Source organism: Pseudomonas sp. C1C7 (genome assembly GCF_013359595.1).
GTDB lineage: Bacteria > Pseudomonadota > Gammaproteobacteria > Pseudomonadales > Pseudomonadaceae > Aquipseudomonas.
The window spans coordinates 1-92,908 of record NZ_JABFMP010000029.1; the positions used below are offsets into that span (position 1 = coordinate 1).

A 92,908-nucleotide genomic window follows, 5' to 3' on the forward strand; every position below is an offset into this window, starting at 1 on the left:
ATCGCGGGCAAGCCCGCTCCCACAGGGGAATGCATCCAACCTGTGGGAGCGGGCTTGCCCGCGATGAGGCCATCAGCCGCGACATCAATCCTCTAGGGCACGCACCCGCTCGTGACGCTGCTGCTCTTCAGGCTGAGCCGACGATTGCAGAGTGAAGTCGAACTCGATCTCGGCAAAGCGACCGCTGACACCGTAAGCCGCTGCACGGGCCTGGTCTTCGCTGAAGGTGATCTTGGCGATCAGCTCGTCGCGGGTGGCGTAGGCGAAGTCGTCGTGCAGGTATTTCTCGCCATCCAGGTTGATCTGGGTGGTCAGGTGACGGTGATCCGGCGCGGAAATGAAGAAGTGGATGTGCGCAGGACGCTGGCCGTGACGGCCCAGTTGATCGAGCAGTTGCTGGGTCGGACCGTCCGGTGGGCAGCCGTAGCCCGACGGCACGATGCTGCGGAAACGGTAGCGGCCTTCGGCATCGGTGACGATACGGCGACGCAGGTTGAATTCCGACTGGGTGGTATCGAAGTACGAGTAGGTGCCGCCGGTGTTGGCGTGCCACACGTCCACCACGGCGCCTGCCAGAGGCTCGCCCGCGGTGTTGAACACCTGGCCTTGCATGAACAGGGTCACACCCGGATCGACGCCGTCGTCCAGGCGCGCTTCGCCTTCGGACAACGGAGCGCCGGCCACATACAGTGGGCCTTCGATGGTGCGTGGGGTGCCGCCGGTTTTGCCGGCCTGCTCGTCTTCAGCGTCCATCAGCAGGTCCAGGTAGTGTTCCAGACCCAGGCCGGCCACCACCAGGCCAGCTTCCTGACGCGCACCCAGCACGTTCAGGTAGTTGACCGCTTTCCAGAACTCTTCCGGGGTCACGGCCAGGTCTTCGATGATGTTCACCGAGTCACGCAGGATGCGGTAGATCAGGGCCTTGGTGCGCGCGTCACCGGCATCGTTGTGCAGGCCGCTGGCTTCTTCGAGAAATTTCTGTACTTCGGCAGTGTGGGAAATTTTCACGTTCATTTTATTGTTTCCTCATCTTGTAATTATTGGCAAAACTCGCTGAACAGGCTGGTTTCAGCGGTCATCCTCGCGAATCGAAGACGGGTGACGGCACATGGCGTTGATTTCGATCGCCATGTACGGGAACAGCGGCAATTGCATCAGCAGATCATGCAGTTCCTGGACGCTGTCGACATCGAACACGCTGAAGTTGGCGTACTGGCCGGCGATGCGCCACAGGTGACGCCACTTGCCCTGGTCTTGCAGGCGTTGCGCCAGGGCTTTTTCGTCAGCCTTCAGTTGCGCGGCGCGTTCGGGGTTCATGTCGACCGGCAGATTCACGGTCATCTTTACGTGGAACAGCATAATGCTCTCCTCAGGCTTGATGAATGGCAGTGGAAGTCTTGTCGCGGCGGAAGAACGCCAGGCGTTCCTCGTCCAGGCTCAGGCCCAGACCCGGGGTGTTCGGCACGTGCAGTTCGAAATCGCGGTAAACCAGCGGCTCGCTGAGAATGTCTTCGGTCAGCAGCAGCGGGCCGAACAGCTCGGTGTCCCACGCCAGTTTGTTCAGGGTGACAAAGGCATGGGCCGACGCCATGGTGCCCAGGCCGCCTTCGAGCATGGTGCCGCCGTAGAGGGCGATACCGGCCGCTTCAGCGATCGAGGCGGTGCGCAACACCGCGCGCGGACCACCGTTCTTGGCAATCTTCAGGGCGAACACCGAAGCGGCGCCTTCACGGGCCAGGTTAAACGCGTCTTCCACGCACTCGATGGACTCGTCGGCCATGATCGGCGCCGGGCTCATGGCGTTCAGACGCGCCATGCCGGCACGGTTGTTACGGGAAATCGGCTGTTCGATCAGGTCGATGCCGTTGGTACCCAGCACGCGGCAGGCGCGCAGTGCGACCGCTTCGTCCCAGGCCTGGTTGACGTCGACCCGCACGCTGGCGCGGTCGCCGAGGGCTTTCTTGATCGCAATCACGTGGGCCAGGTCGCGGTTGACTTCACCGGCACCGATTTTCAGTTTGAAGATGCGGTGACGACGCAGGTCGAGCATTTTCTCGGCTTCGGCGATGTCCTTTGCGGTATCGCCGCTGGCCAGGGTCCAGGCCACCGGCAGCGCGTCACGCACACGGCCGCCGAGCAATTCGCTGACCGGCACGCCCAGGCGCTTGCCCTGGGCGTCGAGCAAGGCGGTCTCGATACCGGACTTGGCGAAGGTGTTGCCACGGATGCTGCGCTCCAGGCGCAACATGGCGGCGTTGACGTTGCCGCTGTCCTGGCCGATCAACAAAGGCGCGAAGTGCGTGTCGATGTTGGTCTTGATGCTGTCCGGGCTTTCGTTGCCGTAGGCCAGGCCACCGATGGTGGTGGATTCGCCGATACCTTCGATGCCATCGGCGCAACGCACGCGAATGATCACCAGGGTCTGGTTCTGCATGGTGTGCATCGCCAGCTTGTGCGGGCGGATGGTTGGCAGATCGACGATGATCGTCTCGATCGACTCAATGGCAGTTGCAAGCATTTCGATACCCATCAGGTTCTTGGAGTTCTGGAGCCGATTCTGGTACGGCTTTTTTCGCGATGCCAATATAGAATTGGTCTGACTTGATACCTTAAAGGTATGCAACCGAAGAATGCCCGGAGGCTCCATGGAACTGCGTCACCTGCGATATTTCCAGGTACTGGCCCAAACCCTCAATTTCACCCGCGCCGCCGAACTGCTGCACATCGCGCAACCGCCCCTGAGCCGGCAGATCCAGCAACTGGAAGACGAGTTGGGGGTGACCCTGCTGGAACGCGGCCGCCCGCTGAAGCTGACCGAGGCCGGGCGGTTCTTTTATGAGCATTCCACCGCACTGCTGGAACAGCTGAACAAGGTGCGCGACAACACCCGGCGCATTGGCCTGGGAGAAAAGACCTGGCTGGGGATCGGTTTTGCGCCGTCGACGCTGTACGGGGTATTGCCGGAACTGATCCGTCGTCTGCGCAGTGGCGAACCGCTGGAGCTGGAACTGGGGCTGTCGGAGATGACCACCCTGCAACAGGTGCAGGCGCTCAAGGCCGGACGCATCGACATCGGTTTCGGTCGTATCCGCATCGACGACCCGGCGATTGTCCAGACCGTCCTCACCGAAGACCGCCTGGTCGCCGCCCTCCCCGCCGGCCACCCGTTGCTGGCCGGCCCCATCAGCCTGCGCGATCTGGCCCGTGAACCTTTCGTGCTCTACCCCGGCAACCCGCGCCCCAGCTACGCCGACCATGTGATCGCGCTGTTCGAGTCCTATGGTGTGAGCATCCATGTGGCGCAATGGACCAACGAGCTGCAAACGGCAATCGGTCTGGTGGGCGCCGGGATCGGTATCACCCTGGTGCCGGCGTCGGTGCAACTGCTGCACCGCGACGACATCGGCTTCACCCCGCTGCTGGAAGACAACGCCACCTCGCCGATCATCCTCAGCCGGCGGGTGGGCGATGTTTCACCGGGGTTGAATCATTGTCTGAAGATGATTGATGAGCTGCTCCCTCGGGACTGACGAGGCAGCTCCTACAGGGGATAGTGTGTGGTCTTCAGCCCGCGAACGCCCTGCGCCCCGCGCTCATCTCGGTCCGCAACTCCCCCACCAGATCGGAAACGGCCCGCACGCTGGTCAGCTGTTCGGTGGCGACGCCGCTGATCAGCAGCTCGACCCGCCCGGTGACGGGCTCGTAGACCTCGATGCGCAGCAGGCCGCCATACTCCGTGCACTCACAGGACAGTGGTGCGAAGCCGGACTCCACAATGTTGCAAAGCACTGAAATGGGAAGCATGGCCGGTCCCTCGGTCGAACGCTGATCGGATCCAATCAGGATAGATCCGTTTTGCCATCTTTGCGTCAGGAAATGTTACACATCTCCCATTTTCCATAAGTCCTTCAATCGGCGTTCCGGTTCCAGATCCAGTTCCAGAACCCCGGCAATTTCACCGGCTGCGAACTGTCGCGCACGGTGCGGGCCATTGCCGCCTTCTGCAACTCGGCGGTGTCACCGTAAAACGCCTGCGGCGCGACCTTCACCCCGGTCTCCCGGGCACTTTCGAGGAGGATTTGCAGGTACTCGCGGGTATGCCGGGCGGTGTAACGGTTCAGGTCATGGAAGGTCACCACCACCGGTATCACCCCGTCGACCACAGGCAATTCACCCTGGGCGATGCGCTCACGCACTTCGGACATCGAACGCAGGAAATGCGCCCGACGCCGGGGGCTGGCATTGAAACCCCAGATCTTGCCGTCGTTGGCGCTCAAGTCAGTCAGCAGCACATGCAGGCCGTGCTGCTGATAGGCGGCGAAGGTGCGCTTGTCGTAGTTCCAGAACGGCGGGCGCAGCAGCGTCGGCGGCGCCCCGGTGATGGCGGCGATGTCCGCGCAGCCCCTGGTCAGCGCCTCCTCGAGTTCCAGAGGATCGAGGGAGCGATGATTGGTGTGCGAAGGCGTGGCGGTGTGGAACGCCAGAATGTGCCCGGCGTCGCGCTCGCGGTGCATCACCGCGCGGCCGATGTCACTGTTGCCGGCGCGGGTGGCCTGGGTCTGAACGAAGAACACCGCTTTGATGTCGGTCTGCAACGGATTGCGCGCCAGACTGTCGAGCACGGTCTCGGTGGGGTTCCAGAAACTCGACGCACTGGGACCGTCATCGAAGGTCAGGAGAAAGCGGATCGGCGGTTGAGCCTGCAACCGTTGCTCGGTCTGCGGCGTCATTTCGATGGGAGCGGCGATACAGCCCAGCAGACTGGCTGCCATCGCGATTGCCGTTAGAACCTTGACCAACTGTCTCATGTTTTGCCTTGGGCCATACCTCTACAAGGCGCACATCTTACCTGTAGGAGCGAGCACGCTCGCGATGCAAGTGCAAACACCGCGGGGTGTCAGGCTGCCAGCGTTATCGTTGGCGACCATCGCGAGCATGCTCGCTCCTGCAGGAATGGGGGTGTTTACTGTGCCAAGGCTTGCTGGAACGAATGGTCGATGATCCCGCCGAGCCCGCTGTTGGCCCATGAACAGCCCCTGTACAAACTGTCTCCCTGCGAACACCCCTACACCACTTATACCGCCTATACCTGTAGGAGCTAGCTTGCTCGCGATGGACGCCAACGATGACGCTAGCAGCCTGACGCCCCGCGGTGTTCTGGCGTGCATCGCGTTCAAGCTCGCTCCTACACGGTGGAGATGGAGGGTTTATTCGATGTGCGGACGCCTGTCGCAATACCGGGGCATTCACGATTTCGTGGCGGTGCTGAGCATCCCCGACGCGCTGATCAACCACGTCGGCGACCAGCCTTTGGCCCGCTACAACGCCGCGCCCACCACGCAACTGGCCCTGCTGCATCTGGAGGACGATGGCCTGCATGCCGACTCACAGCGCTGGGGCTGGCGACCCCATTGGGCGAAAGACCGCGCGGCGCCGATCAACGCACGGGTGGAGAAAGTCGCCCACGGCCCGTTCTTCCGGGCAATCTGGCCGCACCGCGCGATCTGCCCCGTCGACAACTGGTTCGAGTGGGTCGACGCCAAGGATGGCACGCGCGAGCCCTGGCTGATCCGACGGCGCGACCAGGGACCGATTTTCTGTGCAGCGATCGGGCAGTTTCCGCTTGGTGGTTCGGCACCGAAGGACGATGACGGCTTCGTCATCATCACCGCCGACAGCGCAGGCGGCATGCTGGACATTCATGACCGGCGACCGGTCGTGTTGTCGGCCGAACTGGCTCGGGAATGGCTGAACCCGGCCACGCCCAGGGAGCGCGCCGAACACATGGTGCTTCTGCAGGGCGAGGAAAGTGATGTTTTCGAGTGGTACAGGGTCGCAAAAGCGGTGGGCAACAGCAGAAATCAGGGGGAGAAGTTGATTGAAGCGATAACTTGACCTGTCAATATCGACATAATGAAAATCAGATATAACGATCAGCCCGGAAAAAATATTAAGATTATTGTTTCAACTAATTAACACATTATACAAATGTACAATTTGACGCATTACCGCTTGTCCGACAATCGGCTTGCGTTGATTACATTTTCAATCACTCCCGTTAGCATTCGCGCCGCATTTCCATTGGTACTCCCGTACTGACCAAAGAGTCAGGGATGATGGAAATCCCTTAAAACAAGCCCTTGCAGAGAACTAAATTGCGCGACGATTTTGCAATGAATCCAGTCGTGAGTCTGGCGTGCGTTTATCTATCGCCGACAGAACACTACCAACTTGACTCTTTTATCGGGCAATACATAAGAACCCGAAACCTGCAATCACTTCCCGATATCGACAATATCCTGAGTTCGACGCTTAAGGACTATCCAGGCAAACCGCCGGTGATGGTCAATGAGCTGAACGCATGGATAGACAAGACGTTGGGTTATCGCGCTCTGCATCCGGAGATTCTGTCGCCGGATGATCTTTAGCTGAACACCTCCCCCTGTTGGACCCTGGGAACCTGTAGGAGCTGTCGAGTGAAACGAGGCTGCGATCCTTTGATTGTCAAAAGCAAAAGATCGCAGCCTTCGGCAGCTCCTGCACGGGGATGTGTTTGCTCAGGGTTTCAACGGAATTTCGATATCGCGATCCGACAGCTCTCTGCTGCGGTCATGCTTCCACGTCTGTTCTTCGTGTTCCTGGTCCTCAATCTCTTCTTCCGACGGCTCATCCATATCGTCATCCGGGTCCGGACGCTTGGGTTCGTTGGCCATGTGCACCTCGCTTCCTGAAAGGATCACCCATCCATTCAAGCGTAGAACAGTTTCCCCTGCCCGGCTTACAGCCACGCCCGCAGCAGAAAGAAGAAGCCCATGCTCAACAGCATGCTGAGCAAGGTGTTGCGCGTGTAGAGCACCAGGCCCACGGCCACCAGCGAGCTGATCAGGTACGGATTGTCCCAATTCAGGTTCAGTTGTTTCTCGGGCATGAACACGATCGGCCCGCAGATCGCGGTCAGCATCCCCGGCACGGCGAAACCGAGAAACTGCCGCGCATTGCTGCTCAGGCGCACCGGCAGACGCGGTTCGAGAAACACATAGCGATTGAGAAACACCAGCACGCCCATGCCGAAAATCACTGCCCAGACCATCATGTGCGCGCTCCCTGAAACTTGTTGCAGACAAACCCGGCGGTCATCCCCGCCAACCCCGACAGCACCAGCGCCGAGCCCCATTGCCAGTAGCTGAACAGCACCGAGCAGAACAGCGACACCGCCACGCAGACCACCGTCGGCACATTGCGCACCACCGGCGTGATCAGGGCGATGAAGGTGGCGGCGATGGAGAAATCCAGCCCCAGGTGTTCAAGCCCCGGAATGCTGCTGCCCAGCACGATGCCGGCCAGGGTGAACAGGTTCCAGGCGATGTAGAACGTCAGACCCACGCCCAGGGCGTACCAGCGGTCGAACTGCTGTTTGTCGTGCTGGGAGGTCAAGGCGAACAACTCATCGGTGAGCAGAAAGCCCAGGCCCGCGCGCCAGCGTCCCGGCAACGGCGAGATCACCGAACGCATGCTCATTCCGTAGAGCAGATGCTGGGAGGTCAGCAGCAAGGTGGTCAGCAGGATCGAGAAGATCCCCGCTCCGCCCTTGAGCATGCCGATGGCCACCAGTTGCGCGGCGCCGGCGAACACGATGCTCGACAGGCCCTGGCCTTGCAGGGGAGTGAGATTGGCCTCGATGGCCATGGAACCGGCCAGCAACCCCCAGGGCGCGGTGGCCAGAGACAGCGGTGTGATCGCCACGGCGCCGCGAAGAAACGCGGCACGAGGCACATGTGAATTGGACATAACGCTCTGCAACCAGGAGAAAGACCGCAGACTGTGCCAGCACTGACGCTCCCTGGCTTGAACAATCTTGCGCACTGTTACCAATCATTTCCGTTCATCGGCTGGCGGCTTGCTTCAAGCAGGGTAGTAGCAACATGATGGCGCTTTTTCCCCTCAAGGCGCCTGCCCTTCATGCACCCAGACGAGACCGACAGCGTTTACAAGACCCTGCTTGAATCGACCAAGGCCATTCCCTGGCGAATCGACTGGAAAACCATGACCTTCAGCTACATCGGGCCGCAGATCGAAAGCCTGCTGGGCTGGAAGCAGGACAGCTGGGTCGGCGTCAACGACTGGGTCGAGCGCATGCACCCGGACGATCGCGACTACGTGGTGGAGTTCTGCGTCTCGCAATCGCGGGCCGGGGTCGACCACGAGGCTGATTACCGGGCGCTGACCCACACCGGCGAATACGTATGGATTCGCGATGTGGTGCACGTGGTGCGCAAGGACGGTGAGGTCGAGGCGCTGGTGGGGTTCATGTTCGACATCAGCGAACGCAAAAAAACCGAAGAGCACCTGGTGCGCCTGCAAAAGCAGCTCGAGGAATATTCCTTCCAGGACGGCCTGACCGGCATCGCCAACCGGCGCATGTTCGACACGGTGCTGGAGCGTGAATGGAGCAACGCCCAGCGCACGGGTACGCCGCTGTCGGCGATCGTTCTGGATATCGACTACTTCAAGCAGTACAACGACCATTACGGCCACATCAAGGGCGATGAATGCCTGCGTCAGGTGGCCAGTACCCTGTCGCGGGCGGCCAATCGGCCACGGGATTTCATTGCCCGGATCGGCGGCGAAGAGTTCGTCTGGCTGCTGCCGGAAACCGATGCGGAATCGGCCAGGCTGGTGGCGCACAAGTGTCTGCACCTGGTTCGCCAGCAGCGCATCACCCACGAATTTTCCGCGGTCGCGCCGCTGTTGAGCCTGAGCCTGGGCGTCGGCACCACCCACGCCACGCAGGATGCCACGGCGCTGGAATTCATCGAACAGGTCGACCAACTACTCTACAAGGCCAAGCGCAATGGACGAATGCGCGCCGAGCAGATGGATTTTCGCGACTGAGGCCTGACGCCTGCGGGGGTCGACATGCTGTACCGAATCGCCGCCGACGGGCTGGTGCTGCTTCATCTGGCGTTCATCCTGTTCGTGCTGTTCGGCGGGCTGCTGGTGCTCAAGTGGCGCCGCCTGATGTGGTGGCATTTGCCGGCTGCCGCCTGGGGTGTGGCGGTCGAAGCGCTGCACCTGCCCTGCCCGCTGACTCGCTGGGAGAACCTCATGCGCCAGGCTGCCGGGGAGCAAGGTTATAGTGCGGGTTTCATCGAGCACTACGTGTGGCCGGTGATCTACCCGGCAGGGCTGACGCCGACGATTCAGTTGTGGCTGGCCGGCGTGGTGCTGGTGGTCAATGCCGTGGTCTATCTTCGAGTGATCACAACCCGCCATTGAAACGCCTCCCTGCAGGAGCGAGGCTTGCCCGCGAAGACGTCATATCAGCCGATACAGATGTTGAATCAGATGACGCATTCGCGGGCAAGCCTCGCGCCTACAGTTCTTGCAACCATTCGGACTCACTCCATGCTCTCGACCGAAGACCTCGCCCTGCTCGAAGCCATCCGCGAAACCGGCAGCCTGTCCCGCGCCGCGGTCCGGCTGGGCAAGGCGCCGTCGACGGTGTCCTACGCCGCACGGCAGCTGGAGGAACGCTTCGACGCCCTGCTCTTCGACCGCCGCCGCTATCGCCTGCAACTGACCGCGGCCGGCGAGCTGCTGGTCAACGAAGCCTCGCGACTGATGGAAGACGTCTCGCGACTGACCCAGCGCGTGCAGCAAGTGGCCAATGGCTGGGAGAGCCGTCTGTGGATCGTCACCGACGAACTGGTGGAATTCGAAAACCTGGTGCCGCTGATCCAGGAATTCGATGCCCTGGGCTCCGGCGTGCCGTTACGCATGACCCACGAAGTGCTCAAAGGGGTCTGGGAAGCCCTGCGCGAAGGCCGCGCCGATCTGGTCATCGGCGCCACCAACGAACCGCCGGCGATCCCGTCCCTGCGCTGGATGCAACTGGGGGAAATGCAGTGGGTGTTCGCCGTCTCGCCCAAACACCCGCTGGCCAAGGCCAGGGAGCCGATTTCCCGGGCAACGGTGAGTCAGCATCGGGCGATTGTGGTGGCCGATTCGGCCCGCACCAGCGAAGGCCGGACCTACGGCGTTTCCGGCGGGCAACCGGTCATGGCGGTGCCGACCATGCGCGCGAAGATCCTCGCGCAATGCGCCGGCCTGGGTGTGGGCTGGCTGCCCCGGCATCGGGTCGATTCACTGCTGAAAAACGGCACGCTGATCGAAAAACAGATGGCCGACCCGCGCGAACCGAACGTGTTGTACGCCGGCTGGCGCGGCGATCAGGACGGCCGCGCCTTGAACTGGTGGCTGGAAAAACTCAAGCAGCCCTCACTCGCCGGCCGTCTGGTGCAGGGCATCGACCTGTTCGTCTGAACCTCAGTTGGCAATCACGCTCATGTTGCGCCCGCTGGCCTTGGCCACGTACAGCGCCTTGTCGGCGGCACCGATCAGTTCCTCGGTGGTGGTCTCGGACGCCGGATCGTAACCACACACGCCGACGCTGACGGTCATCATGCCTTCCGGACTTTCATTGTGCTGCAAGCCGGCCGCCAGCACCGCGCGGCGGATTTTCTCCGCCACCAGAAACGCGCCCACGTAGTCGGTGCCGGGCAGCACCACGGAAAATTCCTCGCCGCCAAAACGCGCCGCCAGATCTCCGGGGCGCTTGATGTGATCGGTGATGATTGCCGCGATCTGGCGCAGACAGGCGTCACCCGCCAGATGGCCATAGTGATCGTTGAATGCCTTGAAATGATCGACATCGATCATCAACAGCGCCAGCCCCGTCTGGTTGCGCCGGGCGCGTCCGGTTTCCGCCTGAATGAACAGATCGAACTGGCGACGGTTGGCCAGCCCGGTCAGCGCGTCCTCCAGCGCCAGCAACTCCAGGTTGCGATTGAGTTCGAGGAGTTTCTCCTGGGAGCCGAGCAACTCGACCTGAATGCGGTTCTGCTGCTGCATCGACTTGATCAGGCGATACCCGAGCACGCCGAGGAATGCCAGCAGCACCGAGACGATCAACGCACTGAGGATCGACTCCTTGCGCCAGCTGGCGAGGATTTCGTCCTTGTTCAGCGCCGCGAAGACAATCAGCGGATAGCCGTCGACCCTGCGATAACCCACCACGCGCTCCACGCCGTCGATGATCGACTTGATGGTGCCCGTGCCTGCGCTGGCCTGGGGCAGCAACTGGGTAAACAGCTGGCTCTTGGCCAGGCTGCTGCCAACGTCGGCCTCATTGAAAGGCCGGCGCACGATAATGCGGGCATCGTCGGCGATCAGGTTGATCACGCCGTTATTGCCCATGTCGATGCTGTCGTAGAGCTGCAGAAAATGCGTGAGATAGAGGGTCGCCAGGGCCACGCCGGCGAAACTGCCGTCGGGATGATTGACCCGCCGCGACACAGTCATGATCCATTCGCCGCTGGAACGGCTTTTGATCGACGGGCCGATGTGCGGTCCGCGATCCGGATGGTCGCGGTGGTAAATGAAATATTCGCGGTCGGAATTGTTCGCCACGCCGACTTCGGCACCGTTGGAATTGGCGATCCACTTGCCGGTTTCGTCATACACGAACAGCCCGTGGAGCTGGCTCAGCTCACTGCGCTGGGCGCTCATCAGGCGTTGCAGGCGATTGAGCCGGTCGCCTTCGATGCCGTCGTTTTCCAGGCGATTGACCAGGGTAAAGAGCAAGGTATCGGCCTGTTTGATCGATGCCTGCGCCTGTGAAGCCAGGGTCTGCGCAAGGTTGGACATCGCCACCTGCTTGTCATGCAGGTGGTACTGACGCGAGGTCCAGGACTGCCAGATGACGATCACCGCCATCGACAGGCACACGGCAACCAGCAACGTCAGCACGGATTGCGCCTTCAGCCGGGCGATGCCGGGTCGATTTTTCTCGATTTGATCGTAGATAGCCGGATGCCCCATGACCCTCACTCCGTGATTTTTTTGTAACACGACAGGCTTCCTTGCTCAGTGCCCGTGATTTTGATCTGTACCGCGCTCTTTTGTAGCCGCTGGCGAAGCCTGCGTCCGGCTGCGAAGCTGTCGTGAAATCAGCCAACGCGGTGTTTCAGGCAGACCTCGCTTTCAGGTTTTACGACTGCTGCGCAGCCGGACGCAGGCTTCGCCAGCTGCTACAGGAGGTTAGACCGATGTCCGCTTCACCGCCTCCAACCAGGCCGGATCGAGTCGAGTCTGTTGCGTGTCCAGGCCCAGCGCCTGCATCCGCGCTTCATGTTGTTCCATTTCCCGACGCAATTGCCCGTGGTCGCTGGAGTTGCCGTCCAGTTCGTGCATCTGGCTCAACCCCAGATGATAGAAGCGCATCAGCTTCATCGCGCCCGGATCCTGCTTTTCAACGGCTGCCTTGAGGTGATGCATGACATTGGTCACGCTCATCAGGCTGCGCTTGAGCTGCCAGTTGTAGACCGCCGGCGCCATCCATTGCTGGTTCCAGAACACCTTGCGCATCAGCGCCGCCATCAGCAGCACCGCGGCGAACACCCCGCCGATGTTGAAGCGCAGATTATCCCCGCCAGGCTCGCCGAACACCGCTACCGCCGCGGTCGACAGCAGCATCGCCAGCGCCAGGAAAATCAGGGCGATGATCAGCGTGCTGCGCCGGGTCTGACGGCGATAGATCTCGGCGTTCATCGGCTGGATTTCGAACATGACCTGGGGTTTCCTTCTACGGCAGGCAAAAAGTTTGCGGGCATTATCGCCTTTGCAAAGGATTTGGCTATGCTGGGGCTCCTTTTCAACTTTTCATCGTCAAATGGGGACATGGCGAGACCACGTAATCAGTGCCATCTTCTTTTATGGATACACACTATTCGGATGCCATTCGTTGTTTTCTTCGGGAATGACATCGTTTTAAGGATCTTTGAATGACCCAACGACAAGTAATCAACGCTTCGGTCAGCCCGAAAGGCAGCCTGGAAACACTCTCGCAACGGGAAGTCCAGCAACTGAGCGAAGCCGGATCCGGCAGCACCTACGACATCTTCCGCCAATGCGCCCTGGCCATCCTCAACACCGGCGCCCACGTCGATAACGCCAAGACCATCCTCGAAGCCTACAAGGACTTCGAAATCCGCATTCACCAACAAGACCGCGGCGTACGCCTGGAACTGCTCAACGCCCCCGCCGACGCCTTCGTCGACGGCGAAATGATCGCCAGCACCCGTGAAATGCTGTTCAGCGCCCTGCGCGACATCGTCTACACCGAAAACGAACTCGACAGCCAACGCATCGACCTGAGCACCTCCCAGGGCATCAGCGACTACGTCTTCCACCTGCTGCGCAACGCCCGCACCCTGCGCCCGGGCGTGGAACCGAAGATCGTGGTGTGCTGGGGCGGCCACTCGATCAACACCGAAGAATACAAATACACCAAGAAAGTCGGCCACGAACTGGGCCTGCGCAGCCTGGACGTGTGCACCGGTTGCGGTCCCGGCGTGATGAAAGGCCCGATGAAAGGCGCCACCATTGCCCACGCCAAGCAGCGTATCCACGGCGGTCGCTACCTCGGTCTGACCGAGCCCGGGATCATTGCCGCCGAGGCACCGAACCCGATCGTCAACGAACTGGTGATCCTGCCGGACATCGAGAAGCGCCTGGAAGCCTTCGTTCGTGTCGGTCACGGCATCATCATCTTCCCGGGCGGCGCCGGCACCGCGGAAGAATTCCTCTACCTGCTCGGCATCCTGATGCACCCGGACAACGAAGGGCTGCCCTTCCCGGTCGTGCTCACCGGGCCGAAACACGCCGCGCCGTATCTTGAGCAACTGGACGCCTTCGTCGGCGCGACCCTGGGCGAAGCCGCCAAGCAGCATTACCAGATCATCATCGACGATCCGGCGGAAGTCGCCCGGCAGATGACCCAGGGCCTCAAGGCGGTCAAGCAGTTCCGTCGCGAGCGCAACGACGCGTTCCATTTCAACTGGCTGCTGAAGATCGACGAGGGCTTCCAGCGCCCGTTCGACCCGACCCACGAAAACATGGCCAACCTCAAGCTCAGCCGCGACCTGCCGCCCCACGAACTGGCCGCCAACCTGCGCCGCGCGTTCTCCGGCATCGTCGCCGGCAACGTCAAGGACAAGGGCATCCGCCTGATCGAGGAGCACGGGCCGTACCAGATCCGAGGTGACGCGGCGATCATGCAACCGCTGGATCAACTGCTCAAAGCCTTTGTCGCCCAGCACCGGATGAAACTGCCGGGTGGCGCGGCGTATGTGCCGTGTTATCGAGTGGTCGCCTGACCGCTGCCACCCCTGTGGGAGCGAGCCTGCTCGCGATGGACTGGAGAGCGCCGCTGGGTTTCAGACAGCCAGCGTTATCTTTGACGCCCATCGCGAGCAGGCTCGCTCCCACAATAGTGTCATCTGCGAATAACAAAAGGATCCACCGATGGACCACGTGAATCACATCCTGATCGTCGACGATGACCGCGAGATCCGCGAGCTGGTCGGCAATTACCTGAAGAAGAACGGCCTGCGCACCACCGTGGTCGCCGACGGCCGGCAGATGCGCAGTTTTCTGGAAGCCAATCAGGTGGACCTGATCGTGCTGGACATCATGATGCCCGGCGACGATGGCCTGGTGCTGTGCCGCGAGTTGCGTTCGGGCAAGCACAAAGCCACGCCGATCCTGATGCTCACCGCCCGCGACGACGAGACCGACCGCATCCTCGGTCTGGAAATGGGCGCCGACGACTACCTGACCAAACCCTTCGCTGCCCGCGAATTGCTGGCGCGGATCAATGCCGTGCTGCGCCGCACGCGGATGTTGCCGCCCAACCTGCTGGTCACCGAAAGCGGCCGCATGCTCGCCTTCGGTCGCTGGCGCCTGGACACCACCGCCCGTCATCTGGTGGACGAAGACCAGACCATGGTGGCCCTCAGCGGCGCCGAATACCGCCTGCTGCGGGTGTTCCTCGATCACCCGCAACGGGTGCTGAGCCGCGACCAGTTGCTCAACCTGACCCAGGGCCGTGACGCCGACCTGTACGACCGTTCCATCGACCTGCTGGTGAGCCGCCTGCGCCAACGCCTGAAGGACGACTCCCGGGAGGCGAGCTACATCAAGACCGTTCGCAGCGAAGGCTACGTGTTCTCCTACCCGGTGGAGATGCTCGACGAACAGGCGTGAAGATATTTGTATCTCTGTGTATTAAAAGCCGCGACAGATACGCAACCGCCGATTTCACGCCGTTCAGCCACACATCCGCGATACACCCGGGCGTTTAACTGTGACCACCAGCTAGCACGAGCTACTGACCACTCACACTTAAGCGCACGGAGAATCAACCATGTTCAACTTCTCGAAAGTTTCGTCCCTGGCCCTCGGTCTGGCATTGGTGGGCGGTCTCGGCCTGTCGACCCTGGCGTCGGCCAACACCCCCGCTGTGGCGATCCATAGCTCGATTCAGGCCCTGCTGGCCGAAGGCGGCTCGGACCGCCTGCAACAGAATCGCGTTGCAGAAGGTGGCGCCGATCGTCTGCAGGAACTGCGTGAGCGTGTGGCTGAGGGTGGTTCGGATCGTCTGATCGAGAACCGTGTGGCCGAAGGCGGGGCCGAGCGCCTGCAGGAATTGCGTGAACGCGGCGGTGTAGTCGTCGCGGAAAACCGCGCCGAGTTCGGCTCGAAATACCAACGCTACTGATTGACGCAGCCCCCTGTAGGAGCTGCCGAAGGCTGCGATCTTTTGATCTGGATTTTCAGGATCAAAAGATCGCAGCCTCGTTTCATTCGACAGCTCCTACAAAAGGTGATGTCGCATTCGAGGTTGGATCCATGAACGATCATTGTTCTCGATAACGACTATGCCCAAGGGTGTTTTCTCATCTCGGCGCTCCAGCCCTAAAGTGAACCCATCTTCTCACCACGCTCTGGAGCAACATCATGAAAAGCATCATCGGTATCGGCTTCGCCCTTTCGGTCCTTGCCGCCACCTCGGCCATCGCCGCCCCACACGCCACCCAACCAGTCGTAGCAGCGACCACCGTCACCCAACCGGCCACGGTCAACGTGAACACTGTCGGCATCGACCATCAGGACAGCCAGAAAGCAAAACTCTACGTCGCGGAAAACCGCCCCGAGTTCGGCTCCAAGTATCAGCGCTATTGATCAACAGCCTTGGGCTGCTTGAAACAGAAAACCCCGGGCAGATCCGATCTACCCGGGGTTTTCTGCATTTGGGGATTCCCATCCCCCCGCAGGAGCTGTCGAGTGCAACGAGGCTGCGATCTTTTGATTTTGATACCAGAAGATCAAAAGATCACAGCCTCGCGTTGCTCGACAGCTCCTACGGGGTTTGTGTAGTAGCCAAACGGGCCGCCAGGGCCTTGGCCTGGCTGGCGACGTCGGTGACGGCGGTGCTTTCCCACCACATCCCGCGCAACGGCGGTCCCATGGCGAACAGCCTTGCGGCGGGCCGTCCATCGGCGTCCAGCACCGCGCCATCGGCCTGTGCGGCGATCCCCAACGCCAACGGTCCCGGTTTGATCAGCCCGCGTGCCAGCAACTGCTGGGGCAAGGGGCGCGCCACCCGGCGCCAGTCGTATTCGATCCCACTGGAATTGATCAGCGCCGCACCACCGACAACGCGGGTGTGCGCTTCACCCCGGCGGCGAATGCGGATGCTCACCTCACCTTTCAACGAGGGCTCAAGCCCCTTGAACGACGCGGCCTGAATCCGCAACCGCCCTTCCCCGTGCAAGCGCGCCACCAGTTCGGCGCTCAGGGGCGGCGAGCGGTGGTGATGGCTCTCCCACCAAGGCCGCACATGCCGTACGAACTGCCGGCGTTGCACATCGGTCGCCTGATTCCACAAACGCCCGATATTGGCGCGCACCGTGTCCAGCGGCGCCTGCCAGTCAATGCCCTGGGCGATGGCCTCACGACAATGCCGGCGCAGTTCGCGCACCAGCTGCCTTGGTGTGCGGATGCCGGGGTCCTCGGCGAGAAAGTCCGGCCAGGCCGGTGGTTGCCGCCGCACATGGGGCAGCAGGCCATGGCGGGAGAACACCTCGATCGGCCCGCGATGGCCGGCCTGCTCCAGCGACACCACCGCATCGACCATGGTCAGTCCCGAGCCGATGATCAACACCGTCGACTGCGGATCGAGCTGGCGCATGGCGGCCACATCCCAAGGGTCGAGCGCCGCCGCATTCAGGCCGCTGGATTCGGTTTGCGGCGTACGCGCGGCGGGGAACATTCCGGTCGCCAGCACCGCGAAAGCGCCCTGTAATCGCTGGCCGTCGCTCAAGGTCAGCAGCACCGCATCGGCTTCGCTTTGCAGGTCCACCACTTCGGCCCGCACATGCTCCACCGTCGAGCCGTGCAGCGCGCCGACTGCCTGCGCTTCTGCCAGGCGTTGTTGAACGTACAGGCCGAAAATTCCCCTGGGCGGGAACAGCTCGCTGATTGGCACATGCTGTTCATCCGACTCCGGCCAGCCACCGCCGGCGATGTACTCGGTCAGCCATTGGGTCAGGTCATCGGCGTTATCCGGATCGACGCTCATGCGCGCCGCATTGCCGTTGAGCGTATGGCCCAGTTCCACGGCACTGTAGGCTTCACCCCGGCCCAGCTCGGCTCGGGGTTCGATCACCAGCACCTGCCGACGTCCCGGCAGGCGCAACAGCTGCGCCGCCAGCATCGCGCCGCTGAGGCCGCCGCCGACGATCAGGATGTCTGCGTGACGGATCGCCTGTCCGTTTTCGATTTCACTCATGCCGTTCTCACTGATCCCAAATAAAAGTCATGCAACGTGTCCCGAGCCATCGGGACGATAATAGGCGCCAAATCCATGAAAAATCGCCTGGCAATACCAAAGTCGGACGCGGCATGGCAGGGGGTATTGATGTTGGCTGCACTGGCCTCTTCGCGGGCAAGCCCGCTCCCACAGGGTTCGGCGGTGTCCACAAATGCCGCGACCGACACAAATCCCTGTGGGAGCGGGCTTGCCCGCGAAGGCGTCTAAACAGACCCCACTTTCTTCTCCTGCCGCCGCAACGCCCCAAGATCACGATAACCACTGCCCGGATGTACCTGCGGCAACCGCGCCCCGTCCCCGAACAACTTCTCGCGCAACGTCCCCGGCGCATACTCGGTCTTGTACACCCCACGCTTCTGCAACTCCGGCACCAGCAGTTCCACGGCATCGATGAAGGTTTCATGGGTCAGCGCATAGGCCAGGTTGAAGCCGTCTACATCCGTCTCCTCTACCCACTCCTGCAACAGGTCGGCGACGGTTTGCGGGCTGCCGACGAACAGCGGACCAAAGCCGCCGATCCCCACCCAGTCTGCCAGCTCATTCGGCGTCCAGACCTTGTTCGGATCGGCCGTGGAGAACGCTTCCACCGCCGACTGAATAGCGTTGGTGTGCACGTGCTTGAGCGGTTCATGCGGCTTGAACCGGCTGAAATCGATGCCGGTCCAACCGGAAATCAGGGCCATGGCGCCTTCATAGCTAACCCAGCTTTTGTATTCCTCGAATTTGGCCTTGGCCCGGGCGTCAGTCTCGCCGAGGATCACTGTCTGCAGATTGAAAATCAGCACCTTCCTCGGATCGCGCCCGACTTGCGCGGCTCGACGACGGATATCGGCCACCGTCTTCTTCAACAGCACCTTCGAAGGCGCAGCGACGAACACGCATTCGGCATGTTCGGCGGCGAACTGCTTTCCGCGACTCGATGCACCGGCCTGATAGAGCACCGGCGTTCTTTGCGGCGACGGCTCGCACAGATGAATGCCGGGCACCTGGAAGTGTTTGCCGACATGGCGGATCTCGTGGATCCTGCTCGGATCGCTGAACACCCGCCGCTCACGATCGCGCAGGATGGCGCCCTCTTCCCAACTGCCTTCCCACAGCTTGTAGCAAACCTCGAGGTACTCCTCGGCAAAGTCGTAACGGGCATCGTGCTCGGTCTGGGTTTTCTGCCCGAGGTTCTTCGCCCCGCTCTCCAGGTACGAGGTGACGATGTTCCAGCCGGCGCGGCCCTTGGTCAGGTGGTCGAGGGTCGACAGGCGTCGGGCGAAGGGATAGGGATGCTCGAAGGACAGCGACGCGGTCAGGCCGAACCCCAGGTGTTCGGTGACCAGCGCCATCGGCGGGATCAATTGCAGCGGATCGTTGACCGGCACCTGGGCCGCCTGGCGAATCGCCGCGTCACCGTTGCCGTTGTAGACGTCATAGATGCCCAGCACATCGGCGATGAACAGACCGTCGAACTTGCCGCGCTCGAGGATCTTCGCCAGATCGGTCCAGTACTCAAGGTCCTTGTATTGCCACGAGCGATCCCGCGGATGCGCCCACAGCCCCGGCGACTGGTGGCCGACGCAGTTCATGTCGAAGGCGTTGAGACGAATTTCACGGGCCATCAGGCGGTACTCCAAAAGCTTGCAGAAAAATTCCCAAGGCTTTTGCAGAAGTCATGCCCGAAACAGAATTCGTTAAATATCAGTCAGTTAACGAATATTCAGAGAAATGCTCACAGACTCAGACCAACAAAGTGTTGATCCACTGTTGAACACGCAACAGTTCAGATCACCACATTGCGCACGAAGCGCACCGCCACTTCTCCCTCGTTGCGATAGGAATGCGGCTGGTTGCTGGCGAACATGAAGAACTCACCGGCGTTGATGCGGTGCGGTACCTCGCCGACCATCACGGTCAGGCAACCCTCGAACACGTAGAACTGCTCGCTCCAGCCATCGGCATCCGGCTCCGACGGGTAGTGCTCCCCCGGCTCCAGGCGCCATTCCCACAGTTCGACTTCCCGGCAGGCGTTGGCCTTGGCCAGCAACACCGCCTTGCTCCCGGGAATCGTCCCGGCCCAGGCCAGTTCGTTGATGCGGCTGTGGTCGCGTACATCGGGCGCCTGGATCAGATCGCTGAACGCCACGTCCAGCGCTTCGGCCACGCGATCGAGGGTGGTCAGGCTGACATTCTTTTCGCCGGCCTCGATGGCCACCAGCATGCGCCGGCTGACACCGGATTTTTCCGCGAGAGCCGTCTGGCTCATGTCCGCGGCATGGCGCAGGCGGCGAACGTTGTGGCTGACATGCTGCAGGACCGACGCCCGTTGAGAAGATTCTTTGTGCACTATATTGCTCACTTGGTGGTGCTGCGCAGTATACTGCCCAACTTCGGGCGCATTGTGCGTCCGCCTCAATTAGTGTGCAAGGTCATGACGTCGGTGAACTCCCCTCAAGCCTCCTCCCGTTTCCTGCGGCTCAGCAAGGCTGAGTGCGTGCTGGTGTTGATCACCATGGTCTGGGGCGGGACCTTTTTGCTGGTCCAGCATGCCATGACCGTCAGCGGCCCGATGTTCTTCGTCGGCCTGCGTTTTGCCGCTGCCGCCAGCCTCGTCGCCCTGTTCTCCTGGCGCAGCCTGCGGGAACTGACCCTGTTCGAACTCAAGGCCGGTGCGTTCATCGGCGTGGCGATCATGCTCGGCTACGGCTTGCAGACCGTTGGCCTGCAGAGCATCCCCAGCAGCCAGTCGGCGTTCATCACCGCGTTGTACGTGCCCTTCGTGCCGCTGTTGCAATGGCTGGTGCTGGGCCGCCGTCCGGGGCTGATGCCGAGCATCGGGATCATGCTCGCGTTTACCGGTTTGATGCTGCTGTCGGGGCCGGCCGGCGCGTCCTTCCATTTCAGCCCTGGTGAAATGGCCACGCTGATCAGCGCCATCGCCATTGCCGCGGAGATCATCCTGATCAGCACCTTTGCCGGTCAGGTGGATGTGAAGCGCGTGACCGTGGTGCAGCTGGCCGTGACTTCACTGCTGTCGTTCCTGATGGTGGTACCCACTCAAGAACGCATCCCTGATTTCTCCTGGCTGCTGCTGTGCAGCGCCCTGGGCCTGGGCGCGGCGAGTGCGGCGATTCAGGTGGCGATGAACTGGGCGCAGAAGAGCGTTTCGCCGACTCGCGCGACCCTGATCTATGCCGGCGAGCCGGTGTGGGCCGGAATCGTCGGGCGGATCGCCGGGGAGCGGTTGCCGGCGATTGCTCTGGTGGGTGCGGGGATGATCGTGGCGGCGGTGATCGTCAGTGAGTTGAAGACCAGGAGCAAGGCGGTTGTCGAGGTTGAAGAATCGCTGGAGAGCGAAAGCAACAATTAAATAGCAGACTCAAAAGATCGCAGCCTGCGGCAGCTCCTACACTGCCTACGCAGGCTGCGATTTTTTTTGGCCGGTTGTTTGAAACGCTGTGCAACAGGACTTTTCCGTCTACCTTGTAGGATTCTGCGACACCTCGGCGTTTGGTGATCGGGAAGCTGGCACGTATGATGCTTCACAAACTTCCGCAGATTAGAAGCCTATGTCCCTGATAGTTCTACTTCTTCTGCCTTTCTTGGGCAGCTGTCTGGCAGCCGTTCTGCCACACAATGCACGCAATGCCGAATCCCTCCTGGCTGGCCTGGTTGCCCTGATCGGTACTGTTCAGGTCGCTCTCCTGTATCCGCAGATCGCCCATGGCGGCGTGATCCGCGAGGAATTCTTCTGGCTGCCGAGCCTGGGCCTGAACTTCGTCTTGCGCATGGATGGCTTCGCCTGGTTGTTCTCGCTCCTGGTGATGGGCATCGGCACGCTGGTGTCGCTGTACGCCCGCTATTACATGTCGCCGGACGATCCGGTGCCGCGTTTCTTTGCGTTTTTCCTGGCGTTCATGGGCGCGATGCTCGGGCTGGTGATTTCCGGCAACCTGATCCAGATCGTGTTTTTCTGGGAGCTGACCAGCCTTTTCTCGTTCCTGTTGATCGGCTACTGGCACCACCGCGCCGATGCGCGACGCGGCGCCTACATGGCGCTGATGGTTACCGGGGCCGGCGGCTTGTGCCTGCTGGCGGGGGTCATGCTGCTCGGCCATGTGGTCGGCAGCTATGACCTGGACAAGGTCCTGGCCGCCGGCGATCTGATTCGCGCACATGCCCTCTACCCCATCCTGCTTCCCCTCATCCTCATCGGCGCGCTGAGCAAAAGCGCGCAATTCCCCTTCCATTTCTGGCTGCCCCACGCCATGGCCGCGCCGACGCCGGTCTCGGCCTATCTGCATTCGGCGACCATGGTAAAAGCCGGGGTGTTCCTGCTGGCGCGGCTGTGGCCGTCGCTGTCCGGCAGCGAAGAATGGTTCTACATCGTCAGCGGCGCCGGGGCGTGCACCCTGTTGCTGGGCGCCTATTTCGCGATGTTCCAGAACGACCTCAAGGGTCTGCTGGCCTACTCGACCATCAGCCACCTGGGCCTGATCACCCTGCTGCTGGGCCTCAACAGCCCGTTGGCGGCAGTGGCGGCAGTGTTCCACATCCTCAACCACGCCACTTTCAAGGCCTCGCTGTTCATGGCCGCGGGGATCATCGACCACGAAAGCGGCACCCGTGACATCCGCAAACTCAGCGGCCTGATCAAACTGATTCCTTTCACCGCGACCCTGGCCATGGTCGCCAGTGCCTCGATGGCCGGCGTACCGCTGCTCAACGGTTTCCTGTCCAAGGAAATGTTCTTCGCCGAAACCGTGTTCATCAACGCCTCGGCCTGGATCGAAACCACCCTGCCGATCGTGGCGACCATCGCCGGCACCTTCAGCGTCGCCTATTCCCTGCGGTTCACCGTCGACGTGTTCTTCGGCCCGACCGCCACCGACTTGCCCCATACGCCCCACGAACCGCCGCGCTGGATGCGCGCGCCGGTGGAGCTTTTGGTGTTCACCTGCCTGGTGGTGGGGATATTCCCGGCGCAGGTGGTCGGTTCGCTGCTCGCCGCCGCGGCCTTGCCGGTGGTCGGCGGGACGCTGCCCGAGTACAGCCTGGCCATCTGGCACGGCCTGAACGCGCCGATGATCATGAGCCTGATCGCCATGTCCGGCGGCATCGTGCTGTACCTGCTGCTGCGCAATCAGCTCAAGCACGGGCGCTTCCGTCACCCGCCGCTGATTGGCCGGTTGAGCGGCAAGCGCTTTTTCGAACGGGCGCTGGTGATCAAGATGCGCCTGGCCCGACGCCTGGAGCGACGGGTCAGCACGCGCCGCCTGCAAACCCAGCTGTTCCTGATGGTGCTCGCCGCCGTCCTCGCCGGCCTGATTCCGATGCTGCACAGCCACCTGAGCTGGGGCGACCGGCCGAAGATCCCGGGTTCGATCGTGTTCGTGATCCTCTGGCTGCTGGCGATCGCCTGCGCCCTGGGCGCCGCGTATCAAGCCAAGTACCACCGTCTCGCGGCCCTGACCATGGTCAGCGTCTGCGGCCTGATGACCTGCGTCACCTTCGTCTGGTTCTCGGCGCCGGACCTGGCCCTGACGCAACTGGTGGTCGAAGTGGTGACCACAGTGCTGATCCTGTTGGGCCTGCGCTGGCTGCCGCGACGGATCGAAGAAGTCTCGCCACTGCCCAGCAGCCTGCGCAAGGCGCGTATCCGCCGGATCCGCGATTTGCTCCTGTCTACCGTGGTCGGCGCAGGCATGGCGCTGCTGTCCTACGCGATGCTGACCCGGCAGACCCCCAACGACATTTCCTCCTTCTACCTGAGCCGCGCCCTGCCCGAGGGCGGCGGCAGCAACGTGGTCAACGTGATGCTGGTGGACTTCCGTGGCTTCGACACCCTCGGCGAAGTCACCGTGCTGGTGGCGGTAGCCCTGACCGTATACGCCCTGCTGCGACGCTTCCGCCCGCCGAAAGAAAGCCTGCAATTGCCGGCCCAGCAGCGCCTGCTCGCACCGGATGTGGTTACCGATCTGGTCAACCCGCGTCACGCCAGCGATACCGCGCTGGGCTTCATGATGGTGCCGGCGGTGCTGGTGCGCCTGCTGCTGCCGATTGCCTTCGTGGTCTCGTTCTACCTGTTCATGCGCGGGCATAACCAACCGGGCGGCGGCTTCGTCGCGGGGCTGGTGATGTCGGTGGCGTTCATCCTGCAATACATGGTCGCCGGCACCCAGTGGGTCGAGGCGCAGATGAGTTTGCGGCCGCTGCGCTGGATGAGCACCGGCCTGCTGTTCGCCACGGTCACCGGCCTTGGCGCCATCGCCGTCGGTTATCCGTTCCTGACCACCCACACCTGGCACTTCTCGCTGCCGCTGCTGGGCGACATTCACCTGGCCAGCGCGCTGTTCTTCGACATCGGCGTCTATGCGGTCGTGGTCGGCTCGACCCTGCTGATCCTCACCGCCCTCGCCCACCAATCGGTTCGCGGTCACAAGACTGCGGCCCAGCCCAAACCCGTCGCCATCAAGGAGGCCGTCTGATGGAAGAAGTCATCGCAATCGCCATCGGCGTGCTGGCCGCCTCCGGCGTCTGGCTGATCCTGCGTCCACGGACGTTCCAGGTGGTCATGGGCCTGTGCCTGCTGTCCTATGGCGTCAACCTGTTCATCTTCAGCATGGGCAGCCTGTTCATCGGCAAGGAGCCGATCATCAAGGACGGGGTGCCGCAGGACCTGCTGCACTACACCGACCCGCTGCCCCAGGCCCTGGTGTTGACCGCCATCGTCATCAGCTTCGCCATGACCGCGCTGTTCCTGGTGGTCCTGCTGGCCTCCCGGGGCCTGACCGGCACCGACCATGTGGACGGCCGGGAGCCCAAGGAATGAATGCGATGACGCACCTGATCGCGGCACCGATCCTGCTGCCGCTGCTGACCGCCGCCATCATGCTGATGCTCGGTGAGAAGCACCGCCCCCTCAAAGCCCGGATCAATCTGTTTTCCAGCCTGCTGGGGCTGGGCATCTCGCTGTCGCTGCTGCAATGGACGCAGACCACCGGCGTGCCGGGCTCCATCGGCGTGTATCTGCCGGGCAACTGGCAGGTGCCGTTCGGCCTGGTGCTGGTGGTCGATCGCCTGTCGGCGTTGATGCTGGTATTGACCGGGATCATCGGTGTCAGCGCCCTGCTGTTCGCCATGGCGCGCTGGGACAAGGCCGGCTCGAGTTTCCACGCGCTGTTCCAGATTCAGCTGATGGGTCTGTATGGCGCGTTCCTGACGGCGGACCTGTTCAACCTGTTCGTGTTCTTCGAAGTGCTGCTGGCCGCGTCCTATGGCCTGATGCTGCATGGCTCGGGCCGGGCGCGGGTGTCGTCGGGGCTGCATTACATCTCGATCAACCTGCTGGCCTCGACCCTGTTCCTGATCGGTGCCGCGCTGATCTACGGCGTCACCGGCACCCTGAACATGGCCGACCTGGCGCTGAAAATTCCGCTGGTGGCGGAAGCCGATCGCGGCCTGCTGCATGCCGGTGCGGGGATTCTCGCGGTAGCGTTTTTGGCAAAGGCCGGGATGTGGCCGCTGAACTTCTGGCTGGTACCGGCTTATTCGTCGGCAAGCGCGCCGGTCGCGGCGATGTTCGCGATCATGACCAAGGTCGGCGTCTATACCTTCCTGCGACTGTGGACCCTGCTGTTCTCCGGTCAGGCCGGGGCCTCGGCGTACTTCGGCGGCGACTGGCTGATCTACGGCGGCATGGCGACCATCGTCTGCGCGGCCGTGGCGATCCTCGCCGCGCAACGCCTGGAGCGCATGGCCAGCCTGAGCATTCTGGTGTCGGCGGGGATTCTGCTGTCGGCCATCGGTTTCGCCCAACCCAACCTGATCGGCGCGGCGCTGTTCTATCTGGTCAGCTCGACCCTGGCCCTGAGCGCCCTGTTCCTGCTGGCCGAACTGATCGAGCGTTCGCGTTCGGCCACGGAAATCCCCCTGGAAGATGAAAACGAGTTGCTGCCGCGCCCGCAGGAATCGCTGGCGCCGGTCAAGGGCATCAACCTTGATGACGAGCAGAAAGCGGTGGTCGGCCAGGTGATTCCGTGGACCATGGCCTTCCTCGGCCTGAGCTTCATTGCCTGCACCCTGCTGATCGTTGGCATGCCGCCGCTCTCCGGTTTCATCGGCAAGCTCGGCCTGCTCAGCGCCCTGCTCAATCCGTTGGGCCTCGGTGGTGACGCGCCGATCTCGAACGCCGCCTGGGCCTTGCTGGCATTGCTGATCCTCTCCGGCCTGACCTCACTAGTCGCCTTTTCCCGCCTGGGTATCCAGCGCTTCTGGACGCCACTTGAGCGCCCGTCACCGGTGCTGCGCCGCCTTGAATGCGTGCCAATCTTCGCCCTGCTGGGCCTGAGCATCGCCCTGACCTTCAAGGCCGAACCGCTGCTGCGCTACACCCAGGCCGCCGCTGATGCCTTGAACAATCCGGAGCAATACGTGATGGCCGTGCTGGGTACTCGAGCCGTGCCTGGCCCCGAAGCCAAGGCGGCGCTGCTGGAGGTGCAACCATGAAGCGCCTGTTTCCCGCCCCTTGGCTGTCGCTCGCATTGTGGGTGTTGTGGCTGGTGCTGAACCTGTCGATCAGCCCTGGCAACCTGCTGCTGGGCGCCGTGTTGGGCTTCGTCGCACCGCTGATGATGCGCAAATTGCGCCCGCTGCCGATCCGTATCCGTCGCCCGGGGGTGATCCTTCGGCTGTTTCTGGTGGTCGGTCGTGACGTGCTGGCGTCCAACCTCGCCGTGGCCTTGAGCGTGCTCAACGCCGGCCGCCGCCCGCCGCGCTCGCGCTTCGTCAAGGTGCCGCTGGACCTGCGCGATGCCAACGGCCTGGCAACCCTGTCGATGATCTGCACCGTGGTCCCCGGCACGGTCTGGTCGGAACTGGCGCTGGATCGCAGCATTCTGCTGCTGCACGTCTTCGACCTGGAGGACGACGAAGCGCCGTTCATCGAGCATTTCAAGGCGACGTACGAGCGCCCGTTGATGGAGATTTTCGAATGAGCGCCCTGCTGTCCAATGCGATTGTGCTGAGCCTGTTCCTGTTTTCCGTGGCGATGATCCTGACCCTGATCCGCCTGTTCAAGGGCCCCTCGGCCCAGGACCGGGTCCTGGCGCTGGACTACCTGTACATCGTCGCCATGCTGATGATGCTGACCCTGGGTATTCGCTACGCCAGTGATACCTACTTCGAAGCGGCGCTGCTGATCGCGCTGTTCGGTTTCGTCGGCTCCTTTGCCCTGGCGAAATTCCTCCTGCGTGGCGAGGTGATCGAATGACCGTTGAACTCCCGTTGTGGGTGGAAATCGCAGTGGCGGTCCTGCTGCTGCTCGGCAGCCTGTTCGCGCTGATCGGGGCGATTGGCCTGGTGCGGATGAAGGATTATTTCCAGCGCATGCACCCGCCTGCCCTGGCCTCGACGTTGGGAGCGTGGTGTGTGGCGCTGGCGTCGATCATCTACTTCTCGGCGCTCAAGTCCGCGCCGGTGCTGCATGCGTGGCTGATTCCGATTCTGCTGGCGATCACCGTACCGGTGACGACGCTGCTACTGGCGCGGGCGGCGTTGTTCCGCAAGCGCATGGCCGGGGATGATGTGCCGGCTGAGGTCAGTAGCCGGCGCACAGAGAGCGGTGTCTAAAAACGAAAATCAAAAGATCGCAGCCTTCGGCAGCTCCTGCATTGGAATGCGTCCCCTGTAGGAGCTGCCGCAGGCTGCGATCTTTTCAGGCCCAGGCCACTGCCAGCAACCCCGCCCCCAGCACCACGCACAACGGCGAATAGACCCAGGTATCCCACCAGGCAAACCGGGAGTCTTTCACCAGTTTGAAAAAACCCACCAGTTCCGAATCGCCGATGGCCCGGGCGAACAGCAGGATCGCGATCGCGCTGATCAGCCATTGCAGCGACCAATGCCCGATCACCGGCACCCACCAGCCGACGCGCAAACACACCAGCAGCGCGATCATGAAAAGGGCGGCGGCGACTACCAGGGTGATCCAGCCTCGGGGCTTGAAGGCCGGTTGCAGCCTGACGCTGCCTTCGACCGGGACCTGGGGGACGGCGGCCACCGTCGCCCACTCGCCACCCAGTCCCCAATACACGTGTACCAAACTGATCACTGCAAACATCGTCACCAGCCATTGAGCCAACGCAAAGGTCATGGTCGAAGATCCTTGAAAGAGATTTGGACAGAATCATCCTAGTCGGCATTTTTTGTCGTGCACGACCGGTCAGCGGAGGAGTAAAGTGCCGCCCCATGAAATTCTCCCGCTCCGATCGATCACTGCTGGCCTGGATGCTCTACTGCTGCGTTCTGTTCAATGTGTTCGCCTGCAGCATCGGTCACGGGCAGATGGTCGGAATGCAGCTCAACGGCATCGGCGGGCAGTTCTGTACCGTCGACCCGGCGACCCAGGCCCCGGTTTCGAGCCCCTCTTCCGACGATCAATTGCCGACGCTGTCCAAGGCGTTCGGCTGTCCGTTGTGTTCCAGCGGTGGCATGGGCCCGGCGTTCAACTCCAGCCTGACCCTGGCGATTCTCCCCGAGCAACACAGCCCGCCGTTGGCGCCGATCGCCAACGCCGACCTCCCTGCCCGCTTCACCTGGCCCTCGGCCCATCCGCGCGCGCCGCCGCTCGCCTGAATCTCTTGCCTTAATCGATCAGCTCACTTCGCCAACGCGAGGCGTTCGCGCGTGCGCTGCTTTGCAATCAAGCATTCAGGATTCATCGATGAAACATGTTCCTTTGCTGGCGAGCCTGTTCGGCTGCCTGTCCGTCAGCGCCTGGGCGCAATCCACCGTCGACCTCGCACCGATCACTATCGATGGCGAACAAGACGCCGAGCCGGGCCTCGACCTTGATCAGTCCAGCGGCATGGCTTCACGCCTGGGCCTGAGCGTGCGGGACACCCCGGCCTCGGTGGCCATCGCCAACCGCAGCGACATCGAGCGCCACGGCTCGCAGAACTTCCAGGACGCCGCCAACACCCTGCCCGGGATCAACGCCAGCGCACCGCCGGGCTTCGGCGGTTTCGTCTCCTACCGGGGTTTCACCAGCAGCCAGATCACCCAGATGTTCAACGGCGTCAATGTCTCCGGCGGGCTCGCGCGGCCGGTGGATGCGTGGATCTATGACCGGGTGGAGCTGGTCGGCGGTCCGTCATCGCTGATCAATGGCGCCGGCTCCGTGGGCGGCTCGCTGAACTACGTGACCAAGCTGGCGACCCATGATGAGCAGGCGCTGGAAGGCCGGGTCAGCTATGGCACTTACGACACCACCGAGACCGCGTTCGGCGTCAATCACGCCTTGAGCGAGGCCGGCGCCGACACGCAGCACTACGCCCGCCTCGACGTCAGCCACAACACCGGCAACGGCTACATCGATCGCCAGGAGCGTGATGCCTGGAGCGTCGCGTTCTCTCTGCTCAGCGATCTCACGCCGGACCTGTCCCACACCCTGGCCCTGGAATATCAGGACGAACACGAGGACAGTCCCTACTGGGGCACGCCGGTGTTGAACCCCAAGGCAGGCGAGCTGAAGATCGACAAGCACAACCGCTTCAACAACTACAACGTCGAGGATGGACGCTACGAGCAGCGGACGATCTGGGTGCGCTCGATCATCGACTACCGGATCAACGACAGCACCACCCTGCGCAACATGCTCTACCACCTCGACAGCCAGCGCGATTACCGCAACCTGGAGACGTACCAGTACAACGCCGACAACTCGGCGGTGAATCGCTCCACGGCGTATCAGGTGCGGCACCAGGGCGAGCAGAACGGCAACCAGTTCGAGCTGCGTCACGACACTGAAATGCTGGGGCTGGCGACCACCTGGTCCGGCGGTTTCGAGTACAAGGTCAACCAGACCACCAACTCGCCGTTGAACGTCAAAGGCGCCAGCACGGTCGATCCGAACAATTATCAGCCGGGACACTTCTACGACATTCCGGGGACGCAGCAGGGTTATGTCAGCGACAAGACCAACGAAGTCACCACCAAAGCGTTGTTCGTTGAAAACCGCCTCGCGCTGACCGACAAACTCGCGCTGCTCACCGGCCTGCGCTATGACGACATCGACCTGGACGTGACCAACCATCGCGTCGTGACCGCGAGCAATCCGCGACGCCTCAAGCGCAGCTGGGAACCGGTGACCGGACGGGCCGGCCTGACCTATCAAGTGCTGCCGTCGGCCAATGTCTACTTGCAGTACAGCACCGCCGCCGAGCAGCCCAACGGCACCCAGGACTTCGACGTGTCCACGGGCAAGCAGTGGGAGATCGGCAGCAAGTTCGATTATCTGGACGGTCGGGGTTCGGCGACGGTGGCGGCGTACACCATCGAGCGCAAGGATTTCGCGGTGACCGATCCGCTGGATCCGACCCTGAGCGTACCGGTGGGGCAGCAGACGTCCAAGGGCATCGAGGTGGCCAGCTCGTTACGGGTCACTGATCGGCTGTTAATGGAGGGCAATTTTGCGTGGGTCGATGCCCAGTATGACGAGTTCACCGAGAAGAACGCGGCCGGTCAGGTGGTCTCGCGCAAGGGCAATACGCCCACCAACGTGCCGGACCGGGTTGGCAATCTGTGGCTGACCTATGACTTCACGTCGCAATGGCAAGGTGGAGTGGACGCGCGTTACGTGGCGTCGGTGTATGCCGACAGCGCCAACACCATGACCGTGCCGTCGTACACGCTGTTCGGTTCGTTCCTCAGCTACAAGGTGGATCGGCACACCACCGTTACCGGGCGGGTGCGCAACCTGACGAATGAGGTGTATGCCGAGTTTGCGCATGTTTCACCGGCGTATTACCTGGGGACGCCGCGGACGTTCGAGCTGGCCGTTCAGACGCGGTTTTAAAAGCTTCGCGGGCAAACCTCGCTCCTACAGGTCTGATGAAACCCTGTAGGAGCGAGGCTTGCCCGCGAAGACGTATCCGGAATCACCACATCATTTCAGCTCGGCAGACACCTTCTCCGCCACATCCGTCGGCAACCACTTCTTCCACACATCCGGATGCTTCTTCATGAAATCCTCCGCCGCCTGGCGCGGTGGGGTGTGTTTTTCGCTCATGTCGGCCAGGGCCTTGTTCAGCGGATCGATGGGGAAATCGACCTTGGTGAAGAACTCGGCGATCTGCGGATATTGCTTCTGGAACGGCGTGGACACGCCAATGGACAGCTTCGAAGGCAGCGAGCGGGTGGGTTTTGGATTGGGGTTGTCGGCGTCGGTCAGGGTCTTCCAGGCTTCGGCGTCGAATGGCGGTTCCTCAAGCTGGACCAGTTTGAAGCGACCGAGCAACGGCGTTGGCGACCAGTAGTAGAACAGCACCGGCTTGCCGCGCCGGATCGACGAGCTGATCTCGGCATCCAGTGCCGCCCCGGAACCGCTGCGGAAGTTCACGTAACTGTCGTCCAGCCCGTAGGCCTTGAGCTTCTGCTTGTTGACCACTTCCGAGGTCCAGCCGATGGGGCTGTTGAGGAAGCGCCCCTTGTTCGGCGCCTCCGGGTCCTTGAACACGTCCTTGTATTTGGGCAGGTCGCTGACGCTGCGCAGGTCCGGCGCCATGGCCTTGATGCCCTTGGCCGGGTCGCCCTTGATCACGTATTCCGGCACCCACCAGCCTTCGGTGGCGCCCTTGACCGTATCGCCCAGGCTCACCACCTTGCCTTCGGCTTCCGCCTTGACCCAGACCGGACTGCGCCCGGCCCACTCTTCGCCAATGACTTGAATGTCATTGTTGGCCAGGGCGGTTTCCAGGGTGATGGTAGTGCCGGGCAAGGTATCGGTCGACAGGCCGTAGCCCTTCTCGACGATGATTCGCAGGATATCGGTGATCAGGCTGCCGCTTTCCCAGTTGAGGTCGGCGAAATGCACCGGCGTCTCGGCCGCAAACACCGGAGCGGGTGATGCCAACACAGCGAAAGTGGTCAGGCTCGCAGCCAGCAAGCGTCGAAAACCTTTCATGCTTTTGCACCTCGTGCTGTTCGCAGCAATAGCAGGATGGCCAGGCAGAAGACCGCAAAGCCTCTGAAACTTCAGTCAACTGACTGTAGTAGAGGTTCCTGCTTTCGAGGGGTTCAGATCAATTTTCGGAAATTTCCTGCAGCCGCGTCAGCTCTCGTCTGACCATGTTGGCGTATTCAGGCGGGCGCAAACCGTAGAGTTCCGAGGCCACCCAATTGAGCCATGCGCCGTGCAGAACCGTCTTCTGCGCGAACAATCGCCGGGCTTCGGCCTCGGCGCGGGCCTGGTTCTGTTCATGGAATTCGGCGCGGGGCTGGCTCATCACTCGCTGGCCTTGAAGGTCACCAACTCGCCCTTGCGCCATTTGGCGGCCTTGGCGGTCACGGCCTTGAGGGTCTTGGTCAGGCCTTCCTGCAATTGCTGGTGAGCGGCGAAAACCGTTACCGCACTGTGGCCTTCCTTGAACACGATGGCTTCGCCGTCGGCGGTGGTCACGAAGGCGTAGTCGCCCAGGCCATAGACCGTCATTTTGATTTCGCGGAACCTGATTTCCAGCTTGCCGCCCTCGCGACTGGGCAGGACCGAGGCGCTGAAGTGATCGCCGACCTTGAGCTTGAGCCCTGGCTTGTCATCGACCACCAATGCCGACTCGGTATCGAGCTCGGCCACATAAATGCCCTCGGCGCTCTGTTCGGTGATGTAGACGAAACGAGATTGAAACAGTTTGACCAGCTTCGCGCGCAAATCACCCAGCACGAACAACGCATGCATATCGAGATTACTTACTGCCAAGGAACCATCCCCACATCTGAAAATGATGCCGCACGCATAAAAGGCGCACAGCCGAAAAAAGCGGCAATGCCGAAAGTGAAACCGGATAAACCCCAATCGTGGTCCTGAATGAGCAATGCACTCATTCCGAGGCTTGAGCAGACTACTGGACGACGCTCGCCTCGTCTTGCCTGGCTTTCGTCAAAGGTTGAAGGAAAACGCCCTTCCTGCCGCCAGAAGAATACGGACTATCGAATTCAGGGAAAAAACTCTTAAAAAAAAGCACTTTTCTGACATATCGCAAGCCGAAAATTGCTTTAGATAAACACGACTCACCCCACCAGTGACGGTGATTCTAGAGCAGCCATGCTCGCCGAGACTACCCATACAGACGTACATACGTCGGTAAAAACAACGAAAAGGACTTCATATGTGCACGCTGACACACTTTGCCCAACCCTTGGCACCGACGTCGATTTCAGCTTCGCCGATGTTGCGACACCCAGAACTTGCTCCCCGTTCCCCCGAATTGCCGCGCTTCCAAGTGATATTGGCCGGGAATGCGTTCTTTCATATCAAGGAAATTTCCACCGGGCATGTAAGAGGTTTCCGCGTCGATCATAACGAAGCCTGTGCCCTCGCCCGTGCACTCGAGGCGATGCATTGACAGCTTCAAGATCAGTTTTGCGGTCTATGCTCAGTGCTGCGTTTGAACATTGGTTTGAATATCGATTTCGAACTCCTGAAGCGCGACCACCTCAGAAGTAAAGAAGCCGTACTTCAGACTTTGAATCCGATTCACCCCTGCCAGGAGATGAACATGGAATCACCGACACACGACTTGAAAGGTTTGTTCGACCAGCTCGGCCTGGACTCCACCCAGAAAGCTATCGACGATTTCATTGCCAGCCATTCACCGCTGCCAGAGGACAAGAAACTCATCGACGCGGAATTCTGGACGCCGCAACAGGCAGGCTTCCTCAAGGAACAACTGCGCGAAGACGCCGACTGGGCTCGGGTGGTGGACGATCTGAACCTGCGCATGCACCAGGTGCACTGACCTCAATGCAGGCTGTCCGGCGTTTCAACCTTCAGTTGCGCGATCCAGGCAGCCTTGCACTCCTCCGCTTCATCCCGGGTCGAAAACGCCGTGCCCCGGCGTTCGCCATTGAGCAGCACCACCCAGCACACACTCTGACCCAGGGCCCGCAAGCTGGCGGGTACGCCGCTGCCAATCATGACTGCCACATCGACTTTGCTTTGCATGTTGCTCTTCGAACTCCGTTAGCAACCTAACTATATAGCTATGGTAAGGAGTCCCGAGGGGCGGAAACAATATTGGGTTTGTAGAGCTTTCTTTCCAAAGTCGTAACAATCCGCGCAAAGTGCTCCTACAGGACAGCAGACGAAAATAAATCGCAGGCAACAGAAAAAAGATCGCAGCCTTCGTCAGCACTCTTTGTGGGAGCTGCCGAAGGCTGCGATCTTTTCAGGACAACCGGCAAGAAACCGATTGCCGTACGAAATCAGGCTTGACGCTGGTGCTTGTCGATCTGCTCGTGACGTTCTTGAGCTTCGATGCAGTACTTGGTGGTCGGGCTGATCAGCAGGCGCTTGAGGCCAATAGGCTCACCGCTGTCGTCGCACCAGCCAAAGCTGTCTTCTTTGATACGTTCCAGAGCTTGTTCCAGCTGAGGCAACATGCGCTGGTCGCGGTCGATTGCGTTTACCAGCCAGGTGCGCTCTTCTTCGACCGAAGCTGCGTCAGCCGGATCGGCCGGGCTGTCCAGGCTCTCGATGGCGATGCGGTTCTGTTCGATGCGCTCATGGGTTTCGACTTTCATGTTCTGCAACAGCTCGGAGAAAAAAGCATGTTGCTCGGCATTCATGTAGTCATCCGCCGGCATGGCCAGCAACTTGTCCTTTGTCATTGATATCTCTATAAAAAACGTGCATTAAGGCGAATTAGGGAGCGTTCCGACAAACCTGTTCAGGCCATCGCGAAGGCGCCGTTTGTTCCAAGCGCCACCCGGCACTCAATTTACGAGGGGCGGCAGTCTAAGGCCGACTTGAGGCCTCAGCAACTGAAAAGACAGCGAATTTGTCCGACAAGGCCTCGAAAATGCGCTATGGCAGGCATTCAGGCGGATATCGGAGTGCGTTTATAGCAAGAAATTCAATTCAGCGGGCCTATATAGAAGACAAACGGCTGGGCGGCGGGAAGCCGTTTGCAGGTCGCGCCGGCTCGGCTAAGGTTGACCTTCCCGTTATGGCTGACTCAAGGAGCGATTAAATGAAGCTGATCGGCATGCTGGATTCGCCTTTTGTACGACGCGTTGCCATCTGCGCCAAACGCCTGGGCATCGACCTGGAGCAGCACTCGGTGTCGGTATTGCGCACGTTCGAGCAGTTCCAGCAGATCAACCCGGTGGTCAAGGCCCCGACCCTGGTGCTGGACGACGGCGAGGTACTGATGGACTCGACACTGATCATCGACTACCTCGAAACCCTCGCCGGCCCCGACCGCAGCCTGATGCCGAAGGCGATCGATCAACGCCTGCGCTCGTTGCGCCTGATCGGCCTGGCATTGGCCGCCTGCGAAAAATCCGTACAGCTATATTACGAACGCAACCTGCGCCCGGCCGAGATTCAATTCCAGGCCTGGTCCGAACGGGTCGAGGGACAATTGGCCGCAGCCTACACCGCACTGGAAAGGGAGCTGCAAAAACAGCCGCTCGACACCGACGCCCCGATTGACCAGGCCGGCATCACCCTGGCCGTGGCCTGGAGCTTCACCAATCTGGTAGTACCGGATCAGGTCTCGCGCGAAGCCTTCCCGAAGATCGCCGCGTACACCGAATATGCCGAGGGGCTAGAGGTGTTTATCAGTACGCCGATTGAATGAGATTGACCCGACGTCATCGCGAGCAGGCTCGCTCCCACAGTTGACCGCAATCCCCTGTGGGAGCGAGCCTGCTCGCGAAAAAAATCAACAGGCCCAACGCAATATGAAAAAGCCGCCTCTACTAAAGAAGCGGCTTGTTCCGGTATCAATGCACAAACAACGCAATCAGGATGATGATCGGAATCGGTACGCCGAGAAAGAACAGCAGTAATGAGCGCATGATGTTTCTCCTGGGTTAGCGAACAGGTGTGGTGGTGACGTAGGTGTCCGTTTCCACGTACACCACGGCATCCCGGCGGCGGCCGCCGAAGGTCGCGGCGAGGCTGGCGAAGAAGGCGCCGGCCAGCAGTGCAACGAACATCCACAAGGTGCTCCAGGCGGCGACTTTGGCGGCCGTGTCGGCAGCCTCCTTCGCGGTCTGTTTGGCGTCGGCCACGGCTTTTTGCGTGCGGGCGTAGACTTCATCCACGCGACGCTCGGCATCGGCCTGGGTCAGGTTGGTCCGCTGTGCCACAAGTTGTGCGAGATAGGTGCGGTCCTCGGCAGCCAGTTGGCCGTCGGCGATGGAGCGCACGAAGATGCGCGTCACGGTGCCCCGAGCCGCCTCGTCACTGACGGCATCGGGGCGATCATCGCGGAACAGGCTGTCGACGTAGTAGCCGTACTGATCGCTGTCAGTATTGGCAGCCGCCGTACCCGCCACCTGGGTCATGGCATTGGCGGCACCGCCGGCGACCTGTGCCCCGGCCTGCACCCCGCCGCTGACCATACTGCTGACCGACCCGGCCACCAGCATCGCCGTCACCAGCGTTGCCACGCACCAGGCCAGGAACCCATGGGCGGTGTCACGAAAGTAGACTTCGTCGCCGTGCATGTTGGTCCACTTCACCCGCAGCCGCCCGGCGATGTAGCCACCGAGCCCGGACGCAATGATTTGGGTGAAGGCCAGCCAGACGATCGTGGTGATCCCCAGCCCCTTGGCGCTCACGCCTTCGTTGGCCCAGGGCGATACCGCGGAAAATCCGAGGCCAAAGCCCAGCAATACCAGAATCAGCGACAACGCCGCCGCAGCCGCGGCCCCTGCGAAAATCGCGCCCCACGACACGCCGGAAACCGTGGTCGATTCCTCCAGGGGAACGGGATAGAAACCATCTGATGAGGATCTATTCATTGTTATGTCGCTCCAGGCAGTAAATACGGTGTTACAACTCTCGAATCAGCCGTTGCAGTCACCGTGCCAGACGCGTCGTTTGAATAAATCCTTGTGTGTCAGACAGTTATAGAGTTTGAACTTACGGGAGCCATGCAATATGCAACGAGCGCACAGGTTCAGCGGGTTTTATGCATTAAATTAAAAAAGGCAAAAGATCGCAGCCTTCGGCAGCGCCTGCAGGAATTGCGTGAACCCTATATTGCTCATGAACTTTTATTTAGTAAGCCAACCGGCAATTCTTGGCAAAATGCCGTTCACTTTGTATCAGACCGATTATCAGGCCAACCCCATGACCCGTATCTTGACCATCGAAGACGACGCCGTGACCGCCCGGGAAATTGTCGCCGAATTGAGCAGCCACGGCCTTGAGGTCGACTGGGTCGACAATGGACGCGAAGGCCTGGAGCGGGCGATCAGCGGCGACTACGACCTGATCACACTTGACCGCATGCTGCCCGAACTCGATGGCCTGGCGATCGTCACCACCCTGCGCAGCAAAGGCGTGGCCACGCCGATCCTGATGATCAGCGCCCTGTCCGATGTCGATGAGCGCGTGCGCGGCTTGCGTGCTGGCGGCGACGATTACCTGACCAAGCCCTTCGCCACCGATGAAATGGCCGCCCGGGTCGAAGTCCTGCTGCGTAGGCAGAACACCGGCACCGCCCAGGCCACCACCCTGCGGGTCGCCGATCTTGAGCTGAACCTGATCAGCCACGAAGCCAGCCGCGACGGCCAGATGCTCACGCTGCTGCCCACTGAATACAAACTGCTGGAATTCCTGATGCGCAACACCGGGCAAATCCTCTCGCGGATGATGATTTTCGAGGAGGTCTGGGGTTATCACTTCGATCCGGGCACCAACCTGATCGATGTGCACATCGGCCGTCTGCGCAAGAAAATCGACCCGCCTGGCAATGCCCCATTGATTCGAACCGTGCGAGGCTCGGGTTATGTCATTGCCGAACCCGTCTAAAGGCTGGCGTTCTTCCAGCAGCCGTCTGCTGGCGCTGTACAGTGCGTTGTTCGTGGCCTGGAGCGGCATTCTCATGGGGGTCATGTACTACGAGGTGTCCGCGTACCTGGACAACCTGGCCAAACATTCGCTGATGCAGCGTCAGCATCTGTTCTCGCGCTTCCAGGGCGACCAACTGGTGGACGCGCTCGCCGTCAGCATGACGTTCGACATTCGCGGCATCGACGCCTATGGCCTGTTCGATCGCCAGCACCGCTACCTCAACGGCGCCCTGCGCAGCATTCCCGAAGGTCTGCCGCTGGACGGCAAGATCCACATGCTCAGTGAATGCGCCGACTCGGACGACCCGACCCTGCCCTCCGACAGCTGCGACGCCGTGGCCACCCAGACCCGCGACGGGCGCTGGCTGGTGCTGGTGCGCGACAACGGTTCGCTGTTTGCGGTGACCCGGATCATCCTCCACGCATTGCTGTGGGGTATGACCCTGACCATCCTGCCGGGCATCATCGGCTGGCACCTGCTGCGGCGCCGGCCGCTGCGGCGCATTCGCGGGATTCAGGCCAGCGCCGAGGCCATCGTCGCCGGCGACCTGACCCGACGCCTGCCGCTGTCCAACCGCCGCGACGAACTGGACATGCTCGCCGCCATCGTCAACGCCATGCTCGAACGCATCGAGCGCCTGATGAACGAGGTCAAGGGCGTGTGCGACAACATCGCCCATGACCTGCGCACCCCGTTGACCCGCCTGCGGGCGCAGTTGTATCGCATGCAACAGCAGGCCGGCGAAGGCTCCAGCGAAGCGGCGCAGCTGGATCTGGTACTGGCCGAGGCCGACACCTTGATGGCGCGCTTTCGCGGGCTGCTGCGAATTTCCGAACTGGAGGATCGCCAGCGTCGCTCCGGTTTCGTGCAGCTTGATCCGGTGGCGTTGCTGCAGGAGTTGCATGAGTTTTATCTGCCGCTGGCGGAGGACGATGGCCTGACGTTCACATTGCAACTGCCGGAAACACTGCCATCGCTCAATGGTGACCGGGCGCTGCTGTTCGAGGCGGTGGCGAACCTGCTGAGCAACTCAATCAAATTCACCCCGCCGGGTGGCCAGGTGATTTTGCGCGGGCGCAATGACAACGGGCATACCCGCATTGAAGTCCTGGACTCGGGCCCGGGCATTCCCGAGGCTGAACGGGTGGCGGTGTTCCAGCGTTTCTACCGCGCCGAAGCGGGTAACCTGAAAAGCGGTTTTGGTCTGGGACTGTCGATCGTCGCGGCGATTGTCAGCTTGCATGGTTTCAAGCTGGAGGTGGGCAGCAGCGAACTGGGTGGTGCGCGGCTGGTGCTGGATTGTGAAGAAAGCCTGATTCCACAGACCTGAAAATCAAAAGATCGCAGCCTGCGGCAGCTCCTGCACAAAACCCTGTAGGAGCTGCCGCAGGCTGCGATCTTTTAAAGGCTTATGCCGGGTAGTTAGCCCGCAACGCCTCCAGCCCACCCTGATAAATGCCGGTGAACAACGCCACCACTTCCTCGTCACTCACACCCACCGGTTCAAACTGCCCCGACCAGGTAACCCGCGCACCCTGTCCCTGGGCTTCCACCTTGATGGTCGCCAGGTAAGCCGTCGCCGGAAACGGTGCCTGCAGAATCGAGTAGCTGTAGCTCTTCGCGTCATTGTCGAACGCTTGCAGGCGTTCGATCACCACACCGCCGTCCGCCGTTTGCAGGCTGCGCACACGGCCGCCTTCGCTCAGTTCGCTTTTCGGGATGAAGGGCAGCCAGTCGGGCAGCGAGTCGAAGCCGCCGATCAATTGCCAGACCTGGTCGGCCGAAGCCGGGATGTCGATGAATGCCGAGGTAGTTGCCATGGGTAAATGCTCTCCAGATTAATAAGATTCGGATTTCAGACGGCCATGCTGTCGACGACACCGCCGTCGACCCGCAGGGCCGCGCCGGTGGTGGCGGAGGACAGCGGCGAAGCGATGTAGGCGACCAGATTGGCCACTTCCTCGACCTGCGCCACACGCTGGATGATCGAGCTCGGACGGGCCTTGCGCACGAAGGCGTCGGCTTCTTCCTGGACACTGCGCCCGGAAGCGGCGATGGCGTCCTTGAGCATCTCTTCCACGCCGTCGGTGAGGGTCGGGCCCGGCAGGATCGAGTTGACCGTCACCCCGGTGCCCGCCAGGCGCTTGGCCAGGCCATGGGACACCGCCAGGTTGGCGCTCTTGGTCACGCCGTAGTTGATCATCTCGGCAGGGATCGCCAGGCCGGATTCCGAAGACAGGAAAATCACCCGGCCCCAGCCCTGCTTGACCATGTCCGGCACGTAATGCCGGGACAGGCGCACACCGGAAATCACGTTGATTTCGTAGAAGCGCTCCCACTCGCTGTCCGGGGTCTCGAAGAAGTCCTCGGCGTTGTAGATCCCGAGGTTGTTCACCAGAACATCGGCGCGAGGTTCGGCGGCGAACAGCTTCTGTGCGCCTTCAGCGGTGCCCAGATCGGCAGTCAGCCCGCGCAGTTGAGCACCCGGCACCTGCTCGCGAATGGTCGCCAGCGTCTGCTCCACCTTGGCCGAGTCGCGGCCGATCACTACCACCGTGGCGCCGGATTCGGCCAGTGCCTTGCTGATGCCCAGACCGATGCCGGCAGTGCTGCCGCTGACGATGGCCAGTTTTCCAGTCAGATCGATTTTCATGTTCAAGCTCCCATGTTCGACAGAGGTGCTGACACCGTGAACTGCCGCGATAACGTTTGATTGCGTGGTCAGGAGTGACCGTTGAGCGAATCCTAGAGCGTGGCGATCCGACCGTCCAAGACATAATAAGCAGCAGTTGTGCCCCGCAAGGTCTGACCGCCGATACATCATGTAGGAGCTGCCGAAGGCTGCGATCTTTTGACTTTGCCTTTAAAGATCAAAAGATCGCAGCCTCGCTGCGCTCGACAGCTCCTACAGTAAGCAAACGCCCATCCAGTGTAGGAGCTGCCGCAGGCTGCGATCTTTGATCTTCAGCTTTTCGCACCCATCTCGCAAAGAGATACCAGCATCTGAATTCAGCACTACGAGTGTTGGCCAAACGCTGACTAAGATGAGCCACACCTCCCAACACAAGCCGCGACATCGCCTGCGGCGCACAAGAAACCGGAGATCGCTCGATGAACATTGCTGTTGCCTGTGAACACCTGCCCCTGCCCGATGCGTTGCACGACGAGTTGAGCCAGTTGCTCGGCAGCCGGTTCTCCACCTCGGCCAGTGTGCGCGAGCACCATGGCACCGACATTTCCGCCCTCGATCCCGTGCCGCCGGATGCCGTGGCTTTTGCCAACAGCCTGGAAGACATCGTCGCCATCAGCACCGCTTGCCACCGCCATGGCGTGCCAATGATCGTCTACGCCAGCGGCACCTCGCTGGAGGGCTGGCTGCAGGCGTCCCATGGCGGGGTGAGTATCGATGTCTCGGGCATGGACAAGATTCTCGAGATCCGCGTCGACGACATGGACGCCACCGTGCAGCCGGGCGTGACCCGCAAGCAGTTGAACGCTGCCCTGCACGGCACCGGCCTGTTCTTCCCCATCGACCCCGGCGCGGATGCCTCGCTTGGCGGCATGGCCGCGACCCGAGCCTCCGGCACCAACGCCGTACGCTACGGCACCATGCGCGAAAACGTGCTGGGCATGACCGCGGTGCTGGCCGATGGTCGGGTGATCAATACCGGTGGTCGCGCGCGCAAATCTTCCGCCGGCTATGACCTGACTCACCTGCTGGTGGGCTCCGGCGGCACCCTGGCAACCATTGCCGAACTCACCGTCAAACTGCACCCTATCCCTGAGGCGATCTCCGCTGCGGTGTGCCGTTTCCCCAGCGTCGATCACGCCGTGCGCACGGTGATCCAGACCATTCAGCTGGGCGTGCCGATTGCCCGCATCGAACTGATCGACGCCCTGACCGTGCGCGCGCTCAACGCCTACAGCAAGACGCAACTGCCGGAAGCGCCGTCGCTGTTTTTCGAACTGCATGGCTCCGAAGCCGGGGTCAAGGAACAGGTCGAGACCGTGCGCATGGTCGCCGACGAACATGAAGGCCAGGACTTCGAATGGGCCGTGCACCCCGAGGACCGCAGCCGGTTGTGGCAGGCGCGGCACGAGGCCTACTTCGCCGCCCTCGCCCTGCGTCCAGGCTGTCGCTCGCTGACCACCGACGCGGTGGTGCCGATCTCGCGCCTGGCCGAATGCATAGAAGCCACTGCCGCGGACCTGACGGAAAACGGCCTGGTGGCACCGATCTTCGGGCATGTCGGCGACGGCAATTTCCATGCGCTGATCCTCGTCGATCCCAATGACCCGGACGAAGTGCAGCGCGCCGAAGCCGTGGCCCATCGCCTGGCCGAGCGGGCGATCGCCATGCATGGCAGCTGCACCGGCGAACACGGCGTCGGCCTGACCAAGCAGCATTTCATGCCCCTGGAACACGGGGCCAATGCGGTGGACGTGATGGCCGCGATCAAGGCCGCACTGGACCCGAAACAGCTGATGAACCCCGGCAAGATCTTCCCCCGAGGCCATGCGCTGCGCTGAGGCGCGATAGCATGGCCGCCGGAAGGAAACCGAGGGAGCAAGCATGGAAATCCGTCAGATCAAATATTTCGTCGCCATCATCGATTGCGGCAGCCTGTCCCAGGCGGCGCGTCAGGTGCACGTGGCGCAATCGGCGCTGAGCAAACAGATGTCGGCACTGGAAGCCGAACTGGGCGCGCAATTGCTCTATCGCAGTCACAACGGGGTGATCGCCAGCGAGGCCGGCAAGGTGTTCTACGAATATGCCCAAGGCATGCTCAAACACCTCAGCGATGCCCGCGCAGCGGTGAACAGCAGCCCGGACGCGGTCAGCGGTTCGATTGTCGTAGCTCTGCCGCAATCGGTGGCGAGCATCCTTGCCATGCCGCTGATGCGCGCGGTCAAGGCGCGCTATCCGCTGGTGGCGTTCAACTTCAACGAAGAGCTGACCGGCAACGTCATGGATCAACTGGTCCATGGCCGGGTCGATCTCGCGCTGTTCACCTCCGAAGGCCTGCCGCCGCAGGTGCTGTTCAGTCCGTTGGTGGAGGAGGATTTCTACCTGATCCACATGGCCAGCGACCCCGATGCGCCGCCAGCCGGAGAGGTGTCGCTGGAACAGGCGCTGGCACGGCCACTGGTGTTCCCCAGCCAGGCCCACAGCCACAGCACCCGCACCCTGGTGGAACAGGCGGTGAAACGCCATGGCCTGCCTGTGGCCGAGATCGCGATGGAGGTCAACTCGGTGCACATCCTCAAGAGTGCGGTCGAGGCCGGCATCGGCCACACCATCATGCCGTTGAACCTGGCCATGCGCGAAATCGAGGACGGCCGCCTGGTGGCCCATCGCATCGCCGCCGAAGGCCTGACCCGAACCCTGGGCATCTGCAGTTGCACCACGATGCCCGCAAGCCACCTGAAAAACCTGATCTGCGAGCTGATCCGCGACGTGGTGAACGAACTGTGCGAGCGCGGCGAATGGCCCGGAGGTCGCCCGCTCTGATCGATTGAACCCACCCTTTTCATGATCGCCCCGACAACAACAAGAAAGAGGCTTGAGATGAATACACCTGACATCGACGACAAGGCCCTGCACTCGGCCTATCGCAAAACCGCCTGGCGGATCATTCCGCTGCTGATCGTCTGCTATCTGGTCGCCTATCTGGATCGGGTCAACGTCGGCTTCGCCAAACTGCAGATGCTCGATGACCTGAAATTCAGCGACGCCGTCTACGGGCTCGGCGCCGGGGTGTTCTTCGTCGGCTACCTGATGTTCGAGATCCCCAGCAACATCGCCCTGCACCGGTACGGCGCGCGGCGCTGGATCGCCCGCATCATGATGACCTGGGGCCTGCTGTCGGCGGCGATGATGTTCATCCAGACGCCGATGAGCTTCTACGTGCTGCGCTTTCTGATCGGCATCGCCGAAGCGGGGTTCTTTCCGGGGATCATCTTCTACCTCACCACCTGGTTTCCCAGTCACCGACGTGGGGTGATGATTTCCCTGTTCATCGCCGCCCTGCCGATTTCCAGCATGCTCGGTTCACTGATATCCGGGTGGATCATGCAGAGCCTCGACGGCGTGGCCGGCTATGCGGGCTGGCAGTGGTTGTTCGTGATCGAAGGCTTGCCGGCGGTGTTGCTGGGGGCGGCGGTGTTCTTCCTGCTGCGCGACCGCATCGCCGATGCGCAATGGCTGAGCGCCGAAGAGAAACGTGGCATGCAGGCAGCGCTGGACCGTGAGGCCCGGGGCAAGCCACAGCATTCGCTGCGTGACGGTTTGCTCAATCCGAAGATCTGGCTGCTGGGCGCGGTGTATTTCTGCCTGGTGCTGGGGCAGTACGTGATCAGCTTCTGGATGCCGACCATCATCCGCAACAGCGGCGTCGCCGAGCCTTGGGCCATCGGCATGCTGACCGCGATCCCCTATTCCGTCGCAGCGATCAGCATGGTCCTGGTCGGCCGCAGCTCCGACCGCCATCGCGAATACCGCTGGCACCTGGCGATCTGCGCCTGCATCGGCGCGGGCGGCGTGATCTTCGGCACCCTGTTCGGCAACAGCCTGCTGCTGGCCATGCTCGGCCTGACCATCGGCACCGCCGCGATGATCAGCAGCCTGCCGGTGTTCTGGGGCATGCCCACCGCCGTGGTCGGCGGCGCCGCGGCTGCGGCGGGGATTGCGTTGATCAACTCGCTGGGGAATGTGGCGGGGTTCTTCAGCACCATCGTCGTGGGCTGGCTGACGCAGATGACGGGCAGTACGCAGGTGGCGATGTACTTCATGGCGGGAGCGTTGGTGCTCGGTGGTTTGCTCGGGTTGAGCGTGTCGCGGGCGGGCAAGGCGACCACATCGACGGTGCCCGCACCGGTTCACAATCCATAACTTTCACACCCAACTCCGTGGGAGCGAGCTTGCTCGCGATGAGGCCGTGTCAGTCTCTATAAACGTTGCCTGACACTCCGCCATCGCGAGCAAGCTCGCTCCCACAGGTTCAGCGCAGCGCCTGCTATCGCCTGAAATCCGTCTCCCGCAGAGTTAGGTGCTTTACTCAATGGATTGCGCAACCCAGCGAGCCTGCCCCCATGAACCGCAACGACCTGCGCCGCGTGGACATGAACCTGTTGGTGATTTTCGAAACCCTGATGTTCGAAAAGAACCTGACCCGCGCCGGGGAAAAATTGTTTCTCGGCCAGCCCGCGGTCAGTGCGGCGCTGGCGCGGTTGCGGGATCTGTTCGATGACCCGCTGCTGGTACGCAATGGGCGGGTGTTGGAGCCGACTCAGCGGGCACTGGCGATTCTCAAGGAGTTGCAGCCGGCGATGGACACCATTTCCGGCGCGGTCAGCCGGGCCAAGGATTTCGACCCTTCCACCAGCCGCGATGTGTTTCGCATCGGGCTGTCCGACGATGCCGAATTCGGACTGTTTCCGCCCCTGCTCAAACAATTGCGCGAAGAGGCACAGAACGTGGTGATCGTGGTGCGGCGGGTGAATTTTCTGTCGATGTCGTCGATGCTCGGCACCGGGGAGATTTCCGTTGGCATCAGCTACACCACTGAGCTGCCGGCCAATGCCAAGCGCAAGAAGTTGCGGGATTTGAGCGTGAAGATCCTGCGCGGGGATAAACGCCCAGGCACGCTGACCCTGGACGACTACTGCGATCGGCCCCACGCGCTGGTGTCGTTTTCCGGGGACCTGACCGGGGCCATCGACACCGATCTGGCCCGTATCGGCCGTTCGCGCCGGGTGGTGCTGGCAGTGCCGCAGTTCGCCGGCCTGCGCTCGTTGATCGCCGGCACCGACATGCTCGCCACCGTGCCGGACTACGCGGCAGAAGCGTTGATCGATGGCAGCCCTCAGCTGCGCGCCGACGACGCGCCGTTCGACATCAAGCTGTCCGAACTGTCCATGGTCTGGAACGGTGTCAACGATAACGATCCGGCAGAACGTTGGTTGCGCTCGCGAATTGCGGAGCACATGTCGGCTCCACCGTCGGGGCGTTCAGCGAATTGAAATGCGGATCGGTCTCGCGCATGTAGACCGGCAGGTCGGTCATCGGCGGCATGGCCGGGATCTCGAAGTAGATCTGCACGATCCAGCCACGGTGATAGCTGGCGTGGTTGACCACGTGCAGGAACATCGCACCGGCGCTCATGGTGCCGCTTTCCCCGGAAACGAAGGTGAACCGCAGGGGCTTGTCCAGCGAGGCATCGGTCTGTCGGTCGGCCCAGTCGACGTACCAGCGATCGACCGCCTTTTGCGCCTCGCGCAGGTCAGAGAGCACGGGATGGATCAGGTCGTGGGAGGTTTTGAAGTTGTGGCCACGACCTTCGAGATGGGCCTGCCAGATGCGGTCGACGACGTAGATGTGGTTCAGGGTGCCAATGATGGTGCCGAAAACGCCGGCGCGTTGTTTCTCCACTTCCCCCGCGGGTAACTGCGCCAGGTTGTCGAACAGGCGCCGATTGGCCCATGTCCTGTAGTCGGCGAGCATGCGGGCAGTGCGTACGTTGATCATCAGATGTCTCCGATGGCGAAGAGCGCATTTCCCAAGGATAGCGCTAACAGAGACGGGCGGTGCGGGGGCTGATTACCGGTCATCAGCCTGTACTGAAATCTTGGCGTGCACCTGTAGGAGCCAGCTTGCTCGCGATGGTCGTCAACGATGACGTTGGCTGCCTGACACCCCGCGGCGTTCTCGGGTGTATCGCGTGCAAGCTGGCGCCTACAGGGGTTCGTAGTGATTATGGGAGGTGCGTCATCACCCGGTCAGCCAGCGCCAGGCAGCTGGTCAGGCCCGGCGATTCGATGCCGAACAGGTTGATCAACCCTGGCACTCCATGCTCCGCCGGCCCATCGATACGGAAATCGGCAGCCGGATCGCCCGGGCCGCTGATTTTCGGGCGGATACCGCTGTAGGCCGGTTGCAGGCTGTTATCCGGCAACCCCGGCCAGTAGCGCCGGATCGCCGCGTAAAAACCGTCGGCCCGTGCCGGATCCACGCGGTAATCGATACCCGAGACCCACTCCACATCCGGTCCGAACCGCGCCTGCCCGCCAAGGTCGAGGGTCATGTGCACGCCAAGCCCGGCGCTTTCCGGCGCCGGGTACACCAGATGGCGAAACGGCGCGCGACCGCTGAAGCTGAAGTAACTGCCCTTGCACAAGTACGCGGTGGGCACATGCCGGGCAGGAAGGCCTTCAATGCGCCCGGCCACCTCGGGCGCCGACAACCCCGCACAATTGATCAGCTCGCGACAGGTCAGGGTCATCGGCTCGGCGCCGCCCATCTGCAATGCAAACCCTTGCTCGATGCAGCGCACCGACAACAGCGGCGTATGAAACACCAGCGACACGCCATGGGCCTCGGCATCGCCTTGCAGCGCCAGCATCAGCCCATGGGAATCGACGATGCCGGTGGACGGCGACCACAGCGCAGCAACGCATGCCAACTCCGGCTCAAGCGCCCGCGCCTGCTCGGCATCCAGCCATTGCAGATCCTCCACGCCATTCTGCCGCCCCTGCTCAAGCAGCTTTGCCAAGGCCAGCTTTTGCGCTTCATCGGTGGCGACAATCAGCTTGCCCAGGCGCTGATGACTCACGCCGCGCTCGTCGCAGTAGGCGTAGAGGCGTTGCTTGCCCTCCACGCACAACTGCGCCTTGAGACTGCCGCCGGGGTAGTAGATGCCGGCGTGGATCACTTCGGAGTTGCGCGAGCTGACCCCGACGCCGATGCCTTCGCCGGCTTCGACCACGATCACTTCGCGCCCACTCATGGCCAAGGCTCTGGCCACCGCCAGCCCGACCACCCCGGCACCTGCCACCACGCTATCGATATCGACGCTCACCGTCCCCGCTGCCATCAAACCAGTCCCCGCTCCCGATAGTCGATGAGGCTGGAGAATATCGCCAACAGGAAGGCCATGACCACGAAGAAGATCAGCACCAGGAAATACGAACCGGTGAACTGCACGATCAGTCCGATCAGGATCGGCACGATGACGCCGGCCATGTTGCCGCAGAAGTTCATGGTGCCGGCCAGCACGCCGGTCTTCGAGGTGCCGCCGAGGATCGAAGGAATGCACCAGTACATGCCGCACCAGCGGATGAAGAACATCGCCACGCACAGAAGACCGATGGCCTGGCTGGCCTGCGAGGTGTACGCGGTGCCGAGCATGCAGAGTGCCGCCACCAGCGCCGAGCCGCTGAACATGCTGCGCATCACCAGGTTCGGCGAGGCGCCGGTGGATTTCCATTTGTCGCCCAGGTAGCCGCCGACCAGTTCACCGACGAAACCGCACATGAAGATCAGGAAGGTCGCGCCGCCCATGCCGGAAATGTTCAGGCCGTGGGTCTGGTGCAGGTAGCTCGGCATCCAGGTCAGCAAGCCGTAGAACACGCTGAGGATGCAGCAATAGCCGGCGAACATGGCCAGTACCGAACGGTCCCGCAGCAGCTCCTTGAACGGGATGCTGGTGACCGCGCCGGCCTTGCTGACCGTGGCGTTGCCGGCGGTGATGTGTGCAAGCTCCGCGGCGTTGACGCCCGGGTGTTCGCTGGGATGGTTGCGGATGTATTTCCAGGCCAGCACCCCGGCGAGCATGGTGCCGACGCCGGCGATCACGAAGGCGATGCGCCAGGAGTCGAACCAGGCGATCAGCCCGGCAATGATGATCGCGCCGAAGGCACTGCCCAGCGGCGCACCGCCGTCGACCAGCACCGCGCCGCGTCCGCGTTCGTTGGGCGTCAGCCAGGCGCCGTTGAGCTTGGCGCCGGCCGGCATGATCGGCGACTCGGCAACGCCCAGGCCCATGCGGGTGATCAGCAGGGTGATCCAGTTGTGCGCACCGGCGGCAAGCGCCTGGAACGCGCCCCAGGCCACGGTCGCCACCACGATCACGCGGCGGGTGTGGAAACGGTCCAGCAGCATGCCGCCGGGGATTTGCATCAGCGCGTAGGACCAGAAGAACGCGCTGAGCATCAGGCCTTCGAGGGCCGGCGGGATCTGGAACTCGGTGGAGATCATCGGCAACGCCACCGACAGTGAGGCGCGGTCGATGTAGTTGATGGCGGTCAGCATCAGCATGATGAGGAAGATCCGCCAGCGTACGGTGGTGGCTCGTTCGGTTGCGGACGCGGCTGGCATGGCCAGGCTTTCGGCACTCGGATTGTTCATGGAGGGGCGCTCTTATTGTTGTGGAAACAAGCGGCCCCACTCTAATCACGGCTCCGGGTGCTGAATAATGATGGGATCTGATTGGGGGATTACCAACCGTCATCCCCTGAATTTTGCTGTGGATTCAATGGCCTCTTCGCGGGCAAGCCCGCTCCCACAGGTTTGCGAACGCCTCATATCCCTGTGGGAGCGGGCTTGGTCGCGAAGAGGCCGGTTGATTCAACAAAGAACCAACAGACAATCAGAAAGTCCCTGGATAACTCCCGCCATCGAGCAACAGGTTCTGCCCGGTGAGAAACCCGGATTGCGCACTACAGATGAACGCGCAATAGGCACCAAATTCATCCGGCTGGCCAAAGCGCTGCGCCGGCACGTTCCTGCGTCGTTGCTCGGCAACGGCCTCAACACTGCTGCCATTGGCTTGCGCGGCAGCGTCGAGGGTTTTCTGTAGGCGCTCGGTCTCGAATGGCCCCGGCAACAGGTTGTTCACGGTGACATTATTGCCCGCCAACCGCGCCTGACGCGCCAGCCCCGCGATGAATCCGGTCAGCCCGCTGCGCGCACCGTTGGACAGCCCCAGCACGTCGATCGGCGCCTTCACCGCACCGGAGGTGATGTTGACGATACGCCCGAACCCACGCTCGGCCATGCCGTCGACACAGGCCTTGATCAGTTCGATCGGCGTGAGCATGTTGGCGTCCAGCGCCTTGAGCCAGTCTTCGCGCTGCCAGTCGCGGAAGTCCCCCGGCGGCGGACCACCCGCGTTGTTCACCAGAATGTCGATCTGCGGACAGGCCGCCAGCACCTGCGCTCGCACCGCCGCTTCGCTGATGTCCCCGGCCACGGTGCGCACCTCGATGCTCGGTGCCAACTGCCGCAGTTCTGCGGCAGCCGCCTGCAGGGTCTCATCGCCACGGGCGTTGATCACCAGGTTCACACCCTCCTTCGCCAACGCACGCGCACAGGCCAGGCCCAAGCCCTTGCTGGCGGCGCAGACAATCGCCCAGCGCCCCGAAATTCCCAAATCCATGACCCTGCTCCCGTCGATTGAAAACGCCCACGTTAACACCGCACGCCCCCTTCACAGGGGATGACAAAGGGTGATCGCAGGATCAGACCTTTTCATTATCGGCGCTCCCGAGCGCTGATTACTGTTGCCCCACGAACAAGAACCACAAGCGGGAGACACCCATGAACCCATTTCAGTTTTACTTCCCCACCACCCTCAAAAGCGGCAACGGTCTGGTGCGTCAGGCAGGCGTCCTGCTCAAGCCCCATGTGCAGAAAAAGCTGCTGGTGGTCACCGACGAAGGCCTGATGGCGTCGGGGGTGATGGAAGCCTTTTTCGCCTCGCTGACTGAAAGCGAGATTGCCTACGAAGTGTTTGCCGGGGTCGAGCCCAACCCCACCACCGACGTGCTGGAGCGCGCCGTGGCGTTCCTCAAAAGCCACGATTGCGATTCGGTGATCGGCGTCGGCGGTGGCAGCAGCATCGACACCGCCAAGGGTGTCGCGGCCATGGCCACCAACCCCGGCAACATCCTCGACTACGAGGGCTACGACAAACTCAAGCAGCCGCCGCTGCCGATCTTCGCCATCCCGACCACTTCCGGCACCGGCAGCGAGTGCACCGCGTCCACGGTGTTCACCAACACCAAGACGCTGTTCAAGACCGTGATCATCAGCCCGGCGCTGTTTCCGAAGCTGGCGATTCTCGACGCCGAACTGACCCTCAAGCTGCCGCCGTCGATCACCGCCGCCACCGGCATGGACGCCCTGACCCACGCCATCGAGTCCTACGTCTCCAAACAGGCCAACCCGATCAGCCAGGCCCTGGCGCTGCAAGCGATCAAGATGATCTGCAGCCATCTGCCGAAAGCCTTTTTCACCGGCTCCGACCTGCACGCCCGGGAGCAGATGCTGCTCGCTTCGTTCCTCGCCGGCGTCGCCTTCGCCCAATCGAAACTGGGCAACGTGCATGCGATCTCCCACACCTTCGGTGGCGTGTTCAACATTCCCCATGGCATCGCCAACGCCACGCTGTTGCCCTACGTCATCGAGTTCAACCTGCCGGCCTGCCCTGAACTGTTCCGCGAAATCGCCCTGGCCATGGGCGAGAACGTCGATGGCCTGAGCGTGGCTCAAGCCGGGCACAAAGTGGTGGAACACGTACAGGCGCTGAACAAGGCCATCGGCATCCCCGACAACATCAAGGACCTGGGCGTGGACCTGGAGTACATGCCGCAGATGGTCAGCGACTCGATGCGCAGCGGCAACGTGCTGGTCAACCCGCGCCTGACCAATGCCGCCGACGTGGAGCGAATCATCCGTAACGCGTACCACGGCACTCACTGATCACTGCAAGAGAGACAATCCCATGTTTTATGAAATGCGCACCTACACCGTCCAGATCGGCAAGATGCAGACCTACCTCAAGCACTTCGAGGAAAACGGCCTGCCCGTGATCTCCCGCTACACCACGCTGGTGGGCTGGTGGTACACCGAGATCGGCGAGCTGAACCAGGTAGTGCACATCTGGGCCTACGAGAGCCTGGACGATCGCATCAACAAACGCGCCGCCCTCTACCAGGACCCGGACTGGCTCGAAGGCTTCGTGCCGATCGCCTTTGCGATGCTTGAAAAAATGGAATCGAAACTACTGATGCCGGCGCAGTTTTCCCCGATCAAATAGCTCACACCCATCCCCTCTACGGTGAGCTGGAACACGATCCCTGTAGCAGCTGGCGAAGCCCGCGGCTACAGGGATCGTGTTCCAGCCTCCCGTGCAAAAACCAAGGAAAACCCCATGTGCGACCACAACAACAATACCGCCGCCCACTCCTCTCCCGATGCCAAGGCCCTGCTCGAAGGTCTGCCGACCAACTGGGGCAAGTGGGGGCCTGACGATGAAGTCGGTGCCCTTAACTACCTGCAAAACGCCGAGGTGCTGCGCGGCATCAGCGCCGTGCGCCAGGGCAAGACGTTCACCCTGCAAGTGCAGATCGGCCATCCCAAGGGCGAGCCGCTGTGGCCCGGCCGTCGCCCGTCGATGCGGGTCAACGTGCTGGACAAGGGCCACTTCCTGGCCGGCAAGACTCATTTCGACGGGCACGTGGAGTACGCCGACGACGTGATCTTCATGCACCTGCAAGGCTCGACCCAGTACGACGCCCTGGGCCACGTCTGGCACGACAACAAACTGTGGAACGGCTACGACGCCATGAGCACCATCGGCGGCATGGACAAGGCCAGCATCCTGCCGATTGCCGAGCGCGGGATCGTCGGGCGCGCGGTGCTGATCGACATGGCCCGCCATCGCGGCAAGGCGGTGCTGGACAAGGGCGAGACCTTCAATCACCACGACCTGCTGGCCGCCGCGAAAGCCCAGGGTATCGAGATCCACAAGCGCGACATCCTGATCATCCGCACCGGCTGGATCGGCTCGTTCTACGAGCGCGAACCCGAGGAGTTCTACAAGGATTTCGCCGAGCCGGGCCTGACCTTCAGCCGCGAACTGGTGGAGTGGTTTCACCAGATGGAAATCCCCAACCTGGTCACCGACACCATGGCCAACGAAGTCGCGGTCGATCCGCAGTCGGGGGTGCTGATTCCGCTGCACAACGCACTGATGCGCAACCTCGGCGTGACCTTCACCGAGGTGGCGTTGCTCGACGAACTGGCCACAGATTGCGCCGAAGACGGCCAGTGGCAGTTTCTCTACACCGCCGCGCCCTTGAAGATCGTCGGCGGTACCGGCGCGCCGGTGAACCCCATCGTGATCAAGTAGTCAGGTCGCGCTGCAATTCGTTGATCAGCAGGGTCGCCGCCGGAGACAGATCGGCGCCGACCCGGCTGATCACGCCATAGGGCTCGATCAAGGCGCGCAATGACACCGGCAGCTTCACCAGCAATTCGTGCTGCTCGCAGAACTCGGCCACTTCCACCGGGATCACCGCCAGCAGGGTCGGGTCCTGCTGCACCAGCATCATGGTGGCGAAGGTCGACGAGGTTTCGAGCGGATAACGCGGAATCTCCAGCCCCGCCTCGTTCAGTTCCCGCTCCAGCGCCTGGCGCATCGGCATGTCCTTGGGATAGACCACCCAGCGGTAATCGCTCAACTGTGACAGCTGCAATGACTCGACACGCGCCAGCGGATGGTCCTTGCTGGCGACTACCGCCAGGGGCTCTTCGCTCAACTCGATGCAGTCATAAGCGTCCGAACGCTGGCCGACGCTGGTGCGACAGATCGCCAGGTCCAGCCGTCCCTGATCCAGCAAACCAAGCAGCGTGGCGCTGGTGTTTTCCACCAGTTCCACCGACAGCTCCGGCTGCTTGAGGCGCAGTTCGGTCAGTGCCCGGGTCAGCAACGGCACCGCGCCCATGATCACCCCCACCGACAGGCGCCCGCCCTGGCCGCGCATGATGCTCAGCATTTCCTCGCGCAGGTGCTCCACATCGCTGTAGATCAGCCGCGCATAACGGATCATGCAGCGCCCCATTTCATTGGCCACCAAGCCCTTGGGCTGGCGCTCGAACAACGGCATGCCGAGCAACGACTCGACCTCGTGCAGCGCCTTGGTGGCGCCGGACTGGGATATCGAAATCTGCTCGGCGGCCTTGTGCAGCGAGCCGCGATCATCGAGGGCGATCAGCAGCCTCAGCTGTTTGAGGCGCAGACGTGAAGCGATGCTGCCAAGTGAAGGGACCATATCGTCGGGTGCTCTGTTCAAGTTGCGAATCCATCAGGGCCAGTGTAGGCCCCTGTAACGCGCATTTTGGGGCGCAGTCTCGGGGCCGGACAAATGACAACAACGGGCCAGGGGATGAGCGTTCGTCATCCCCGGTCCGTTGTTGAGCAACCGTATCGGTCAGCGAATCGCCACCGGGTTGATGTTGACCTGGGTCGAGCCTTTGTAGAGCGGCTGACCGAGCACGAACATGAAGGTCCAGGCCTTGTCCTTGACCAGTGCGCGGCTGTCGATCAGCTCCAGGTTGTAGATACCGTTCTTGGCCAGCATGAACTGGTTGACCGGGAATTCCTGGCCGTCGGTGCCGGGGTAGATTTCCGAGGCCCAGGTGTCGCCGCCGAACGCGACGATCTGTTTGTCCGCCAGCCACTTGGCCGCCGCCATGCCGATGCCCGGTTCCACCGCGAGGAATTTCTCGTTGTCCTTGCCCAAAAGCTCAAGCCAACCGGTGTTGAACAGCACCACATCGCCCTTCTCGATGCTGATGCCCTGCAGGTCCAGAGCCTTCTGGATATCGGCGACGGTGAACTCGGTTTTCTCCGGCACGATGGCTTTGCCGTACACCGCGGTCATGTCCAGGACCACGCCACGGGTCACGATCGGCGGGACCTTTTCGATGCCCAGCTTCCTCACGCCCTCGACGGTCACGAAGTCGGCGGCGCGATTGCCGTTGTAGTAGACGTTGTCGATGCCGATGTGGCCGATGCCGTTGAGCTGAGTGCCGACCCCGGTCCAGCCGACCACCAGTTCATCGTTGAAGGTGAATTTGTTCGGCCCCATGGTGGTGCCGCCCGCCTCGCCCGGCTGGACGTTGGTCAGGTGAAAACTGCGATGGCGGAAGGCGGGCAGGTTTTTGTCGATGGCCACTGCCAGCGGGTAGGTCTTGCCGGTCTTGATCAGCTTGGCGGCGTTGAGCACCGAGTCGGCGGTGATCAGGTTCGCGGCGCCGATTTCATCCTGGGCACCGTAGCGCGAGGGGTACCACTCTTGCGCATCGGCGGCGTGGGCGGCGTTGAGGGTGAACAGCAGGGCAAAAGGCAGTACCAATCGGTTAAGCATGGGGCAGATCCTTGTCTGGTTTCGATGGCGCCAAGGTACCCAGCGCGTTTGTGCGAAAACAGACAGGTGTCGACAATACAATTGTTCCGGATTTTCACGAGTGCACGCTCTTTTACAGGTGCTGCCGAAGGCTGCGATCTTTTGATCTTGCTTTTAAAAAACAAAATCAAAAGATCGCAGCCTCCGGCAGCAACTACACGGTTACCGGTAGACATCGGCAGTCAACTGACATAAAACCCGTAAATCCAGCCAGTCGATCAAGCGCCGTTACGTTTATACCGTTTGCGAATTAAGATTATTCCAACTCGCTAAAACAGAAGCTCATGAACGAAATCGCCAGCTCTCCCGCCTCCCCCGCGTCATCCCCCAGGCTTGCGTGCGACTCCTCGCGCTTGATCGTGTTCCTCGCGTATCCCGAAATGGGCCTGCTGGACCTGACCGGTGCCCAGACCGTGTTCTGGGCGGCCTCCAAATACATGAACGCGCGCAACCTGCCGGGTTATACGCTGCACACCGCGAGCCTGGCCGGCGGCCTGATGCACACCGCCGAGGGCCTGGCGGTCAACACCGTGGCGCTCAGCGATTTCGATGCTCGAACCATCGATACCCTGATCGCTCCTGGCGCGCCGAACATTCTGCAGGCCATGAACCATTCCCTGGATCTGGTGGCCTGGCTAGCCGAAGCTTCGGGCAAGGCCAAGCGCACCGCTTCGGTGTGCAGCGGCACCTTTCTGCTGGCCGAGGCCGGCTTGCTGGAAGGCCGCCGCGCCGCGACCCACTGGCTGATGTGCGACATGCTCAAGGAGCGCTATCCGGCCATCGAAGTCGACAGCGATGCGATCTTCGTCAAGCAGGATGCGATCTGGACCAGCGCCGGTGTCAGCGCCGGCATCGACCTGGCCCTGGCGCTGGTCGAAGAGGATTGCGGGCGCGAAGTGGCGCTGCTGGTGGCGCGGGAGATGGTGGTGTTTCTCAAGCGTCCTGGCGGTCAGGCCCAATACAGTCAGCTGCTCAAATCGCAAACCAGCGAAAGCGCCGCGTTCGACGAACTGCACCTGTGGATCTCGCACAACCTGGCCACCGAAAACCTCACCGTCGAAACCCTCGCCCAGCAAGTGCAAATGAGCCCGCGCAACTTCGCCCGGGTCTACAAACTCAAGACCGGCCGCACCCCGGCCAAAGCCGTGGAAGTGCTGCGTGTGGAGGCGGCCCGGCGCTTGCTGGAAGAGTCCGAGCGCAACATCGACCAGATCTCCCGACTTTGTGGCTTCGGCGATGAAGAACGAATGCGCCTGACCTTCCAGCGCAACCTCGGGGTCTCGCCCAGGGAATACCGCAGCCGGTTTTCGCGCTAAGCGAACACGGCACTACCCATCCCCTGCAGGAGCGAAGCTTGCTCGCGAAAGCGGCATGCCAGCCGTCTTCAATGTTGACTGGAGCACCGTCTTCGCGGGCAAGCCTCGCTCCTACAGGGTAGGCGCCGATTCTGGCATCGACACATCACCCATGTGGGCCCATCTGAATTGCCGGGGAACTCTCGGCGAGCGGTGTGCATCTGAAAAGATGAGGTACTTCCTTTTTGCTGCACGCTTCAGAGGACACCATCATGCGCCGTCTGATTATCGTTTCTTCCCTGCTGCTGTGTTTACCTGTCGGCTCTGCACTGGCCGATGTGGATGCGGGTGATGTCGCCACTTCGGCCGGCGTTTCCGCGTCCCTTTATTCCACGTTCAAGGATCACAAACTCGTGGTTCCCGCCCGGGATGACGCCTCCAGCTTCGTAGCCAGTGGCGGTGCCATTCGCGGCGCGTACCTGGAGTCGGTGTTCGAGAAACTCCGGCAGGACAACCCCAACCTCGTCAGCGCAAGCGATGAAGAACTGGCTCAGGCCATCCTCGTACATGACGATGTAGTCGCCAATCACTAAAGAACCCAGTAGGAGCGAGCATGCTCGCTCCTACAGTAGAGCTGCGTTCAGCGGGACCAGCCGCTTACCAATTGCGCGCTGATGCTCACCCCGCCACACACCACAATCACCACGTCATGGGCACCGGCAATGGCCGGGTGGTCCAGGTAGGCGATGGCCAGTGAAACGCCGCAGGCGGGTTCGACCAGCTGGCGCAGGTCGCTGGCGTAGCGCACCACGCCCATGATCGCCTGCTCGTCACTGAGCACCACGCATTGGTGGTCGAAATCGAGGATGTGTTTTACCGGCCACTCGGCCACCAATGATGCGCCCAGAGACCGGGCGACGGTGTCGATGCGCGGCAGCTTGACCGGATGCCCGGCGCTAACCGCCGCGGCGAAAGACGCCGCGCCTTCGGTTTCGCAGGCGACGATCCGGCAGTCCATGCGCTGGTGACGGATCAGTCCGGTGAGGATTCCCGCCAACAAACCACCGCCGCCGACCGAGGTGACGATGGCGTCGAATTGCGGACAGTCTTCGATGATTTCATCGATCATCGTGCTGTGCCCTTGCCACAGCACCGGGTGGTCAAAGGCCGGTACGTATTCGGTATCCGCGCCCTGCGCCAGATCCTTGGCCTTCTGATTGGCCTCGTCCCAGACCTTGCCGTGGACGATCACTTCGGCACCGGTTTTCTGGATCCGCGCGCGGGTGGATTCGGGGGTGGTGTGCGGCACCACCACACAGGCTTTCAGCCCCAGGCGGGCGGCGGCCACGGCGGTGGCGAAACCGGCGTTGCCACCGGAAGGACAGATCACCTTGCGCTTGCCCTGCGCCACCGCCTGGCTGCACAACAAACCGATGCCGCGCACTTTGAAGGAACCGCCGGGTTGCAGGTTTTCCAGCTTGAGCCAGATTCGGCGGGACGGCGTCGAGAGGTCCGGATGGAGGATCAGGGGTGTTCTGATGTGCAGCATGACAGGCTCCTGTTGCAGGCCACGGGCCTGAGGAAGGCCGGTGGTGAACGGTGCTCAGACAAGTCTAGTCCACCCTTGGGTTCTGTTGTGTTGCTGATGACGCCCTCGCGGGCAAGCCCGCTCCCACAGGGAAATGCGCAAACCTTGTGGGAGCGGGCTTGCCCGCGATGGTCGTCAACGTTAACGCTGGCAGCCTGATGCCCAGCGGTGTTCTGCTCGCGATAGCGTCCGCATGAACGCCGCAAATCAGAGGTAACGTGGCGCCGCCGTGGAGGTGCCGAACAACCCGGACAGCACCTGGCGCTGTGCCTCATGGCGGTCCCACTGGGAACCATCATGCAACCCCGGAATGGTCACCACCTCGCCACTGGCAAGCCCCACCAAGGCGGCATCGACCATGTCCCCGGCCGACATCACGATCTCCTGCGGCAGGTTTTCCACCGGGTTGCCCGCCTCGCTCCAGAAGTCGGTAGCGATGGCGCCCGGCAGCACGGCCTGGATGCGCAGGCCCTTGTCGGCCAATTCATGGTGCATCGACTGGCTCAGGGCCAGGACGAACGCCTTGGTGGCGCCATACACACCATTGAGAATTTCCGGGGCGATGGCCACGATCGAGCCGATGTTGATCACGGTGCCGCCGCCGCGGGCGACGAACCCCGGCGCCACCGCGTACGCCAGGCGAGTCAGCGCCGTGATGTTCAGGGTGATCATCTCTTCCATGTCATCCACCGGACTGCCCAGCAGCGGCATGACCGCCCCCACCCCGGCGTTGTTGACCAACAGGGTGATGCTCGCGTCGCTGCGCAGGATCTGCTCGACCCGCAGCAAATCGGCCTTGTCCTTCAAATCGGCCGCCACCACTTCCACGCTGCGCCCGGTTTCGTCGCTCAAGCGGTTGGCCAGGGCATCGAGTTTTGCCTGGCTGCGGGCGACCAGAATCAGGTTATAGCCCTGACGGGCCAGGCGGTCGGCGTACACCGCGCCGATGCCTGAGGACGCGCCGGTGATCAGGGCGGTGCCTTTGGATGAAAGCGTCATGTTCAATGTCCTTCACGAAGGGGCGAGATATTCGCCGGTGTGAGCAGTTATAAAGTGACTCGCCGGCGTCGCAAATGACGTTTAAAGTACGTTTTTCGGACATGACCTTTTTGAGGACATCCCCATGATCAGCGTGGCCTTCGTGGTTTTCGACAGGTTCCAGTCCATGGCGCTGGCGGCGATGCCGGTGTTCGAGTACGCCAACTTCAGCGCCGGCGAAACACTGTACGACGTGCACGTGCTGTCCGAGGACGGGCGAAACCTGCGGGCGTCCGGCGGCTTGACCGTGGGCACCGAGGTGTTCGATGAGCGGGTCTTCGATACGGTGATCGTGGTCGGCGGCGATTCGATCCTCGAACAGGCCCCCGAGGCGGTGCTCGATTACCTGCGAGCCAGCGCCACGACAGCCCGGCGTACCGCGTCGATCTGTTCCGGTGCCTTCGTCATGGCCCAGGCCGGATTGCTCGACGGGCGGCGGGCCACCACCCATTGGGCCTATGCCCGGCAGCTGCAGGAGCGTTTTGCTTCGATCAAGGTGGAAGCTGACCGTATTTACGTGATCGATGGTGCGATCTGGACCTCTGCGGGGATGACCGCCGGCATCGATCTGGCGCTGGCCATGGTGGAAAAGGATTTCGGCGCGGAACTGGCGCGTTCGGTGGCGCAGAAGCTGGTGATGTATCACCGTCGGGGCGGCGGTCAGTCGCAGCATTCGGCGTTGCTGGAGCTGGAGCCGAAATCCGATCGTATCCAGACGGTGCTTGGCTATGCGCGAGAGCATCTGGCCGAAGCGCTGTCGGTGGAGCAGTTGGCGGAGGTGGCGAGTCTTAGTCCACGGCAATTCAGCCGTGCCTTTCGTGCCGAGACTGGGCAATCGCCGGCCAAGGCCATCGAGAATCTACGCTTGGAGGCCGCAAGACAACTGCTCGAACGAGGGCGCCTGAGCCTGGATCAGATCGCCCTGGAAACCGGCTTCAGCGACCGGCGCCGTATGCGCGAGGCCTTCCTGCGAGCCTTCGGCCAGCCGCCCCAAGTCATCCGCCGCACAGCCCGCACCGAATCCCCCCTGTAGGAGCTGCCGAAGGCTGCTCCTACAGGGGGGTGGTGTGGGTCAGGAAGTCTGGAGGTGAATCATGCCGTCCGCATTGACCTGCACGCTAATCGATTCATAACTCCCCACGGTCGCATGCTCCGTCTCAAGCTTCTGCTCATGCGCCGCCGTGACAATCAGCAAATCCGCCCCCGCCGCTTCCGCCGCCTGTATCCCCACGGTGGCATCTTCGAACACCAGGCATTCGCCGATTTCCACGCCCAAGCGCCGCGCAGCCAGCCGGTAACCCGCCGGGTCTGGCTTGCCGACGGACACGTCCTCGGCAGTGATCATCACCCGCGGTTCGGGCACCCCGGCCGCCGCCATGCGCCGCAACGCCAGCGTCCTCGGCGCGGAGGTGACGATGGCCCATTGGCCCGCCGGCAACGCCTTGAGAAAAGCCGCCGCACCGGCCACCTCTTCCACTCCGTCGACATCCTCGATTTCCGCCTGGGTGATCCACGCCGCTTGCGCTTCGGCATCGACGCCGGGCAGGTTCAGGCGGCGGATGGTGTCGATGGCGCGGGCGCCGTGGATGGTGGGCAAAAAGGTGTCGACATCGACGCCGTGGCGCCGGGCCCAGGTGGCCCAGACGCGCTCGGCGGCGGCGATGGACGTAAGGATGGTGCCGTCCATGTCGAACAGGAAGGCGCGGTATGGGGTGTCGAAAACGGAGTTGGCGGGCAAGGGAGACGTTCCTGTCAGGGTGTTTCAGGCAAATCTACACGATCCCTGTAGGAGCTGCCGCAGGCTGCGAAGTTTTGATCCTGATTTGCAAAGACAAGATCAAAAGATCGCAGCCTGCGGCAGCTCCTACAGGTGGTTGCGGTGTGGGTGGGATTTGAGGGCACCTTCGACGCAATCGAGCAGTTGCCCCAGCGCCCAGGGTTTCTTGATGAACGACACGTCGTGGCGCACACCCGAACTCTGCGGGGTTTCGTAGCCGGACATGATCATGATCGGCTTGTCCGGCCAGTGATCGCCGAACAGGTTGGCCAGGTCGGCGCCGTTGAGCGTGCCGGGCATGGTGATATCGGTCAGCAGCAAGCCGACCTCCTGCGCATGGCGCTGCAAATACACTGACGCTGCGTCCGCGCTGGTCTGGGAATTCACCGCATACCCCTCCTCCTGAAGAATCTCGCAGAGAAACTCCAGGATCAACGGATCGTCCTCCACCACCAGAATCAATCCGCCCGAAAGGTCTCCACCCGCAGTCGGTTCACGATTCATGACCTTGCCGCTCCCTGTATATCTCAATGATTTCGCGGGCTCTAATCCGCCACCTACAGGTATGAACAGCGGCGCCCGCGGAAATTCATTTTTGATACAGGCAAACGGTCAAATCAGGCGTCCTCGAGGATCAAGTCAGCACCCTTCTCCGCCACCATCAGCACCGCGGCGTGGGTATTGCCGGAGGTCACGTTGGGGAAAATCGACGCGTCGACGATGCGCAAACCGTGCATGCCATGGACCTTCAGACGCTTGTCCACCACCGATTTCTGCTCGTCCGAGCCCATGGCGCAGGAGCCGCACAGGTGATAGATCGAACCGCAGTTCTCGCGGAAGTACTGCAGCATCTGCTCGTCGGTTTCAATCGCCGGCCCCGGCAGCACTTCGTCGACGGTGATGCCCTTGAGCGCCGGTGCGCCCATGATCTTGCGCATCAACCGGCTGCCCTGGATCACTTCGTCGATGTCCTTCTGGGTGCTCAGGTAGTTCGGGTCGATCAGCGCCGCGTCCCGTGGGTTTTTCGAGGCGATCTCGATGTGCCCGCGGCTGGTCGGCCGGCACGGGTTGAAGCACAGCAGGAAGCCGGAATACGGCTCGGGCTTGAGGCTGGCCTTGTTGTTCTTCGGGATCTGGTACGACAGCGGGTTGAAGTACAGCTGCAGGTTCGGGTTGCTCTGCTGCTCGTCGCCACGGAAGAAACCGCCGGCCTGGTTGACGCTCATGGCCAACGCGCCCTTGCGGGTGAACAGGTACTTGAGGCCCAGCTTGAACTGGCCGAACAGCGAACTGAGCTCATCGTTGAGCGTCGGGATGTTGGCCTTGTAGTAGTAACTGGCGCACAGGTGGTCCTGCAGGTTCTGCCCCACCGCCGGCAGGTGCTTGACCAGCGGGATGCTGTGCTTGGCCAACAGTGCCTGATCGGCGACGCCGGAGAGTTGCAGAATCTTCGGTGTATCCACGGCGCCGGCGCAGAGGATCACTTCCTTGTTCGCCGTGAAGGTGCGCACCACGCCGTGCTGGGTGATGGATACGCCGGTGGCGCGTTGCTGGTCATCGAACAGCACGCGGTCGACCAGGGCGAAATGCTCGATGGTCAGGTTCGGCCGGCTCAGCGCCGGATGCAGATGGGCGAAGCTGCTGGAGCAGCGCTGGCCATCGCGGGTGTTGACGTCGTAGATGCCGGCGCCTTCGAAATTGCGACCGTTGAAGTCCTCGCTCAGCGGGTAGCCCAACTCGTCGCAGCCCTTGAGGAACACGTCGCAGATCGGGTGCGTCTGGCCCTTCATCGGGGTGATGCTGATCGGGCCGCTGCCACCGTGGTATTCGCTGTCGCCCAAGGGGTGGTTTTCCAGCTTGCGGAAGTACGGCAGCACGTCCTTGAAGCCCCAGCCGTCGTTACCGTTGGCCGCCCAGTCGTCGAAGTCATGGGCCTGGCCGCGCACGTAGATCATCGCGTTGATCGAGCCCGAACCACCCTGCACCTTGCCGCGCGGGGCGTAGATTTCACGGTTGCCCAGTTGCTTCTGTGGCTGGCTGTAGTACATCCAGTTGAAGGTCGGGTTGTAATACATTTTGGCGAAGCCGACCGGGATCTTGAACCACGGCGAACTGTCCTTGCCGCCCGCTTCCAGCAGCAGCACCGTGTGTTTGCCCGATGCCGACAGGCGATTGGCCAGGACGCAGCCTGCGGCGCCAGCGCCAGCGATGATGTAGTCGTATGTCATGCACGGTTACCGCGTAAGTCGTTATTCAAAAAGCCGCCCGGTCAGCTACGGCGCAAAACCTGTGGGAGCGGGCTTGCCCGCGATAGCTATCTGTCTGTCACATCAATGTTGATTGTGCTGACGCCATCGCGGGCAAGCCCGCTCCCACAGGGGAATGCGCCATGCCTCGAAACGAGCGATAGATCCCGTCAGCCCCGGGCCGGCGATGTGTCCTTGACGTCCGCCGGGGTCGGGGCCATTTGCAGGTGCAGGCGTTCGCCGGTGTACGGCGAGTGCTTGCGCACCACGTCCATGTTCAGCTCCACGCCCAGGCCCGGTTCGGTGGACGGGATGATGTAGCCGTCTTCCCACTGCAACGGTTTGGTCAGGACTTCGGCATGGAAACCGCCCCAGGTCATGATGCTTTCCTGAATCAGGAAGTTCGGCGTGCAGGTCGCCAGCTGGAAGCTGGCGGCAGCACCAATCGGCCCGTTGTACAGATGCGGAGCGATCTGCGCGTAGTAGGCCTCGGCCATGCTCGCAATCTTCTTGGCTTCCAGCAGGCCGCCGCAACGGGCGACGTTCATTTGCAGGATCGACGCACCGCCGGCCTGCAGCAGCTTGAAGAATTCGTACTTGGTGGTCAGGCGCTCGCCGGTGGCAATCGGGATGCTGGTCTTGGCCGCGACCTGCGCCATGGCGTCTTCCTGGCCCGGCGGCACCGGCTCTTCGAACCACAGCGGGTCGTACTTCTCCAGACGCTTGGCCAGGCGGATCGCCGAGGACGGCACCATCTGCCCGTGGGTGCCGAACAACAGGTCGCACTTGTCGCCCACCGCTTCGCGGATCTTGCGGCAGAAGGTTTCGCAGCGCTCCAGCACTTGCAGCGAGATCTGATGCCCGGAGTACGCGGTGTACGGCCCGGCCGGGTCGAACTTCACGGCGGTGAAGCCCTTGTTCATGTTCTCGATGGCGCACTCGGCGGCCAGGTCCGGGTCGTCGTAGTCGTACTCGCCCTTGCTGTTGACCGGGTACAGGTAGGTGTAGGAGCGCAGGCGCTCGTTGACCTTGCCGCCCAGCAACTCGTAGACCGGCTTGTTGGCGGCCTTGCCGATGATGTCCCAGCAGGCCATTTCCAGGCCGCTGACCACACCCATCATGGTCAGGTCCGGACGCTGGGTGAAACCGCTCGAATAGGCCTGGCGGAAGAAGCGCTCGATGTGGTGCGGATCCTGGTTGAGCAGGTAGCGTTCGAACACGTCTTCGATGATCGGCAGCATGGCCTTGGGGCCGAAGGTCGCGGCGTAGATCTCGCCCACGCCTTCGATGCCGCAATCGGTCTTGAGCTTGACGAACAGCCAGTACATGCCGCCGATGTGCGGTGGCGGAACGGCAACGATATGGGTTTCAAGGGCGACGATTTTCATCTCAAACACCAGTCTTGTTCAAAGATTTGCGATTGACGCGAGCGCGCAGGGCCAGGGCCGCGAAGGTCCCGATCAGGCCGACGCTGGCGATGTAGCCGAAGTAGAGTTTGTAACCGACAGCACCGGGGTACTGTTCGGTGAGGTAGCCATTGATCAGCGGGATAAAGGTGTCCGGCAGGTAACCCACCACCGAAACGATGCCGATGGCGAGGCCCGTGATGCGCAGCGGAATGTCGCAGGTATCGAGGATCGCCCAGTACAGGCCGCGAATCGCATAGGTCATCAGGCCGATGAAGATCACCGTGGCGATCAACAGGCCCATGCTGCCTAGCGCCGGGAACACGATCAGGCCGACCATCGCCAGGGTCGCGAGGAACAGCGCGACCACCAGCACCGAAATGTTCGAGAACTTGTCACCCAGCCAGCCGCCACCGATGCCGCCGATAGGACGCATCCACAGCTTGATGGTGGTGATGGTGCCGGCCATGACCGCGGTCATGCCGCCGCCCTGCAGGTAATCGGAGAAGCTGTAGGTGGCCCAGAAGATGTGATAGCCGCAGAACACGATGGCGGTGACCAGCCACAGCTCGGGGATTTTCACCAGGGTCGCGAGGTCGGCCAACAGGTTGAATTTGCCCTTCTCCACCTGCGCGGTGGCTTCCATCGACTTGGGGTCCTTGATCAGCACCAGCACGCAGCCGATGGCGATACAGGTGAAGGCGTACATGTACACCACATGCCGGAAGCCTTCGGCGGTCGACTCGCCCCGGGTTTCGGTGGCGTAGGCGAACAGTGCCAGGGCGACGGTGGCCAACAGCGCTTCAACCAGACCGCGACCACCGTCGAGGATGCCGAAGAACCGGCCCTGCTCGGAATGATGGGCGATCATCTTCACCCGCTTGAGCACCGAGGCCCAGAAGGTCAGGCCGGTGGTCAGGCCCCAGCAACCGAAGATGATCATCAGGCTGGTCATCGACGGCGCGGTGGAGTACCACAGGCCCAGGGCGCCGGTGGCCACCAGCGAGAAGAAAATCAGGAAACGCGGAGCGATGCGGTCGGCCAGCCAGCCGCTCGGCAGATAGGACAACAGGAAGATAGTGCCCAGCATCGAGTACAGATAACCCAGCTCGCTGTGGTTGATCTGGAACACTTCGAGCATGGTGGTCTGGTAGACCTGGCGCAGATAGAGAATCGGGTAGATCGCACCGGCGGCCAGTACCAGCAACATCAGCTGGAAATAGCGACTGCCCTTGTCACTCTGGCTTTGTGAACCTGCGTTGGAACCCTGAACAGCGGCAGCAGAAGTTGCTTGCTTGGACATTGAGTAGACCTCTGGCGCCCGGTGTGCCGGGCGCTCTGATAATTGTTGTTATAGGTGCAGCGGCAAGCGGCAAGCTACAAGCTACAAGCCGCAAGCTTGAAACGGTTCGCTTTGAACTTGCAGCCAGAAGCTAGAAGCTCGTAGCTGCTTCCATTCAATACTTCATGACCACCAGACGGGTCTGGGTGAATTCGAGCATGCCGTGCTTGCCGTCATCGCCGCCCAGGCCCGAGCGTTTCCAGCCGGCGTGATAGCCCTGGTACGGGTCGGCCGGGGTGCGATTGACGTACAGCTCGCCGGCTTCGATGGCGTTGGCGACTTTCTGCGCGGTGCGGTAGTTCTCGGTGTAGAGCACCGACGACAGGCCGAACTGGTGATCGTTGGCCATGGCCAGGGCTTCGTCGATGTCGCGGTATTTGAGTACCGGCAGCACCGGGCCGAAGATTTCTTCCTGGATGATTTCCATGTCCTGGCGGCAGCCGCTGAGCAGGGTCGGCGGGTAGAAATGGCCGTTGCCTTCAGGGATGAAACCACCTGCTTCCAGTACAGCACCGTCGGCGATGGCGCGCTCGACCATGGCATGGATGTTCTTCTGCGAGCTGGCGTTGACCAGCGGGCCCATCAGGCTGGCGTCAGTGGCGCGGTCGCCGAATTTCACGGCGCCGATTTTCGCTTTCAGCAGGCCGAGGAATTTGTCGTAGACGCTTTCCTGGACGTAGACCCGCTCCACCGCCGTGCACAGCTGGCCGCAGTGAGTGGTCTTGGAACCGACGATGGCCGTGGCGGCGGCTTCGAGGTCGGCATCGGCCTCGATGATCGCCGGGGTCTTGCCGCCCAGTTCCAGGGACGGCTTGGCGATGTTGGCCTTGCAGTAGTCGAGCACGATGCGCCCGGCGTTGACGCTGCCGGTCAGGGTGATCAGACCGACGGCCTTGTGGGTGCAGACGGCAGCGGCCGTGGCGTGGTCCATGGTCAGGATGTTCACCACGCCGGCCGGCAGACCGGATTGCTGCACGGCCTTGGCGATTTCGAAGGCCGAGGTCGGGGTGTTGTTGCTTGGGCGAACAACCACGGTGTTCCCGGCAATCAGCGCCGGGGCGATTTTGCGCAGCAGGGTGTAGACCGGGTAGTTGAACGGGATCAGGCAGGCGACTACGCCAATCGGCTCGCGGTGCAGGAACAGGTTTTCGTTCGGCGAATCGCTCGGGATGATCTCGCCTTCGATACGGCGTGCCCATTCGGCGTGATAACGGGTGATCTGCGCCGCATAGCGGGCTTCGTTGCTGGCGTCGCTGACGCTCTTGCCGGACTCGGCGGCCAGGGCCTGGCCGATGTCTTCGGCGCGGGCTTGCAGGGCATCGGCGAACGCGCGCAGGTGCTCGGCGCGTTCGATGCTGGTGAGCTTGCCCCAGGTTTTCTGCGCCTTCGCGGCGGCTTCGACCGCAGCGGTGGCTTCATCGGCGGTGGCGGCGCAGACGTGGCCCAGCAGCGCCTCGGTGGCCGGGTTGTAGACGGCAATCAGCGCGGCGCTGGCCGGCTCGATAAATTGCCCGTTAACAAAGTTTCGCTCGAGTCGCATGTGAATCGCCCATCGTTGTTTTTGTCCAGTCGGGGCAGTCTTGGCATTCGGGCTGGATTGAACAAACGATTTATTGAGCGATGTAACATTCTAAAAACGCAGGTTACCCGCATTGACCACTATCCCCCGTGGGAGCGGGCTTGCTCGCTCCCACGGGGGATTTGCGTTGTTCAGGAGGCTGCGGTTGAAGGCTCGAGCTGCCTCTGCGCCAACCAGATCTCCTCCTGCAACCACTGGCTGAACACCTGCAACTGCGGCATCTCGGTCTGCTCCGGCCGGGTCACCAGCCAGTAGGACTGATGCCCGTCGACATGCACGTTCAGCACCTGGGTCAGCTGCCCGCTGGCCAGTTCCGGGGCGACCATGTGCCAGTCGGCGATGGTGATGCCCAGTCCATCGATGGCCGCCTGGATCGCCAGGTCCAACAGATCGAATTCATAGCCGCCCTGGGTATCGACGCCACTGATACGCGCCGCGTCCAGCCAGTGTTTCCAGGTCAGGTAACGCTGATCCTCCCGGGCCAGCACATGCAGCAGCGTCAGGCGATTGAGGTCGATGCCCTCCTCGCTCCACTCCCGCGCATACAGCGACGGCGCGCACGCCGCAATGTGCCGCTCCTGAAACAGCAGGGAACTGTCCAGGCCATCCCACTCGCCGTTGCCGAAACGGATCGCGCAATCCAGGGTGCCGGTCTCCGCGAGACTGTCCTGCAGGCGCGTGGTGATGCTCAGTTCCAGGTCCGGATGCTGCTCGCGCAGACGCCCCAGCCGCGGCATCAGCCAGCGACTGGTAAAGGTCGGCGGCGCATTGACGTGCAGGCGGTTGGCATGGCTTTTCTGCTGGATGCTGCGCACCGTCAGTTCGATCTTGTCGAAGGACTGGTGCAGCGCCCGCAGCAACACCCGGCCGGCGGCGGTCAGCTCCAGGTGATGATGGCGACGCACCAGCAGGCTCTCGTCCAGTTGTTCCTCCAACTGCCGCACCTGTCGGCTGACTGCGCTCTGGGTCACGTTCAACAACTCCGCGGCGCGGGTGAAACTGCCCGTGCTACCGGCCACTTCAAAGGCTTTGAGCGCGTTCAGGCCGGGCATTTTGCGTTTCATGGAAAACTCTCGAAGACAGATGACAGTGGCCAAGCGTACTGGATTTTCCCAGTAACATGCATCCGAGGAAGGTTTACCCGGATTTTTAATCGTTTGTTCATCGCAGCGCGGATCGCAAGACTTACGGGCATCTCACATAAAAATAACCGAGAGCTGCCACATGCCCTTCCCCGCTCCACTGCGTCTATGCCCTTTGTATCTCGCTCTACTCTGCACCTTTGCCGCCCCGGCCATGGCCGTCCAGGTCACCGACAACCTCGATCTGGGCGGTGCCATTCGCGCACGCTGGGATTACGACCCGGATCGCGACATTCAGAACTTTGGCCTGGACACCGTTTACCTCAGCGCCAAATACAACTCCGACACCTGGATCGGTGAAGCCCAGTACCGTTTTTACGGCCGCTCCTATCCTTATCGTTACACGAAAAATTACGGCGACATCCAGTTCGCCAAGCTGGCGTGGCTGGGTTACAAGTTCAACCCCGACCAGCAGGTGCAAGTGGGCCTGAACAACGTGCCATTCGGTCTGCAGCCGTACTTCGGCAGCACCTTTTACGAAACCCTGGGCAACGTCATCGGCCTTGAAGATGTACAACAGGTCGGCGCCAAGTACATCCAGCAAAGTGGCGACTGGAACATTCAAGCCGGCTATTACCTGCGCCCGGCCTGGCAAGGCAAGGGCACCAGCAACGGCGTGACCTTTTCCAGCGTGGTGTCGCAAGCCGACAGCTATGTGACCGATGGTAGCGATAACCAGGAACGCAACACCCTGGCCCTGCGCGTCGCCAAAGCGCTGGACCTGGGGCCATGGAAATCCGAAGTCGGCGTGTCCGCCCTGACCTCGACCCTGGAAAACCGCGATACCAACGACGACGGCCGACGCAATGTGGTGGGTGTGCACTACCTGGGCAAGAACGGACCGTGGGGCGTGCAGTTGCAGGCAGCGCGTCAGCAAATGTCGCCGCGCAACCCCGGCACCGACGAAGTGGTGACCTTCGGCGGTTACGACGGTACGTACAACGTCGCCAGTCGCGGCAACCTGTACGTCGCGGACCTGAGCTACGACGTGGCCGGCAAATACCTGTTCGACCAGATCAGCGGGGCGAAGCTCTACGCCAACTACAGCGCATTCGACAAATCGGCCAGCGGCTTTGAGACCTCTGAACGGTTGATCCTCGGTTCGTCGTTCGCGCTGAGCAAACTGTGGGTGGCCACCGAATGGCTGATCGGCAGGAACGATCCGTACATTGGCGGCAGCAGCTACACCCAGAGCCTGGCGGCTGGCGGGACGGATCACTGGGAGAGTCAGGTGTATGTGAACATCGGTTACTACTTCTGACCGACACTCCCCTGCAGGAGCTGTCGAGTGCAACGAGGCTGCGATCTTTCAAGGCAAGATCAAAAGATCGCAGCCTGCGGCAGCTCCTACAGGTCTGCGGTGTTTTTGCCGACGCCATCGCGGGCAAGCCTCGCTCCTACGGTTCATCACCGAATCCTGCAGGAGCGAGGCTTGCCCGCGAAGGCGTTGGCACAAACAACACTTGCATCGGCCCGTAGCCAATAGTCAGATAGGCACCACAACACAAAAACATCGAGCCCCTTCCATGCGTCAACTGCCCTCGCTCAACATGCTGCGCGTCTTCGAAGAGGTCGCGCGGCATCGCAGTTTCAGCCAGGCGGCCGTGGGACTGAACGTCACCCAGGGCGCCGTCAGCCGGCAGATCAAGCAACTGGAAGATTACCTGGGCGTCGCGCTGTTCATCCGTACGCCCCAGGGTCTGACCCTGACCGAAACCGGTATCGCCCTCTCCCCTCATCTGAGCGACGCCTTCGACCATATCGAACGTGCCCTGCAAGCGGTGCGTGTGCCCAATCTGCGCCAGCGCCTGCGCATCGTCGCGCCGCCGACCTGGGGCACGCGCTGGCTGTCGGCGCATCTGCGCGCCTTCGTCCAGCGCTACCCCGATATCAGCCTGAGCGTGACCAATCAGATGGGGCACGAAAGCCTCGCGGAAATCGACTGCCACATCCGCTTCGGCCTGGAAGCGGCGCATCATTGCCACAGTCAATTGCTGGTGATGGAGCGGCATATCGCGGTCGCCAGCCCCGAGCTGTTCAACGGCGACCTGCCGCCGGACCTGCGACGGTTTCCCCTGCTGCACATCCTGCACGACGGCAAGCGCCTGAAGGTCTGGGAGAACTGGCTGGCGGCCATGGGCCGGGATGACGTCGAGGCCGGGCAAGGGCTGGAATTCAGCACCCTGGACCAGGTGATCCACACGGCTCTGGCCGGTGGCGGCCTGGCGGTGATCGACCGGCAGATGATCGAAAAGGAACTGGCCAACGGCAGCCTGCTGCCCATCACCCCGGTGGAGGTGATCGGGCCCTATGGCTATTGGCTGGATGTGGCGAATGACAAGCGGGGGTTGTCGAAGGTGCGGTTGTTTACTGATTGGTTGAGTGTGGTCAGTAATCCCTGACACACCACCACTCTCTGGTACACCACTATCCCCTGTGGGAGCGGCGGTGCGACGATTCGACTTGCTCGCGAAGGCGTCGTGTCAGCTGCATTGATGTCGACTGACACACCGCTTTCGCGAGCAAGCCCGCACATTTGGATCCATGCAGTCCTTCAGATTGATGCAGCCGCTTTAGCCGACACCGCCGAACCACTCTCCACCGGACTCTGCGCCTTGCACGCCTGGCTCAGGGTCAGCGACTTGGTCTCCGGCGCCCAGGCCCAGGACAGCAGCGCACCGATCGCCAGGATCGCGGCGAGGATGCCCATGGTCGGGCTCAGGCCGATGCCCGCCACGCTCACCGGCAACAGGAAGGTACTGATCGCCGAACCCAGGCGGCTCACCGCCGTGGCAAGACCAATGCCGCTGGCGCGCACTTCGGTCGGGAAGCTTTCGGCCGGGAACACGCCCACCAGGTTACTCACCGCCGACAGCACCAGGGTGAACAGGCCGAACACCAATACCATCAAGGTCGCCGTGCTGCTCGGCAACACCGCCAGCAGGAACAACGCGATCGCCAGGATGATGAACGAGTTGATCAGGAACCCACGACGGGTGAACTTGATGGTGCACCAGATGCCGATCAGCGCGCCGAGGATCAGCAGCATGTTGAGCATCAACTCGGTGCCGAAACCCTCGGCCAGACCCATCTTCTCCAGGATCGACGGCAGGAAGGTGTAGATGGCGAAGTACGGCATCACGATGCAGACGAAGAACAGGCAGTTGAACGCGGTGCGCTTGCGGTACTCGGGGCTGAACAGCACGGCGTAGCCGGAACGGGTTTCGGTGGAACGGGTTTCGTCCAGCTCGACGTGCTCACCCAGGAACTTCTTGACGATGGCGCGGGCCTCGGCAACACGTCCCTGATTGACCAGCCAGCGCGGCGATTCCGGGGTGCCGATACGGGCAATCAGAATCAGCGCCGCCGGGATTGCCGACGAAGCCAGCATCCAGCGCCAGGCATCGTCGCCCAGACTGAGCATGGCGGTGCCGACGAAGGTCGCGGCGACATAACCGAAGGTCCAGATCACGCTGAAGGAACCGAGCAACACGCCCCGGTGCTTCTTCGGCGCGAACTCGGCGAGCATGGCGTGGCCGACACTGAAGTCACCGCCCAGGCCGATGCCGATCAAGACCCGACAGAGGAACAGCGTCATCGCCGACTCGACGTAAAACTGCATCACCGAAGCGAGGGTGATCAGCACGAAGCTGACCAGGAAGATCTTCTGCCGGCCGACCTTGTCGGAAATCCAGCCGAAGAACAGGCTGCCGAGGAACAGGCCGATCAGTGCCGAAGCGCCGATCAGGCCCTGCCAGAATGCATCGAGCTGCATCTGCGGGCTCAGCAGAGTGAAAGCGATACCGATCAGGCCCAGGATGTAGCCGTCGGTGAAGTGGGCGCCGAAGGTCAGGCCGGCGATTTTGATGTGGAAACGGCCGATGGGCAGGTCGTCGATTTTTACCGGTTGTACGGACATGTAAGTCTCCAATTTTTGTTATTGACGGAGAAAAGAAACCGATAGCTGTTTGTGATGCTTTGATGCTGCCCCTGTGGAATCGTCGCACCGCCGCTCCCACAGGGGATGGGGGGTGAACCTTAGAGGCCACCCATCAACAGGTATTTGATTTCCAGGTAGTCATCCAGACCGTACTTGGAGCCCTCGCGACCGAGGCCCGATTCCTTGATGCCGCCGAAGGGCGCCACTTCCGTGGAAATGATCCCTTCGTTGATGCCGACCATGCCCGCTTCCAGGCCTTCGGCCATGCGCCAGACCCGACCGATGTCGCGGCTGTAGAAGTAGGCCGACAGGCCGTACGGCGTGTCGTTGGCGCGTTGCAGCACTTCGGCTTCGTCCTTGAATCGGAAGCACGCTGCCACCGGACCGAAGGTTTCATCCTGGGCGATCAGCATGTCGCTGCTGGCTTCGGCGAGAATCGTCGGCTCGTAGAAAGTGCCGCCCAAAGCGTGACGGCGACCGCCGCACAGGACCTTGGCGCCCTTCCCTACCGCGTCGCTGACGTGGGACTCGACCTTGGCCAGGGCCGCTGCATTGATCAGCGGACCCTGCTCGGTTTCGCCTTCCAGGGCATTGCCGACACGCATGGCCGCGACCGCTTCGGCGAGCTTGCCGGTGAAGGCTTCGTACACACCGTCCTGGATGAAGAAGCGGTTCACGCAGACGCAGGTCTGGCCGGTGTTGCGGAATTTCGAGGCCATCGCGCCTTTGACGGCGGCGTCGATGTCGGCGTCGTCGAAGACAATGAACGGCGCGTTGCCACCCAGTTCCAGCGAGATCTTTTTCAGCGTGTCGGCCGCCTGGCGCATCAGCAATTTGCCGGTGCGGGTGGAACCGGTGAACGACAGCTTGCGCACGATGCCGGACGCTTGCAGCGCGCCGCCGATCGCCACGGCATCACCGGACACCACGTTGAACACACCAGCCGGGATGCCGGCCTGCTCGGCCAGCACCGCCAGGGCGAAAGCCGACAGCGGGGTTTCTTCCGACGGTTTGAGAATCATGGTGCAACCGGCCGCCAGTGCCGGGCCGACCTTGCGGGTGACCATGGCCAGCGGGAAATTCCACGGCGTAATCGCCGCGACCACACCAATGGCTTCCTTGACCACGACGATGCGCGCATCGGCCTTGTGGCTCGGGATCACATCGCCGTAGGCGCGCTTGGCTTCCTCGGCGAACCACTCCAGAAAGCTGGCGGCGTAGACCACTTCGCCCATGGCTTCGGCCAGCGGCTTGCCCTGCTCGCGGCTGAGCAAGGTGGCCAGATCCTTCTGGTTGCTCAGCATCAGCTCGCCCCAGCGCTTGATGCGCTGGCTGCGCTCCTTGGCGGTCAACTTGCGCCAGGCCGGCAAGGCACGGTTGGCCGCTTCGATCGCCAGGTTGGTTTCTTCGGCGCCGGCCTTTTGCACGTCGGCGATCAGCTCGCCGGTGGCCGGGTTCAGTACCGGGTATGTAGCCCCGCCGCTCGACCATTGCCCATCGATGAAGTTGCCGTGACGGATCAAATCGCTCATGCCACGGCCTCGGTCAGGTTGAAACGCTCGGTGCCAGGACGCGCGGTGCGCAGGATACGTTTGCCGGCGGTGTAATCGTTGATCACGTCGCACGGGGTGTAGTTGCGCTCCAGCTCATGCAGCTCTTCGGCGTCGAATTTGGTCTCCAGGGCCGCCAGGGCGCTGTCGAACTGCTCGGTGGTGTCGGCGCCGACCAGCATGCAATCCACGCCAGGGTGATTGGCGACCCAGGCCTGGGCGATCTGTGCGTTGGACACGCCACGGGCACGGGCTACACGCTGCACCGAACGGGCGATTTCGAACGAGGCTTCATCGCTGTACATCTGCTGGGTGAAGAAGTCGGTCTGGTTGCGGGTCGACTGCACATCACCGGTCAGCAAACCGCGGGCCAGCGGGCTGAACACCGAAACGCCCAGGCCCTGATCGCGGCAGAACGGGATCATTTCGCGTTCTTCTTCGCGGTAGGCGCAGTTCAGTTGCAGCTGCATGTTGATCGGCTTGACCCAACCATTGCGCTCGCAGGCCATGAGGATTTTTGCCAGCTGGCCGGTGAGCATGGTCGACACGCCGATGTAGCGGGCCTTGCCGGAACGCACGATGTCGTTCATCGCGCTCATGGTCTCTTCGACCGGGGTGTTGACGTCGAAGTAGTGCAGCATGAAGACGTCGACGTAATCCATGTCCAGGCGCTTGAGCGAGGCGTCGATGCTGTCCATGATGTGCTTGCGCGAGTGGCCGCTGGCGTTGATGCCTGGACGGGTGCCGTAGCCGACCTTGGTGGTGATCACCAGGTCTTCGCGACGGGCCAGGCGCCTGACAATGCGCCCTACCACTTCTTCGCCGACGCCTGCGGAGTAGAAGTCCGCCAGGTCGATGAAGTTCACGCCATTGTCCAGCGCGTGCTTGACGATCGGCTCGCTTTTCTTCTCATCGAAGATCCACGGTTTCCAGTCCGGAGTGCCCATGTTCATGGTGCCCAGGCACAGGCGGGAGACTTCCAGGCCGGAGTTACCCAAACGAATGTATTGCATGGCGCGGACCTCAGGCTTTTGGCGTGTAGAAAGGGTTGGCGATGTGGTTGACCACATCCTTGAGCTGCGCGGTTTCCGGCTTGCCGGTCAGGGCGGCGCGGATCGCGGTGCGGCAGGCGTTGTAGTTGTTCAGGTACACCGCGTCCAGGTCGTCGCAGGACGGATTGACCCAGTTGGCGGTAACGATGGCCCACTCGTCTTCGGCTTCCGGCGGCAGGGTGCCGTCCAGCAGCGCTTCCAGAACGGCCTTGGCGATACCGGCCTGGGACGCGCCCCAGGTGGCGTTGCCGTGCAGGTCGCTGGTGATGGCGGCCTTGTTGACGTACAGGGTCATCGGCTTGACCGGAATGTTCGGCTGGGCGATCACCATGAACGGGCAGTGACCCTGGCTCGGCGAGGCCAGGCTGTTGGCGAACGCCTGACCAGCAGGGCCGTTGCGCGGGCCGATCAGGATGTTGATGTGCGCGGCGTTCACGCCTGGGCCTTCGAAACCTTCGCCGATGTACAGGTCGAGTTCTTTCATGTGTCGTTACTCTTGTCAGGACGCAGAGGGATTTGTTTGAGTGATCAGAAGCGCACGCGGGCCAGGGGCACGGCGTGGCAGAAATCGGGATTCGAAGAGCGCAGCAGGGAGCTGGCGAGGACGCGGCAGTGATGATGAGTCATGGTTGCAAACGCTCTTTTTTGTTGTTGATGAGCTGGTTTGCGATTTTTTAACACTGGGGGTTTGCGGGGCTGTAACCATAAAAAATCATGGGGGTATGAGTTGAGGTCATACCCCCATTTTGCGGTAATCGATTGCCTCTGCAGGAGCTGCCGAAGGCTGCTCCTACATTGGGATTGTGGTGTTTGGGGTTATTGCGACATTGGGTCTTTCTTCATGGCGTCCTTGGACATGGCATCTTTTTTCATGCCGTCCTTGGACATGCTGTCTTTCTTCATCGCGTCCTTGGACATTGCATCCTTGGACATCGAGTCTTTTTTCATCGAGTCCTTGTGCATCGCATCCTTGGACATGGCGTCCTTGGACATGGCGTCCTTGGACATGGCGTCCTTGGACATCGAGTCATTGCTCATGGTATCCGCGGCAAAAACACTGGCGGCGCCCATGGCAAGGCAGAGGGACAGTGCGACGGTGGTCAGCTTTTTCATGGTGTAACTCCTTGAAGCTCAGTGTGGGGTCGAGCGAAATATCCAGGCGGTCCTCAGCTGCCACCGAACCAGTTGTAGCCCTGGTCTTCCCAGTAGCCACCGCTGTAGGTGTTGCTGACGAAAATCGCCTGAATGTGTTTGGGGTTCTTGTAGCCAAGCTTGGTAGGCATGCGCAGCTTCATCGGGAAGCCGTATTCGCGGGGCAGCACCTTGCCGTCCCAGGTCAGCGCCAACAGGGTTTGCGCATGCAGCGCGGTGGCCATGTCGATGCTGGTGTAGTAATCGTCGGCGCACTTGAAGCCGACGTATTTGGCGTCTGTGTCGGCGCCGATGCGCTTGAGGAAATCGCTGAAGCGCACCCCACCCCAGCGGCCGATGGCGCTCCAGCCTTCGACGCAGATATGCCGGGTGATCTGATCGGTCTGCGCCATGGCGCGCAGCTCCTCCAGGCGCCAGCTGCGCTTGTCTGCCACCAGCCCGGAGACTTCCAGGCGGTAGCTCTCCTCCTCCACCGTCGGTGCTTCGTCGATGCCGTAGAAGGCATTGAAGGGAAACGGCCGGGTGATCATCGATTCCGGATAGGTCGGTGCCATGGCATTGGGGTTGAACAGCCAGCCCTGGATCCGGTCATTCAAGCGTGACATCGACGACAGCGCGGTCTCGACGCTGTCGTTGTCGGTGATGTTGCAGCCGGACAACATCGCCACGCCACCGAGAGTCAGGCCGCGCAGCAGGAACGAGCGGCGCGAGCGGTCTTCGATCTGTGGCGCAAGGATCTTGCGGGCGTCGGTCAGGATCGAGGACTCGTCCAGATCCGGGTTCTGGATGCGCTTTTTCATACGGACTCCTTGCGACCGACAATCATGGCCAACAGAGTTTTCGGGACCAGGGCGACCATCACCAGATGCACCGCGACAAACGCGACCAGCAGCGCCATCGCAATGAAGTGCACGTGTCGGGCGGTGTCGTAACCACCGAGCAATTCGCGCAACAGCGGGAACTGCACCGACTTCCACAGCACCAGCCCGGAGATCACCAGCAGGGTGATGTCGAGCATCACGAACAGGTAGGCGAAACGTTGTACCTGGTTGTAATGACTGAGGTCGGCGTGCCCCAACTTGCCGCGCAAGGCGGCCCAGAGGTCATGCAGCACGCCCTTGGGGGAAACCGGGAAGAAGCGGCGCTTCAGTCGACCGCTGAACAGGTTGACGGCGAGGTAGATCACGCCGTTGATCGCGAGAAACCACATCGCCGCGAAATGCCACTGCAATGCGCCGCCGAGCCAGCCGCCGAGGGTGATCGAGGCGGGAAAGCTGAAATCGTAGAGGGGAGAAGCGTTGTAGATCCGCCAGCCGCTGGTCACCATCACCAGCACCGCCAGGGCGTTGAGCCAATGGGTGAGCCGCAACCAGCGTGGGTGGCTGGCCCTGGGTTTTGCAGTGGACTGCGACATGACCGGCTCCTTGTGGTTCGTTGTTCGATGGAGCCGAGTATGGGAGCGCGCAGATCGCCAAATCCTCACGTAAAGTTAAATTAATCGTGATAACTGCCACATCAACCTCTGTAGGAGCGAGGCTTGCCCGCGAATGCGGTATGTCATTCAACATTGAGGTGACTGACACACCGCATTCGCGGGCAAGCCTCGCTCCTACAGGGGATTTGGGTAGTCCGCGAGCAGAGCAACTATGGTTAAATGCCGCCCCCGCAAATTCGCCATCGACGCAAACCCATGAACACCGAAGCCCTCGCCGCTCTCCACCAACACCTGCTGACCGCCCTGGCCACGCCTCCCGCCGAGACCCGACGCCTGTTTCACGGCCGTGGCCGCTGCTGGCCGGGGTTGGAGCAGCTGACGGTGGACTGGTTGCAGGGCGTGGTGCTGGTGGCGTTGTTCAAGGCGCCGGAGCCTTCGCAGCTGGAAGACCTGAAGCAGCTTTTGATGGCGATGACTCAGACAGAGCAATGGGCACAATCCGGCGCCCACACCCTGCTGCTGCAACACCGCTACTTGCTGCAAAGCACCACCGAATGGCTGCTGGGGGATGTCATCGAGGAAATGACCATCACCGAAGGCGGGCTGAAATATCGGGTGGATCTGGGCCGCAAGCAGAACACCGGGCTGTTCCTCGACATGCGTTACGGCCGCGACTGGGTGCGGGCCAACGCCGAGGGCAAACGGGTGCTGAACCTGTTCGCCTACACCTGCGGCTTCTCGGTGGCGGCCATCGAAGGCGGCGCCAGCCACGTGGTCAACCTCGACATGTCGAGCCCGGCCCTGAGCCGTGGCCGCGACAACCATCGGCTCAACGGCCATGACCTGGGCAAGGTGACGTTCCTCGGCCACGACCTGTTCAAATCCTGGGGCAAGGTGATCGGCAAGGGGCCGTATGACCTGGTGATCATCGACCCGCCGTCGTTCCAGAAAGGCAGCTTTTTGCTGACCAAGGATTACCAGCGCGTGCTGCGTCGCCTGCCGGAATTGCTCGGCCCGCAGGGCACGGTGCTGGCGTGCATGAACGACCCGGCGTTTGGTGCGGACTTCCTGATCGATGGCGTGACCCGTGAAGCGCCGAGCCTGCGGTTCGAGCAGCGGCTGGAGAATCCGCCGGAGTTTCCCGATGCCGATATCGAGTGTGGTTTGAAGGCGTTGGTATTCAAGCTTCTGTAGGAGCGGGCTTGCTCGCGGTGGTCGTCAACGATTACGCGGGCTGTATGATTTCCCGCGGTGTCTGGTCGTCCATCGCGAGCAAGCCCGCTCCCACAAGGATCATTGGTGAGCTTCAGCGGGGCTGCAGGACCAGGGCGAACAGTTCGCCGTGTCCGTTGACGTTGAGCTTGTGGTAGAGGTTGCGTCGGTGCACTTTCACGGTCTCCGGCGAGATGCCCATTTGCTGGGCGATGGCCTTGCTGGAGAAGCCTTGCAGGATCAGGCGCGCGGTTTCGATTTCCCGGGTGGTCAGGCGGGCGTCGAAGCGGTCGAACAGGGTCGCCATGTCACCGGCGGCGGGCTCCACGGTCGGGCCTGCTGGTGGCAGCAGCTGAAGATGACGACGCATCGCGCTCAGCACCCAGTCGCGCACGCATAGCAACCGGCCCTGCTCTTCGAGGCTGAAGCGGGTTGAGCGCCCGAGGGACAGGCCGAGCACGGCGCCGTCGACATTGACCATGAACTGCAACTCATCCCCGCCCACCACCTTGCAGAAGTAGCTGAGGTAATACTCGCTCTGCTGGAACTGGTCAGGGGCCACCGAATCCAGGCTGTGCAAACCGTCGGCAATGCCGGCGCAAGCCGCCTGATAGAACGGATCGAGCAGGTACATGCCGGCGCTGTAATCGGCCAGTTCTTCCTGCTCATCGCCATCGCTCTGGTAGTCGAAATCCACCAAAAGGCGCGGCACTCTCCCGGCCTGCATCAGCGCCACCAGTGCGTTGTCCAGCGGCACCAGCAGCCGCAGGGTATCGACCAGCGCACGCCAGAAACCGTCCTCGCCTACCGCGCCGAACATTCGCGCCAGGCCCTGGTGCAGCGGCAACTCTTTGAACAACGCGTCCACGCACTACCCCTTTCGAGTAACCCATGATGGGAATGGGTAACGGCTACCCTGATCGATACGCTGCAAGCTCCTGAACATCACCGGCCGCAGCAGGCCAGGAGTGCCGCATCATGAGTGGTCACCGCTCGTATTTCAATCTGGGCCTGGGCGCCTGCCTGGCGGTTTCGCTTTCGTTGTCGTCGGGAGCGATGGCGACCGAAGGGCCGACCGTTCACGTGTACAACTGGTATGACTACATCGGCCCCGACACCCTGCATGACTTCAAGCGCGACACCGGGATCCAGCCGGTCTACGACACCTTCGACAGCGCCGAAGTGCTGGAAGGCAAACTGCTGACCAGCCGTAGCGGCTACGACGTGGTGGTGGCCAGCAACTACAGCCTGCCGACGCTGATCAAGGCCGGCGCCCTCGCCCCGCTGCCCCATGCGCAAATGCCCGATTTCAAGAACATGGACAGCGACCTGCTGGCGAAACTGGCCCACAACGATCCGGGCAACCAGTACGCCGTGCCGTACCTGTGGGGCACCAACGGCATCGGCTACAACATCGACAAGGTGCGCGCGGCGCTCGGCGACAAGGCGCCGGTGGATTCCTGGGACCTGGTGTTCAAGGAAGAGAACCTGGCCAAACTCGGCGAATGCGGGGTGGCGATGCTCGACTCGCCTTCGGAAATGCTCCCGGTGGCCTTGCACTACCTCGGCCTGCCGCCCAACAGCACCAACCCCGAGGACTACAAGAAGGCCGAGGCGCTGTTGCTGAAACTGCGCCCGCACATCGCCTACTTCAACTCGTCGAAATTCATCAGCGACCTGTCCAACGGCAATATCTGCGTGGCGGTGGGCTGGTCCGGGGCGATGCTCGAAGCCAAGACCACCGCCGAACAGGCCGGCAACGGCGTGAAGATCGCCTACAGCCTGCCGAAGGAAGGCGCGCCGGTGTGGTTCGACACCCTGGTGCTGCTCAAGGATGCGCCGCATCCGCAGCAGGGGCTGGCGTTCATCGACTACCTGATGCGCGCCGAGGTGATCGCTCCGGTGAGCAATCATCTGAACTATCCGAATGGCAATCGCAATGCGACGGCGCTGGTCGCCGAAGCGACCCGCAGCAATCCGGCGGTTTATCCATCGACCGAAGCCCTGGCCACCCTCTTCACCCTGCAACCCCTGCCGCCGGCCACCGAACGGGTGCGGACGCGGATCTGGAGCAAGGTCAAAAACGGCCAATAACCCCGACCCTCTGTGTGCAAGAGCTATGTAGCAGCTGTCGAGTGAAGCGAGGCTGCGATCTTTTAGAAACAAGATCAAAAGATCGCAGCCTTCGGCAGCGCCTACACAGAGATCCAGAAACCCTTGCGAATCTGACAATGAGAACCCCCATGAAACCACGTGCCCGCGACCTGAACATCCAATTCGGCCAACTGCAACCCGGCCCGCTCAACGCCATCACCGACGTCCCCGGCGTGCGGGTCGGGCACAGTGAGGTGCGGGGACGCACCGCCCAGGGCCGCGACATCCTCACCGGCGTCACCGTGATCGAGCCCCGCGTCGGTTCCACCAGCTCGCAACCGTGTTTTGCCGGCGTCCATGTGCTCAACGGCAACGGCGACGCCACGGGGCTGGAATGGATCCGCGAAGCCGGCATGCTGACCAGCCCGGTCGCCTTCACCAACACCCACAGCCTGGGCGTGGTGCGCGATGCCCTGATCGTGCAGGACCGCGAGCAGCAACCGGACGACGGGCGGCTCTACTGGAACATGCCGGTGGTGCTGGAGACCTTCGACGGTTTGCTCAACGACATCAACGGCTTTCACGTGAAGCCTGAGCATGTCGCGCAGGCGGTGAACTCGGCGGTCGGCGGACCGGTGGCCGAAGGCAATGTCGGCGGTGGCAGTGGCATGGTCTGCCATGAGTTCAAGGGTGGCATCGGCACTGCTTCGCGACGGCTCGATGCTGACCAGGGCGGCTGGACGGTCGGCGCCATTGTTCAGGCCAATCATGGCAAGCGTCAGGAATTGCGTGTCGACGGTTACCCGGTCGGGCGCTATCTGACGCAGGACGATTCGCCGTTTACCAAGGCCGCGCTGCCGCATGCCGGCATGGGTTCGATCGTGGTCTGCCTGGCCACCGATGCGCCGCTGCTGCCGCATCAATGCACCCGCCTGGCGCAACGTGCCAGCCTCGGCCTGGCTCGCACCGGCGGCGGCAACGAGGACCAGAGCGGCGACATTTTCATCGCGTTCGCCACCGGCAATTCCCATGTGCCGCCGGCCGCCTACGAGCGCAAACGCGCGCCGACCACCGACCATCTGAGCATGGTCAATAACGATCACATCAGCGACTTGTTCCTGGCGGCCACCGAAGCGGTGGAAGAAGCGATCATCAACGCCCTGCTCGCCGCCGAAACGACCGAAGGTAATGGACATGCGGTGTCGGGGCTGGATGCCGAAACGCTGCTCAAAGCCTTGAAACAGGCCGGTTGGCCGGGAGAAGGAAAGGTCGGAAGCTGACACTTGTGGGAGGATTAGACGTGCGGTACTTGAGGGCGATCCTGCATGTTCCTACGATGAAGTTGCGCAGCCGCTTGCTTGCCCAAGCCGTTGCGCAGGTGGTGAGTGTACTGAACCCCTATCAAGCTCACCGCCTGCTTCATGCGCATCTTGAGCCTCAATGGCTCCACTTCTCCCCATCAAAGAGCTTTGAGGCTCTTTTTTAATCCGACAGCCCGGCTTTTGGCCGGGCTTGGTGTTTCTGGATATCCGCATTCCCCTGCAGGAACGATCAAACCGAAAACGCGTTTCTTTGCAGGAGCTGCCGTAGGCTGCGATCTTTTGATTTTGCCTTTCAAAAACAAGATCAAAAGATCGCAGCCTTCGGCAGCTCCTACAGGGGTTTGTGGTACCTAGACCAACCGCAACCGCGGCCCGCTCACCGGCACCGCATCGTCCCCCAACCGCTCACGCACAAACTCCTGGGCCTTGCGCGTCAGCTGATCCAGATGCCGGTCGCGCTGCTTTTCCGCGTCCTGCATCGCGCGCTTGCCGTTTTTCTGCAGCAGGTACGTGTGAATCTGCCGCACCTCCAGCGAGCTGTAGATCGATGCCACGTCCAGCAGCGCCATCAAGCCATCGCTGCCGTGATCACGGGTGTTCATCAGCACCTGGGTCGCGCGTACGCCCACCACCTGGAAACCCATCGCCTCGAAATACGGCACCTTGGCCACCGCGCAAGTCAGTTCGGCATGGGGATAGCGGGCGACCATCTCGCGCAGCATCCGCCGGGCGATGCCCTGGCGCCGATGGCCGGCGTGCACCGCCATATAGGCCACGCCGCAAGCCTCGGGATCATCCTTGACCGGCAGGTACAACACAAACCCCGTGACCTGCTCCGGGTCGTCCAGATCGGTGGCGACGATCAACTCCACATCGATCCCCTTCGCCCCGTTCAGCGCCTCCAGATACAGGTGCACCTCAAAGCCGATCGCGTATTGATAGACGTTGTAGAGCAGATTGCTCGGCGGGATCGCGACCGCGCTGATGTCGGTCAGGTTGTCGACCACCATCTGCAGGATCTGGCTATTGATGTGCTCGGGGCACGGGGATTTGTAGTGGGTGATCTGGGGCATTGCGGCGGGCGACTCGAGAAAGCGATGGCTGCGTATGATAACGCGCCATCGACGCCGCGGCTGACCGAATGATCAATGGATTGGAGAGTGAATACCCTCATCAAAACATGACTGATAAAGCTTCTGATTCAGCTTCAGTCAAAATAATGACATTCACAATTGGGGAATGTAACCCACTGATAAAAGCGATTTTCCCCAAAAATGAGGAATTTCCCCCACTCTCCCTAATTCGCCTCTTGCCCCCCAATTTACATATCCTGAAACAAATACCTGATAAGTTTGAACTTTCCATGTAGGACTAAAGTCGGGCTCGCCCGTTGCATGGCACTTTGCACCCGCAGCAGCTGTCGTCCCGTTACGAGGATGGTGGGTTTCGCCGATTTGGCATGAAGCGAGGGGTCCAACATGAAACGCGCAAAACCGCAGTCCAAATCAACCCGCTATGCACGAAGGTCAGGAGCGACTTGCGCAGCGATTCTCATCACCCTCGCCACGGCCAGCGCTTCACCGCTCGACGATGAAAGCCAGCCACCGCCAACAGACCCCTCGGCCTACTCCAATCCACCGGCGACCCCGGTAGAAGCGGCCGCCGCGCTGGAAGCCATCAAGGGCATGCCGGACGCCAACCAGGGTGCGATCGCCCTGCCCAACGGTGTGTACGGCACCCGCAAAACGCCAACCACCGAAAACGTGCTGCCGCCCAGCCTGCAGACCTCGTTCAACTACCCCACCAACGGCAAACCCAGCCCGTTGTTCGGGGCGCTGCCTTACACCCAGCAATTGCTGTTGTTCGAAGAATTCGGCACGGAAAAACTCGACCCGACCCTACCCCAACCGCCCCTGACGTTCCCCGTGCCCACCGTCGGCCCGGCGCCACAGCAGGACCCGGAAAGCATCGCCCGCAGCGGCCCTTCGAGCACCGCGCTGGAAGCCTTCATGAAACAGCCCGGCCTCTACCCGTTTCCGACGCAGTTTTCCAACGTGCTGGACCGCAACCCGTGGAAAGCGCAGATCGAAGCCTTCCTCAACCGCCATCCGGTCGGCTCGCCGGCCGAGGGTCGCCCACCAGGAAAGGGCTGGTCCCATCAGCGCTGGAACGAGTTCTACCCGCAAACTGCCTTCAAGACCGTGCAAGCCGGCGCCAAACTCAATGGAGGCATGCGCGACCGCCGGCAAATGCACAACTATGCCGTGGGTGAGTTCGCCCCTGGCGGGCTCTACTATCAGACCTCGGACATTCCGACCACCAAGGGCACGACCAAAGGCATCGACACCCGCTTCCACCCCAACTTTCCGATTCAGAACCACAAGGCGCTGTGGACCTTCGACGGCACCTTCCCGCCAAAGCTGTTGATGGTGCGTTACGGCCAACCCGTGCTGATGCGTCACTACAACGCCCTGCCGATCGACCCGGCGGCGAACATGGGTTTCGGCCTGCACACCATCAGCACCCATGAGCACAACGGCCACAACCCGGCGGAAAGCGACGGCTATACCAACGCGTTTTTCTTCCCCGGCCAGTACTACGATTATCGCTGGCCGATGCAACTGGCCGGCTACGACACCATCAACACCCGGGCCGAAGATCCGCATGCGGCGTTCCCTTGCTCGCCGGGCGAAACCCTGTTCGTCAATGACGCCACGCCCGGAATCAAGACCTGCCAGAACGGCACGATCAAGATCCGCGGCGACTGGCGCGAAACCATGAGCACCCACTGGTTCCACGACCACATGCTCGATTTCACCGCGCAGAACGTCTACAAGGGCAACGCGGTGATGATGAACTACTACAGCGCCATCGATCGCGGTAACGAAGCGCTCGAGGACGGCGTCAACCTGCGCTTGCCCAGCGGCTCGGCTTTGCCCTGGGGCAACCGTGACTACGACGTCAACCTGGTGGTGGCCGACAAGGCCTGGGACAAGAACGGGCAGCTGTGGTTTAACCCGTTCAACACCGACGGCTTCCTGGGCGACCAGATCCTGGTCAACTGGCAGTACCAGCCGACCCTGAAAGTGCGTGCGCGCAGTTACCGCTTCCGCATTCTCAATGGCTCGGTATCGCGCTACTTCAGGATCGCCCTGGTACGTGAAATTGCCGGTAACGGCGGCGAATTCCCGGGCCCGGCGGGCTCCAATCTGTCCTACACCCGGGTGCCGTTCCACATGATCGGTAACGACGGCAACATCATGGAGCACGCCGTGCCGTTCGACGGCAGCCTGGACCTGGACGGCGATGGCGACCTGCAGAACCACAACGCGATCCTGCCGACCCAGGGCATCGCCGAGCGCTTCGACATCATCGTCAACTTCGCGAAAAACGGGATCAAGACCGGCGACAAGCTGTACTTCGTCAACCTGATGGAGCACCAGACCGGCAAGGGGCCGGAAGACGAACCGCTGAAGCTGGCCGACGTACTGTCCGAGAAATACAAGGCGGTGCTCAAGCAAGGCAGCAAGGGACTTGAGTGGGACAAGGGTGACCCGGTGGTCGGCAAGTTCATGCAGATGGTGGTTCAGCCTTACAGCGGCACCGACGTGAGCATGAACCCGGCCGATTACGAGCCGGCCAAACCCGGCAAGGCAGTGGGCAAAGTGATGATTCCGCTGCCCCTCAACCGTGATGATCCGGTGGTCCAGGCCAAGCTGAAACAGGCACGCCATCGCGAGTTCATCTTCGGCCGTTCCGACGGTACCGACGAAGAGCCATGGACCATCAAGACCGATGGCGGCTTCGGCTACGCTATGGACCCACGCCGGCTCAACGCCGCTCCGCAGTTGTCCACCGGCCCGACCGATGCCGGATTCTCCGGTGACGGCACCCTGGAAGTATGGAAAATCAAAAACGGCGGCAATGGCTGGAACCACCCGGTTCACGTGCACTTCGAGGAAGGCATCGTCCTCAGTCGTGACGGCAAGGCGCCACCGGAATGGGAAAAATGGGCACGCAAGGACGTGTATCGCATCGGTCAGGGCATCGACAGTTCGGTGGACGTGGATGTGGCTATTCGCTTCCGCGAATTCGCCGGGACCTACATGGAGCACTGCCACAACACCCAGCATGAGGACACCTCGATGCTGCTGCGCTGGGATATCGAGCGTCCGGGTCAGTTCCAGTTGATGCCAACGCCGCTGCCTGGCTGGGACGGTGTCACCTACGTCAACTCTGCCGCGCTGCCAACTTTCCGCACCGGCGGCAAGGATGACGACAACGAGGGCGACAACAAGAAACCGGTAGCCAATCCGGACAGCGCCACCAGCAATAACGGGCAAGCGGTGACCATCAACGTGCTGGCCAACGACACAGACCCGGACGGTAACCTGCCGCTCAAAGTCGTGGGCCTGAACCAGCCGGACTCCGGCAAGGGCACGGTCAGCACCGACGGCACCCGTGTGATCTACACGCCACCGGCCACCGCTCCCGGACCGTTCACCGCGACCTTCACCTATCAGGCCAGTGACGCCAAGGATGCCGTCTCGGAACCGGCCACCGTCTCGGTGGCGGTAACGCCAGCGCCAACGGTCAACGAAGACCTGGTGGTGAGCAGCGCTTCGGTCACGGCGCGCAGCAACAGCCGTTACACCTACGACCTGTCAGGGACCACGTCGCGGGGTTCGGGCAATACGATCATGGTGACGGTGACGACGATCGCAGGCCCTCTCAATCTCGGCGCCGCCACCCTGACGCCGGTGGGAACAGGCGCACGCTGGAAACTGAACGTCACCCTCACCGGTGTCGGCCCGTCAGCGAGCCCGGTCGCCACGATCACCTCGGGCTACGGCAAGACCGTCACCGCGCCGATCTCCGTGCGCTGATGTGAGCCCGACTGACGCCCGGTCCGTGCAAGGCGGACCGGGCGTTGTTTTGACCGTGACAACGCCATCGCGAGCAGGCTCGCGATGGCGACGCCCGGTCGCTCAGGGCCTTGAAAGCTGTGGCGCTTGATCTACCGTACTTTGACGTACCCATTGCCGGTGCCTGCGTGTCGACGATGGTCCGTTCCTGAACCTGCGACTGCCGAGTTTTCAAGGAGCCATGATGGCCACCTCTCCGCGCACGACTGCATCCGCCGCCAGCAAAGCCAAGCCCCGCAAAAAAACCACCGCCAACGTCGCCGACGCCCTGATTCGCCGCCGCCCGGTCTGCCCCGATCAACTGGACTTGCGTGACCGTCTCTACCAGCCACCGGTAGGTCTGCAGCCGGCAAAAATGCTGATGCCGACACTCTGGATGAGCATCAAGAACCAGCTGCAAACGGAAGCCTGCACCGGCTTCGCGCTGTCGACCGTGATCGAGTACCTGCTCAGCAAGGGCAAGCGCGAGAACAAGCCCGCCATCTCGCCCTACATGCTCTACAGCATGGCGCGACGCTACGACGAGATTCCCGAAGCACCGAACGCCGAGCCCAAGCTGGCCGACAGTGGCTCGACCCTGCGCGGCGCGCTCAAGGGCTGGTACAAGCAAGGGGCCTGCGCGGCGGCCTTGTGGCCAAACCTGGACATGCCACCCGCGACCAACCTCCCCGAGACCGACTGGTGGATCGACTCGGTGCAGCGCCCGCTCGGCGCCTATTACCGGGTGGACCCGCTGTCGATCAGCGACATGCATGTGGCCCTCAATGACCTGGGCGTGCTCTATGCCAGCGCCGCCTGCCATGCCGGCTGGACCGTCGCCGAAAGCGCAGCGGCGAAACTGGCCAGCCCACCGGCTGCCTGGAAGGATTACTGGCGCATCCCCAGCCAGAAAGCCGGGTTCGACGATGGCGGCCATGCCTTCGTGATCGTCGGCTACAACGAGGACGGTTTCCTGATCCAGAACTCCTGGGGCACCGGCTGGGGCAGCGCCGGTTACGCGATCCTCACCTACTCGGACTGGCAGAACAACGCAATGGACTGCTGGGCGCCGCAACTGGGGGTGATCACCGCCGAACACACGGCGATCTCCGAAGCGACGACCCTGCGCGAAAACACCGCCGGCAACGTCGTGGTCGCGTCTTCCGAAGTGCTGGCCAATCGGGAAATCAATCCGTTCATCATCGACCTTGGCAACAACGGCGAACTGAGCCAGACCGGTGACTTTCGCACGCGCCGCGAAGACGTGGAGGACCTGGTCGATTTCCACCTCGGGCAAGCGCGCAAACGCTGGAACCTGTCGGCCTCAGACACCATCGATATCGCGATCTACGCCCATGGCGGCCTCAATGACGAAAAAGCCGCAGCCGCCGCGGCGAAAGAGTGGATCCCCCTGCTCTACGACGCGAAGATTTTCCCGATCTTCCTGATGTGGGAAACCGGGGCCATGACCACCATCCTCAACCTCATCGTCGATGCCTTCCGCCAGGTCCCGCGCAGCACCGGCGGGGTTTTCTCGGAATTGGGCGATGCCGTCAAACAGTTCTACGACAAGCGCCTGGAGCGCGCGCTGGCCACACCAGGCACCCTGTTGTGGGGCGAGATGAAACAGAACGCCGACGCCCTGAGCGGCAATCCGCAAAGCGGCCTGCAGATTCTGCAAAAGGCATTTCTCGCCTCCGACAAGATCGGCAAATTCCGCCTGCACCTCATCGGCCATTCGGCAGGTTCCATCGTCCACAGCTTCATCATCGATCGGCTCGCCGCCCAGGGACTGCGCTTTGCGTCGCTGAACCTGATGGCGCCAGCGGTGCGGGTCGACACCTTCGAGCGCCTGGTGCTGCCGCATCTGATCAGCAAAACCGTGGACAACTGCCTGCAGTTTTCCCTGACCGACGAAGCGGAAAACAAGGACCCGACGTGCCGCCCGTACCTGCGCTCACTGCTCTATCTGGTGTCCGAATCCTTCGAGGCAGGTGTGCGCACACCGATCCTTGGCATGGACAAGTACGTCAGGCTGTCGCCGGTGTTCAATCTGCCGAACTTCACTTACATCACCACGCCGTCCGCCGACTCGATCAACTCGACCCACGGCGGGTTCGACAACGATGTACCGACGCAGAAAAAGATCGTCGCGCAGGTGCTCAGGAGCAAAGCCAATGTCATGAACCGGACCGGCGTCGGAGGCGGCGGCTGGTGGGCGGGCGAACCTGCGGCGCCGGCAAAAACCTCGCGTAGCCCGGCCGTGGCCGCCAAACCGAAAAAACCGGCAGCTGCGAGGGCGAAGAAGGGATGAACGGCAATGCACCGCAGGGGCTCAACGCTGCGGTGCAACCATTCGAAACTGGATATTGATGTCATTGGAAACAACGCTGTCGGCCCACTCGCCTTCACCGATCTTGAAGTCGTTACGCTTGACCGTCAGCTCGCCAGCGAAGATACCGACACCGCCCTCGGCCTTGAGCAACACGGGCACGTCCACTTTTCGCGCCTGCCCCCTGAGCATGAGGTTGCCGGTAATCATGTAGCGGTTATTGCCCAGATCCTTGACACGAGTCGATTCAAAGACCGCCTGCGGGTAAGTGGCCGTATCGAACCAGGCCGGCTTGGGCAGTTCGGTTTTGGCGTCTTCGCTCTCGACATTGATACTGGCCAGTTCAATGGTCAGCCTGGCGTGGGCCGCATCGGGGTCAGCGGTGTCGAAGTCCAGGTCGCCTTCGAACTTCTCGAAGGTGCCATAGACCCTCGAGCCCATCTGGCTGTAGGTAAAGCTGATGGTGCTGGCCGTGGGGTTCACGTCGATGTATTCGGCGGCGTGAGCGCCGGCGGCACCATCGAGCGCAACGATGGCGAGCACTGCGATGAAACGCGAGAATCGAGGGTTCATGGAACACTCCGGGCCCGGACGCCCTGACAGGAGAAGTGTCGAACACAGCCACGCCAGCAACAGGAGGACTAAAGCAAAGAACGGCTGTTTATGCCAGTGAACATTGCGCTCAATCAGCGCTGACTGGCACTCGCCTCGCGCTGCCACGCCCTCTGCAACAGATCGATTACTTCCCTGTCCGAGGTCTGGGAGAAATCCACATACCAGTGCCCGATGGAAGTGAACCAGTCCGGGTACAGCGGGCACACCAGCTCGTCCACGTCCCTGCGCAGCGCCTCGGCCGTTTCGATCGGCGCCACAGGCACGGCGACCACGATGCGCGCCGGCGCCTGCGTGCGCACCGCACGGATCGCCGCCTTCATCGAGGCACCGGTGGCCAGGCCGTCGTCGATCAGGACCACCACCTGCCCCTCCAGCTCAAGCGGTGGGCGCGAGCCGCGATACACCTGTTCGCGTCGCAGCAGTTCCTGACTTTCCCGTGCCACCACGGCGTCGAACCCGGCCTTGTCGATCGGGTGCGCGCGCAGTGCCTCTTCATTACGAATCAGGACGCCACCACTGGCAATCGCGCCCATGGCGTACTCCGGGCGGGACGGCACGCCGAGTTTGCGCACCAGCATCAGGTCGAGCCGAACACCCAGCGCCGCAGCCACTTCATAAGCCACCGGCACCCCGCCACGGGGCAAGGCCAGGAGAATCACATCGCAGCGATGGGCGTATGGCTGCAGCAGCTCCACCAGACGCCTGCCGGCGTCAGGGCGATCCTGCAGGATGGAATGGGGCAAGGGGTTCATGGAAAACCTCCCCAGGCGATCGGGCCTGTCGGTTAACGGCTGCCCCCAATTTTGCTCCGACTACACAAAAACCACACCCACCACCGCAAAACCTTTGCAGGAACTGACGAGTGCAACGAGGCTGCGATCTTTCAAGATCAAAAGATCGCAGCCTACGGCAGCGCCTACACAGGACCGCGCTCACCGCGTTCACCTGTAGGAGCGAGGCTTGCCCGCGAAGACGTCCTGGCAGACACATCACCTATCGCAGGCCCGCAGCCCTCGCGGGCAAGCCTCGCTCCTACACACCGGTTTCTACTTCCCCACATGCCGCCCAAGGAAGTCCGCCACCAACCCGGCAATTTCCCCAGGCTTCTCATCCAGCGCGAAATGTCCCGCATCCAGCACATGCACCTGCGCCTTCGGAAGATCGCGCTGGTACGCCGCCGCTTCGGCCACATCAAAAGAGGGATCGAACCGGCCCCACACCACCAGCGTCGGCGGTTGATGTTCGCGCAGCCAGGCCTGCCACTTCGGATAACTGGCCACGTTGGTGCGATAGTCGTAGAACAGGTCGCTCTGGATATCCGCCTGCCCCGGCTGGTTCAGGAAATTGAATTCGTCGGTCCACAGATCCGGATTGAATGCCTCGATATCCGGGTTGTGCCCAACATGCCGTTGCTTTGTCGTGGCCAGCGAGAAAAAGCTCGCCCGCAACCCCGCCTCGTTCGCCGCGCGATCGGCCCAGAACTCACGTCGTTTCTGCCACAGCGGCCCCAGACCATCCTCGTGGGACACCGCGTTCTGCACGATCAACGTCTGCAAACGCTCCGGATGGGCCAGCATCATCCGAAAACCCACCGGGCCGCCGTAATCCTGCACATACAACGAGTACTTGTTCAGGCCCAGCGTCTCGGTGAAATGCACCATCACACTGGCCAGATGATCGAAGGTATAGACGAACGCCTTGGAATCCGGCGCATCGCTATGACCAAAACCCGGATAATCCGGCGCTACCAGATGATACTGCTGCGCCAGGCGCGCCAGCAGCGGATCGTACATGCGCGAAGAGCTCGGAAAGCCGTGCAGCAGCAACAAGGTCGGCTTATCCGGCGACCCGGCTTCACGGTAGAAAATCGTCAGGTCATCGACCTTGATACTGCGGTAGGCAACAGACATCTGTACCTGCGAATGGCTGGCCGTTTGACCCGCGTAGGCGGCCTTGGAAAATGACAGGCCCAGGGCGCAACCAAGCGCCAGGGCGGACAGCAATTTGTTCATCGAAAAGGCTCGGGTGGAAGGTAGGCGTCAACCTTGCCACCGCGATGTATCAGGCGATCCGGGCCTTTGTAATTGCCTGTATGTTCAGGGGCGATCTTACACAGCGATACACACCGAAATGTTTACACCAACCGCTCGATCTTCTGATGCTTCCACACCAGCTTGTAATACAGCGTCTGCAACACCAGCATCCCCAGATACGCCACCGGAAACGCCATCCACACCCCCTGCAGGCCAAACCGTGCGTCCAGCAGATAAGCCACCGGCAATTGCACACCCACCACGCAGATGATCGAAATCATCACCGGCACCATCACCGTGCCACTGGCGCGCATGATGCCGCCAATGATCGCCTGGAAGCCAAACACCAGCAGGCTCCAGAGCATGATGTGCAGCAGGTGATCGGCCATGGTCAGGGTCGATTCCTCGGTGAGGAACGAGCCCAGCAGCCAGTGCGACAGCAAATACCCGAGTACAACCAGACCACCGGTCAGGCACACGTTGATCATCAACCCCGTGCGCAGGATCGCGCCGATACGCTCGACGCGCCCTGCCCCGATCGCCTGGGCGCCGAGGATCGACGCGGTGATGGCAATCGACAGCGCCGGGAATTGCACGTAATTGACGATCTGCGTCACCGCGCCATAGGCCGCCGTCGCCTGGGAACCGTGCTGGTTCACCAGCGCCAGAATCACCAGTTCCGACAGCGACAACACCACCATCTGCAGGCCGGTGGGCAGGCCGATGCGCAACACCTTTGCGAGGATCGCCCAATCGAGCTTCATCGCCGCGAAGAACGCCCGGTCCGGCGCCATCGGATGTCCTTTGCGAATCAACCGCCACGCCAGCCAGCCCATGGCCGCCAGGTTGCCCGCCAACCCGGCAAACGCCGCGCTTTGAATCCCCAACGGTGGAATGCCCAGCCAGCCGCGTATCAACGCCGGTGTCAGCGCCAGACCGATCACGGTCGACACCACCAGCGCCAGCAACGGCGACAGGGTGTCACTCACCCCGCGCAGCAACTGCGTGAACAGCACGAACACCAGGAGCGACGGCATGAACCACAGCATCACATGGGCATAAGCCACCGCATCGTCCAGCACATCCCCGGGCGTGCCCAACCCCATCAATGAAGGCCGCGCGAACACACTGCCCACCACCGCCGCCACCAGCCCGATCAACACGCCCAACAACAAAGTCGCACCGGCAATCGCCTTGACCAGATGCGTCTCCCGCGCCCCCCAAGCCTGCACGATCA

Annotated in this window: 91 protein-coding genes; 41 read left to right on the top strand and 50 right to left on the bottom strand. The window is 61.9% G+C overall.

The genetic code is table 11. The annotated features are described in order from the left end of the window. Nucleotides 1–84: 84 nt before the first annotated feature. Genes catA through HNO86_RS21585 form a run of 3 tightly spaced genes read right to left on the bottom strand, consistent with a single transcriptional unit; the run spans nucleotide 85 to nucleotide 2,518 of the window. A complete protein-coding gene (gene catA / locus HNO86_RS21575) occupies nucleotides 85–1,014 on the bottom strand; it encodes a catechol 1,2-dioxygenase (protein ID WP_175378951.1) in 930 nt (309 codons plus the stop codon). 54 nt (nucleotides 1,015–1,068) lie between these two features. Then, a complete protein-coding gene (gene catC, locus HNO86_RS21580) occupies nucleotides 1,069–1,359 on the bottom strand; it encodes a muconolactone Delta-isomerase (protein WP_175378952.1) in 291 nt (96 codons plus the stop codon). Between the two features lie 10 nt (nucleotides 1,360–1,369). Continuing rightward, nucleotides 1,370–2,518, bottom strand: a complete 1,149-nt coding sequence (locus HNO86_RS21585; protein ID WP_175378953.1) for a muconate cycloisomerase family protein — start codon at nucleotides 2,516–2,518, stop codon at nucleotides 1,370–1,372. Nucleotides 2,519–2,645: 127 nt separating this feature from the next. Here HNO86_RS21585 and HNO86_RS21590 point away from each other — a divergent pair, with 127 nt between their 5' ends. Beyond that, a complete protein-coding gene (locus HNO86_RS21590) occupies nucleotides 2,646–3,530 on the top strand; it encodes a LysR family transcriptional regulator (protein WP_175378954.1) in 885 nt (294 codons plus the stop codon). A gap of 34 nt (nucleotides 3,531–3,564) precedes the next feature. Here the strand turns inward: HNO86_RS21590 and HNO86_RS21595 are convergent, their stop codons facing one another. Together HNO86_RS21595 and HNO86_RS21600 are read right to left on the bottom strand one after the other, a co-directional pair. After that, nucleotides 3,565–3,804, bottom strand: coding sequence for a DUF1652 domain-containing protein (locus HNO86_RS21595; protein WP_175378955.1), 240 nt, complete (start codon nucleotides 3,802–3,804; stop codon nucleotides 3,565–3,567). Between the two features lie 104 nt (nucleotides 3,805–3,908). Then, on the bottom strand, nucleotides 3,909–4,808 hold the full coding sequence (locus HNO86_RS21600) for a polysaccharide deacetylase family protein (RefSeq protein WP_175378956.1): 900 nt from the start codon (nucleotides 4,806–4,808) through the stop codon (nucleotides 3,909–3,911). A gap of 406 nt (nucleotides 4,809–5,214) precedes the next feature. On the opposite strand from HNO86_RS21600, the gene HNO86_RS21605 reads away from it, so the two are divergent. Together HNO86_RS21605 and HNO86_RS21610 are read left to right on the top strand one after the other, a co-directional pair. Then, on the top strand, nucleotides 5,215–5,895 hold the full coding sequence (locus HNO86_RS21605) for an SOS response-associated peptidase (protein ID WP_175378957.1): 681 nt from the start codon (nucleotides 5,215–5,217) through the stop codon (nucleotides 5,893–5,895). A 260-nt stretch (nucleotides 5,896–6,155) separates the two neighbouring features. Next, entirely contained in the window at nucleotides 6,156–6,428 is a 273-nt protein-coding gene (locus HNO86_RS21610; RefSeq protein WP_175378958.1) for a hypothetical protein, read from the top strand. 129 nt (nucleotides 6,429–6,557) lie between these two features. On the opposite strand, the gene HNO86_RS21615 is transcribed toward HNO86_RS21610, so the two are convergent. The 3 genes from HNO86_RS21615 to HNO86_RS21625 form a co-directional block, all read right to left on the bottom strand. Beyond that, a complete protein-coding gene (locus HNO86_RS21615; RefSeq protein WP_175378959.1) occupies nucleotides 6,558–6,713 on the bottom strand; it encodes a hypothetical protein in 156 nt (51 codons plus the stop codon). Between the two features lie 65 nt (nucleotides 6,714–6,778). Beyond that, complete coding sequence (locus tag HNO86_RS21620; RefSeq protein ID WP_175379035.1) at nucleotides 6,779–7,090, bottom strand: AzlD domain-containing protein; 312 nt, start codon at nucleotides 7,088–7,090, stop codon at nucleotides 6,779–6,781. Then, on the bottom strand, nucleotides 7,090–7,788 hold the full coding sequence (locus HNO86_RS21625; protein WP_175378960.1) for an AzlC family ABC transporter permease: 699 nt from the start codon (nucleotides 7,786–7,788) through the stop codon (nucleotides 7,090–7,092). Before HNO86_RS21625 ends, HNO86_RS21620 begins: the two co-directional genes overlap by 1 nt. Before the next feature lie 171 nt (nucleotides 7,789–7,959). On the opposite strand from HNO86_RS21625, the gene HNO86_RS21630 reads away from it, so the two are divergent. From HNO86_RS21630 to HNO86_RS21640, 3 genes are all read left to right on the top strand, one after another. After that, entirely contained in the window at nucleotides 7,960–8,892 is a 933-nt protein-coding gene (locus tag HNO86_RS21630; RefSeq protein WP_175378961.1) for a sensor domain-containing diguanylate cyclase, read from the top strand. A 24-nt stretch (nucleotides 8,893–8,916) separates the two neighbouring features. Next, nucleotides 8,917–9,276, top strand: coding sequence for a DUF2784 domain-containing protein (locus HNO86_RS21635; RefSeq protein WP_175378962.1), 360 nt, complete (start codon nucleotides 8,917–8,919; stop codon nucleotides 9,274–9,276). A 129-nt stretch (nucleotides 9,277–9,405) separates the two neighbouring features. After that, the gene (locus tag HNO86_RS21640; protein WP_175378963.1) at nucleotides 9,406–10,323 is read left to right on the top strand and encodes a LysR family transcriptional regulator; all 918 of its coding nucleotides are present in this window, start codon (nucleotides 9,406–9,408) and stop codon (nucleotides 10,321–10,323) included. Between the two features lie 3 nt (nucleotides 10,324–10,326). Here the strand turns inward: HNO86_RS21640 and HNO86_RS21645 are convergent, their stop codons facing one another. After that, a complete protein-coding gene (locus tag HNO86_RS21645) occupies nucleotides 10,327–11,880 on the bottom strand; it encodes a sensor domain-containing diguanylate cyclase (RefSeq protein ID WP_175378964.1) in 1,554 nt (517 codons plus the stop codon). 219 nt (nucleotides 11,881–12,099) lie between these two features. Further along, the gene (locus tag HNO86_RS21650) at nucleotides 12,100–12,627 is read right to left on the bottom strand and encodes a DUF3087 family protein (RefSeq protein ID WP_175378965.1); all 528 of its coding nucleotides are present in this window, start codon (nucleotides 12,625–12,627) and stop codon (nucleotides 12,100–12,102) included. Between the two features lie 215 nt (nucleotides 12,628–12,842). Between HNO86_RS21650 and ppnN the strand changes: the two genes are divergently transcribed. The 4 genes from ppnN (at nucleotide 12,843) to HNO86_RS21670 (ending at nucleotide 16,083) form a co-directional block, all read left to right on the top strand. Next, nucleotides 12,843–14,216: a nucleotide 5'-monophosphate nucleosidase PpnN gene (ppnN, locus tag HNO86_RS21655; RefSeq protein WP_175378966.1), complete on the top strand. Its 1,374-nt coding sequence runs from the start codon at nucleotides 12,843–12,845 to the stop codon at nucleotides 14,214–14,216. Between the two features lie 148 nt (nucleotides 14,217–14,364). Continuing rightward, complete coding sequence (locus HNO86_RS21660; protein WP_175378967.1) at nucleotides 14,365–15,105, top strand: response regulator; 741 nt, start codon at nucleotides 14,365–14,367, stop codon at nucleotides 15,103–15,105. 160 nt (nucleotides 15,106–15,265) lie between these two features. Continuing rightward, nucleotides 15,266–15,619 (top strand): hypothetical protein, encoded by a 354-nt coding sequence (locus tag HNO86_RS21665; RefSeq protein ID WP_175378968.1) that lies wholly within the window; start codon nucleotides 15,266–15,268, stop codon nucleotides 15,617–15,619. A gap of 239 nt (nucleotides 15,620–15,858) precedes the next feature. After that, nucleotides 15,859–16,083: a hypothetical protein gene (locus tag HNO86_RS21670; protein WP_175378969.1), complete on the top strand. Its 225-nt coding sequence runs from the start codon at nucleotides 15,859–15,861 to the stop codon at nucleotides 16,081–16,083. Nucleotides 16,084–16,261: 178 nt separating this feature from the next. Here HNO86_RS21670 and HNO86_RS21675 read toward each other — a convergent pair whose 3' ends face one another. The 3 genes from HNO86_RS21675 to HNO86_RS21685 all read right to left on the bottom strand — a co-directional run bounded on the left by HNO86_RS21675 (nucleotide 16,262) and on the right by HNO86_RS21685 (nucleotide 20,066). Further along, entirely contained in the window at nucleotides 16,262–17,692 is a 1,431-nt protein-coding gene (locus HNO86_RS21675; protein ID WP_175378970.1) for an FAD/NAD(P)-binding protein, read from the bottom strand. Nucleotides 17,693–17,937: 245 nt separating this feature from the next. Continuing rightward, entirely contained in the window at nucleotides 17,938–19,341 is a 1,404-nt protein-coding gene (locus HNO86_RS21680) for an LLM class flavin-dependent oxidoreductase (RefSeq protein WP_175378971.1), read from the bottom strand. 161 nt (nucleotides 19,342–19,502) lie between these two features. After that, nucleotides 19,503–20,066: a helix-turn-helix domain-containing protein gene (locus tag HNO86_RS21685; RefSeq protein WP_175378972.1), complete on the bottom strand. Its 564-nt coding sequence runs from the start codon at nucleotides 20,064–20,066 to the stop codon at nucleotides 19,503–19,505. On the opposite strand from HNO86_RS21685, the gene HNO86_RS21690 reads away from it, so the two are divergent. The 7 genes from HNO86_RS21690 (at nucleotide 20,061) to HNO86_RS21720 (ending at nucleotide 27,349) form a co-directional block, all read left to right on the top strand. Continuing rightward, entirely contained in the window at nucleotides 20,061–21,089 is a 1,029-nt protein-coding gene (locus tag HNO86_RS21690) for a DMT family transporter (RefSeq protein WP_372242550.1), read from the top strand. The two genes, HNO86_RS21685 and HNO86_RS21690, sit on opposite strands and share 6 nt — an antisense overlap. A gap of 199 nt (nucleotides 21,090–21,288) precedes the next feature. Next, complete coding sequence (locus tag HNO86_RS21695) at nucleotides 21,289–24,207, top strand: monovalent cation/H+ antiporter subunit A (RefSeq protein WP_175378974.1); 2,919 nt, start codon at nucleotides 21,289–21,291, stop codon at nucleotides 24,205–24,207. After that, the gene (locus HNO86_RS21700) at nucleotides 24,207–24,551 is read left to right on the top strand and encodes a Na+/H+ antiporter subunit C (protein ID WP_007986256.1); all 345 of its coding nucleotides are present in this window, start codon (nucleotides 24,207–24,209) and stop codon (nucleotides 24,549–24,551) included. The genes HNO86_RS21695 and HNO86_RS21700 overlap by 1 nt, the downstream gene beginning before the upstream one ends. Then, nucleotides 24,548–26,227: a monovalent cation/H+ antiporter subunit D gene (locus HNO86_RS21705; RefSeq protein ID WP_175378975.1), complete on the top strand. Its 1,680-nt coding sequence runs from the start codon at nucleotides 24,548–24,550 to the stop codon at nucleotides 26,225–26,227. The genes HNO86_RS21700 and HNO86_RS21705 overlap by 4 nt, the downstream gene beginning before the upstream one ends. Continuing rightward, on the top strand, nucleotides 26,224–26,715 hold the full coding sequence (locus HNO86_RS21710) for a Na+/H+ antiporter subunit E (RefSeq protein WP_175378976.1): 492 nt from the start codon (nucleotides 26,224–26,226) through the stop codon (nucleotides 26,713–26,715). Before HNO86_RS21705 ends, HNO86_RS21710 begins: the two co-directional genes overlap by 4 nt. Beyond that, a complete protein-coding gene (locus HNO86_RS21715) occupies nucleotides 26,712–26,990 on the top strand; it encodes a K+/H+ antiporter subunit F (RefSeq protein ID WP_077047919.1) in 279 nt (92 codons plus the stop codon). The genes HNO86_RS21710 and HNO86_RS21715 overlap by 4 nt, the downstream gene beginning before the upstream one ends. Beyond that, the gene (locus HNO86_RS21720; protein WP_175378977.1) at nucleotides 26,987–27,349 is read left to right on the top strand and encodes a Na+/H+ antiporter subunit G; all 363 of its coding nucleotides are present in this window, start codon (nucleotides 26,987–26,989) and stop codon (nucleotides 27,347–27,349) included. The genes HNO86_RS21715 and HNO86_RS21720 overlap by 4 nt, the downstream gene beginning before the upstream one ends. 85 nt (nucleotides 27,350–27,434) lie before the next feature. On the opposite strand, the gene HNO86_RS21725 is transcribed toward HNO86_RS21720, so the two are convergent. Beyond that, the gene (locus HNO86_RS21725; RefSeq protein WP_175378978.1) at nucleotides 27,435–27,872 is read right to left on the bottom strand and encodes a DUF3995 domain-containing protein; all 438 of its coding nucleotides are present in this window, start codon (nucleotides 27,870–27,872) and stop codon (nucleotides 27,435–27,437) included. Nucleotides 27,873–27,967: 95 nt separating this feature from the next. Here HNO86_RS21725 and HNO86_RS21730 point away from each other — a divergent pair, with 95 nt between their 5' ends. Both HNO86_RS21730 and HNO86_RS21735 read left to right on the top strand, forming a co-directional pair. Next, nucleotides 27,968–28,354 (top strand): DUF2946 domain-containing protein, encoded by a 387-nt coding sequence (locus HNO86_RS21730; protein WP_175378979.1) that lies wholly within the window; start codon nucleotides 27,968–27,970, stop codon nucleotides 28,352–28,354. Between the two features lie 88 nt (nucleotides 28,355–28,442). After that, nucleotides 28,443–30,575, top strand: a complete 2,133-nt coding sequence (locus HNO86_RS21735; protein WP_175378980.1) for a TonB-dependent siderophore receptor — start codon at nucleotides 28,443–28,445, stop codon at nucleotides 30,573–30,575. Nucleotides 30,576–30,665: 90 nt separating this feature from the next. Here the strand turns inward: HNO86_RS21735 and HNO86_RS21740 are convergent, their stop codons facing one another. The 3 genes from HNO86_RS21740 to HNO86_RS21750 form a co-directional block, all read right to left on the bottom strand. Next, nucleotides 30,666–31,682 (bottom strand): ABC transporter substrate-binding protein, encoded by a 1,017-nt coding sequence (locus tag HNO86_RS21740; RefSeq protein WP_175378981.1) that lies wholly within the window; start codon nucleotides 31,680–31,682, stop codon nucleotides 30,666–30,668. 118 nt (nucleotides 31,683–31,800) lie between these two features. Beyond that, on the bottom strand, nucleotides 31,801–32,004 hold the full coding sequence (locus HNO86_RS21745; protein WP_175378982.1) for a hypothetical protein: 204 nt from the start codon (nucleotides 32,002–32,004) through the stop codon (nucleotides 31,801–31,803). After that, nucleotides 32,004–32,453 carry a hypothetical protein gene (locus HNO86_RS21750; RefSeq protein ID WP_175379036.1) on the bottom strand — a complete coding sequence of 150 codons (450 nt, stop codon included), beginning with the start codon at nucleotides 32,451–32,453 and terminating at the stop codon, nucleotides 32,004–32,006. The genes HNO86_RS21745 and HNO86_RS21750 overlap by 1 nt, the downstream gene beginning before the upstream one ends. A gap of 430 nt (nucleotides 32,454–32,883) precedes the next feature. On the opposite strand from HNO86_RS21750, the gene HNO86_RS30320 reads away from it, so the two are divergent. Together HNO86_RS30320 and HNO86_RS21755 are read left to right on the top strand one after the other, a co-directional pair. Further along, nucleotides 32,884–33,120 carry a hypothetical protein gene (locus HNO86_RS30320; protein ID WP_256672712.1) on the top strand — a complete coding sequence of 79 codons (237 nt, stop codon included), beginning with the start codon at nucleotides 32,884–32,886 and terminating at the stop codon, nucleotides 33,118–33,120. Between the two features lie 153 nt (nucleotides 33,121–33,273). After that, nucleotides 33,274–33,513 carry a DUF2789 domain-containing protein gene (locus tag HNO86_RS21755; protein WP_175378983.1) on the top strand — a complete coding sequence of 80 codons (240 nt, stop codon included), beginning with the start codon at nucleotides 33,274–33,276 and terminating at the stop codon, nucleotides 33,511–33,513. Nucleotides 33,514–33,515: 2 nt separating this feature from the next. On the opposite strand, the gene HNO86_RS21760 is transcribed toward HNO86_RS21755, so the two are convergent. Together HNO86_RS21760 and HNO86_RS21765 are read right to left on the bottom strand one after the other, a co-directional pair. Next, complete coding sequence (locus HNO86_RS21760) at nucleotides 33,516–33,719, bottom strand: hypothetical protein (RefSeq protein WP_175378984.1); 204 nt, start codon at nucleotides 33,717–33,719, stop codon at nucleotides 33,516–33,518. 260 nt (nucleotides 33,720–33,979) lie between these two features. Next, the gene (locus HNO86_RS21765; protein WP_175378985.1) at nucleotides 33,980–34,384 is read right to left on the bottom strand and encodes a TraR/DksA family transcriptional regulator; all 405 of its coding nucleotides are present in this window, start codon (nucleotides 34,382–34,384) and stop codon (nucleotides 33,980–33,982) included. 362 nt (nucleotides 34,385–34,746) lie between these two features. Between HNO86_RS21765 and HNO86_RS21770 the strand changes: the two genes are divergently transcribed. Next, the gene (locus HNO86_RS21770) at nucleotides 34,747–35,358 is read left to right on the top strand and encodes a glutathione S-transferase (RefSeq protein WP_175378986.1); all 612 of its coding nucleotides are present in this window, start codon (nucleotides 34,747–34,749) and stop codon (nucleotides 35,356–35,358) included. Between the two features lie 235 nt (nucleotides 35,359–35,593). Here HNO86_RS21770 and HNO86_RS21775 read toward each other — a convergent pair whose 3' ends face one another. Next, nucleotides 35,594–36,529: a hypothetical protein gene (locus HNO86_RS21775; RefSeq protein WP_175378987.1), complete on the bottom strand. Its 936-nt coding sequence runs from the start codon at nucleotides 36,527–36,529 to the stop codon at nucleotides 35,594–35,596. Nucleotides 36,530–36,860: 331 nt separating this feature from the next. On the opposite strand from HNO86_RS21775, the gene HNO86_RS21780 reads away from it, so the two are divergent. After that, nucleotides 36,861–37,544: a response regulator transcription factor gene (locus HNO86_RS21780; RefSeq protein WP_175378988.1), complete on the top strand. Its 684-nt coding sequence runs from the start codon at nucleotides 36,861–36,863 to the stop codon at nucleotides 37,542–37,544. Further along, nucleotides 37,522–38,916, top strand: a complete 1,395-nt coding sequence (locus tag HNO86_RS21785) for a HAMP domain-containing sensor histidine kinase (protein ID WP_175378989.1) — start codon at nucleotides 37,522–37,524, stop codon at nucleotides 38,914–38,916. Before HNO86_RS21780 ends, HNO86_RS21785 begins: the two co-directional genes overlap by 23 nt. A gap of 79 nt (nucleotides 38,917–38,995) precedes the next feature. Here the strand turns inward: HNO86_RS21785 and HNO86_RS21790 are convergent, their stop codons facing one another. Further along, the gene (locus HNO86_RS21790; protein ID WP_175378990.1) at nucleotides 38,996–39,406 is read right to left on the bottom strand and encodes an SRPBCC family protein; all 411 of its coding nucleotides are present in this window, start codon (nucleotides 39,404–39,406) and stop codon (nucleotides 38,996–38,998) included. Between the two features lie 35 nt (nucleotides 39,407–39,441). Then, on the bottom strand, nucleotides 39,442–40,239 hold the full coding sequence (locus HNO86_RS21795) for an SDR family NAD(P)-dependent oxidoreductase (RefSeq protein ID WP_175378991.1): 798 nt from the start codon (nucleotides 40,237–40,239) through the stop codon (nucleotides 39,442–39,444). A gap of 458 nt (nucleotides 40,240–40,697) precedes the next feature. Here HNO86_RS21795 and HNO86_RS21800 point away from each other — a divergent pair, with 458 nt between their 5' ends. From HNO86_RS21800 to HNO86_RS21815, 4 genes are all read left to right on the top strand, one after another. Then, nucleotides 40,698–42,116, top strand: a complete 1,419-nt coding sequence (locus HNO86_RS21800; protein WP_175378992.1) for an FAD-binding oxidoreductase — start codon at nucleotides 40,698–40,700, stop codon at nucleotides 42,114–42,116. A gap of 43 nt (nucleotides 42,117–42,159) precedes the next feature. Beyond that, nucleotides 42,160–43,098 carry a LysR family transcriptional regulator gene (locus HNO86_RS21805; protein ID WP_175378993.1) on the top strand — a complete coding sequence of 313 codons (939 nt, stop codon included), beginning with the start codon at nucleotides 42,160–42,162 and terminating at the stop codon, nucleotides 43,096–43,098. Nucleotides 43,099–43,155: 57 nt separating this feature from the next. Beyond that, nucleotides 43,156–44,478 (top strand): MFS transporter, encoded by a 1,323-nt coding sequence (locus tag HNO86_RS21810; protein WP_175378994.1) that lies wholly within the window; start codon nucleotides 43,156–43,158, stop codon nucleotides 44,476–44,478. Nucleotides 44,479–44,678: 200 nt separating this feature from the next. Continuing rightward, a complete protein-coding gene (locus tag HNO86_RS21815) occupies nucleotides 44,679–45,608 on the top strand; it encodes a LysR substrate-binding domain-containing protein (RefSeq protein WP_175378995.1) in 930 nt (309 codons plus the stop codon). Here the strand turns inward: HNO86_RS21815 and HNO86_RS21820 are convergent. The 4 genes from HNO86_RS21820 to HNO86_RS21835 all read right to left on the bottom strand — a co-directional run bounded on the left by HNO86_RS21820 (nucleotide 45,520) and on the right by HNO86_RS21835 (nucleotide 49,801). Beyond that, nucleotides 45,520–46,113 carry a DinB family protein gene (locus HNO86_RS21820; protein ID WP_175378996.1) on the bottom strand — a complete coding sequence of 198 codons (594 nt, stop codon included), beginning with the start codon at nucleotides 46,111–46,113 and terminating at the stop codon, nucleotides 45,520–45,522. The genes HNO86_RS21815 and HNO86_RS21820 overlap by 89 nt on opposite strands. Before the next feature lie 226 nt (nucleotides 46,114–46,339). After that, nucleotides 46,340–47,443, bottom strand: coding sequence for an FAD-dependent oxidoreductase (locus tag HNO86_RS21825; RefSeq protein ID WP_175379037.1), 1,104 nt, complete (start codon nucleotides 47,441–47,443; stop codon nucleotides 46,340–46,342). A 14-nt stretch (nucleotides 47,444–47,457) separates the two neighbouring features. Then, a complete protein-coding gene (locus tag HNO86_RS21830; protein WP_175378997.1) occupies nucleotides 47,458–48,771 on the bottom strand; it encodes an MFS transporter in 1,314 nt (437 codons plus the stop codon). A gap of 241 nt (nucleotides 48,772–49,012) precedes the next feature. Further along, nucleotides 49,013–49,801 (bottom strand): SDR family oxidoreductase, encoded by a 789-nt coding sequence (locus HNO86_RS21835; RefSeq protein WP_175378998.1) that lies wholly within the window; start codon nucleotides 49,799–49,801, stop codon nucleotides 49,013–49,015. Between the two features lie 161 nt (nucleotides 49,802–49,962). Here HNO86_RS21835 and HNO86_RS21840 point away from each other — a divergent pair, with 161 nt between their 5' ends. From HNO86_RS21840 to HNO86_RS21850, 3 genes are all read left to right on the top strand, one after another. Further along, on the top strand, nucleotides 49,963–51,126 hold the full coding sequence (locus HNO86_RS21840; protein ID WP_175378999.1) for an iron-containing alcohol dehydrogenase: 1,164 nt from the start codon (nucleotides 49,963–49,965) through the stop codon (nucleotides 51,124–51,126). Between the two features lie 22 nt (nucleotides 51,127–51,148). Continuing rightward, nucleotides 51,149–51,463, top strand: a complete 315-nt coding sequence (locus HNO86_RS21845) for an NIPSNAP family protein (RefSeq protein ID WP_175379000.1) — start codon at nucleotides 51,149–51,151, stop codon at nucleotides 51,461–51,463. Nucleotides 51,464–51,577: 114 nt separating this feature from the next. Next, a complete protein-coding gene (locus tag HNO86_RS21850) occupies nucleotides 51,578–52,558 on the top strand; it encodes a cyclase family protein (RefSeq protein ID WP_175379001.1) in 981 nt (326 codons plus the stop codon). Here the strand turns inward: HNO86_RS21850 and HNO86_RS21855 are convergent. Further along, nucleotides 52,551–53,480: a LysR family transcriptional regulator gene (locus HNO86_RS21855; RefSeq protein ID WP_175379038.1), complete on the bottom strand. Its 930-nt coding sequence runs from the start codon at nucleotides 53,478–53,480 to the stop codon at nucleotides 52,551–52,553. The two genes, HNO86_RS21850 and HNO86_RS21855, sit on opposite strands and share 8 nt — an antisense overlap. A 159-nt stretch (nucleotides 53,481–53,639) precedes the next feature. After that, the gene (locus tag HNO86_RS21860; RefSeq protein WP_175379002.1) at nucleotides 53,640–54,578 is read right to left on the bottom strand and encodes a cyclase family protein; all 939 of its coding nucleotides are present in this window, start codon (nucleotides 54,576–54,578) and stop codon (nucleotides 53,640–53,642) included. A 323-nt stretch (nucleotides 54,579–54,901) separates the two neighbouring features. Here HNO86_RS21860 and HNO86_RS21865 point away from each other — a divergent pair, with 323 nt between their 5' ends. Then, the gene (locus tag HNO86_RS21865; protein ID WP_175379003.1) at nucleotides 54,902–55,933 is read left to right on the top strand and encodes a helix-turn-helix domain-containing protein; all 1,032 of its coding nucleotides are present in this window, start codon (nucleotides 54,902–54,904) and stop codon (nucleotides 55,931–55,933) included. A 251-nt stretch (nucleotides 55,934–56,184) separates the two neighbouring features. Beyond that, nucleotides 56,185–56,505, top strand: coding sequence for a DUF2388 domain-containing protein (locus HNO86_RS21870; protein WP_175379004.1), 321 nt, complete (start codon nucleotides 56,185–56,187; stop codon nucleotides 56,503–56,505). Between the two features lie 47 nt (nucleotides 56,506–56,552). Here HNO86_RS21870 and HNO86_RS21875 read toward each other — a convergent pair whose 3' ends face one another. Together HNO86_RS21875 and HNO86_RS21880 are read right to left on the bottom strand one after the other, a co-directional pair. Beyond that, complete coding sequence (locus HNO86_RS21875; protein ID WP_175379005.1) at nucleotides 56,553–57,461, bottom strand: pyridoxal-phosphate dependent enzyme; 909 nt, start codon at nucleotides 57,459–57,461, stop codon at nucleotides 56,553–56,555. A gap of 246 nt (nucleotides 57,462–57,707) precedes the next feature. Continuing rightward, the gene (locus tag HNO86_RS21880; RefSeq protein ID WP_175379006.1) at nucleotides 57,708–58,499 is read right to left on the bottom strand and encodes an SDR family oxidoreductase; all 792 of its coding nucleotides are present in this window, start codon (nucleotides 58,497–58,499) and stop codon (nucleotides 57,708–57,710) included. Nucleotides 58,500–58,623: 124 nt separating this feature from the next. Between HNO86_RS21880 and HNO86_RS21885 the strand changes: the two genes are divergently transcribed. Continuing rightward, complete coding sequence (locus tag HNO86_RS21885; protein WP_175379007.1) at nucleotides 58,624–59,571, top strand: GlxA family transcriptional regulator; 948 nt, start codon at nucleotides 58,624–58,626, stop codon at nucleotides 59,569–59,571. A 39-nt stretch (nucleotides 59,572–59,610) separates the two neighbouring features. Here HNO86_RS21885 and HNO86_RS21890 read toward each other — a convergent pair whose 3' ends face one another. The 7 genes from HNO86_RS21890 to HNO86_RS21920 form a co-directional block, all read right to left on the bottom strand. Then, nucleotides 59,611–60,276 (bottom strand): HAD-IA family hydrolase, encoded by a 666-nt coding sequence (locus tag HNO86_RS21890; protein ID WP_175379008.1) that lies wholly within the window; start codon nucleotides 60,274–60,276, stop codon nucleotides 59,611–59,613. Between the two features lie 126 nt (nucleotides 60,277–60,402). Then, the gene (locus tag HNO86_RS21895) at nucleotides 60,403–60,819 is read right to left on the bottom strand and encodes a response regulator (RefSeq protein ID WP_175379009.1); all 417 of its coding nucleotides are present in this window, start codon (nucleotides 60,817–60,819) and stop codon (nucleotides 60,403–60,405) included. A 113-nt stretch (nucleotides 60,820–60,932) separates the two neighbouring features. Further along, nucleotides 60,933–62,543 carry a GMC family oxidoreductase gene (locus tag HNO86_RS21900; protein ID WP_175379010.1) on the bottom strand — a complete coding sequence of 537 codons (1,611 nt, stop codon included), beginning with the start codon at nucleotides 62,541–62,543 and terminating at the stop codon, nucleotides 60,933–60,935. Nucleotides 62,544–62,731: 188 nt separating this feature from the next. Continuing rightward, entirely contained in the window at nucleotides 62,732–63,949 is a 1,218-nt protein-coding gene (locus HNO86_RS21905; RefSeq protein WP_175379011.1) for a mandelate racemase/muconate lactonizing enzyme family protein, read from the bottom strand. Nucleotide 63,950: 1 nt separating this feature from the next. Then, on the bottom strand, nucleotides 63,951–65,270 hold the full coding sequence (locus HNO86_RS21910; RefSeq protein ID WP_175379012.1) for a nitrate/nitrite transporter: 1,320 nt from the start codon (nucleotides 65,268–65,270) through the stop codon (nucleotides 63,951–63,953). 154 nt (nucleotides 65,271–65,424) lie between these two features. Then, entirely contained in the window at nucleotides 65,425–66,849 is a 1,425-nt protein-coding gene (gene aldA / locus HNO86_RS21915) for an aldehyde dehydrogenase (RefSeq protein WP_175379013.1), read from the bottom strand. 170 nt (nucleotides 66,850–67,019) lie between these two features. Beyond that, a complete protein-coding gene (locus HNO86_RS21920) occupies nucleotides 67,020–67,952 on the bottom strand; it encodes a LysR substrate-binding domain-containing protein (protein ID WP_175379014.1) in 933 nt (310 codons plus the stop codon). Nucleotides 67,953–68,112: 160 nt separating this feature from the next. On the opposite strand from HNO86_RS21920, the gene HNO86_RS21925 reads away from it, so the two are divergent. Together HNO86_RS21925 and HNO86_RS21930 are read left to right on the top strand one after the other, a co-directional pair. Beyond that, nucleotides 68,113–69,291 (top strand): hypothetical protein, encoded by a 1,179-nt coding sequence (locus tag HNO86_RS21925; protein WP_175379015.1) that lies wholly within the window; start codon nucleotides 68,113–68,115, stop codon nucleotides 69,289–69,291. Nucleotides 69,292–69,556: 265 nt separating this feature from the next. Next, nucleotides 69,557–70,432 (top strand): LysR substrate-binding domain-containing protein, encoded by an 876-nt coding sequence (locus HNO86_RS21930; RefSeq protein ID WP_175379016.1) that lies wholly within the window; start codon nucleotides 69,557–69,559, stop codon nucleotides 70,430–70,432. Between the two features lie 152 nt (nucleotides 70,433–70,584). On the opposite strand, the gene HNO86_RS21935 is transcribed toward HNO86_RS21930, so the two are convergent. The 7 genes from HNO86_RS21935 to HNO86_RS21965 all read right to left on the bottom strand — a co-directional run bounded on the left by HNO86_RS21935 (nucleotide 70,585) and on the right by HNO86_RS21965 (nucleotide 77,138). Continuing rightward, entirely contained in the window at nucleotides 70,585–71,949 is a 1,365-nt protein-coding gene (locus HNO86_RS21935; RefSeq protein WP_175379017.1) for an MFS transporter, read from the bottom strand. Between the two features lie 119 nt (nucleotides 71,950–72,068). After that, a complete protein-coding gene (locus HNO86_RS21940) occupies nucleotides 72,069–73,502 on the bottom strand; it encodes an NAD-dependent succinate-semialdehyde dehydrogenase (protein ID WP_175379018.1) in 1,434 nt (477 codons plus the stop codon). Beyond that, entirely contained in the window at nucleotides 73,499–74,533 is a 1,035-nt protein-coding gene (locus tag HNO86_RS21945; protein WP_175379019.1) for an aldo/keto reductase, read from the bottom strand. The genes HNO86_RS21940 and HNO86_RS21945 overlap by 4 nt, the downstream gene beginning before the upstream one ends. Nucleotides 74,534–74,543: 10 nt before the next feature. After that, nucleotides 74,544–75,056: a formaldehyde-activating enzyme gene (fae, locus tag HNO86_RS21950; protein WP_175379020.1), complete on the bottom strand. Its 513-nt coding sequence runs from the start codon at nucleotides 75,054–75,056 to the stop codon at nucleotides 74,544–74,546. Nucleotides 75,057–75,388: 332 nt separating this feature from the next. Next, nucleotides 75,389–75,685: a pentapeptide MXKDX repeat protein gene (locus tag HNO86_RS21955; RefSeq protein WP_175379021.1), complete on the bottom strand. Its 297-nt coding sequence runs from the start codon at nucleotides 75,683–75,685 to the stop codon at nucleotides 75,389–75,391. A 53-nt stretch (nucleotides 75,686–75,738) separates the two neighbouring features. Continuing rightward, a complete protein-coding gene (locus tag HNO86_RS21960; protein WP_175379022.1) occupies nucleotides 75,739–76,524 on the bottom strand; it encodes a molybdopterin-dependent oxidoreductase in 786 nt (261 codons plus the stop codon). Beyond that, entirely contained in the window at nucleotides 76,521–77,138 is a 618-nt protein-coding gene (locus HNO86_RS21965; protein ID WP_175379023.1) for a cytochrome b/b6 domain-containing protein, read from the bottom strand. The genes HNO86_RS21960 and HNO86_RS21965 overlap by 4 nt, the downstream gene beginning before the upstream one ends. 276 nt (nucleotides 77,139–77,414) lie before the next feature. Between HNO86_RS21965 and HNO86_RS21970 the strand changes: the two genes are divergently transcribed. After that, nucleotides 77,415–78,353 (top strand): class I SAM-dependent methyltransferase, encoded by a 939-nt coding sequence (locus tag HNO86_RS21970; RefSeq protein WP_175379024.1) that lies wholly within the window; start codon nucleotides 77,415–77,417, stop codon nucleotides 78,351–78,353. A 112-nt stretch (nucleotides 78,354–78,465) separates the two neighbouring features. On the opposite strand, the gene HNO86_RS21975 is transcribed toward HNO86_RS21970, so the two are convergent. After that, complete coding sequence (locus HNO86_RS21975) at nucleotides 78,466–79,239, bottom strand: LuxR C-terminal-related transcriptional regulator (protein WP_175379025.1); 774 nt, start codon at nucleotides 79,237–79,239, stop codon at nucleotides 78,466–78,468. A gap of 110 nt (nucleotides 79,240–79,349) precedes the next feature. On the opposite strand from HNO86_RS21975, the gene HNO86_RS21980 reads away from it, so the two are divergent. Beyond that, nucleotides 79,350–80,465, top strand: a complete 1,116-nt coding sequence (locus HNO86_RS21980) for a polyamine ABC transporter substrate-binding protein (protein ID WP_175379026.1) — start codon at nucleotides 79,350–79,352, stop codon at nucleotides 80,463–80,465. Nucleotides 80,466–80,614: 149 nt separating this feature from the next. Continuing rightward, complete coding sequence (locus HNO86_RS21985; RefSeq protein WP_175379027.1) at nucleotides 80,615–81,745, top strand: P1 family peptidase; 1,131 nt, start codon at nucleotides 80,615–80,617, stop codon at nucleotides 81,743–81,745. A gap of 392 nt (nucleotides 81,746–82,137) precedes the next feature. Here HNO86_RS21985 and HNO86_RS21990 read toward each other — a convergent pair whose 3' ends face one another. Further along, complete coding sequence (locus tag HNO86_RS21990; protein WP_175379028.1) at nucleotides 82,138–82,860, bottom strand: GNAT family N-acetyltransferase; 723 nt, start codon at nucleotides 82,858–82,860, stop codon at nucleotides 82,138–82,140. A 405-nt stretch (nucleotides 82,861–83,265) separates the two neighbouring features. Here HNO86_RS21990 and HNO86_RS21995 point away from each other — a divergent pair, with 405 nt between their 5' ends. Both HNO86_RS21995 and HNO86_RS22000 read left to right on the top strand, forming a co-directional pair. After that, the gene (locus HNO86_RS21995) at nucleotides 83,266–86,673 is read left to right on the top strand and encodes an Ig-like domain-containing protein (RefSeq protein WP_175379029.1); all 3,408 of its coding nucleotides are present in this window, start codon (nucleotides 83,266–83,268) and stop codon (nucleotides 86,671–86,673) included. A gap of 223 nt (nucleotides 86,674–86,896) precedes the next feature. Next, nucleotides 86,897–89,005 carry a C1 family peptidase gene (locus HNO86_RS22000; RefSeq protein WP_175379030.1) on the top strand — a complete coding sequence of 703 codons (2,109 nt, stop codon included), beginning with the start codon at nucleotides 86,897–86,899 and terminating at the stop codon, nucleotides 89,003–89,005. 21 nt (nucleotides 89,006–89,026) lie between these two features. Here the strand turns inward: HNO86_RS22000 and HNO86_RS22005 are convergent, their stop codons facing one another. The 4 genes from HNO86_RS22005 to HNO86_RS22020 all read right to left on the bottom strand — a co-directional run. Beyond that, nucleotides 89,027–89,596 carry a YceI family protein gene (locus HNO86_RS22005; RefSeq protein WP_175379031.1) on the bottom strand — a complete coding sequence of 190 codons (570 nt, stop codon included), beginning with the start codon at nucleotides 89,594–89,596 and terminating at the stop codon, nucleotides 89,027–89,029. A 113-nt stretch (nucleotides 89,597–89,709) separates the two neighbouring features. Next, complete coding sequence (locus HNO86_RS22010; protein WP_175379032.1) at nucleotides 89,710–90,390, bottom strand: phosphoribosyltransferase; 681 nt, start codon at nucleotides 90,388–90,390, stop codon at nucleotides 89,710–89,712. A gap of 294 nt (nucleotides 90,391–90,684) precedes the next feature. Continuing rightward, the gene (locus tag HNO86_RS22015) at nucleotides 90,685–91,650 is read right to left on the bottom strand and encodes an alpha/beta fold hydrolase (RefSeq protein ID WP_175379033.1); all 966 of its coding nucleotides are present in this window, start codon (nucleotides 91,648–91,650) and stop codon (nucleotides 90,685–90,687) included. Between the two features lie 122 nt (nucleotides 91,651–91,772). Further along, nucleotides 91,773–92,908: MATE family efflux transporter (locus HNO86_RS22020; protein WP_175379034.1), on the bottom strand; the 1,136-nt coding region annotated here is incomplete at its 5' end.

Coding starts and splice junctions, on each gene's coding strand:
- catA (WP_175378951.1), bottom strand. CDS start 1,014: ATGAACGTGAAAATTTCCCACACTGCCGAAGTACAGAAATTTCTCGAA.
- catC (WP_175378952.1), bottom strand. CDS start 1,359: ATGCTGTTCCACGTAAAGATGACCGTGAATCTGCCGGTCGACATGAAC.
- HNO86_RS21585 (WP_175378953.1), bottom strand. CDS start 2,518: ATGCTTGCAACTGCCATTGAGTCGATCGAGACGATCATCGTCGATCTG.
- HNO86_RS21590 (WP_175378954.1), top strand. CDS start 2,646: ATGGAACTGCGTCACCTGCGATATTTCCAGGTACTGGCCCAAACCCTC.
- HNO86_RS21595 (WP_175378955.1), bottom strand. CDS start 3,804: ATGCTTCCCATTTCAGTGCTTTGCAACATTGTGGAGTCCGGCTTCGCA.
- HNO86_RS21600 (WP_175378956.1), bottom strand. CDS start 4,808: ATGAGACAGTTGGTCAAGGTTCTAACGGCAATCGCGATGGCAGCCAGT.
- HNO86_RS21605 (WP_175378957.1), top strand. CDS start 5,215: ATGTGCGGACGCCTGTCGCAATACCGGGGCATTCACGATTTCGTGGCG.
- HNO86_RS21615 (WP_175378959.1), bottom strand. CDS start 6,713: ATGGCCAACGAACCCAAGCGTCCGGACCCGGATGACGATATGGATGAG.
- HNO86_RS21620 (WP_175379035.1), bottom strand. CDS start 7,090: ATGGTCTGGGCAGTGATTTTCGGCATGGGCGTGCTGGTGTTTCTCAAT.
- HNO86_RS21625 (WP_175378960.1), bottom strand. CDS start 7,788: ATGTCCAATTCACATGTGCCTCGTGCCGCGTTTCTTCGCGGCGCCGTG.
- HNO86_RS21630 (WP_175378961.1), top strand. CDS start 7,960: ATGCACCCAGACGAGACCGACAGCGTTTACAAGACCCTGCTTGAATCG.
- HNO86_RS21635 (WP_175378962.1), top strand. CDS start 8,917: ATGCTGTACCGAATCGCCGCCGACGGGCTGGTGCTGCTTCATCTGGCG.
- HNO86_RS21640 (WP_175378963.1), top strand. CDS start 9,406: ATGCTCTCGACCGAAGACCTCGCCCTGCTCGAAGCCATCCGCGAAACC.
- HNO86_RS21645 (WP_175378964.1), bottom strand. CDS start 11,880: ATGGGGCATCCGGCTATCTACGATCAAATCGAGAAAAATCGACCCGGC.
- HNO86_RS21650 (WP_175378965.1), bottom strand. CDS start 12,627: ATGTTCGAAATCCAGCCGATGAACGCCGAGATCTATCGCCGTCAGACC.
- ppnN (WP_175378966.1), top strand. CDS start 12,843: ATGACCCAACGACAAGTAATCAACGCTTCGGTCAGCCCGAAAGGCAGC.
- HNO86_RS21660 (WP_175378967.1), top strand. CDS start 14,365: ATGGACCACGTGAATCACATCCTGATCGTCGACGATGACCGCGAGATC.
- HNO86_RS21665 (WP_175378968.1), top strand. CDS start 15,266: ATGTTCAACTTCTCGAAAGTTTCGTCCCTGGCCCTCGGTCTGGCATTG.
- HNO86_RS21670 (WP_175378969.1), top strand. CDS start 15,859: ATGAAAAGCATCATCGGTATCGGCTTCGCCCTTTCGGTCCTTGCCGCC.
- HNO86_RS21675 (WP_175378970.1), bottom strand. CDS start 17,692: ATGAGTGAAATCGAAAACGGACAGGCGATCCGTCACGCAGACATCCTG.
- HNO86_RS21680 (WP_175378971.1), bottom strand. CDS start 19,341: ATGGCCCGTGAAATTCGTCTCAACGCCTTCGACATGAACTGCGTCGGC.
- HNO86_RS21695 (WP_175378974.1), top strand. CDS start 21,289: ATGTCCCTGATAGTTCTACTTCTTCTGCCTTTCTTGGGCAGCTGTCTG.
- HNO86_RS21700 (WP_007986256.1), top strand. CDS start 24,207: ATGGAAGAAGTCATCGCAATCGCCATCGGCGTGCTGGCCGCCTCCGGC.
- HNO86_RS21705 (WP_175378975.1), top strand. CDS start 24,548: ATGAATGCGATGACGCACCTGATCGCGGCACCGATCCTGCTGCCGCTG.
- HNO86_RS21710 (WP_175378976.1), top strand. CDS start 26,224: ATGAAGCGCCTGTTTCCCGCCCCTTGGCTGTCGCTCGCATTGTGGGTG.
- HNO86_RS21715 (WP_077047919.1), top strand. CDS start 26,712: ATGAGCGCCCTGCTGTCCAATGCGATTGTGCTGAGCCTGTTCCTGTTT.
- HNO86_RS21720 (WP_175378977.1), top strand. CDS start 26,987: ATGACCGTTGAACTCCCGTTGTGGGTGGAAATCGCAGTGGCGGTCCTG.
- HNO86_RS21725 (WP_175378978.1), bottom strand. CDS start 27,872: ATGACCTTTGCGTTGGCTCAATGGCTGGTGACGATGTTTGCAGTGATC.
- HNO86_RS21730 (WP_175378979.1), top strand. CDS start 27,968: ATGAAATTCTCCCGCTCCGATCGATCACTGCTGGCCTGGATGCTCTAC.
- HNO86_RS21735 (WP_175378980.1), top strand. CDS start 28,443: ATGAAACATGTTCCTTTGCTGGCGAGCCTGTTCGGCTGCCTGTCCGTC.
- HNO86_RS21740 (WP_175378981.1), bottom strand. CDS start 31,682: ATGAAAGGTTTTCGACGCTTGCTGGCTGCGAGCCTGACCACTTTCGCT.
- HNO86_RS21745 (WP_175378982.1), bottom strand. CDS start 32,004: ATGAGCCAGCCCCGCGCCGAATTCCATGAACAGAACCAGGCCCGCGCC.
- HNO86_RS21750 (WP_175379036.1), bottom strand. CDS start 32,453: ATGCATGCGTTGTTCGTGCTGGGTGATTTGCGCGCGAAGCTGGTCAAA.
- HNO86_RS30320 (WP_256672712.1), top strand. CDS start 32,884: ATGTGCACGCTGACACACTTTGCCCAACCCTTGGCACCGACGTCGATT.
- HNO86_RS21755 (WP_175378983.1), top strand. CDS start 33,274: ATGGAATCACCGACACACGACTTGAAAGGTTTGTTCGACCAGCTCGGC.
- HNO86_RS21760 (WP_175378984.1), bottom strand. CDS start 33,719: ATGCAAAGCAAAGTCGATGTGGCAGTCATGATTGGCAGCGGCGTACCC.
- HNO86_RS21765 (WP_175378985.1), bottom strand. CDS start 34,384: ATGACAAAGGACAAGTTGCTGGCCATGCCGGCGGATGACTACATGAAT.
- HNO86_RS21770 (WP_175378986.1), top strand. CDS start 34,747: ATGAAGCTGATCGGCATGCTGGATTCGCCTTTTGTACGACGCGTTGCC.
- HNO86_RS21775 (WP_175378987.1), bottom strand. CDS start 36,529: ATGAATAGATCCTCATCAGATGGTTTCTATCCCGTTCCCCTGGAGGAA.
- HNO86_RS21780 (WP_175378988.1), top strand. CDS start 36,861: ATGACCCGTATCTTGACCATCGAAGACGACGCCGTGACCGCCCGGGAA.
- HNO86_RS21785 (WP_175378989.1), top strand. CDS start 37,522: ATGTCATTGCCGAACCCGTCTAAAGGCTGGCGTTCTTCCAGCAGCCGT.
- HNO86_RS21790 (WP_175378990.1), bottom strand. CDS start 39,406: ATGGCAACTACCTCGGCATTCATCGACATCCCGGCTTCGGCCGACCAG.
- HNO86_RS21795 (WP_175378991.1), bottom strand. CDS start 40,239: ATGAAAATCGATCTGACTGGAAAACTGGCCATCGTCAGCGGCAGCACT.
- HNO86_RS21800 (WP_175378992.1), top strand. CDS start 40,698: ATGAACATTGCTGTTGCCTGTGAACACCTGCCCCTGCCCGATGCGTTG.
- HNO86_RS21805 (WP_175378993.1), top strand. CDS start 42,160: ATGGAAATCCGTCAGATCAAATATTTCGTCGCCATCATCGATTGCGGC.
- HNO86_RS21810 (WP_175378994.1), top strand. CDS start 43,156: ATGAATACACCTGACATCGACGACAAGGCCCTGCACTCGGCCTATCGC.
- HNO86_RS21815 (WP_175378995.1), top strand. CDS start 44,679: ATGAACCGCAACGACCTGCGCCGCGTGGACATGAACCTGTTGGTGATT.
- HNO86_RS21820 (WP_175378996.1), bottom strand. CDS start 46,113: ATGATCAACGTACGCACTGCCCGCATGCTCGCCGACTACAGGACATGG.
- HNO86_RS21830 (WP_175378997.1), bottom strand. CDS start 48,771: ATGAACAATCCGAGTGCCGAAAGCCTGGCCATGCCAGCCGCGTCCGCA.
- HNO86_RS21835 (WP_175378998.1), bottom strand. CDS start 49,801: ATGGATTTGGGAATTTCGGGGCGCTGGGCGATTGTCTGCGCCGCCAGC.
- HNO86_RS21840 (WP_175378999.1), top strand. CDS start 49,963: ATGAACCCATTTCAGTTTTACTTCCCCACCACCCTCAAAAGCGGCAAC.
- HNO86_RS21845 (WP_175379000.1), top strand. CDS start 51,149: ATGTTTTATGAAATGCGCACCTACACCGTCCAGATCGGCAAGATGCAG.
- HNO86_RS21850 (WP_175379001.1), top strand. CDS start 51,578: ATGTGCGACCACAACAACAATACCGCCGCCCACTCCTCTCCCGATGCC.
- HNO86_RS21855 (WP_175379038.1), bottom strand. CDS start 53,480: ATGGTCCCTTCACTTGGCAGCATCGCTTCACGTCTGCGCCTCAAACAG.
- HNO86_RS21860 (WP_175379002.1), bottom strand. CDS start 54,578: ATGCTTAACCGATTGGTACTGCCTTTTGCCCTGCTGTTCACCCTCAAC.
- HNO86_RS21865 (WP_175379003.1), top strand. CDS start 54,902: ATGAACGAAATCGCCAGCTCTCCCGCCTCCCCCGCGTCATCCCCCAGG.
- HNO86_RS21870 (WP_175379004.1), top strand. CDS start 56,185: ATGCGCCGTCTGATTATCGTTTCTTCCCTGCTGCTGTGTTTACCTGTC.
- HNO86_RS21875 (WP_175379005.1), bottom strand. CDS start 57,461: ATGCTGCACATCAGAACACCCCTGATCCTCCATCCGGACCTCTCGACG.
- HNO86_RS21880 (WP_175379006.1), bottom strand. CDS start 58,499: ATGACGCTTTCATCCAAAGGCACCGCCCTGATCACCGGCGCGTCCTCA.
- HNO86_RS21885 (WP_175379007.1), top strand. CDS start 58,624: ATGATCAGCGTGGCCTTCGTGGTTTTCGACAGGTTCCAGTCCATGGCG.
- HNO86_RS21895 (WP_175379009.1), bottom strand. CDS start 60,819: ATGAATCGTGAACCGACTGCGGGTGGAGACCTTTCGGGCGGATTGATT.
- HNO86_RS21900 (WP_175379010.1), bottom strand. CDS start 62,543: ATGACATACGACTACATCATCGCTGGCGCTGGCGCCGCAGGCTGCGTC.
- HNO86_RS21905 (WP_175379011.1), bottom strand. CDS start 63,949: ATGAAAATCGTCGCCCTTGAAACCCATATCGTTGCCGTTCCGCCACCG.
- HNO86_RS21910 (WP_175379012.1), bottom strand. CDS start 65,270: ATGTCCAAGCAAGCAACTTCTGCTGCCGCTGTTCAGGGTTCCAACGCA.
- aldA (WP_175379013.1), bottom strand. CDS start 66,849: ATGCGACTCGAGCGAAACTTTGTTAACGGGCAATTTATCGAGCCGGCC.
- HNO86_RS21920 (WP_175379014.1), bottom strand. CDS start 67,952: ATGAAACGCAAAATGCCCGGCCTGAACGCGCTCAAAGCCTTTGAAGTG.
- HNO86_RS21925 (WP_175379015.1), top strand. CDS start 68,113: ATGCCCTTCCCCGCTCCACTGCGTCTATGCCCTTTGTATCTCGCTCTA.
- HNO86_RS21930 (WP_175379016.1), top strand. CDS start 69,557: ATGCGTCAACTGCCCTCGCTCAACATGCTGCGCGTCTTCGAAGAGGTC.
- HNO86_RS21935 (WP_175379017.1), bottom strand. CDS start 71,949: ATGTCCGTACAACCGGTAAAAATCGACGACCTGCCCATCGGCCGTTTC.
- HNO86_RS21940 (WP_175379018.1), bottom strand. CDS start 73,502: ATGAGCGATTTGATCCGTCACGGCAACTTCATCGATGGGCAATGGTCG.
- HNO86_RS21945 (WP_175379019.1), bottom strand. CDS start 74,533: ATGCAATACATTCGTTTGGGTAACTCCGGCCTGGAAGTCTCCCGCCTG.
- fae (WP_175379020.1), bottom strand. CDS start 75,056: ATGAAAGAACTCGACCTGTACATCGGCGAAGGTTTCGAAGGCCCAGGC.
- HNO86_RS21955 (WP_175379021.1), bottom strand. CDS start 75,685: ATGAAAAAGCTGACCACCGTCGCACTGTCCCTCTGCCTTGCCATGGGC.
- HNO86_RS21960 (WP_175379022.1), bottom strand. CDS start 76,524: ATGAAAAAGCGCATCCAGAACCCGGATCTGGACGAGTCCTCGATCCTG.
- HNO86_RS21965 (WP_175379023.1), bottom strand. CDS start 77,138: ATGTCGCAGTCCACTGCAAAACCCAGGGCCAGCCACCCACGCTGGTTG.
- HNO86_RS21970 (WP_175379024.1), top strand. CDS start 77,415: ATGAACACCGAAGCCCTCGCCGCTCTCCACCAACACCTGCTGACCGCC.
- HNO86_RS21980 (WP_175379026.1), top strand. CDS start 79,350: ATGAGTGGTCACCGCTCGTATTTCAATCTGGGCCTGGGCGCCTGCCTG.
- HNO86_RS21985 (WP_175379027.1), top strand. CDS start 80,615: ATGAAACCACGTGCCCGCGACCTGAACATCCAATTCGGCCAACTGCAA.
- HNO86_RS21990 (WP_175379028.1), bottom strand. CDS start 82,860: ATGCCCCAGATCACCCACTACAAATCCCCGTGCCCCGAGCACATCAAT.
- HNO86_RS21995 (WP_175379029.1), top strand. CDS start 83,266: ATGAAACGCGCAAAACCGCAGTCCAAATCAACCCGCTATGCACGAAGG.
- HNO86_RS22000 (WP_175379030.1), top strand. CDS start 86,897: ATGGCCACCTCTCCGCGCACGACTGCATCCGCCGCCAGCAAAGCCAAG.
- HNO86_RS22005 (WP_175379031.1), bottom strand. CDS start 89,596: ATGAACCCTCGATTCTCGCGTTTCATCGCAGTGCTCGCCATCGTTGCG.
- HNO86_RS22010 (WP_175379032.1), bottom strand. CDS start 90,390: ATGAACCCCTTGCCCCATTCCATCCTGCAGGATCGCCCTGACGCCGGC.
- HNO86_RS22015 (WP_175379033.1), bottom strand. CDS start 91,650: ATGAACAAATTGCTGTCCGCCCTGGCGCTTGGTTGCGCCCTGGGCCTG.